The 115,343-nt window shown below is 59.8% G+C and carries 93 protein-coding genes and 6 pseudogenes (1 of these 99 running past the window's edge); 56 read left to right on the top strand and 43 right to left on the bottom strand.

Annotation, left to right across the window (positions count from 1 at the left end; translation table 11 throughout):
* The 7 genes from AC0L4F_RS17020 to AC0L4F_RS17050 all read left to right on the top strand — a co-directional run.
* Positions 1 to 1,043: M20 family metallopeptidase (locus AC0L4F_RS17020; RefSeq protein WP_244690437.1), on the top strand; the 1,043-nt coding region annotated here is incomplete at its 5' end.
* Positions 1,040 to 2,092 (top strand): substrate-binding domain-containing protein, encoded by a 1,053-nt coding sequence (locus tag AC0L4F_RS17025; RefSeq protein ID WP_244690438.1) that lies wholly within the window; start codon positions 1,040 to 1,042, stop codon positions 2,090 to 2,092. The genes AC0L4F_RS17020 and AC0L4F_RS17025, both read left to right, overlap by 4 nt.
* A gap of 113 nt (positions 2,093 to 2,205) precedes the next feature.
* A complete protein-coding gene (locus AC0L4F_RS17030) occupies positions 2,206 to 3,168 on the top strand; it encodes an ABC transporter permease (protein ID WP_244690440.1) in 963 nt (320 codons plus the stop codon).
* A gap of 15 nt (positions 3,169 to 3,183) precedes the next feature.
* A complete protein-coding gene (locus AC0L4F_RS17035) occupies positions 3,184 to 4,395 on the top strand; it encodes an alanine racemase (protein WP_244690442.1) in 1,212 nt (403 codons plus the stop codon).
* Complete coding sequence (locus AC0L4F_RS17040) at positions 4,392 to 5,132, top strand: ATP-binding cassette domain-containing protein (RefSeq protein WP_244690443.1); 741 nt, start codon at positions 4,392 to 4,394, stop codon at positions 5,130 to 5,132. The genes AC0L4F_RS17035 and AC0L4F_RS17040 overlap by 4 nt, the downstream gene beginning before the upstream one ends.
* Before the next feature lies 1 nt (position 5,133).
* A complete protein-coding gene (locus AC0L4F_RS17045; protein WP_244690444.1) occupies positions 5,134 to 5,808 on the top strand; it encodes an SIS domain-containing protein in 675 nt (224 codons plus the stop codon).
* A 2-nt stretch (positions 5,809 to 5,810) separates the two neighbouring features.
* Positions 5,811 to 6,167 (top strand): SIS domain-containing protein, encoded by a 357-nt coding sequence (locus tag AC0L4F_RS17050; protein WP_244690445.1) that lies wholly within the window; start codon positions 5,811 to 5,813, stop codon positions 6,165 to 6,167.
* A 63-nt stretch (positions 6,168 to 6,230) separates the two neighbouring features.
* Here AC0L4F_RS17050 and AC0L4F_RS17055 read toward each other — a convergent pair whose 3' ends face one another.
* From AC0L4F_RS17055 to AC0L4F_RS17115, 13 genes are all read right to left on the bottom strand, one after another.
* On the bottom strand, positions 6,231 to 7,067 hold the full coding sequence (locus AC0L4F_RS17055; protein ID WP_244690447.1) for an ABC transporter permease: 837 nt from the start codon (positions 7,065 to 7,067) through the stop codon (positions 6,231 to 6,233).
* Positions 7,060 to 7,995 (bottom strand): ABC transporter permease, encoded by a 936-nt coding sequence (locus tag AC0L4F_RS17060; RefSeq protein ID WP_244690448.1) that lies wholly within the window; start codon positions 7,993 to 7,995, stop codon positions 7,060 to 7,062. The genes AC0L4F_RS17055 and AC0L4F_RS17060 overlap by 8 nt, the downstream gene beginning before the upstream one ends.
* Positions 7,992 to 9,020, bottom strand: coding sequence for an oligopeptide/dipeptide ABC transporter ATP-binding protein (locus tag AC0L4F_RS17065; protein WP_244690449.1), 1,029 nt, complete (start codon positions 9,018 to 9,020; stop codon positions 7,992 to 7,994). Before AC0L4F_RS17065 ends, AC0L4F_RS17060 begins: the two co-directional genes overlap by 4 nt.
* Entirely contained in the window at positions 9,017 to 9,943 is a 927-nt protein-coding gene (locus AC0L4F_RS17070) for an ABC transporter ATP-binding protein (RefSeq protein ID WP_244690450.1), read from the bottom strand. The genes AC0L4F_RS17065 and AC0L4F_RS17070 overlap by 4 nt, the downstream gene beginning before the upstream one ends.
* Before the next feature lie 98 nt (positions 9,944 to 10,041).
* Positions 10,042 to 11,664, bottom strand: a complete 1,623-nt coding sequence (locus AC0L4F_RS17075; RefSeq protein ID WP_244690451.1) for an ABC transporter substrate-binding protein — start codon at positions 11,662 to 11,664, stop codon at positions 10,042 to 10,044.
* 11 nt (positions 11,665 to 11,675) lie between these two features.
* Positions 11,676 to 12,638 (bottom strand): PHP domain-containing protein, encoded by a 963-nt coding sequence (locus AC0L4F_RS17080; RefSeq protein WP_348524119.1) that lies wholly within the window; start codon positions 12,636 to 12,638, stop codon positions 11,676 to 11,678.
* A 162-nt stretch (positions 12,639 to 12,800) separates the two neighbouring features.
* Positions 12,801 to 13,721, bottom strand: coding sequence for a LysR family transcriptional regulator (locus AC0L4F_RS17085; RefSeq protein ID WP_244690453.1), 921 nt, complete (start codon positions 13,719 to 13,721; stop codon positions 12,801 to 12,803).
* Between the two features lie 211 nt (positions 13,722 to 13,932).
* Positions 13,933 to 14,664 carry a lysozyme family protein gene (locus AC0L4F_RS17090; RefSeq protein ID WP_244690454.1) on the bottom strand — a complete coding sequence of 244 codons (732 nt, stop codon included), beginning with the start codon at positions 14,662 to 14,664 and terminating at the stop codon, positions 13,933 to 13,935.
* A gap of 276 nt (positions 14,665 to 14,940) precedes the next feature.
* The gene (locus AC0L4F_RS17095) at positions 14,941 to 18,027 is read right to left on the bottom strand and encodes a hypothetical protein (RefSeq protein WP_244690456.1); all 3,087 of its coding nucleotides are present in this window, start codon (positions 18,025 to 18,027) and stop codon (positions 14,941 to 14,943) included.
* Between the two features lie 8 nt (positions 18,028 to 18,035).
* Positions 18,036 to 20,633 (bottom strand): hypothetical protein, encoded by a 2,598-nt coding sequence (locus tag AC0L4F_RS17100; RefSeq protein WP_244690458.1) that lies wholly within the window; start codon positions 20,631 to 20,633, stop codon positions 18,036 to 18,038.
* A 222-nt stretch (positions 20,634 to 20,855) separates the two neighbouring features.
* Entirely contained in the window at positions 20,856 to 23,504 is a 2,649-nt protein-coding gene (locus tag AC0L4F_RS17105; protein WP_244690460.1) for a beta strand repeat-containing protein, read from the bottom strand.
* A gap of 92 nt (positions 23,505 to 23,596) precedes the next feature.
* Complete coding sequence (locus AC0L4F_RS17110) at positions 23,597 to 24,109, bottom strand: hypothetical protein (protein ID WP_244690462.1); 513 nt, start codon at positions 24,107 to 24,109, stop codon at positions 23,597 to 23,599.
* A gap of 398 nt (positions 24,110 to 24,507) precedes the next feature.
* Positions 24,508 to 25,128 (bottom strand): response regulator transcription factor, encoded by a 621-nt coding sequence (locus tag AC0L4F_RS17115; protein ID WP_244690464.1) that lies wholly within the window; start codon positions 25,126 to 25,128, stop codon positions 24,508 to 24,510.
* A gap of 222 nt (positions 25,129 to 25,350) precedes the next feature.
* Here AC0L4F_RS17115 and AC0L4F_RS17120 point away from each other — a divergent pair, with 222 nt between their 5' ends.
* From AC0L4F_RS17120 to AC0L4F_RS17130, 3 genes are read left to right on the top strand one after another with little or no spacing between them, the layout of a single operon-like run.
* Positions 25,351 to 25,821: a putative pterin-binding protein gene (locus tag AC0L4F_RS17120; protein WP_244690467.1), complete on the top strand. Its 471-nt coding sequence runs from the start codon at positions 25,351 to 25,353 to the stop codon at positions 25,819 to 25,821.
* A 50-nt stretch (positions 25,822 to 25,871) separates the two neighbouring features.
* Complete coding sequence (locus tag AC0L4F_RS17125) at positions 25,872 to 28,178, top strand: ATP-binding protein (protein ID WP_244690469.1); 2,307 nt, start codon at positions 25,872 to 25,874, stop codon at positions 28,176 to 28,178.
* A complete protein-coding gene (locus AC0L4F_RS17130; RefSeq protein ID WP_244690471.1) occupies positions 28,156 to 28,461 on the top strand; it encodes an Hpt domain-containing protein in 306 nt (101 codons plus the stop codon). The genes AC0L4F_RS17125 and AC0L4F_RS17130 overlap by 23 nt, the downstream gene beginning before the upstream one ends.
* Before the next feature lie 77 nt (positions 28,462 to 28,538).
* Here AC0L4F_RS17130 and AC0L4F_RS17135 read toward each other — a convergent pair whose 3' ends face one another.
* Both AC0L4F_RS17135 and AC0L4F_RS17140 read right to left on the bottom strand, forming a co-directional pair.
* Entirely contained in the window at positions 28,539 to 29,987 is a 1,449-nt protein-coding gene (locus AC0L4F_RS17135) for an NAD-dependent succinate-semialdehyde dehydrogenase (RefSeq protein WP_244690473.1), read from the bottom strand.
* A 235-nt stretch (positions 29,988 to 30,222) separates the two neighbouring features.
* Positions 30,223 to 30,666, bottom strand: coding sequence for a carboxymuconolactone decarboxylase family protein (locus AC0L4F_RS17140; RefSeq protein ID WP_244690475.1), 444 nt, complete (start codon positions 30,664 to 30,666; stop codon positions 30,223 to 30,225).
* Between the two features lie 82 nt (positions 30,667 to 30,748).
* Here AC0L4F_RS17140 and AC0L4F_RS17145 point away from each other — a divergent pair, with 82 nt between their 5' ends.
* The 12 genes and pseudogenes from AC0L4F_RS17145 to AC0L4F_RS17200 all read left to right on the top strand — a co-directional run bounded on the left by AC0L4F_RS17145 (position 30,749) and on the right by AC0L4F_RS17200 (position 41,160).
* Positions 30,749 to 31,243 carry an Rrf2 family transcriptional regulator gene (locus AC0L4F_RS17145; RefSeq protein ID WP_244690477.1) on the top strand — a complete coding sequence of 165 codons (495 nt, stop codon included), beginning with the start codon at positions 30,749 to 30,751 and terminating at the stop codon, positions 31,241 to 31,243.
* 327 nt (positions 31,244 to 31,570) lie between these two features.
* Positions 31,571 to 32,725: a muconate cycloisomerase family protein gene (locus tag AC0L4F_RS17150; RefSeq protein WP_244690479.1), complete on the top strand. Its 1,155-nt coding sequence runs from the start codon at positions 31,571 to 31,573 to the stop codon at positions 32,723 to 32,725.
* 61 nt (positions 32,726 to 32,786) lie between these two features.
* Complete coding sequence (benA, locus tag AC0L4F_RS17155) at positions 32,787 to 34,175, top strand: benzoate 1,2-dioxygenase large subunit (RefSeq protein ID WP_244690481.1); 1,389 nt, start codon at positions 32,787 to 32,789, stop codon at positions 34,173 to 34,175.
* A gap of 13 nt (positions 34,176 to 34,188) precedes the next feature.
* Positions 34,189 to 34,709 (top strand): annotated as a pseudogene (gene benB, locus AC0L4F_RS17160) (benzoate 1,2-dioxygenase small subunit).
* A 72-nt stretch (positions 34,710 to 34,781) separates the two neighbouring features.
* Positions 34,782 to 34,985, top strand: a complete 204-nt coding sequence (locus tag AC0L4F_RS17165; protein WP_244690483.1) for a 2Fe-2S iron-sulfur cluster-binding protein — start codon at positions 34,782 to 34,784, stop codon at positions 34,983 to 34,985.
* The gene (locus AC0L4F_RS17170; protein WP_244690485.1) at positions 34,931 to 35,803 is read left to right on the top strand and encodes a ring-hydroxylating dioxygenase ferredoxin reductase family protein; all 873 of its coding nucleotides are present in this window, start codon (positions 34,931 to 34,933) and stop codon (positions 35,801 to 35,803) included. Before AC0L4F_RS17165 ends, AC0L4F_RS17170 begins: the two co-directional genes overlap by 55 nt.
* Positions 35,800 to 36,579 carry a benzoate diol dehydrogenase BenD gene (gene benD, locus AC0L4F_RS17175; RefSeq protein WP_244690487.1) on the top strand — a complete coding sequence of 260 codons (780 nt, stop codon included), beginning with the start codon at positions 35,800 to 35,802 and terminating at the stop codon, positions 36,577 to 36,579. Before AC0L4F_RS17170 ends, benD begins: the two co-directional genes overlap by 4 nt.
* Before the next feature lie 41 nt (positions 36,580 to 36,620).
* Positions 36,621 to 37,796, top strand: a complete 1,176-nt coding sequence (locus AC0L4F_RS17180; RefSeq protein WP_244690489.1) for an ABC transporter substrate-binding protein — start codon at positions 36,621 to 36,623, stop codon at positions 37,794 to 37,796.
* Positions 37,797 to 37,855: 59 nt separating this feature from the next.
* Positions 37,856 to 38,725: a branched-chain amino acid ABC transporter permease gene (locus AC0L4F_RS17185; RefSeq protein WP_244690491.1), complete on the top strand. Its 870-nt coding sequence runs from the start codon at positions 37,856 to 37,858 to the stop codon at positions 38,723 to 38,725.
* Between the two features lie 3 nt (positions 38,726 to 38,728).
* On the top strand, positions 38,729 to 39,733 hold the full coding sequence (locus AC0L4F_RS17190) for a branched-chain amino acid ABC transporter permease (RefSeq protein ID WP_244690493.1): 1,005 nt from the start codon (positions 38,729 to 38,731) through the stop codon (positions 39,731 to 39,733).
* Positions 39,726 to 40,469, top strand: coding sequence for an ABC transporter ATP-binding protein (locus AC0L4F_RS17195; RefSeq protein WP_244690495.1), 744 nt, complete (start codon positions 39,726 to 39,728; stop codon positions 40,467 to 40,469). The genes AC0L4F_RS17190 and AC0L4F_RS17195 overlap by 8 nt, the downstream gene beginning before the upstream one ends.
* A complete protein-coding gene (locus AC0L4F_RS17200) occupies positions 40,462 to 41,160 on the top strand; it encodes an ABC transporter ATP-binding protein (RefSeq protein ID WP_244690497.1) in 699 nt (232 codons plus the stop codon). Before AC0L4F_RS17195 ends, AC0L4F_RS17200 begins: the two co-directional genes overlap by 8 nt.
* Before the next feature lie 102 nt (positions 41,161 to 41,262).
* Here the strand turns inward: AC0L4F_RS17200 and AC0L4F_RS17205 are convergent, their stop codons facing one another.
* Positions 41,263 to 42,153 carry a LysR family transcriptional regulator gene (locus tag AC0L4F_RS17205; protein WP_244690500.1) on the bottom strand — a complete coding sequence of 297 codons (891 nt, stop codon included), beginning with the start codon at positions 42,151 to 42,153 and terminating at the stop codon, positions 41,263 to 41,265.
* Positions 42,154 to 42,264: 111 nt separating this feature from the next.
* A complete protein-coding gene (locus AC0L4F_RS17210; RefSeq protein ID WP_244690502.1) occupies positions 42,265 to 43,140 on the bottom strand; it encodes a dioxygenase family protein in 876 nt (291 codons plus the stop codon).
* Between the two features lie 337 nt (positions 43,141 to 43,477).
* Here AC0L4F_RS17210 and AC0L4F_RS17215 point away from each other — a divergent pair, with 337 nt between their 5' ends.
* Both AC0L4F_RS17215 and AC0L4F_RS17220 read left to right on the top strand, forming a co-directional pair.
* Complete coding sequence (locus AC0L4F_RS17215) at positions 43,478 to 43,804, top strand: hypothetical protein (protein ID WP_244690880.1); 327 nt, start codon at positions 43,478 to 43,480, stop codon at positions 43,802 to 43,804.
* Positions 43,801 to 44,658, top strand: coding sequence for an alpha/beta fold hydrolase (locus AC0L4F_RS17220; RefSeq protein WP_244690504.1), 858 nt, complete (start codon positions 43,801 to 43,803; stop codon positions 44,656 to 44,658). Before AC0L4F_RS17215 ends, AC0L4F_RS17220 begins: the two co-directional genes overlap by 4 nt.
* 28 nt (positions 44,659 to 44,686) lie before the next feature.
* Here AC0L4F_RS17220 and AC0L4F_RS17225 read toward each other — a convergent pair whose 3' ends face one another.
* A complete protein-coding gene (locus tag AC0L4F_RS17225) occupies positions 44,687 to 45,751 on the bottom strand; it encodes an AbrB family transcriptional regulator (RefSeq protein WP_244690506.1) in 1,065 nt (354 codons plus the stop codon).
* 73 nt (positions 45,752 to 45,824) lie between these two features.
* On the opposite strand from AC0L4F_RS17225, the gene AC0L4F_RS17230 reads away from it, so the two are divergent.
* On the top strand, positions 45,825 to 46,496 hold the full coding sequence (locus AC0L4F_RS17230) for a GntR family transcriptional regulator (RefSeq protein WP_244690509.1): 672 nt from the start codon (positions 45,825 to 45,827) through the stop codon (positions 46,494 to 46,496).
* 101 nt (positions 46,497 to 46,597) lie between these two features.
* On the opposite strand, the gene AC0L4F_RS17235 is transcribed toward AC0L4F_RS17230, so the two are convergent.
* Positions 46,598 to 47,668: an alcohol dehydrogenase family protein gene (locus AC0L4F_RS17235; RefSeq protein WP_244690511.1), complete on the bottom strand. Its 1,071-nt coding sequence runs from the start codon at positions 47,666 to 47,668 to the stop codon at positions 46,598 to 46,600.
* Positions 47,669 to 47,738: 70 nt separating this feature from the next.
* Between AC0L4F_RS17235 and AC0L4F_RS17240 the strand changes: the two genes are divergently transcribed.
* Complete coding sequence (locus AC0L4F_RS17240; protein WP_244690513.1) at positions 47,739 to 48,287, top strand: TetR/AcrR family transcriptional regulator; 549 nt, start codon at positions 47,739 to 47,741, stop codon at positions 48,285 to 48,287.
* Between the two features lie 187 nt (positions 48,288 to 48,474).
* Here AC0L4F_RS17240 and AC0L4F_RS17245 read toward each other — a convergent pair whose 3' ends face one another.
* From AC0L4F_RS17245 to AC0L4F_RS17270, 6 genes are all read right to left on the bottom strand, one after another.
* Positions 48,475 to 49,161 carry a D-lyxose/D-mannose family sugar isomerase gene (locus AC0L4F_RS17245; RefSeq protein ID WP_244690516.1) on the bottom strand — a complete coding sequence of 229 codons (687 nt, stop codon included), beginning with the start codon at positions 49,159 to 49,161 and terminating at the stop codon, positions 48,475 to 48,477.
* Positions 49,158 to 50,435, bottom strand: a complete 1,278-nt coding sequence (locus tag AC0L4F_RS17250) for an amylo-alpha-1,6-glucosidase (RefSeq protein WP_244690518.1) — start codon at positions 50,433 to 50,435, stop codon at positions 49,158 to 49,160. Before AC0L4F_RS17250 ends, AC0L4F_RS17245 begins: the two co-directional genes overlap by 4 nt.
* Positions 50,436 to 50,444: 9 nt before the next feature.
* Complete coding sequence (locus AC0L4F_RS17255; RefSeq protein WP_244690520.1) at positions 50,445 to 51,488, bottom strand: ABC transporter ATP-binding protein; 1,044 nt, start codon at positions 51,486 to 51,488, stop codon at positions 50,445 to 50,447.
* A gap of 84 nt (positions 51,489 to 51,572) precedes the next feature.
* The gene (locus AC0L4F_RS17260) at positions 51,573 to 52,448 is read right to left on the bottom strand and encodes a carbohydrate ABC transporter permease (RefSeq protein ID WP_244690522.1); all 876 of its coding nucleotides are present in this window, start codon (positions 52,446 to 52,448) and stop codon (positions 51,573 to 51,575) included.
* Positions 52,445 to 53,290, bottom strand: a complete 846-nt coding sequence (locus AC0L4F_RS17265; RefSeq protein WP_244690525.1) for a carbohydrate ABC transporter permease — start codon at positions 53,288 to 53,290, stop codon at positions 52,445 to 52,447. Before AC0L4F_RS17265 ends, AC0L4F_RS17260 begins: the two co-directional genes overlap by 4 nt.
* 113 nt (positions 53,291 to 53,403) lie before the next feature.
* Complete coding sequence (locus tag AC0L4F_RS17270; RefSeq protein ID WP_244690526.1) at positions 53,404 to 54,672, bottom strand: ABC transporter substrate-binding protein; 1,269 nt, start codon at positions 54,670 to 54,672, stop codon at positions 53,404 to 53,406.
* 308 nt (positions 54,673 to 54,980) lie between these two features.
* Here AC0L4F_RS17270 and AC0L4F_RS17275 point away from each other — a divergent pair, with 308 nt between their 5' ends.
* The gene (locus AC0L4F_RS17275; protein ID WP_244690528.1) at positions 54,981 to 55,994 is read left to right on the top strand and encodes a LacI family DNA-binding transcriptional regulator; all 1,014 of its coding nucleotides are present in this window, start codon (positions 54,981 to 54,983) and stop codon (positions 55,992 to 55,994) included.
* Between the two features lie 197 nt (positions 55,995 to 56,191).
* Here AC0L4F_RS17275 and AC0L4F_RS17280 read toward each other — a convergent pair whose 3' ends face one another.
* Entirely contained in the window at positions 56,192 to 56,488 is a 297-nt protein-coding gene (locus tag AC0L4F_RS17280) for a hypothetical protein (protein WP_244690530.1), read from the bottom strand.
* A 371-nt stretch (positions 56,489 to 56,859) separates the two neighbouring features.
* Here AC0L4F_RS17280 and AC0L4F_RS17285 point away from each other — a divergent pair, with 371 nt between their 5' ends.
* Both AC0L4F_RS17285 and araD read left to right on the top strand, forming a co-directional pair.
* Entirely contained in the window at positions 56,860 to 62,733 is a 5,874-nt protein-coding gene (locus AC0L4F_RS17285; protein WP_244690532.1) for a GEVED domain-containing protein, read from the top strand.
* 156 nt (positions 62,734 to 62,889) lie between these two features.
* A pseudogene (gene araD / locus AC0L4F_RS17290) lies at positions 62,890 to 64,631 on the top strand (L-arabinonate dehydratase).
* A 90-nt stretch (positions 64,632 to 64,721) separates the two neighbouring features.
* Here the strand turns inward: araD and AC0L4F_RS17295 are convergent.
* Together AC0L4F_RS17295 and AC0L4F_RS17300 are read right to left on the bottom strand one after the other, a co-directional pair.
* Positions 64,722 to 65,492, bottom strand: coding sequence for an HpcH/HpaI aldolase family protein (locus tag AC0L4F_RS17295; RefSeq protein WP_244690535.1), 771 nt, complete (start codon positions 65,490 to 65,492; stop codon positions 64,722 to 64,724).
* 44 nt (positions 65,493 to 65,536) lie between these two features.
* Entirely contained in the window at positions 65,537 to 66,232 is a 696-nt protein-coding gene (locus AC0L4F_RS17300) for a FadR/GntR family transcriptional regulator (RefSeq protein WP_244690537.1), read from the bottom strand.
* A gap of 62 nt (positions 66,233 to 66,294) precedes the next feature.
* Here AC0L4F_RS17300 and AC0L4F_RS17305 point away from each other — a divergent pair, with 62 nt between their 5' ends.
* The 7 genes from AC0L4F_RS17305 to AC0L4F_RS17335 all read left to right on the top strand — a co-directional run bounded on the left by AC0L4F_RS17305 (position 66,295) and on the right by AC0L4F_RS17335 (position 72,816).
* The gene (locus tag AC0L4F_RS17305) at positions 66,295 to 66,969 is read left to right on the top strand and encodes a tripartite tricarboxylate transporter substrate-binding protein (RefSeq protein ID WP_280520646.1); all 675 of its coding nucleotides are present in this window, start codon (positions 66,295 to 66,297) and stop codon (positions 66,967 to 66,969) included.
* Positions 66,914 to 67,522 carry a tripartite tricarboxylate transporter substrate-binding protein gene (locus tag AC0L4F_RS17310; protein WP_280520647.1) on the top strand — a complete coding sequence of 203 codons (609 nt, stop codon included), beginning with the start codon at positions 66,914 to 66,916 and terminating at the stop codon, positions 67,520 to 67,522. The genes AC0L4F_RS17305 and AC0L4F_RS17310 overlap by 56 nt, the downstream gene beginning before the upstream one ends.
* A 91-nt stretch (positions 67,523 to 67,613) precedes the next feature.
* The gene (locus tag AC0L4F_RS17315) at positions 67,614 to 68,060 is read left to right on the top strand and encodes a tripartite tricarboxylate transporter TctB family protein (protein WP_244690541.1); all 447 of its coding nucleotides are present in this window, start codon (positions 67,614 to 67,616) and stop codon (positions 68,058 to 68,060) included.
* Between the two features lie 17 nt (positions 68,061 to 68,077).
* Positions 68,078 to 69,562, top strand: a complete 1,485-nt coding sequence (locus tag AC0L4F_RS17320) for a tripartite tricarboxylate transporter permease (protein WP_244690544.1) — start codon at positions 68,078 to 68,080, stop codon at positions 69,560 to 69,562.
* A gap of 69 nt (positions 69,563 to 69,631) precedes the next feature.
* Complete coding sequence (locus tag AC0L4F_RS17325; RefSeq protein ID WP_244690546.1) at positions 69,632 to 70,564, top strand: NAD(P)-dependent oxidoreductase; 933 nt, start codon at positions 69,632 to 69,634, stop codon at positions 70,562 to 70,564.
* A complete protein-coding gene (locus tag AC0L4F_RS17330; RefSeq protein WP_244690547.1) occupies positions 70,565 to 72,052 on the top strand; it encodes a sulfatase family protein in 1,488 nt (495 codons plus the stop codon).
* A 35-nt stretch (positions 72,053 to 72,087) separates the two neighbouring features.
* A complete protein-coding gene (locus AC0L4F_RS17335; RefSeq protein ID WP_244690549.1) occupies positions 72,088 to 72,816 on the top strand; it encodes a dienelactone hydrolase family protein in 729 nt (242 codons plus the stop codon).
* Positions 72,817 to 72,894: 78 nt separating this feature from the next.
* On the opposite strand, the gene AC0L4F_RS17340 is transcribed toward AC0L4F_RS17335, so the two are convergent.
* Positions 72,895 to 73,953 carry an ABC transporter ATP-binding protein gene (locus tag AC0L4F_RS17340; protein ID WP_244690551.1) on the bottom strand — a complete coding sequence of 353 codons (1,059 nt, stop codon included), beginning with the start codon at positions 73,951 to 73,953 and terminating at the stop codon, positions 72,895 to 72,897.
* Between the two features lie 25 nt (positions 73,954 to 73,978).
* A complete protein-coding gene (locus AC0L4F_RS17345; protein ID WP_244690553.1) occupies positions 73,979 to 74,758 on the bottom strand; it encodes an IclR family transcriptional regulator in 780 nt (259 codons plus the stop codon).
* Between the two features lie 127 nt (positions 74,759 to 74,885).
* Here AC0L4F_RS17345 and AC0L4F_RS17350 point away from each other — a divergent pair, with 127 nt between their 5' ends.
* The 7 genes and pseudogenes from AC0L4F_RS17350 to AC0L4F_RS17380 all read left to right on the top strand — a co-directional run bounded on the left by AC0L4F_RS17350 (position 74,886) and on the right by AC0L4F_RS17380 (position 84,133).
* Positions 74,886 to 76,145: an ABC transporter substrate-binding protein gene (locus AC0L4F_RS17350; protein WP_244690555.1), complete on the top strand. Its 1,260-nt coding sequence runs from the start codon at positions 74,886 to 74,888 to the stop codon at positions 76,143 to 76,145.
* 177 nt (positions 76,146 to 76,322) lie between these two features.
* Complete coding sequence (locus AC0L4F_RS17355; protein ID WP_244690557.1) at positions 76,323 to 77,252, top strand: carbohydrate ABC transporter permease; 930 nt, start codon at positions 76,323 to 76,325, stop codon at positions 77,250 to 77,252.
* Between the two features lies 1 nt (position 77,253).
* Positions 77,254 to 78,102 (top strand): carbohydrate ABC transporter permease, encoded by an 849-nt coding sequence (locus AC0L4F_RS17360; RefSeq protein WP_244690558.1) that lies wholly within the window; start codon positions 77,254 to 77,256, stop codon positions 78,100 to 78,102.
* Entirely contained in the window at positions 78,099 to 80,183 is a 2,085-nt protein-coding gene (locus tag AC0L4F_RS17365; RefSeq protein ID WP_244690560.1) for an alpha-galactosidase, read from the top strand. Before AC0L4F_RS17360 ends, AC0L4F_RS17365 begins: the two co-directional genes overlap by 4 nt.
* 68 nt (positions 80,184 to 80,251) lie before the next feature.
* Positions 80,252 to 80,434, top strand: a pseudogene (locus AC0L4F_RS17370) (dihydroxy-acid dehydratase domain-containing protein); the annotation flags it as partial.
* Positions 80,435 to 80,513: 79 nt separating this feature from the next.
* Positions 80,514 to 81,891 (top strand): annotated as a pseudogene (locus AC0L4F_RS17375) (dihydroxy-acid dehydratase).
* Between the two features lie 278 nt (positions 81,892 to 82,169).
* Positions 82,170 to 84,133 (top strand): annotated as a pseudogene (locus tag AC0L4F_RS17380) (beta-galactosidase).
* Positions 84,134 to 84,287: 154 nt separating this feature from the next.
* Here AC0L4F_RS17380 and AC0L4F_RS17385 read toward each other — a convergent pair.
* The 4 genes and pseudogenes from AC0L4F_RS17385 to AC0L4F_RS17400 form a co-directional block, all read right to left on the bottom strand.
* A pseudogene (locus AC0L4F_RS17385) lies at positions 84,288 to 85,776 on the bottom strand (aldehyde dehydrogenase family protein).
* A gap of 6 nt (positions 85,777 to 85,782) precedes the next feature.
* On the bottom strand, positions 85,783 to 87,303 hold the full coding sequence (locus AC0L4F_RS17390; RefSeq protein ID WP_244690562.1) for a tripartite tricarboxylate transporter permease: 1,521 nt from the start codon (positions 87,301 to 87,303) through the stop codon (positions 85,783 to 85,785).
* A 9-nt stretch (positions 87,304 to 87,312) separates the two neighbouring features.
* A complete protein-coding gene (locus tag AC0L4F_RS17395; protein ID WP_348524120.1) occupies positions 87,313 to 87,771 on the bottom strand; it encodes a tripartite tricarboxylate transporter TctB family protein in 459 nt (152 codons plus the stop codon).
* Between the two features lie 159 nt (positions 87,772 to 87,930).
* Positions 87,931 to 88,866: a tripartite tricarboxylate transporter substrate binding protein gene (locus AC0L4F_RS17400; RefSeq protein ID WP_244690567.1), complete on the bottom strand. Its 936-nt coding sequence runs from the start codon at positions 88,864 to 88,866 to the stop codon at positions 87,931 to 87,933.
* 335 nt (positions 88,867 to 89,201) lie between these two features.
* Between AC0L4F_RS17400 and AC0L4F_RS17405 the strand changes: the two genes are divergently transcribed.
* The 11 genes from AC0L4F_RS17405 (at position 89,202) to AC0L4F_RS17455 (ending at position 102,175) form a co-directional block, all read left to right on the top strand.
* Positions 89,202 to 89,879: an HAD-IA family hydrolase gene (locus AC0L4F_RS17405; protein WP_244690569.1), complete on the top strand. Its 678-nt coding sequence runs from the start codon at positions 89,202 to 89,204 to the stop codon at positions 89,877 to 89,879.
* A complete protein-coding gene (locus AC0L4F_RS17410; protein WP_244690571.1) occupies positions 89,876 to 91,228 on the top strand; it encodes an aminotransferase class III-fold pyridoxal phosphate-dependent enzyme in 1,353 nt (450 codons plus the stop codon). The genes AC0L4F_RS17405 and AC0L4F_RS17410 overlap by 4 nt, the downstream gene beginning before the upstream one ends.
* On the top strand, positions 91,209 to 91,439 hold the full coding sequence (locus AC0L4F_RS17415; RefSeq protein ID WP_244690573.1) for a hypothetical protein: 231 nt from the start codon (positions 91,209 to 91,211) through the stop codon (positions 91,437 to 91,439). Before AC0L4F_RS17410 ends, AC0L4F_RS17415 begins: the two co-directional genes overlap by 20 nt.
* Positions 91,440 to 91,472: 33 nt before the next feature.
* Positions 91,473 to 92,714 carry a Tm-1-like ATP-binding domain-containing protein gene (locus AC0L4F_RS17420; RefSeq protein WP_244690575.1) on the top strand — a complete coding sequence of 414 codons (1,242 nt, stop codon included), beginning with the start codon at positions 91,473 to 91,475 and terminating at the stop codon, positions 92,712 to 92,714.
* 211 nt (positions 92,715 to 92,925) lie between these two features.
* Complete coding sequence (locus AC0L4F_RS17425; protein ID WP_244690578.1) at positions 92,926 to 93,876, top strand: MBL fold metallo-hydrolase; 951 nt, start codon at positions 92,926 to 92,928, stop codon at positions 93,874 to 93,876.
* Between the two features lie 85 nt (positions 93,877 to 93,961).
* Positions 93,962 to 95,581 (top strand): FAD-dependent oxidoreductase, encoded by a 1,620-nt coding sequence (locus tag AC0L4F_RS17430; RefSeq protein WP_244690580.1) that lies wholly within the window; start codon positions 93,962 to 93,964, stop codon positions 95,579 to 95,581.
* Positions 95,582 to 95,594: 13 nt separating this feature from the next.
* Positions 95,595 to 95,786, top strand: a complete 192-nt coding sequence (locus tag AC0L4F_RS17435; RefSeq protein ID WP_244690582.1) for a DUF2783 domain-containing protein — start codon at positions 95,595 to 95,597, stop codon at positions 95,784 to 95,786.
* Positions 95,787 to 96,085: 299 nt separating this feature from the next.
* Positions 96,086 to 96,829, top strand: a complete 744-nt coding sequence (locus AC0L4F_RS17440; protein WP_244690584.1) for an IclR family transcriptional regulator — start codon at positions 96,086 to 96,088, stop codon at positions 96,827 to 96,829.
* A 232-nt stretch (positions 96,830 to 97,061) separates the two neighbouring features.
* Positions 97,062 to 98,221, top strand: a protein-coding gene (locus tag AC0L4F_RS17445; RefSeq protein ID WP_244690586.1) for an IS3 family transposase whose coding sequence is annotated in 2 segments (ribosomal slippage) — positions 97,062 to 97,311 and positions 97,311 to 98,221 — 1,161 coding nt in all. Because the reading frame shifts where the segments join, the coding sequence is not laid out codon by codon here.
* 358 nt (positions 98,222 to 98,579) lie between these two features.
* A complete protein-coding gene (locus AC0L4F_RS17450) occupies positions 98,580 to 100,604 on the top strand; it encodes an oxidoreductase (protein ID WP_244690589.1) in 2,025 nt (674 codons plus the stop codon).
* A 209-nt stretch (positions 100,605 to 100,813) separates the two neighbouring features.
* Positions 100,814 to 102,175, top strand: a complete 1,362-nt coding sequence (locus AC0L4F_RS17455; RefSeq protein WP_244686667.1) for an ISNCY family transposase — start codon at positions 100,814 to 100,816, stop codon at positions 102,173 to 102,175.
* Positions 102,176 to 102,319: 144 nt separating this feature from the next.
* Here AC0L4F_RS17455 and AC0L4F_RS17460 read toward each other — a convergent pair whose 3' ends face one another.
* The 6 genes from AC0L4F_RS17460 to AC0L4F_RS17485 form a co-directional block, all read right to left on the bottom strand.
* Positions 102,320 to 103,360 carry a peptidoglycan-binding protein gene (locus tag AC0L4F_RS17460; protein ID WP_244690591.1) on the bottom strand — a complete coding sequence of 347 codons (1,041 nt, stop codon included), beginning with the start codon at positions 103,358 to 103,360 and terminating at the stop codon, positions 102,320 to 102,322.
* Positions 103,361 to 103,550: 190 nt separating this feature from the next.
* Positions 103,551 to 104,276, bottom strand: coding sequence for a hypothetical protein (locus tag AC0L4F_RS17465; RefSeq protein WP_244690594.1), 726 nt, complete (start codon positions 104,274 to 104,276; stop codon positions 103,551 to 103,553).
* Between the two features lie 141 nt (positions 104,277 to 104,417).
* The gene (locus AC0L4F_RS17470; protein WP_244690596.1) at positions 104,418 to 105,662 is read right to left on the bottom strand and encodes a DUF3131 domain-containing protein; all 1,245 of its coding nucleotides are present in this window, start codon (positions 105,660 to 105,662) and stop codon (positions 104,418 to 104,420) included.
* A gap of 13 nt (positions 105,663 to 105,675) precedes the next feature.
* On the bottom strand, positions 105,676 to 107,460 hold the full coding sequence (locus tag AC0L4F_RS17475) for a glycosyltransferase family 2 protein (RefSeq protein ID WP_244690598.1): 1,785 nt from the start codon (positions 107,458 to 107,460) through the stop codon (positions 105,676 to 105,678).
* A 12-nt stretch (positions 107,461 to 107,472) separates the two neighbouring features.
* On the bottom strand, positions 107,473 to 108,963 hold the full coding sequence (locus tag AC0L4F_RS17480; protein WP_244690600.1) for a sugar phosphate nucleotidyltransferase: 1,491 nt from the start codon (positions 108,961 to 108,963) through the stop codon (positions 107,473 to 107,475).
* Between the two features lie 165 nt (positions 108,964 to 109,128).
* A complete protein-coding gene (locus tag AC0L4F_RS17485; RefSeq protein WP_348524121.1) occupies positions 109,129 to 110,109 on the bottom strand; it encodes an acyltransferase in 981 nt (326 codons plus the stop codon).
* Positions 110,110 to 110,566: 457 nt separating this feature from the next.
* Between AC0L4F_RS17485 and AC0L4F_RS17490 the strand changes: the two genes are divergently transcribed.
* Together AC0L4F_RS17490 and AC0L4F_RS17495 are read left to right on the top strand one after the other, a co-directional pair.
* The gene (locus tag AC0L4F_RS17490; protein WP_473446849.1) at positions 110,567 to 111,049 is read left to right on the top strand and encodes an OmpA family protein; all 483 of its coding nucleotides are present in this window, start codon (positions 110,567 to 110,569) and stop codon (positions 111,047 to 111,049) included.
* 196 nt (positions 111,050 to 111,245) lie between these two features.
* A complete protein-coding gene (locus AC0L4F_RS17495; protein ID WP_244690604.1) occupies positions 111,246 to 111,956 on the top strand; it encodes a family 16 glycosylhydrolase in 711 nt (236 codons plus the stop codon).
* Positions 111,957 to 111,967: 11 nt separating this feature from the next.
* Here AC0L4F_RS17495 and AC0L4F_RS17500 read toward each other — a convergent pair whose 3' ends face one another.
* From AC0L4F_RS17500 to AC0L4F_RS17510, 3 genes are all read right to left on the bottom strand, one after another.
* Positions 111,968 to 112,672 (bottom strand): hypothetical protein, encoded by a 705-nt coding sequence (locus AC0L4F_RS17500; protein ID WP_244690606.1) that lies wholly within the window; start codon positions 112,670 to 112,672, stop codon positions 111,968 to 111,970.
* A 124-nt stretch (positions 112,673 to 112,796) separates the two neighbouring features.
* Positions 112,797 to 114,179, bottom strand: coding sequence for a hypothetical protein (locus tag AC0L4F_RS17505; RefSeq protein WP_244690608.1), 1,383 nt, complete (start codon positions 114,177 to 114,179; stop codon positions 112,797 to 112,799).
* Positions 114,179 to 115,343, bottom strand: the 3' portion of a protein-coding gene (locus AC0L4F_RS17510) for a DUF3131 domain-containing protein (RefSeq protein WP_244690610.1). It continues 407 nt past the right edge of the window; 1,165 of the gene's 1,572 nt are visible here — the last part of the coding sequence; the start codon falls outside the window, past its right edge; the stop codon is at positions 114,179 to 114,181. Before AC0L4F_RS17510 ends, AC0L4F_RS17505 begins: the two co-directional genes overlap by 1 nt.

Genomic DNA, 115,343 nt, shown 5'->3' on the forward strand with positions numbered 1-115,343 from the left:
TGATGTTTGTGGGCCATACCGATACTGTGCATGTGCGGGGCTGGGCCGAAAACTGGCAGGGGCAACCGCAGGAAGATCCCTTTGCCGCGCCGGTGATCGCGGGTGAAGTCTGGGGGCGTGGGGCCTGTGACCTCAAGGCCGGGATATGCGCGTCGCTGGCGGCGCTGCGGCTGTTGGATATGGCGGGGGTAACGCTTGCCGGGACGGTCAGCTTTGCCTTTATCGGGGATGAAGAAAGCGGCGAGCCAGGCACAGGTGTCAGCGCCGGGGCCAAGGATCTGGTGCAACGGGTTGCCGCCGGAGAGATCGCAAAACCCGATTTCGCGGTCTATGTCGAGCCAACGAAGCTGGAGGTCTACACCGCCCAGATCGGGTTTTTCATCGCAGATATCAAAGTGACCGGCAAATCGGCCTATTTCGGCACGCCCGAGGACGGGGTTGATGCGCTCAAGGCCACACATGCGATCCTGTCGGCGATCTGGGCCCATGGCGCAGAGCTGACAGCCGCGGGCGCGCATCCGCTGGTGGGGACGTCCGACATCCTTGTGACCGAAATCAAGGGCGGCGGATATATCGCGGTGCCGGGCGATTGTGGCCTGTCGCTGATCCGCAAATTGCGCCCCGGCGAGACGCTTGATGATGCGGTGGCCGGGTTCGAAGCGGCGGTAAAGGCGGCACCGGTGTCCGAGGGCATCCGCATCGACATCAGCTATCCCGCCGGGCGCGACCACGTTTTTGGCGGCTCGCCGGTGGAAATTGATCCCGATCATCCCGGCGCGCGGGCGCTGGCGGATTGCGTGGCCGAGGTGCGCGGCACACCCACCCCGATGAGCGGCGCGCCCTATTGGTCAGAGGCGCCGTTTCTGGTGAATGAAATTGGCTGTCCGGCGATCTATTGCGCGCCGGGTGACATCAGCGTCGCGCATACGTTCCACGAACGGGTGAATGTCGACGAATACCTGGCCGCGATCCGCGCCTTTGCGCTTTTCATGGTGCGCTATTGCGGCACCCAAGAGACGATCCCAACAGGAGAAAGCAAATGAAAAATATCATAAAAAACAATGTGTTTGGCGCGGTTCTGGCGCTGGCGGCGGTTCCTGCGATGGCAGAAACGGTTGGCCCCCAAGGCGAGGCGGCCACGCCGACGTCGGAAATTGTTGTGCCCGAAACCAGCGCCGAGGCGCTGCGGGCCGGCGGCTATAAGGCGGCGCTGCTGTGGCATGATCAATCGGATTTCGTGAATGCGGTGACGGCCGGTGCGACCGATGAATTCGCCCGCTTCGGGATCGAGGTCGTGGCCACCACCAGCGCCGGTTTCGACGCCGCCAAACAGCGCAGCGATATTGAAACCGCGATGGTGAAATCGCCCGATATCATCCTGTCCCTGCCGCTTGACCCGGTGACATCGGCGGCGGCGTTCCAAGAGGCCAAGGCCGATGGCGTGAAGCTGGTGTTCCTGTCGAACCTGCCAGCGGGGTATAGCCATCCCGATGATTACGCGGCGATTGTCACCGACGATCTGTTCCAGATGGGCAAACAGGCGGCGGATGCGCTGGCGGCGGCGATGGGCAATGCCGGGACCGTTGGCTGGATCTATCACGATGCGGCCTATTATGTGACCAACCAGCGCGACAATGCGTTCAAGACCACGATTGAAAACGATTATCCCGATATTTCGATTGTCGCGGAACAGGGGATCAGCGATCCGGCCCGCGCCGAAGAGATTGCCAACGCCATGTTGCTGCGCAACCCCGATATTGGCGGCATCTATGTGACATGGGCCGGTCCCGCCGAAGGTGTGTTGGCCGCGCTGCGCGCCAATGGCAACAAGACCACCAAACTGGTGACGCTGGATCTGTCGGAGCCTGTGGCGCTGGACATGGTGCGCGGCGGCAATGTCGCGGCGCTGGTTGCCGACGAAGCCTATGAGCTGGGTCGTGCGATGGCGGCGGCCGGCATTCTGGATCTGCTGGACATGGATGTACCGGCCTTTGTCGTCGCCCCGGCGGTGACCGTGACCGCCGACAATGTGGCAGAGGGCTGGATGCAATCGCTGCATATCGACGCCCCGGCCAGCGTAACCAGCAATTAAATCGGGATCGGTCCGGCGCAATCATCCCAGATCGTGCCGGGCCGGATCAATTGACGTGAAATCATTGGCACGGGGCGCAATCGCCGGTGCCGACCCAGAACACGGGTGTCCAAATGTCCACTATGACCCTTCGGAAATTCGGCCTTGCCGGTTTGGATTTCAAACAGATGGTTGTCTATATCGGTTTCCTTGCGATCTTCTTGTTTTTCGCGGCGACGCTTTATGACGACGGTTTTCTGACCCAGCGCAATCTGACCAATATCGTGCTGCAAACCGCGCCGGCGACCATCATGGCGATCGGTCTGGTGTTTGCCCTGTCGGCGGGTGAGATCGACCTGAGTTTCGGTTCCATCGTGGCGGTTGCCGCGCTGTCGGCCGCTGTTGCGATGCAGAGTTTCGGGCTGGCGGTCGGGGTGATTGCCGGGCTGGGTGCGGGGGTGGCGATTGGCGCGCTGAACGGCGTTCTGGTGGCCTATCTCAAGCTGCCGTCGTTTCTGGTGACGCTGGCGACCATGGGGCTGTTTGCCGGGATTGCCCGGTCGATGACCGACCTGCGGTCGATCCCGGTGATGAACGAGACATTCACCGGTCTGTTTGGGTCGGGCAAATTGTTTTCGATCCCGTCGCTGGTGATCTGGACGGTGATTGGCATCGGCATCGGGCATCTGGTCTATCGTCATACGAAATTCGGCGCGCATGTGCTGGCCACTGGCGACAACCCACGTGCGGCACAGGTGTCCGGGATCAGCGTGGCACGGGTGCGGTTTTATGTGCTGACGATTTGCGGCGGCTGTGCCGGGTTGGCGGGTCTGCTCTATGCCGGGCGGTTGCAGGCGGCGAAATATACCCTGGGCGAAAGCGATCTGATGACGGTGATTGCTGCGGTGATTGTCGGGGGCACGCTGTTGAATGGCGGCAAGGGGTCGGTGATCGGGGCGCTGGTTGGCTCTCTTATGATGGGGATGCTGAACAACGGTCTGATCCTGATGAACCTGAAAGTGTCCGATCAGATGATCGTTCGGGGTTTGATTATTCTGTTGGCTGTTGCGGTCTCTCTCCGCGATGCCAACCGCTAAGCGAGGAGCGAATTCATGTTTCTGGATGTTCTGATGCGCCGCAATCCGGGCTTTGTCGAAGCTGCGATGGCCCTGCATCAATCGGGGGCGATCCCGCCGAATTCCTATGTGCTGGATCTGGATGCGGTCGAGGCCAATGCGCGGATCTTTACCACCGAGGCGGCGAAACACGGGCTGAAAACCTTTGCCATGACCAAACAGGTCGGGCGCCATTCCGGGTTTTGTCAGGCGGTGATGCGCGGTGGGATTGATCGGTCGGTGGCGGTGGATATGGAATGCGCGATTGCCTGTCACCGGGCGGGGCTGAAAACCGGGCATTTGGGCCATCTGGTGCAAGTGCCGGGCGGGGATGCCGATTTCGCGGCGGCGCAATTGCAGCCTGATTACTGGACGGTGTTTTCCGATGACAAGGCGCGCGAGGCGGCAGAGGCGGCGGCGCGGGCCGGGCGGGTGCAGAACCTGTTGGCGCGGGTCCAGACCGAGGGCGACACGTTTTATCGCGGTCATGAAGGCGGGTTTGCCGCAAGCGATATTTGCGCGGTGGCGGAGCGGATGGATGCGCTGGACGGCGGGCGGTTTGCCGGGATCACCACATTCCCGGCGCTGTTGTTCGATCTGGAACGGCGCAAGGTGAGGCCAACCCCGAACCTTACTACCCTTGCCACCACATCCGAGGCGCTGGCGGCGGCGGGGCGCGGTGACATTGAAATCAACGCGCCGGGCACCAATTCCACCGTGCTTTTGTCGGCTCTGGCCGAGGCCGGGGCGACGCAATGTGAACCCGGCAATGCCCTGCATGGCACCACGCCCTTGCATGCGGTCGAGGATCTGCCGGAAGATCCGGCGGTGCTCTATCTGACCGAAGTGTCACATCACCATGGCGGCAATGCGTTTTGCTTTGGGGGCGGGCTGTATATTGATCCGGTGTTCCCGAAATACGAGGTGCGTGCGCTGGTGTCGTCAGAGCCGACAAGCGCGGCGACGGCGTTGGCCCCGGTCGAAATCCCGGATTATTCGGCAATCGACTATTACGGCATGATCGACGCCACCGGGTCGGTCAAACCGAAAACCGGTGACACCGTGGTGTTCGGCTTTCGCGGTCAGGCCTTTGTCACCCGCGCCAATATCGTCGGGGTGTCGGGCGTTTCCACCGGTGCGCCCCGCGTCACAACCATTGAAAACATTTTCGGCCAGCGCGTCGATTGGCCAGAAAGGGCGCTGTCATGACTGCTGAAGCTGAGGTTCTGTCGTTAAAGAATATTCACATGGCCTTTGGCGGGGTGGTGGCGATTCAGGATTTTTCGCTGGATCTGCGGGCGGGGGAAATCGTCGCGCTTGTCGGGGACAATGGCGCCGGTAAATCCACCCTGATCAAGATTGTGTCGGGGGTTTATACGCCGACCTCGGGCACGATCCGGCTGGGCGGGGAAACCACCAGTTTTGCCGACGCCAGTTCAGCCCGCAGCAAGGGCATCGAAGTGGTCTATCAGGATCTGGCGCTGGCCGATCAACAGCCGGTCTACATGAACATGTTTCTGGGCCGTGAATTGACCAAACCGCCCTTTGGTCTGCTGGACAAGGCGCGGATGCGGCAAGAATCGCAAACGCTGGTTGATGAGCTGGATGTGCGCATTCCATCGGCCAGTTCGACCATTCGCGACCTCAGCGGTGGCCAGCGTCAGGGCATCGCAATTGCCCGCGCCACCCATTGGGCGAGCAAGCTGATCCTGCTGGATGAACCCACCGCCGCGCTTGGCGTGGCCGAAACCGCGCGGGTCGAGGAATTGATTGCCAATCTCAAGGCCAAGAACCTTGCTATCCTGATTATCAGCCATAGTCTGGATCAGGTGTTCAAACTGTCGGATCGCATCTGTGTGCTGCGCCGCGGGGAACAGATCGGCATTCGCGAAACCGCCAAGACCGACAAGAATGAAATCGTCTCTATGATCACCGGAGTTGCCTGATATGAACCGTGAAATCCAAACCATCATGGCGCGTGAGATCCATGAGATCCCGGATGTTCTGGCGCGCCAGATTGTTGAGGGGCTTGACCTTTACCTGACGGCCGGGCGCGAAGCGGCGGCGACACATCCACGTGGGTTTGTCACCTGTGCGCGCGGCACGTCGGACCATGCGGCGACATTTTTCAAATATGTGATGGAGATTTCCACCGGTCTGCCGGTGGCGTCGATCGGGCCCTCGGTGGCCTCGGTCTATGATACGCCGTTGAAATTGGAGGATTTCATCTGTGTCGCGATTTCGCAATCTGGCGGCAGCCCGGATTTGGTCGCCCTGCAACAGGCGGCCAGCCGGGGCGGGGCAAGGACGCTGGCCATCGTGAATGTCACCGACAGCCCGGTCGGGGCCGGGGCCGACAGCGTTCTGCCGATATTGGCCGGGCCGGAAAAGGCGGTTGCGGCGACCAAATCCTTTGTCGGATCGTTGTTTGCCATTCTGGGCTTTGTGGCCGGGTTCACCGGGGACAAGGCGCTGGAAGGCGCATTGCGGGCCTTTCCCGAGACGGCGCGGGGCGCGCTGGATTGCGATTGGACGGTGGCGGAATTGGCGCTGGCGCGGGCCGGATCGGTGTTCACCGTCGGACGCGGGCCGGGATTGGCCATCGCGGCGGAATTGCGCTGAAATTGAAAGAGACCTGTCGCATTCACGCCGAGGTGTTTTCCTCGGCTGAGGTGCTGCATGGGCCGGTGGTGCTGGCGGATCGGAAATTCGCGGCGCTGGTGTTTGATCCGGCGGATGCATCGACGCAATCGGTCACGGCGGCGGCACAGGCGATGCGCGACAAGGGGGCCACGGCGCTGACCATTTCGGCGGATGGGAAGGAAACCACCGCCCTGCCGGTGCCTGGGGTGGGGCATCCGCTGTTGATGCCGCTGGTCCAGATCATCGCGTTTTACCGGTTTACCGAAACGCTGGCGCGCCATCTTGGGGAAAATGCCGATGCGCCGGCGGGATTGAACAAGGTGACAGAGACGATCTGAGCCCGTTTTGGCCAAACGTCGCCCGGTAACCCCGCCCCCGCCAGGGGGGGGCGGGTTTTGATCTTAGCTGTCTGGGTCCAACAGATCGCGCAGCCAGTCACCCACCAGGCTCATCGACAGGGTGATCAGGAAAATCGCCGCCCCCGGCACCACCGCAATCCACCACGCCAGCAACAGATGGTCGCGGCCGGATCCCAGCATTTCGCCCAGGCTGGTCAGGGGCGGCTGAATGCCCAATCCCAGAAAGCTGAGCGAGGTTTCCAGCAGGATGGTTGAGGGGAAGTTGAGGCTGATCTGAATGATCAGGATATTGGCGACATTGGGCAGGATATGCCGGCCATGGATGCGCCAGGCGCTTGCGCCGGTGGCCTCTAGCGCCTGCACATAGGTTTCGGTGCGCGCCGACAGGACCGCGCCCCGGATCAACCGGGCATAGGTTTCCCAACCGGCAATCCCCACCAGCGCGACAAACAGCCAGAGCGCATTGCCAAACAGCGCCAGCGCCGCAAGCACCAAGATCTGAAACGGCAGGGCGGCCTGGGCATCGACCAGCGCCATGATCACACCGCTTGTGACGCGGTTTTGCTGTGCCGCGACAAAGCCAAGGAAGGTGCCGATCACCGCCCCGATCAGCGTGCCCAAAAGCGCGACGCCAAGGCTCATCCGGGTGGCGAACAACATGCGGCTGAAAATGTCGCGGCCCAGCGCATCGGTGCCCAGCGGATAGGTCCAATCCCCGCCAAGAAAGACCGGTGGCGCGAGGCGCTGCATCAGGTTTTGTGCGGCCGGATCATGTGGCGCAATCCAGCCCGCGAACAGCCCGCCCAGCACAAAGACCGCGAGACAGGCCAGCGACAGGCGCACCACAAAGGGGGTGGATCGTAGCGAGGTTTCAGCCATTGTCGTCTGCCTTTGCATCGCGCTGGCGTGGGTCGAGCCAGCCATAGAGCAGATCCACCATCAGGTTGGCGATCACCATGGTGCAGGTGACCAGAACGACGATGGCCTGCACGATGGCCAGTTCCCGTGCGGTGACCGAATTGACCAGCAACCGCCCGACGCCGGGCCAGGCAAACACCGTTTCCACAACCACCGATCCGGCAATCATGTCGCCCAGACGGAAGCCCAAAATCGTCACCACCGGAATGGCCGCATTCGGCAGCGCGTGGCGGCGCAGGCGTGCGCCCGGCAAGAGCCCCTTGGCGCGGGCGGTGCGCATATAGGGGCGGTTCATCACCTCAAGCATGGCGGAGCGGGTAAAGCGTGCGATGCTGCCCGCGCCCGAGGTGCCAAGGGTGATCACCGGCATGATATAATGCGCAAGACTGCCCGCGCCCGAGCTGGGCAGGATCTGCCAGGTCATGGTGAACAACAGCAGCATCAGAATGCCAAGAAAGAAGTTGGGCAGCGCAAAACCCAGCACCGCCAACCCCATGGCAAAGCGGTCAATCGCGCTGTTGCGGTGCCGGGCCGCCAGAATGCCCAGCGGCACCCCAAGGATCAGACTGAAGACAAAGGCCGACAACCCGAGATAGAGCGTTGCGGGAATGCGTTCCATCACCACGGCAAAGGCATCACGGCCATCGCGGTATGAAATCCCCCAGTTGCCCTGCCACAACCCGGTGAAATAATTGATATATTGCTGCCAGATCGGCTGATCAAAGCCATAGAGCCGGGTGTAATAGGCGATCATTTCCGGCGTGGCTTCGTCGCCCAGCAACGCATCCAGCGGATCGCCGGACAGGCGCAGCATGATAAACACGAATGTCAGCACGCCCCAGATCGTCAACACGCCCCGGAACAGGCGGTTCAACAGCAAGCGCATCATTGTGCTGCCCCTTTTGGGTTCGGGAAATGACAGGCGGTGCGGTGGCCGGGGCGGGCGTCATCCATGTCTTGCAGGACTGGCATCTTTTGCAGGCACAGGGCCTGTCGGTGGGGGCATCGCGCGGCAAAGGCACAGCCGCCAGCAACAGCGCCCAGTATTGCCAGCTGTGCTACGGACGGTGCTGCGGGTGGCATCGGGGTGGGCAACTGGCGCGGGCGGCGGCGGGTCGGATCGGCGATCGGCACCGCGTCAATCAACATCCGGGTATAGGGATGGCGCGGCGCGGCAAACAGCGTGGCAACATTGGCCTCTTCGACCACCCGACCGGCAAACAGCACGGCCACCCGATGCACGAAACTGCGCACCATCGACAGATCGTGACTGACCACCAACATGGCCATGCCGTGATCGCGATGCAGGTCGGCCAGAAGCGCGGTGATCTGGGCGCCGACACTGACATCCAGCGCCGAAATCGGCTCGTCACACAACAGGAACCGGGGCGACAGCATCAGCGCGCGGGCAATGACCACCCGCTGTTTCTGGCCGCCGCTCAGGGCATTGGGGAACCGGGTGAACACCGAGGGGCGCAGGCCCACACGCGCCAGCATCTCTTGGGCGCGGCGCTGGCGGTCGGCGGCGGTGCCTTCGGCAAAAATATCCAGCGGCTCTGTGACTTGATCCAGAATGCGTTTGCGCGGGTCCAACGCGCCATGAGGATCCTGAAACACCACCTGCAATTGCCGCCGCAACTGTCGCCATGCGGGATCGGCGCGCTGGGGCATCGGGTGACCATCGACCAGGACCTGACCTGTGTCGGGGCGTTCCAACCCCAGCATCAGCCGTCCGATGGTGCTTTTGCCCGAGCCGCTTTCGCCGATCAGGCCAAGAATCTCGCCCGGTGCAACCGAGAGATTGACCGCGCTGACCGCGTGCTGATGGCTGCGCGGGCCCAAGGGCCAGCGGCGCGGTCCCGGATAGCGGCGACAGAGGTTTCGGGCCTCAAGGATGGGTGCGGCACCGGTCATGGGGCGACCGTATGCGGATGGTGACAGGCAAAGCTGCGGTTGCCCAGATGACGCGTGGTTGGGGCGATGCTTTGGCAAAGATCGGTTGCGCGGGCACAGCGCGGCGCAAAGGCACAGCCAGAGGGGCGGTTGCCGGGATCGGGCGGTTCGCCCCCAATCGGGGTTGGTGCGGCATGGTCGTCAAACCCGGGACGCGCGGCCAGAAGCGCGGCGGTATAGGGATGCGCCGGGGCGGCAAACAGGGCATGCACCGGCGCGGTTTCGACGATCCGACCGGCATACATCACCGCCACCCGGTCCGCCGTTTCCGCCACAACCCCCATGTCATGGGTGATCAGCAACATGGCCAGCCCCTGTTGCTGGCGCAGATCGGCCAGCAGATCAAGGATCTGGGCCTGAATGGTCACATCCAGCGCGGTGGTCGGCTCATCCGCAATCAGCAGCGCGGGGGCCTGTGCCAGCGCCATGGCGATCATCACCCGCTGGGCCATGCCGCCGGAAAATTGGTGTGGAAAGGCCGCAAGCCGGGCCGAGGCATCGCGAATGCCCACCTGCTGCATTAGCTCTTTTGACCGCAGGCGCGCCGCGCGGCGGCCCATGGTGCCGTCCTGCATCAGGGCTTCGGTCAATTGCCGTCCGATCCGGTGGATCGGGTTCAGTGCCGGTACGGCCTCTTGAAAGATCATGGCGATTTCGCGCCCGCGCAGGGCGGCCATCGCGCGTTCATCCAAAGTCATCAGGTCTCGACCACCGAAATGAATGGCACCACGGGACGTGATCCTATCACCCTGAAGCCCCAAGAGACTGAGCGCCGTCAGGCTCTTGCCCGAGGCGCTTTCGCCAACAAGGCAGAGGGTTTCACCATCGCCGATTTCAAGATCGACGCCGTCCACCACCGTGACCGGTCCGCGTTTCGATGGCACAGAAACGGTCAGCCCTCGGACCTGCAAGAGGGGCGCCGCAGCGCCCCCCATCATGTCCCCAACAGGGAACTTTTTTACGTCATGTATCGACATTGCGCCTATTGCGTCCCGAGGATTTTGAGGTTGTCGGGGCGGAAATCCTCGAAAAACTGGGGGGTTGGCGTGTAAGAAATGCCGTTGCGGATCGCATAGATGTCGGCCGGATTGTAAAGGAATGTGCTGGGCACTTCCGACAGATAGATTTCAGCAGCTTCGCGGAATGCGGCGCGGCGGGCGTCCAGATCAATGGTGCTTTCCAGCTCGGCGGCCAATGCGTTGAACCGGTCGCTCTGCCAATAGCCATAGCGCGTCTGAATGGCGGAGCGCGGCCCATAGGCCAGCGTCAACTGACCCAGCGGATCGGGGAAACGATAGGTGTTGGACCATGTATAAAGCATGGTGTCGGCGTCGCGCATCGCCTTCCAGTTTTCCATTGGCATCAGCTCGATTGTGACGCCGATTTCGGCCCACATCGCCTGAAGGATCTGCACCGCTTCGGAACCAAGCGTATAGTAGCCGGGGATATAGCGCAGTTTGATCGGGCTGCCGTCAAAACCGGCTTCGGCCAGCAAGGCACGGGCGCGATCCGGGTCAAAGGCGAACTCTGGCAGATCATCAAGGTACATGTCGTTGAAGGCAGAGAGCTGCGGACCTTTGGGGGTCATGGACAGCCCGCGCCAGACGGATGCGACCAATGCCTTGCGGTCGATCCCAAGGCTGAGCGCCTGACGAATGCGCGGATCGGCCAGTTTCGGATGGGTGGTGTTGAACACCACAACATGGGTGTTTTCACGCACCACGGGCGCAATTTGCAGATCGTCATAGCGTTCCAGCACCGGCAGTTGATCTGGCGGAATATCGGCGGACATGTCGAATTCACCGCTGACCAGACCGGCGATGCGGGCCGCGACCTCTGGCACCTCGAGAAAGGTGATCGTGGCGGCCGCAGGCGCGCCCATGAAATAATCGTCATTGGCGACCAACCGCAGGCTTTCACCGGCGGTATAGCCGTCAAACCGGTAAGGGCCGGTGCCAATTGGCGCCCAGATCACATCATCGACGGCCTTGGCCATCCATTCGGAGGTCGGCAGCGTGTCATCGCGATGTGCCTCATAGGCGGCTTTCTGTACGATCCACGCGCCCTTGTTCGCCAGCCGATGCGGCATCAGATAATCGGGCGAGGCCCATGTCAGTTTGACCTCATGCGGGCCAAGGATGTCGACGCTTTCCAATTCCGCCAGTGTCGAGGCAACCCCGCGCACCGGGGCGTTTTCGCCGTAGACGCGTTCCTGACCAAAGCTGAACGCGACATCTTCGGCGGTGAAGGCGCTGCCGTCGTGCCAGGTGACATCATCGCGCAGCTGCAACACCATTTCGGTGGGGCTGATGCGTTCCCATGACGTGGCAAGCCCGGGCACCAGCGTGGTTTTGCCGGTCTCGGCCTGGGCGACGAAATCGCGGCGGATCAGCGTGTCAAAGACCGAGTGGATCACCCGCACATCGACATTGCCGCCGTTTTTGCCCGGTTCCAGCCCGCGCGCCAGTTTCGGCACCGCGACCACCAGATCGGGCCGTGCATCGGCCTGTTGCGCCTGGGTCTCTGCACCGATCAGGCCAAAGCCAAGGATCAGCGCAGACAGGCCCGCAAGGCCCGCCAGCGTGTTTCGACGAGACATCAACATAAGTCGTCCTTTCAAATCAGGGTTTGAATTTTCTTTGCGTCAGATCTTGGCGGTGTTGTCGGACCCATCCAGCCAGAGCGGATGGGTCCAGGCGCGCCGGCCGCCGCATCGGTAATCACCAGGCGGCACCAGGAGCCGAAGAATTTCGCCAGCGACAGCCGCCCTTCGGTCAGGGCGGTGCCATGCAGGCGCACGCCCTTGGCATAGGGGCCGACCAACAGGATCGAGCTGGCCGCAGAGCAGGAAATGACCAATTCGTCGCCGTCGCGGGCCACGTCATGGATTTCGGGGCCCTGGCTGGAATAAAACGCCCCGTCATGCAGCGCAGCCAGCAGGGCGTCGGGGGTATTGCTTTCAGCGCGCACCATGACCCAGCCGCCGCCGCTGTCGGGGCGTTTGAAATGGCTGTCATCGGTGGCGATGGCCAAAAGCTGGCGGTTTTCGCAGAGCAGGGCCTCGTACATCACCAGACCGTCACCCCGGTCGGAATTCATCCAGCAGGTGTGGTTGTAGATTTCCACCGCATGGGCGGCGTCGAGCGCCAATCCGTCTTCCAGTTGCAATTGATACCAATGCGGATGGGCAATCGCCACAAAGGCCCCGGCGGCGCGGGCGCGGCGGGCCAGATCCGGGCCGGTTTCATCCGCTGGCGGCACGGCAAAGTCATCGGGCAGACCGACCGCAAGGATGTGCCAGGGTTCCCCGCGCGAGGTTTGTGGCCCGTGCAGCTCTGCCCCGATCAGGGTGGTGAATGTGGCGTTGCGGCTGGCGCGGCTGTCCGTGATGGGATAACCGTATTTTTCCCGGAAATGGTCGGTCACGGCGATGAAATCATATCCCGCCGCCTGATAATGGGCACAGACGTCTTCGACCGCCAGCGCACCGTCCGAATTGGTCGAATGTCCGTGTAGATTGCCACGCAGGAAGGTGCCTTTTGCCTGAAAGGGCCGCAGCATTGCATCTTTGTATTTCATTTCGCTATTCTCCATGCGCACCCAATTACAGATGTTTATGAAGTGGATATGACAGTTCGCCCGAATGACCGGAATAATCTGCGCTGCTCAGATTTGGGCAGGCAGGTATGGTGTGGCTGGGTGGGTGTATTTAGGTTGCAGGGGGGGCAGGAACGCGGGCAATCAGCCCGGTTCGGCCGCAATGTCCAGAAAATGCGATACCGCGGGAATGCCCCGCGCGCCGTCAGCGATGACCAGCAAAAGCTTGGCCCCCGGTTGGATCAGGTCCAGCCGGGTCTGTTGCAAACGCCCGTCGGGCGGCATTTCAGAGGCAAAGACAAGCCCCGCCCCCAGCCCGGCAGCCGCCGCTTCGATCACCGCTTCGCGCCGTGGCGCTTCGAACAGATGTTTTGGCATCATGGCGTTGGCTTCGAAAAGCCGGTCGACCACGGTGCGGGTCATAGAGGGTTGTTTTTGAACAACAATCCGGTGTTCTGACAGGGCCGCGCGGTCAATCGGCCCCGCGCCCAGCGACATCATGGCGGCGTTGTGCACCAGCACCAGTTCCTGCTGTGCCAGAACCACATGTTCGTTTGAGATCTGATCGGCGTCGGGCCAGGTCAGAATGCCGACATCGACGCTTATCCGGGCGACATCTTCCAGCAGGGAATGGCTGTTGCGTTGTTGCAGTTTGATGGTGACATCCGGGAACCGGGTCACAAATCGCCGCAGGATCGGCATGGCCACCTGCGGCACGCTGAAGCCAACACGCAGAAGCCCGCCCTGGCCGCTTTTCAATTCGTCGACGCTTTGCAGGACTTTGTCAAAATGCAAAAGCGCGGTGCGGGCCTGATTGAAAATGCGGAACCCCGTGTCGGTCAGGGTCATTGGTTTGCGGCGCTGGAACAGTTTCAGGCCCAGCCGCTCTTCCAGCCGGGCGATGCGCAGCGACACACCCGGTTGGCTCATCCCCATCGCCTGGGCGGCCCCGGAAAAGCTGCCGGCCTCGGCAACCGCCACGATCACGCGCAGGTCAGACACTTCGAGCCGGGGATCGGGCCCGGTGTCAACAGGCGCTTTTGGCGTAAAATCCGTGTCTGACATTGTGGGGCCCGCTGCGGTCATTGATGTGACCGGGCCTGCGTCCCACAGGCCTGCGGGTTTTGCAACCCAAGCTTCTGGGATCGACCGCGGGCTTTGACCCCTGGCCCTTTGGGGGTGGATTTGCCGTGCGGGGGGCAGCAGGGCCAAGGCAGGGTGGTGTACAGCCGTGCCCGCCATCGGACACGGTATCGGCGCGGGTTGCGCGCATCTGTCAGCGCGGGAAGATGCGGGCCATTTCGGCTTTGTAGCTGCTCCATTTGATGGTTGCGCTGTTGCCGGCATAACCGTGATATCGCGACCGGCCCGAGGGCAGGGGCAGCCCGGCCCAGATGCCGGCGAGATTATACATGAACTTTACATCCGAAATGCGCCCGGCCTTGAACTTGGCGAAACCGGCATCTTCCAGCAACAGATTGGCAAGATGATCCTGCAGGGCCGGTGAAAACCGCTGTTGTGGTCCAACGCCGGAGCGACGCAAAAGACCGCGCAATGTCTTTGGAATGAACTGATACCGGCCAATGGCATGTGGCTGGCCCGGGGTGGCCTTGATCCAGGCAAAGATCTCGCCGACGGTCATGTCGGTTGGCCGTTTTGGCGGCAAGCGGCGCGCGCCATGCTGGACGGCATCATAGCCGGCAGATCCGGCTTCTGCATGGGCAATCAGATCTCTGAGCCGGGCGGCCTGATCGCCGGAACGGGAAGAGACAAACGGGGTTGCGCTGGCCCCGGACAAGGCGCCGGCATCAATATCGGCGGCGGCCACCCGTTCGGTGGGCAAATTCAGCGTGATGCTGTTGGCGCGGCTGTCGGGGCTTAACCCGAATTCGATGGAGCCAACGTTGACAAGATCGTCGATGCTGAACTGTGTCTGTTGACCCTGGGCGGTGCCGGCAAGCGCAGTCGTCGCCAGCCCCATGACTAAGGCAATTGATTTCATTTCCATTTTCTCGTGCTCCTGAACCAAGTGAGTGGAAGCACCATAAAATTTGGCCGCCACAACTTGGGGTGCGCAAACAGGCAGCGAGGACCGCAAAGGTATAGGCCGCTGTCCATCCAGAGAGCGGACCGCGATCCTTGTTCGGTTCAGCCGAATCCCGGTGCGTGGCGCGCCAGCCCGGTTTTGACTGTGTGGTCTGTTCTGCCCTCAGGGCAAAAAGTGGGCCACACCTGCGGATGCGCTTCGCAGGTGTGGCCCGTTCTTGGCAACGCTCGGGTTCAATCAGTTGCCAAGAAATCCGTCCAGCCGGTCCCAAAGGCTGTCATCGAGAAGCAGGTTGAAACGAAGATAAACACCCTCCTGATAGACGTTCGACATGCCGGCCACGCGCCCGTCGACCGCGTTATAGCCAATCGCCAACAAGGTGCCCGGCGCCGGAGAGAACCCCAGCTCGACGCCCAGCCCGGTGGTGGCATTGCCACGGTTGTCCCAAATCTGGCTGGCGTTCACCCCGACCTGAACCCGGTCGTCCGCCAGATCGAGATAGGCCCCGGCCTGCACCAATTGGGTTGTGGTCGATGTCGAGACGTTTTCGTTTTCCAGGCTTTGGTGCTGACCGGCGTATTTTGCATTCAGACGCAGGTCTTCGTTGGCTTCATAGCTGGCATCGACGGACCACATATGGGTTTCGGTCCGGCCATGTTTGCGTTCAAGCCGATGTTCGTACCAGGCCAGCACGTCAAGGCGCGGATCCTTGACCGGACGATAGGATGCGCCGATGCGGGTACGGGCACGCAGGTGGTTTTCACCGTTGCGCTGATCCATCGCGACGCGGGTCCGGCCCAGAATGGTCCAGTCCTCTGTGACCTCTGTCGCCATGCCGAGAGAGGCATAATAGGTATTGCCGTCCTCTTCGAATGTTGCATCGACATCGGCATCCCCGACAAAGGTTTCATCGACGTTCTTCCACTTTGCCCCCAGTGCGATGCTGGTCAGCCAATCATCGCCCGTGTCGACGCCACGCGAATGTTCCAGATCGGCGCGCAGGGTGGTCAGATCGTCGATCTCCCAGACGGCTGCCACACCCTGGTGCCAGGTTTCTTCGACATCCCCCGGCGCCTGGCTGAATTCGGTCGAACCGGACAGCCATTCGTTCAGCTGATATTCCATGCCATAGCGGCTTCGGGTCATCAGGACGCCGTCGTCAAAGGTCAGCTCGATCTCGTTCTGGACACGCCAGCCGGGCTTGGCCTCGCGGTACATGCCAAGCGTCAGCTGCGCCGGATCGCGGTCGTCCCCGGCAAAGGGCAGACGCAATTCGCTGCGCACGGACACGCCGGGGCGGTCTTTTGGTGTCCAGTTGCCCCCCAGAAGCAGAGCGGCCTGATCGTTGGTAGAGCCGTCCCGCGTGGTGCGGGCCAGTTCCAGCCCGATATGCCCCTGGAATGCTTCGCTGAAGCGACGCGCATAGGTGGCGTCCAGCGTGGTCTTTTCGCTGTCGTTCAGACGATCGCGGACATATTCGGCCGACAGGTCCAGATCGCTTTTGGAATTGATCTCCAGACCATAGGACAGCCGCACCTGGGTGGTGCCGGGACGTGCCAGACCGCCCGCCATGAAGTCGTCGCCGGTGTGGATGGCTTCGAAGCTGAGACGTTGTTTTTCGGTCTGGATGTCATAGGACAGCCGCACCGCCATGTCGCTTTCGCTTTCCGAATTCTCGGAGCGCGCGATTTCGGCTTCGAAGGTGCCACCAGCCAGAGTTTCATGACGCACATATGCCGATTGCAGACGCTCGCGGGCCGGGTTTCCGATGGGGGCATCGGCGTGCACGGCGCGAATGCCGACGCTGGTGCGGTCCCCGGCGGCGTAATTCACCTCGCCGCCATAAAGCCAGTAGCGTTCCGCATCGTCTTTTTCGACTTCATAGGTCACCCGAACAGATACCGGATTGCCATCTGCATCGAACTGGCGCACCGGATCGTCAAAGGTGATGGTGTCGCGAAAGAAATCCAGAATGTAATCGGTGCCGCGGCGCAGAGTGGTGGTCGACAGGATGTCGCCGCCGTCTTCGTCACGGACCAGGATTTCAACCCGCTCAGAGCCGGTCACATAGCCCGAAAGGTTCAGATCATACGGTCCCGACACACCACGTCCGGTGAATTCGGTGATCTGTTGTTCTTGTGCGGTGCGGGCGGCAAACACGGTGACCGACACGCGGTCATCTTCCCAATGGGCCTTGGCGCCGGTGGCCACGCGCTGCATGCCCCCCAGTTTGAAAGCCGAGGATTTAGGCTGGATCGCGATATCGCCGTAAAGGACGTAAGAGCGGCCTTTTTCGACTTTGATATAGAGGTTGGAAGACGATTGCGCGTCCCAGCCGCGTTCGGAATTGTCGCCATAGACGGGATAGTATTCATCACCCCGGATGTCGCGGAACAGACGGTCTTCGGTGTCCTGATCCGAGCTGTAGCGCAGCGTCAGCAGGGCATCGCCCCGGATCGCACCCTTGAGGTACAGATCACCGCGCAGACCGGTGGTGGTGTCCTCGAATGAGTTGAACTGATCCTTGGACAGCAATGTGCCGGTCTTTTTGCCGCCAAGCGACAATGCACCTTCGACCACGCCGATCATGACACGTTCCTCCAGGTTGGGGGTAAAGGTGACGCGGGCTTCGGCCTTGGCGAAACCGCTGGTTACGGTGATCAGGTCCGGGCCGGACACCTGTGGCGGGATCAGGCCGAATGTGGCCTCGCCGTTGTCGATGAAGGCCTGAACGCCGGGGGTGCCGGGGCGGATGTCGGTCACATCCCATAGCCCACGGTCAGACCCCAGTGTCACGGTGGCAGAGGCCGGAACCGGCAGACCGCGCACGTCGAGGATACGCACCACCACCGGCAGTACATTGACCGGGTCGGCGCTGGCCTCGGCCGGGACGGTGATTTCGATCCGGGCCGGGTCACCGGGGGCGGTGACCGTGATGTCGTGACGCAGACGTTCGATGCCAAAGCCGTCGCGCCCCACAATCGAGAGCGTGTTCTTGCCCGGACGCAGTTTTACAGCCACGAATTCCGCCGCCTGAACGTTGCGCGGGGCCCAGCTTGTTTGTTCGCCCACACGGTCAGCGCCCAGAGCGCGGCCATTGACCAACAGACCCAGTGTCAGGTCGGCCTTGGCCTTGATCCGAATGCTTTGCGTGCGCCGGTCCAGGGTTTCGCCATCCTCGATGTCGAGAAAGCCGGGCTCTGGATCAAGCGATTTCACCAGGGATTCCAACGGACGGCGGCTGGCGCGGGCCTTGGAGCCAAGCGCGGCAGGACGATCGGCGGCGCCATTGGCGGCGGCAGAGTCCTGATCCGCCGCCAGCATTGCGGGCGTCAGTTGGGTTGTGGTTGCAGCGCGGCCTCTGTCCGGGTTGAGCGTTTGGGATTGCGCAGACCTTCGATCGGCATGTCCGCCGCATTCAGGCTGTCGGGTCCGGTGTTGGCCGCGAAATGCGCCTGACGGGCGGCAACTTCGGCCATGGCTTCGGGGGTGCAGCTGACGGTGGCGAAATTTTCGCTCCGCAGCTCGCCCCGGCGCAGGGGTACGATCCGCGATCCGCCCCGACGCAGGTCATTGGTGCGGGTCACAGCCACCTTGGTGCCAACCGGCAGAGTGGCGGCCTGAACCTGAAAGGCATGGGTGATCGGGCGCAGGCCGGGCAGGGAGTATTTGCCATTGTGATCGGTGACCACAAACAGCCCTTCCTGCGTGACAATCCGCACACCGGGAATGCCGGGTTCATGTGGCTGGCCGTCGTCCTGATCCTGAATGCCGTTGCCGTTGCAATCCATGAACACAGTGCCCAGCACCGTCCCCTGACGGGCAAAGACCCCGCCGGAATTGTCCAGCCGTACCACGGCGCGTGCCGGGGCGGATTGCATCACGGTGCCGGTGCCGGCCTGACGACCGGTCAACAGGGCGGTGTTTTCCAGGTCACCCTCGCGGGTGGCGGCCCCAACGGACATGACATAGCTCATTTCGACCACGTCCAGCGGCAGAAGGTTGCCAAGCGTGAACACCAGATCGCCTTCGCGGTCGCGGCGCGGATCGTCGATGGCGTCGCCATCCAACCGCACCGAACCGGGCACAAGCACCATGCCATACGGCGGGCGGTCAAAGATCTCTGCCCCGACCAATGCCTGACGCATGTTGTTGGTGACTTTCAGCGTATAGGTGACAAATTCGCCCTGCATGACGCGGTCGCGGTCGGCCTGTTTTTCCAGCGCAAGCGGTGCGCCGTAAAACGGGTCAAGCGGGATGTCGGAATTCATCAGCAGACCGCCGCCATGGGCAAAATTGCCGCCAAAGGCCGCGTCGGTGATGATCCGCCCGAAGCCGCCAAAAGCGAGACGCACGGTCGGGAAGCTCCACTCTGGCGCGTCCACGATGTCATAGCTGTAGCGCCCGGCGTCGATGTCGCCAAAGGCGAAATAGCCGCGGGCATCGGTGACAAGGCGTGCCACCTCGAACCCGGTGGCGGCGTCAATCAGCGCCACGGCCACACCTTCGACCGGATCATTGTTGATCGCGTCGAAGACAAAGTTGCCGGGGGCGATGATGAGGGTGGCCTCAAGTGTCTGGCCGCCGCAGCGCGCCATGGCGCGCACGGTGTCCCCACGGCCAGAGGCCATGACGCCGTCCTGTGCACGGGGATTGGCCATTTCGGTCACGGGCAAAGCGGCGATCACGAAGATGCCGGTATTGGGACCGGTTTCGCGCGCGGTTGTGGTTTCCACATCGCCGGTTTGCAGGCTTTGCAGTGTGATTTCCACGGTGTCGATACCGGAAGAGAGGTTGCACCCGCCAGAGGTCAGCCGGGTCACCAGATTGCTGTCCAGCGCGCCGGTGGTCACTTCGGCCCCACCCGATACCGGGTCGATAAACGCCAGGGTGCCGGTTTCGCCGCGCCGCAGCTCTGTGCTGACGGTGTTGGAAAACAGATCCGAGATGCCGGAAGAATTCGGCAGGAAGCTCTGGGCGGTGTTTTCGATCTCGACCGCGCCGAGGACAGCATCCACAGCCACGGTAAAGGCGACATCTTCGGAGCGGCCCATCGGGAAATCCCCGGCGAGGAAAAAGGCCACAGCGTCGATTTCGCCCAGATCGGCAGGGGCGGTGGTGGTGAAATCAAATGTGCCATCGCCCGCACGATGATAAAGCGCGGTCATCCCGCCCCACCGGTCCATCTGGACGAAACGGGCGTTCAGGGGAATGGCGTCTTGCAGCAGAATTCCGGTCGCAGCCGCGCCGTCGATGCGCAGGGGCGTGCCGCCGATGTCGGAATATCCAGTGACAGATCTGTCAGAGTTGTTGCGCAGGCGCAGGGTATAGAGAACGTTCGAGAAGTCGGTATGCGGTTGAATGGCTTGGGATTTTTCGATTTCCAGGGTGGCGGCCACGATTTCGGCGCGACCGATGCCAACACCGCTGATCGGTGCATTGGCAATGCGATCACCCGCCGCACGCTGTTGGCCGATGGCGGTCAGGGTGACATCAAAGCTGTCGCCCGGTTGGGCGCCGGGAGCGGCCTGGAAGGCATAGATCAAGTCGATCGCCTTGCCTGCGGCAATCTCGATGGTGTCGTCTGTGGAGATTTCGGGTTCGTTTGCATCCACAATGCCATTGCCATTCAGGTCGATGAAAAGTTTCGGGTTCATGAGTTGCGACGTGTCCCCCGAAATCGAGATGACCGGCGTCACGTCCAGCAGCACGTTGCCGGTATTGGCAATCTCGAAGCTGAACTGATCAATTGCGCCACGTGACAGCAGCAGTCTTTCGCGCCCGGAAACCTCAAGTGCCGGAACCACGCTGACGCGGGCCTCGACGGCATTGGAATCAAGCGTCACAAAAATGCCGAGACCGGTGTCGAAATAGGTGATCTGGGCAATGTTGCGAATGATGGTGCCGGCGGCGGACTGCTGGGCGGTCACGGGTCCGGCTGTTGAAAGGAGGCAAAAAGACAGGGCGGCGATGGTAATGAACCGAGCTACATTCTTGCCAGCCAAGCGAATAAAACTGCGCATCAGTTTCGCTCCTGGATGTCTGGGGGAATGGGAAAGCGGATCCTGTGTGATCCGCAGCGGTGTAAGCAGTAGAGAAATCAGAGGGAAAAAAGGGCCCCCACCCGAAGGCAGGGGCCCAGGTGGGTAGACTTAGTTGTCTACCGCTACGGTGAATTCGAGCCGTGCGAAGCCACCAGGCAGAACCGTTCCATGGTCGCTGGAGACGGAGCTGGACGTGATCGTCGCAGTGCTGCCAGCCGGGAACAGCGTTTCGGCGCACAATCCACCGCAATTGGTGACCGTAGTGTAGGCGGGTGCCGCATCCGAGATTGTGACGTCCGCTGCTTCGAAGCTGCCGGTGTTTTCAGCTTCGATCATGTAGCGGATGCACTGGCCGGGTTCGACCGGTTGACGGGTCTTGGTAAAGGTCCCGACGGCGCCGTCACAGTTGGCGTCGATGTACTGATACTTGGTCAGTGTCACGTCGCCGGCAATGATGACAATCCGGTCTTCGTTGGTGTTGTCTGCGGTATCCGCATCGGTGGCTGTACCGCCGTTCAACGAAGTTGCCAGTTCCAGGGTCCCGATTTCGGAAACACCTGCGGTTGCGGTGGAAGGTGTCTGAACCCGATAGATGACAGAGATGGTGTCACCCGGAGCCAGACCGTTGGTGCCCGCCGCGATACCGTCGGTCAGGTCGTTGAAGTTGTCGATAACCGGATCAGAAGCATCCAGAATACCGTTGTCGTTTTCGTCCCAGAAGATCGCACCGGAGAAGTTGGTCAGGCCGGTTTGCAGGATTGCGCCTTCGGTGACGGCAACGTTACCTTCGTTGGTGATGGTGTGCAGCATGTCTACAACGCCACCGGGTGAGGCCTGAACGCTTTGATCTTCAAGGATCTTGACGTCGTAGATCTCGTTCACGGTCACCTGGTTGACGATGCGGTCGGATTGACCCGAGACCGAGCTTGCGACGCGGATGTCGATCAGCGTGTCAGCGGGGGGCGCATCAGCCGCAGGAATGACGGTGACGGTGAAGGTATCCGAGGCACCCGCAGGGATCGTGCCGGTGTTGGTCACAAGCGTGCCAGCGGCGTCACGAATTTCCACGGTCCAACCTGGAGGTATGGCTTGGGCCAGCGACAGGTTGTAGCTGTCGGAAACCGGGCCGTTGTTTTCCACAACCATGTCGAACGTGGTCGGCTGTGCCGGATCGGTGGTGTTGGTGATCCAGGGAGCACCGCCATTGGTTGGGGCTGCGCCGTCGCCTTCGAGACCGGCAACGTTGTTTTCCAGATCAACCGAGGCCGCCAGAACCGCGCCGGTGAATTCGGCGGTCGAAATGTCGGACACACCCGAAGCATCCGAAGTCACAGTCATGGTTGCGGTGTAGTTGGTCGATCCAGCAGGTGTCGGCGTGACATCTGTCGGCAGGGTTGCCAACAAGGTGACTTTGGTGCTTTCACCGATGGCCAGCGGGCCAACCGATCCGATCACCGGCGTGATGCCGTCGGCGCCAACAATGCGGAAGGTGGTGCCAGCAGGATAGTCAACGTTGGAGAAGTCCACGGCCAGGCTGTCAGCTTGGTTCGAGTTGTTGGTCAACACGAATTCCTGACGGATCGTTGCGCCCTGGAACACATCGCCGGTTTCGGTCACGACATCGTTTTGCGCCGCATCATCGTCTGTGGCCGAGAAAACCGCGCCGTTGGGCGAACCATCCGCATTGATTGCGGTGTCTGCGATAGAGACCGAGAATTGGCTTTCGACGGTCACCGAAGCGGTGTTCGATGGCGGGAAGTCCACGCCGTTGACGTTCTGGTTTGCGACGTTGGTCAGGATGCCGGCATTTGCCGTCGATGCGATCCGCGCCTGGAAGGTCACGCTGCCGGAACGGCCCGAGCCGACCGATGTGATGTTGAAGTTGACGGTCTGGTTGTCGTCGTAATCCCAAGCGATTTCTTCGCCATTGCCGTTGGTTGCGTCAACCACGGTCGACCCGTTGTCGTCGTCCAGCGTGCCTGCGGCGTCGGACCATACGGCGGTGCCCGGAACATAGTCAAAACCTGCGTCGAGAACGTCGGTGACGGTATAGTTGTTCGCCGCGACAAGACCGGTCGAAGAGTAGGTCAGTGTCACAGTGACGGTATCGCCGGGATCAATGATGTTGGGATCACCACCCGAGGAGGCATCTGCAACCATCGATTTGACCAGTTCGATAATCGCGTCGTTCGACACTGTCAGTGTGTCTGTGTTTGTCGCAAGAATGCTGCCGTTCAGCTGCGATGTGGTGGTCACGGTGATTGTGTCGGTTGCACCGGCTGCGTTGGTCGATGGCACTGTGGCCTCGATCACGACGCCGAACTGTTCGCCCTGGGCCAGAACCGGGGTTTCGGTCAGCGGTGTCGCGCTGTCGGCGACGCCATCCATGTTGGCATCCGGGTAAAAGACAAGCTGCGAGGTTTCGAGCGCACCAGAGTCATTTTCGATGGCCGAGAGGTTATAGGCGTCCGGGCCGTTACCAACGTTGGTGATGATGTGCGGCAGGAAGGCCTTGCCGCCCGGGGCGACGTTTTCGGTGTTGTCCGAGGTCAATGTGACGCCGGCAACCTGTTGTACCACGGTTTCAACCGTGTTCGAGGTTACGGTGATCGTGTCACCGGCGGCGTTGACATAGGATGCAACAGCTTGGTTGCCGATGACCGAACCGGCCTCTGGGGCGGCCTGGGCCGAGGATGCAAGAGCCGCGCAGATTGCTACAGCGCTGGATGTGCGCAGAATTGTGGATTGATAAGTCACGGTAATATTCCTGAAACTGGTGGGTCAAGCTGCTGATGGCTGACCCGGTGTCATTGAAAGATTGGATTGGTTTTTCGGATCACGACCTGTGGTCAGTTCACCTGCACCCGGTAGCTGTTGAGGGCGATTTCACCTGCGTCGAGCGCTTCGGAGAAGCTCCAGCGCACGGCAACGATATCGCTCTCGGGCAGCGGTTCTTCTTGCAGGGCGCCGTTTGCATCGGCGACCTTGCGCATTGCAGGAAGGGTGGACCATTCCAAACCTTCGTTTTCCGGGTCCAGTTCTGCCTTGACCTCGAAGACGGCAGGAACCGAGCTATGCTGGCCGTCCAAGGAGACAGTGACGCCTTCTGGCACCGGGGCTGCCACAACCAGACCGGCCATTTCGCCGTCGGTTTTGTTTTCGTGGCGCAATTCGTAATGAATGATTTCACCGGGCTTGACCGAGTCGCGTTCGACCAGGACCTCTGCGCTGGCGGCGTCGATTTCGACGATGCGGTAAGAGAAATTGCTTTCAAGTGCTTCGGCCGAAACCGCGCTTGCGGCAAGGCTGAACGTCAGGCCGGCGACCAAAGCCTGGCTGACACGTACGATAGAATAAGACATGTTCGTTTCCTTATAAGCCGGGGCTGGACCGGCGGTTGAGAGTGCGCTGGGGTGTTGACCCGAGCTGCCTCATCGAAATGCCGGAAAAAGGAGGGCGAAATGCTGTGGCGAATGGCTAATTCAAGCCGCGCAAAGCTAGGCGACTAACCTTCGGTATACGCGGGGCACCCAGTTCGGAATGCCCGCTACTTCTTGTGGAGATGGGTGCAGGGCCGTTTTGCCGGATGGGTCAGGGCAGAATGGCGGCGTGCAAGGAATTTGGCGCGCAAGGGAGACAGGGCGCAAAGAGGAAAGGGCGCAAAGCAGAGGGTGCGCAAGGAAGACGGCGCACAAAGAAAAAGACGGCGAAGGAATGCTTCGCCGTCTTGGGAATAAATCGCAGTAAAGGGTGTGACGGGTCAGACGAATCCGGCGTCGCGGGCCATGATGGCCGCATCAGTGCGGTTCTTGGCCCCGATCTTGCGGCACAATGTCTTGACGTGCAGTTTGATCGTGACCTCCTGCAAATCGAGCTCGAGCGCGATTTCCTTGTTCGACTTCGCCGCCATCAATCCGCGCAGCGCCTGCTTTTCGCGATCTGACAGATCTTTTTCGAAATCGGTTTCATCCGGGTCATCCTTGCCGGACATGAAATCGACCGGGGCATATATTTCGCCCATCGCCATGAAGCGGACGGCGTTGACCAGGGTTTTCGCAGGCATTGATTTCGGCAGGAACCCGGCCGCCCCCATATCAAGCGCCTGTTGCGCGATCAGGCGGGTGCCGGTGCCCGAAATCATGCCGACAGGATTGCCGCCGCTGATCTTCAATGCGGCCTGCAGCCCCTCAAGCCCCTTCATGCCCGGCATGGTGTAATCCAGCAGAACCAGATCAAACGGCCCCTTTTGCTGCATCAGCTTCAATGCTTCGTCCAGCGATCCCGCTGGCGTCGTCTGGGCCGTGCCACTGGATTCAAGATACATGGTGAAGGTGTCGCGAACCATGTCATGATCGTCTGCAATCAGCACTCTGAGGGCCATTGTTGTTTGCTTCCTTCGTCTTGCTCTTCAAGCCCAGCGCAGGTCTGGGGCCGGTGTCCGGACGCAGCTTGGCCGAAAAGCGCCGCCTTTCCAATCCCCAGAGTGGGCCCAGCGGCAATACTTTCTACACTTTAGTATAGTCTAGTAACCTGAATCCCAAAAGCCAGCACCTTTATTTGCGGCTATTGTGCTAAAGAACCCAACGTAAGCTAAGGATAACAGATGCGTGTTTTTTCTCAAATGATCGGCGTGCTTCTTGCAGTGCTTGCCACTGTCGCCCATGCCGATGATGAAATCGTGCTGACAACCACGGTTGATGGCATGTCCCGGTCCTTTACCATTGCCCAGCTTCAGGAATTGCCGGTGCTGACGGTTACCACCGAAACCATCTGGACCGAAGGTGAGCAGGTGTTCGAAGGTGTGCCGCTGAGCGCGTTGCTGAATGAACTGGGCGTCACCGAAGGCGTGGCCAATGTGCAAGCGATCAATGACTATGCCGTTGATATTCCGGTTGAAGATCTGGGCGAGACTGCGCCGATTGTGGCCTTCCACCAGAACGGTGATACGATGTCACGCCGGACCAAAGGCCCGCTCTGGCTGATCTACCCCTATGACGATTCCGCCGACTTTCAGACGGAACTGGTTTATTCGCGCTCGATTTGGCAGATGGACCGGCTTAACATCGCCAAATAACGCCGCGCAGGTCACATTGTGCTGGTACCATAGTGCAGGTTTAGGGGCGCATGTCGATTTTTGGCACGGAACGCATTTCAAGACGCGGCCAGCTTTCCATTGGATTGCTGGCCGTGCTTGCATTGGCGCTGACGGTTGGGCTGTCGTTTTTTGTACGTGACTATGTCCGCGCGATTGCCGTCGCGCAGCAGGATCAGGTCTCGTGGCGGGCGGCCCAGCTTGAGATTGAATACCTCAAGCTGACGTCGGCCATTGAAAAGGAAAAACACGCAGAAACGCCGGATCTGGGAAATCTGCGCAAACGGTTCGATGTCTTTTACAGCCGTCTGCCATTGATCCGGCCAGAGACGCTGGAACCCGAGGCAAGCGAGCGGCTGGCTGAAATGCAGGCGCTGCTGGACCGGTTGATCCCGGTCATCGACGGGTCAGACGCGGAATTGGCCGCGCAATTGGATTTTCTTGGCTCAGAGCTGGCGACCCAGGAAGCATCCCCCCGATTCATTGCGCTGGGAACGATTCGCGGGGTGAGTGACGCAACAACGCTGGAACGCAAAAGGATCATCTGGCTGCTAGAGGCCATGTTGGGCCTGATTGTGGTCACGACGATTGTCTTGATCATGTCCATCGTCTTTTTGATACGCCGCACCGCGTCCTTGCAGATCGCATCCATTTCGGCGGAGGAAAAGCATCAGCAGCTGACCGCTGTTCTGAACGGAGCGTTTGACGCCATTGTGGTGACGGATCATCGCCAGCGGGTGATTGATTTCAACAGCTCCGCCGAAAAGATCTTTGGCTACAGCGCAGAGGACGTGCTGGGGCGCAACGGTCTGGAACTGTTGACCCCGGCCAGCAGCCATGACGCGCTTACACGGGATTTGCAGGCCTATCTCAAAACCGAAAAAACCCAGTTTCTGGACCAGGGCCGCCAGGAAATGAACATGCTGCGCGCTGATGGCTCAGAGTTCCCCGGTCAATTCACCTCGTCTACGGCGCAGACACGCGATGGGCCGATCTTTATCTCTTATATTCGGGACGTGACCGGCGACAAACGCCGCGAGCAAGAGATCATTCAGGCACGCGACACAGCCCTGCAGGCGTACAAGGAACGGTCGCGTTTCTTTGCCATGATGAGCCATGAAATGCGCACGCCGCTGAACGGGGTGATGTCGTCGCTTTATCTTCTGGACGAAAGCCCGCTTTGCAAGGAGCAACGCGAACATCTGAAAACCGCGCTGTTTTCCGGCGATATCCTGATGTCGCATATCAATGATGTTCTGGCCATCGAACGCAGCGAGAGCGAAGAGGAATTCGCGCCCTCCGCCTGTGATATTGCGGCGCTGACCTCCAGCATGGTGGCCATGCTGAAACCCATGGCCAGAAATGGCGAAGTTGCGTTTGATCTGCAACAAAAGGGGCTGGAGAATCGGCATTTCCTGACCTCGCCGCGCGCAATTCAGCAGATTTTGACCAACCTTCTGAGCAATGCGATCAAGTTTTCCTCGCATGGGGCGGTGTCGCTGTTTGCCCATTACACCCCGTCAGGCGATCAACCCGGTCAGGGGATGCTGCGGTTTGAGGTCAGCGATACCGGGATCGGCATCGCACCCGGGGATCAGAAACGGATTTTCGAGGATTTTGTCTCGCTCGACAGCCGTTATGAACGCCGCACCGGCGGCACGGGGCTTGGGCTTGGCATTGTGCGCCGCTTTGTGGAGCAGCTGGGGGGCACAATTGAATGCGAATCTGAATTGGGCGCGGGCAGCACGTTCATTGTCGAACTGCCGCTGCGCGAGGTCACGGTCGACAGCCAGGTCAAAAAGGCCGATCCGCTGCAATCCGCATCCACAACGCGCCCGAAACGGATTTTGGTGGTCGATGACAACAACATCAACCGGGATCTGCTGCGCAAGATGCTTGAGCTGTCCTCGCATAAGGTGACCACAGCCGACGGCGGGCAAATGGCGATCGACATGGCGGCAGAGCAGCCTTTTGATCTGATCCTGATGGATATTTCCATGCCCGACATCAGCGGCACCCAGGCCACACGCCGGATTCGCGCCGCCGCCGGGCCGAACCAGACCACCCCGATCGTGGCGTTTACCGCCCAGGCGATGCCGCAGGAACAAGAGGGTTTTCGCAAGGCGGGCATGTCTGGTTTCCTGCTGAAACCGGTCAATCGCAAGGCTTTGCAGGAATGCGTGCAGAAGAAGTATCGCGCCGTGGATGCGGGCCAAGGCCAATCGGATGATCCCGCCGCTGAGTTCGGGCACGGATTCGGGAACGGATCCGGGAACGTCGGGTCAACCATTGCTCGATCCCGAACAGGTTTCGGATTTGTTGGAATTGTTGGGGCATGATCAGCTGCGCGAACGGTTTGATGCCTGTTGTCGCGATGCACAGGATTTGATGGCCAAGCTCGAAGTGGCCCGCGATCAGGGGGATTACGCTCAGATGCAATCGGCCAGCCATGAATTGGCGGGCATGTGCGGGATGATGGGGGCCACCGGGATGCAGATGTTGTTCAGCGACATCGAACGGGCGTGCAAGACCGGCGAGCGTGACAAGGCGGATGCCTTGACCGTCAGGATTCCGAATGAATTCGCCACCACCCGCGCCGCTTGGGAGGCTGTCCTCGCCTAGGCGATGGGTGATCCGGTCAAGCGCCGACAGAAACGGTTGCGCCCCCCACCCGGTCTGAACCCGGTGGGGGGCAGAACTTACAGGCCGCCGATACAGACGTATTTGGTATCGAGATAATCCACGATGCCCTGGCTGCCGCCCTCTTTGCCGATGCCGCTGCTTTTCAGACCGCCAAACGGCGCTTCGACCGTGGTGATCAGCCCCTCGTTGATCCCGATCATGCCATATTGCAGCTGGGCATTCATGCGAAAGGCCCGGCCCAGATCCTGGGTATAGACATAAGCCGCAAGGCCAAAGTCGGTGTCATTGGCCGCCGCCACAAGTTCGTCTTCGGTGTCGAATTTGAACACCGCCGAGATCGGCCCGAAGATTTCCTCGTGGGCGATCTGCATGTCCGGGGTGATCCCGGTCATCACTGTCGGCTCAAACCAGTTTCCGCCCAATGGATGGCCTTTGCCGCCGACAATGACCTTGGCGCCCAGACCGGTGGCATCGTCGACCAGGCTTTTGATCTTTTTGAACGCCGCCTGATCCACCAGGGGCCCCTGTTCCACGCCATCGTCGCGACCATCGCCGACCTTCAGGGCGCTGGTGGCCTCGGCCAGCCGTGTCACGAATGCGTCGTAGATGCCGGATTGGACATAGATTTTATTGGCGCAGACACAGGTTTGCCCGGAATTGCGATATTTCGCGATCATTGCGCCCGCGACCGCGCGGTCCAGATCGGCATCATCAAACACCACAAACGGCGCGTTGCCGCCAAGTTCCATGGAAATCTTTTTCACCGTTTCCGCAGATTGCCGGATCAGCTCCTTGCCCACCTCGGTAGAGCCGGTGAAGGTGACTTTGCGCACCTTCGGATCGGCCATGATCGTGTTGCCGATGTCGCGCGCCGATCCGGTCACGATATTGATGACACCGGGCGCAAATCCGACGTCTTCGGCCAGCCGACCCCAGGCCAATGCGGAATAAGGCGTGAGGGATGCGGGTTTGACAACCGTCGTACATCCCGCCGCCAGCGCAGGCCCCAGCTTGCGCGCCAGCATGGAAGACGGAAAATTCCACGGGGTAATCGCGGCAACAACGCCGACCGGATGATGAGTGACCAGCAATTGACGCCCATTGACGGACGAGGGGACGATTTCGCCTTTGGTGCGGCGGATTTCCTCGGCAAACCACTGGATATAGGCCGCGCCAATCGCAATTTCGCCGCGCGATTCTGCCATCGGCTTGCCCTGTTCGAGTGTCAGCAACTCTGCCAGGGCTTCTTGATGATCCATCAGAGCATCGTGCAATTTGCGCAGCAACCCGACCCGGGTGTTCAGGTCGAGGGCGGAAAAGGCGGGAAAGGCGCTGGCGGCGGCATCAATGGCCTCCTTGGTTTCGGCGGCGCCGAATTTGGGCACCGTCCCGATCAATTCGCCGGTGGCCGGGTTGGTGACCTCTATCCCGTCCGATCCACTTGGGCCGCGCCATTCGCCACCGATCAGGTTGGCGTCGATTTTGAAGTACGAATAATCTGTCATTTCAGTCTGGCCTTTTCAAAGGGGCGAAAGGGGGCATCGACCCCGTCGTCAGGATCAAACGATCCTTTGACGGATTTCGCATATCGTCCGACGGCCTGCCCCGGTATCTCGAGATAGTCTTTTGTTTGTTGCTCAACAGACGCAAGCGAAAAAACAAGCCGTCGGACAAGAACCGCCGTCGCGGTAACGTGGCGCGAGGGGGCGGCGGTTAGATAGGCCGGGTTACCGGGCCACGTTACCGGGTCGGGTGTTCAAGCCGCGCCGCGACCCCCATCCGGTTCAGCATGTTGATGGCCCCGATGGCCACGGTCAGTTTGCCGACCTCGCTTTCGGAAAACACCGCTTTGACAGCATCAAAATCCCCATCGGGCGCACCGGTGTCTGCGATATGGGTCAGGCTTTCGGTCCATTGCAGCGCGGCGCGCTCTTGTTCCGAAAACAACGAAGATTTACGCCAGACCGCCAGAAGATGCAGCTTTTGCGGGGGAATGCCATCGGCCAGGGCCTCGGCAGAGTGCAGGTCGACACAATAGGCGCATCCATTGATCTGCGAGGCGCGCAGTTTCACCAGATGCAGCAATTGGCTGTCGAGGCCGCTTTCCCGGATCATCCGGTCCAGATCCAATATGCTGCGAAAGAGGTCCGGCGCGAGGGCGGCAATGTTCATGCGGGGGGTCATCTGGGGGTCCTTTCGGGGTTGTTTGCGAATCATGGATAGTTTATATCCACGATAGGGGTAAGATGTATGCGAGGTAAGTGCAATGCGGCGGTTGAGCGATGGTGTGGAAACGGCGCTGCATTGCATGTTGCTGCTGACCGGCGTTGACAAAGACCGGGCGCTTCCGGGCAAAAGTCTGGCGGAATTTCACGGCGTGTCGGAATCCTATCTGCTCAAACACATGCGTTTGCTGGCGGCACGGGGGGTGGTTGCGGCCATTCCCGGCCCCCGCGGCGGCTATCGGTTGGCACGTCCGGCCGGGGACATCACGTTGCTTGATATTGTCGAGGCCATCGACGGGCCGGGCCCGTCCTTTGTCTGTCGCGAGATCCGGCAGCGGGGCTGTGGCAAAAGCGCGGACCCCTGTGCCTACAAGTCAGATTGCTTCATCAAATCGCGGATGTTGTCGGCAGAAGCGGTCTGGCGCGATGCCCTGCGGGCCCAGTCCTTGGCCGATCTGGTTGCGGATGGCGAAACGATGATCGACCCGGCGGGCCAGGAGACGATCACCGCATTTCTGCAACGGGAACAGCGTTGATCATTGGTTAAATCGGGGCCTTTGCGGCCTTGAAAAGATATATTGATTTCAGACACCTGTCAGTCTTACTGCGCCGGTGATTGCACGGTCCTGTGTCCAGCCCAGTGCACGGTCCTGTGCGCGGTCTTGCGCGCGGTCCATCTGGATCGGCGACGCGGCCCCGGGCCGGTGGTTTCAACCCCATGACCGCCCCGCAAAACCCCGTGTCACAGCGGGTCTTTGTCCCGTCATGCCGCCCCAAGGTATCACCCGAGACCCGCCGCATCATCGACACAAGCGTCTGAAAAAGCGCAATCTTGGCTGCGATAGAAACAACCAGTTGCGGTGATGAGCGTGCCCAAGATTGACGACATCGAGACAATGATCCTCGATATTCCCACCATTCGCGGCCATGTGCTGTCGATGGCCACGATGCGGGTCCAGACCGCCGTTCTGGTTCGGATCAGGTTCTCTGATGGGTCCGAAGGTCTGGGCGAGGGCACCACCATTGGCGGCCTCAGCTATGGGCCGGAAAGCCCGGAAAGCATCCGCTCGGCAATTGATACCTATCTGGCGCCGGCGCTTGTGGGATGCGAGGGCGATCTGGTCAATGGCGCGATCCAACGCATGGACAAGCTGGTGCGCGGCAACCGGATTGCCAAGACGGCAATCGAAATCGCCCTGTGGGATGGATTGGGCAAGCGGCTTGGCGTGCCGGTGGCGACGTTGTTCGGCGGTGCGGTGACGACAAAATTGCCGGTGGCCTGGACCCTGGCATCGGGCGATTGCGACACCGACATTGCCGAAGCGCAACAGATGATCGCGGCGCGGCGGCACAATATTTTCAAGCTGAAGATCGGCAAACGCCCCGTGCGCGAGGATATTGCCCATGTGGCACGGATCAAACAGGCGCTTGGCGAAGATGCCAGCATCCGTGTCGACATCAATCAGGCCTGGTCGATGCAGGAGGCGCGCTGGGGGTTGAAGGGCCTGCAGGAGGTCGGCTGTGAGCTGGTCGAACAGCCGGTGCAGGCCCGCTATCTGAAGGCCCAGGCCGAGCTTGCCCGCAGTTACGAAATCGCCGTCATGGCGGATGAGGCGCTGAACGGGCCAGAGGATGCGCTGACCGTCGCAGGGCGGCGCGCGGCGGATGTTTTCGCGGTCAAGATTGCGCAATCCGGCGGTCTGAAACGGGCCTCGGAGGTGATTGCCATCGGTCAGGCGGCCGGGATCGCGCTTTATGCCGGGACCATGTTGGAAACCGGTCTCAGCACCGCCGCCGCATTGCAGCTGTTTTCGACGGTCACGACGCTGGAATGGGGGACAGAGCTTTTTGGGCCGCTGTTGTTGACCGAGGACATTCTGGCCACGCCCATCGTCTATCGCGATTTCTGTGTCGAACTGCCCACGGGCCACGGCATTGGCGTCACGCTGGACCCGGACAAGATCGCGCATTTTCGCCGCGACCGCAGAACACCGCTGAAAACCGCTGTTGGCGCCTGAGACACCGCTGACACGCATTTGTCCGGTCCGATGTGACCGGCCCAAAGGAGGAGACCCGAAAATGTTCACCCAATCCAATCTTGACGCGCTTGAAGGCCGGCTTGACGGTATCGTTCAGGACGACCCCGAAAACGGCGTGTTCCGCGCCCGCCGCGACATGTTCACCGACGAAGAGCTGTTCGAGCTGGAGATGAAACACGTCTTTGAGGGCAACTGGATCTATATGGCGCATGAAAGCCAGATCCCCGAGCCGGGCGATTATTTCACCCTGCATATGGGCCGCACGCCGGTGGTGATCACCCGCGACAAGGACGGTGAATTGCACGCGCTGGTCAATGCCTGTTCACACCGCGGCGCGATGCTGTGCCGGTTCAAGAAACGCAATCAGAAAACCTTTACCTGTCCGTTCCATGGCTGGACCTTTTCCAACACCGGCAAGCTGTTGAAGGTCAAAGACCCCAAGGGGGCCGGATACCCGGAACAGTTCAACAAGGACGGCAGTCACGACCTGACGCGGGTGGCGAAGTTCCAGAACTATCGCGGGTTTCTGTTTGGTTCGCTTAATGGCGATGTCGAACCGCTTGAGGAGTACCTCGGCGAAGCCTGCAAGATGATCGACATGATTGTGGATCAGTCGGACGAGGGGATGGAGGTGCTGCGCGGTGCGTCGACCTATACCTTTGACGGCAATTGGAAATTGCAGGCTGAAAATGGTGCGGATGGCTATCACGTTTCGGCGGTGCATTGGAATTATGTCGCCACCACCGCCCACCGCACAGCCGATGGCAAGGAAGATCAGATCAAGGCCACAGATGCGTCGAAATGGGCGAAACAGAAGGGCGGATTTCATTCCTATGTGAACGGTCACCTGCTGCTGTGGACGACATGGTCGGACCCGACAAACCGGCCGAACTATCCGCGTCTGGACGAATGGACCGAACAATATGGCCAGACCAAAGCCGAATGGATGGTTGGCGTGCTGCGCAACCTCTGCCTTTATCCCAATGTCTTTTTGATGGATCAATTTTCCAGCCAGATCAGGGTGTTCCGCCCGATCAGCGTCGACAAGACCGAGGTCACGATCTATTGCATCGCGCCCAAGGGCGAAAGTCAGGAGGCCCGGTCATTGCGCATCCGCCAGTATGAGGATTTCTTTAACGCTTCTGGCATGGCAACCCCCGATGATACCGAGGAATTCCGCGCCACCCAACGCGGCTATGCCTGCGGCGCCCATGCCAAATGGAACGACATCTGTCGCGGGGCGACACAGTGGATCACCGGCCCGGACGAAGACGCCAGGGCGCTGGGGATCAACCCGATCCTGTCGGGGGCACGCACTGAAGATGAAGGCCTGTTTGTGATCCAGCACAGCCAATGGTCCGAACGCATGGCCCGCGCCATCGCCAAAGAGCGCGAAACCGCGCCGGACGCACAGATGGCCGCTGAATGAGGAGGACACACAGATGACAACCCAAACACTTGAACGCCCCGCAATCACGCTGGGTTTCGACGAAATTCAGGCCTTTCTCTATGCCGAGGCTCGCGCGCTGGATGACCGCGAATGGGACCGCTGGCTGACGTTTTATCACGCCGATTGCCCGTTCTGGATGCCGGCCTGGATGATGAGGACAAGCTGACCGAAGATCCACAGAACGAAATGTCGCTGATCTATTATCCCAACAAATCCGGGATCGAGGATCGGGTGTTTCGTATCCAGACCGACCGGTCTTCGGCCACCTCGCTGCCGGAACCGCGCACCTCGCATAATCTTGCCAATATCGAGGTGCTGAGCCAGGAAAACGGCACCGTCAAGCTGCGGTTCAACTGGCACAATCTGAACTATCGCTATGGCAAGACCGATGCCCATTGGGGGACGTCGTATTACACGCTCGACACCACGGGGCCCACGCCGCTGATCACGTCAAAGAAGGTCGTGCTGAAAAACGACCGCATCCATCATGTGATCGACGTCTACCACATCTGATCGCCGCGACATCAACCGAACACGACCACCGCGCAGCTCTGTCAGGTTGCGCGGGCAGGGGAGGAGCATGCCATGACAACCTATAACGTTGCCCTGAATTTCGAGGATGGCGTGACCCGCGTCATTCAATGTGACGATGATGAAATGGTGACCGAAGCCGCCTTTCGCCAAAAGATCAACATTCCGATGGATTGCCGGGATGGGGTGTGCGGCACCTGCAAATGTCGGGCGGAAAGGGGGAATACGAGCTTGAATTCTATCTCGATGAAGCGATGACAGCGGATGAGGCGGCAGAAGGCTATGTTCTGACATGCCAGATGATGCCGCAAAGCGATTGCGTGGTCAGCGTGCCGGCCTCTTCTGCGGTTTGCAAGACCGCGCCAGAAGCCATCGAAGCCGAGGTCGTGGCCGTTGATCACCTGTCGGAAACGTCCTTTGGACTGCGGGTCAAACTGGCCAGGCCGATCGGGTTTTTGCCGGGGCAATACGTCAATATTTCGGTGCCGGGCACGGATGCGCAGCGGTCTTATTCCTTTTCCTCTGCGCCGGGGTCGGACGAGGGCACATTCCTGATCCGCAACCTGCCGGGCGGGGTGATGTCGACCTATCTGGGCCAACAGGCCAAACCGGGAGATGCCGTCACCCTGACCGGGCCGATGGGGGCATTTTACCTGCGCCCTATGGTGCGACCACAGGTGTGGCTGGCGGGTGGCACCGGGCTTGCGCCGTTCCTGTCGATGCTGGAACAGTTGACCGAACACGGCAGCGACCAGCCGATTACGCTGTATTATGCGGTGACGCGCGCCGCGGATTTGGTCGCGTTGGACCGGGTTCAGGCGCTGGCGGAACAGATCGGCACTGTCCGGGTGATCACCGTGCTGGCCGCAGACGAGGATGCGCATGAGCGCAAGGGGTTCGTGACCGATCACCTGACGGCGGGTGATCTGCATGACGGCGATGTTGATGTCTATCTCTGTGGACCGCCGCCGATGGTCGATGCGGTGCGGGGGCATATGGCGAAGCTGGGGGTCACACCGGCCAGCTTTCATTTTGAAAAGTTCAACCCCACCGAAGCGGCGGCAGAAGCGGCATGAGCGCCCGGTTCACGGACAAGGTCATGGTGGTGACTGGCGCAGCACAGGGCATTGGCCGTCGGGTGGCGGAACGCGCCGCCGCCGAAGGCGCCCGGGTGCTGATTGTCGACCGGTCCCCCGCGCGCAAGGACGTGGTCAAAGCGATCCGGGGCGCCGGTGGTGTGGCCGAGGCGATCTCGGTCAATCTGGAAACCTGGAGCGGCTGCGATAAGGCGATGGCCAAGGCTTTCGATCTTTGGGGACGGATCGACATTCTGGTCAATAATGTCGGCGGCACGATCTGGGCCAAGCCGTTTGCCCATTACGCGCCCAAGGAGATCGACGCCGAGGTCCGGCGCTCGCTGTTTCCAACGCTGTACTGTTGCCGCGCCGCCATCGACCACATGCTGCCGCGCGAAAGCGGCGTGATCGTCAATGTGTCGTCTATCGCGACGCGGGGTCTGAACCGGGTGCCCTATGCGGCGGCCAAGGGCGGGGTGAATGCCATCACCGCGAGCCTTGCCTGGGAAGTGGCCGAATGCGGCATTCGCGTTGTGGCCACCGCCCCCGGCGGAACCGAGGCCCCGCCCCGCGTCGTGCCGCGCAATGAAAATGCGGCGGTCGAACAGCCCGCGGATTGGTATCAGACCATCGTCGACCAGACGATCCAGTCCTCTTTCATGAAACGTTATGGAACGCTCGATGAACAGGCAGGCCCGATCCTGTTTCTGGCATCGGACGATGCGTCTTACCTGACCGGCGTCACGGTGCCGGTGGGCGGGGGCGATCTTGGATAGGCCCTGAGGAGGGGTCTTTTACACCAACTGGAGGAAACAACATGAAACGCACCATTCTGGCGGCCCTTGGGCTTGCCACCGGTATTGCTATGCCTGCTGCGGCGGCCGATGACATCAAGGTCGGCCTTTTGCTGCCGTTTTCCGGCGTCTATGCGGCGCTCGGCAATGAAATCGAAGCGGGGTTCACCCTGGGGCTTGATCACTTTGGCGCCGAGACCGAGGCGACCTTTTCCGTGGTGTCGCAGGATACCGAGGTCAAGCCGCCGGTGGCGCTTGGCAAGGCCAAGAAGCTGATCCTGCAAGACAAAGTCGATGTGATGGCGGGTATTGTCAGCTCCGGCGTGTTGGGCGCGGTGCGCGACATGGTGCATGGTGCGGGTGTGCCGCTGATCGTGGCCAATGCCGGCAATGATGCGGCCACCGGCATGGATTGTTCGCCCTTTATCACGCGGATGTCGTTTTCCAACGGTCAGGTCAATCGGCCCATGGGCACCTGGATGCAGGCGCAGGGCATCAACAAGGTCTACACGCTTGCCCCGGATTACGCCGCGGGCCGTCAGATGATCGACGGCTTTGTCGAAACCTTCACCGCTGCGGGCGGGGAAATCGTCGGGCAAGAGTTTACCCCGTTCCAGAAGACCCAGGATTTCGGCCCCTATCTGGCGCAGGCCAAGGCCAGCGGCGCGGATGCGGTTTATGTGTTTTACGCCGGGGGCGAGGCGATTTCCTTTGTCAAACAATATGACAGTTTCGGGCTGAAGGCCGATCTGCCGCTGTATGGGGCGGGTTTCCTGACCTCGCCGCTTTACGTCAATGCCGAAGGTCCGGCGGCCGAGGGTGTGATCACCGCGCTGCATTACGTGCCGACCATCGACAGCCCGGCCAATGCGGAATTCGTCGCCGCCTTTGTGGCCAAGACCGGGCGCGTCCCGTCGGAATTCGCGGTACATGGCTATGATGCGGCGCGGGCGCTGGTCGAGGCCAGCAAAACCGGCGCAAATGACCGGGCGACATTGGCGGCGGCGCTGCGCGGTGTCAGCTTTGACGGGCCGCGCGGCCAGATGTCGATTGATCCCGCGACCAACAATGTGGTTCAGCCGATCTATGTCTATGAAACGGTCGCTGGCGACACCGGCCTGACCCAACGTGTCCTGGCGCAATTGCCGGCCGAGGCCGATCCGGTCAACGGCTGTGCGATGCCCGCCATCAGCAATTAAGCCAAACCGGCCCGGCCATATGCGGTCGGGCCCACCCACCCCTCGGGAGGAGGTTACAAATGGCAATTGATCTTGGTTTCTGGACGTTGCAGGCGTTGAATGCGCTTCAGCTATCCATGCTGTTGTTTTTGCTGTCCATTGGTCTGACCGTGATTTTCGGGCTGATGCATTTCGTCAATCTGGCCCATGGCGCGCTTTATGCGCTTGGTGCCTATTTCGCGGCCTGGCTGGCGGCCTATGGCGGCTTTTGGTTGGCGTTCCTGCTGGCCCCTGTTGCGGTGGCCGGGGTTGGGGTGCTGCTGTATTCGGGTTTGATCAAACGCATGCGCAAATCCGGGCCGATGGCACAGGTTCTGGTGACCTTTGGGCTGATATTTGCGCTGCTCGATCTGACCCGCATTTTCTGGGGTGATCTGCCCCAGGTGCTGGACGCGCCAGCGATGCTGGATGGGCGGCTTGCCTTTTTCGGGATCGAATATCCCACCTATCGCGTCTTTATCATTGTGCTTGGTCTGGTGGTTCTCGCTGCGCTGGCCTTTGTCCTGGGCCGCACCCAGATTGGCGCGATGATCCGGGCCGGGGTCGACAATGATGCGATGGCGGCCTGTCTTGGCATCAATGTTGAAAAGCTGTTCTTTGTGGTTTTCTGTGTTGGCTGCGCCCTGGCCGGTCTGGCCGGTGCGGTGGCGGCCCCCTTGCTTAGCGTGACGCCGGAGATGGGGCTGCAAATCCTGATCCCGACGCTGATCGTGATTGTGATCGGCGGGTTGGGGTCGCTGAAAGGCGCAATTGCCGGGTCGCTGATCTATGGCGTCGTCCAGACATTTGGTGCCGTGCTGGCCCCACAGCTGGCCTCTGTTCTCATCTATGCCCTGCTGGCCGCCGTCCTGGTGATCAAGCCGACAGGCCTGTTTCCCGCGAAAGGATAAGCCATGTTCCGTCACACAGCTCTTCGATATGCGGCGCTTGGTCTCTTGGCCTCGGCCGCTGTGTTTCAGGCGTTTACCGCCGATTATTTCGGTCTTGAGATCCTGACAGAGATCCTGATCCTCGCCATGCTGGTGCTTGCGCTCGACATGGTTGCGGGGTTTGGCGGCATGGTGTCGCTGGGCCATGGCGCGTTGATGGGGGTCGGGGCCTATGGCTATGCGCTGTTGTCGACCATGGGCGGGCTTGCGCCGCCGGTTGCAATGGTTGGCGCAGTGCTTGTCAGTGGCGCGGCGGCCTGGGTGATTGGCGCGATCTGTGCCCGCAGCCATGGCATCTATTTCATCATGGCGACCCTGGCCTTTGGTCAGATGGCCTATTCCTATGTGTTCGAAGCGCCGATTTTCGGTGGTGACGACGGGTTGGGCGGGATTGTGCGGCCCGATCTGGGCGCTGTTGGGATGGATCTGAACGACAGCCGGACCTTTGTGTTGTTCTGTCTGGCGGCGCTGGCGCTGGTTTATGCTGCGGCGGTGGTGATCCTGCAATCCGGGTTGGGCCGGTCGATGACCGGGGTGATGCACAACGAACAACGGATGCGGGCCCTGGGGCTGACGGTTTGGCGGGTCAAGGCGGATGTCTTTGGTCTGTCAGGTATGATTGCCGGTCTGTCAGGCGTGTTGGCGGCGCAGCACATCCTGTATATTTCGCCGGGGCTGCTCAGCTGGACGGTCTCTGGCGAGGCGCTGGTTGTGGTGATCCTTGGGGGGTTGGGCACGCTGGTCGGGCCTTTGGTGGGCGCGGCGGCCTTTGTGGTGCTCAAACATGAAATCAGCGCGCTGACCACCTATTGGCATCTGGTTGTCGGCGTCATCCTGATTGCCGTGGTGATGAGCCGCGCCAACGGGATTTTTGGCTGGATCGAGGCGCGTTCGGCGCAATGGGGCGCGCGGCGCAGCGCCGACCCCCTGCATATTTCCCAAACCGAGGAGGCCCGGAGCGATGCTTGAAACACGCAATCTCGACAAGAGGTTTGGCGCGGTCCATGTGACGCGCGATGTCTCGATCAAGCTGGAGCGCGGCGAGCGCCGGGTGATCCTTGGCCCCAATGGTGCGGGCAAGACCACGTTGTTCAACCAATTGGTTGGCGAGCTGACACCGGACAAGGGCAGCGTGCATCTGGCCGGTGTTGATGTCACGGATTTGCCGGTGGCGAAACGCACGCGACAGGGGCTGTCGCGCAGCTATCAGAAAAACACATTGTTCGATGGGCTGACGGTGGCGGAAAACCTGGGGCTTGCGGCGGCGATCCACACGTCAAATGCCACCCGGATCTGGTCCGACAGCCTTGCCCGGCCAGAGGTGCAAGAGATTGTGCAGGACGTGGCCAATCAGGTGCAAGTGCTGCCCTATCTTCAGGCCAGGGTGTCGGAGATCAGCTATGGCGTGCGCCGGCAGCTTGAGGTTGGCGTCGCATTGGCCACCCGGCCCAAGGTGCTGTTGATGGATGAACCCACCAGCGGCGTCGGGCCGGAAATGGCCAAGGGATTTCACCGGCTGCTGAACGATCTGCCGCGTGATCTGACGGTGTTGATCATCGAACATGACATGGATCTGGCGTTTGACGTCGCGGATACGATCACGGTGCTGAATTATGGCGAGGTGGTGTTTGACGGCCAACCCGAAGCGGCGCGGGGATCGAAACTTCTGAAGGAAATCTATCTGGGGAGCTGGGAAGATGCTTGATCTGAAATCGGTGAACTCTGGCTATGGCGAAACCCAGGTGCTGTACGGCATGAACGTCACGGCGGCACAGGGCCGGGTGCTGGCGATCCTTGGCCGCAACGGTGCCGGGAAATCCACCACGCTGAAGACAATCATGGGGCTGTTGCCGACGAAATCCGGCACCATCACATTTGATGGCCGCCCCATCGCCGGACGTCCGTTCGACATTGCCAAATCCGGCATCGCCTATGTGCCGGAAACCCGCGACATCTTTCCATCGCTGACGGTGCGCGAGAACCTTGAAATCGCGGCAAAGCGTTTTGCGGGCGCAAAAGACGGCTGGACGATGGAGCGGGCCATCGACCTGTTCCCACGTCTGGGGGAACGGATGGACAATGGCGGCATGCAATTGTCGGGCGGGGAGCAACAGATGTTGTCCATTGCGCGGGCGTTGTTGATGAACCCGCGTCTGCTTATTCTTGACGAACCGACCGAGGGGCTGGCGCCGATCATCGTCAAGCTGATCCATGATAAGCTGCAAACGCTGAAAGCCGAAAGTCTGTCGATGATCCTTGTTGAGCAGAACTTTGGTTTTGCCACGTCGCTGGCCGATGATGTCGCGGTGGTCAGCAAGGGCCAGGTGGTCTGGAAGGGCAGCGCGCCCGAGATCCGGGCAGATGCCGCCGCGCAACAGGAATGGCTGGGGGTTTGAGCCCCGTGGTTTTTGCCAAGTTGTTTGCCCTGTCATTCACCCAGTCATTCGCCATGCGATTTGCGATGCGATTTGCCATGTGAGATGCGCGCGCGGCGGGTCTCAGAATGTCTTGCGCGCCACTTTTTGCGCGATCTTTACAAAGTTCTGGACGTGCACACCCTGTTCGTCCAGACGATAGTTCAATGACAGGTTGGTGCGGGCGATTTCGGGCTCGATTGTCAGGAACTTCATCCCGGTGCGCGGCGCCGAGGACACCGATTGCGGCACGATGCACACCCCTTCGCCGACGGCAACAAGGCTGAGCGCGGTCTGCAGATCATTGCACCAGATGCGCATCGGCACCGGGAACCCCGCCTCTTCACAGGCATTCAGCACGAAATCGGCATATCCGGGGCGGGGGCGCTCTGGGTACAGGATAAGATTATGGGTCGCCAGACGTTCCAGCCTGGCCACGGTGCGGGTGCCGGTTTCGATGACATCCGGCAAGGCCAGGATCAGCTTTTCCTCGATCAATTCGCGGGTCAGAAATTCGGAATCCTTCAATGCCGGGCGGGCGAACACAACGTCAAGCTCGCGCGAGACCAAGGCGCGGTGCAGCTGGGCATTGTTCATCGGAATGAGGCTCATGTTCACCTCGGGGAAATTCTTGCGGAAAGATTTGATGATATTGGGAAAAATTCCAAACGTGGCAGAGCCGACAAACCCGATCCGCAACCGGCCCTCGGCCCCCTGGCCCAGCCTGCGCACCTCCAGCTTGGTATCCTCAAGCTGGTTCAGAATTGATTTGCTGCGTTCCAGCAGCCGCTGACCGGCCTGGGTCAGGGTGATCGCACTGCGGCCACGATTGAACAGGATTGCGCCAAGATCCTGTTCGATCTGTTTGATCTGACGGCTGAGCGGCGGTTGCGCCATATCCAGCCGTTCCGCCGCCCGGCCAAAGTTGAGCTCTTCTGCCACGGCGATGAAATAGGTCATTTGTTTCAAGTTCATGCGCGTCTTCCCCCCGCGAAAACCATAGCCGCTTGCCGGAATAAAAAAAGCCCCCGCAGCAACGGGGGCCAAGACCGGGATCAGACCCGACCAACAGGGAGGGTGGTGGTTCTATTCCGCGGCAACCGCGCATTCACCGGCTTCGGACTTCAGCACAAAGTCGAATTCGAAATGCAGATCGGTGCCAAGCTCCTTGGGGGCGGGTTTGAAACGGCCAATCAGGCTGTCCTTGACCGCGAACACGCTGTCATTGTCCAGCCAATCGCTGTCGGCGTCATAGATCTGGCTGATCAAGGGGCGAAAGCCGGGTTTGGAAATGATGAAATGCATATGTCCGGGGCGGTAGGGATGGTGGCCCATGAACCGCAGCAATTCGCCGGCGGTCTCATTGTCGGGGATCGGATAGGGCACGGGGCGCACGGCGACAAAGGCATATTGGCCATTTTCATCGGTTTCGAACCGGCCGCGCAGGTTATATTCCGGCTGATCCGGGTCAAGGTTTTCATAGATCCCGTTTGGCGCGTCTTCCCAGACGTCGATGGTCACACCGGCAAGGCCCTTGCCCTCGGCATCGCGGATGTAACCTTCGAAATAGGCGGTTTCCTCGTTGTCGAAATGCTTTTGGATGATGGAGGCGCCTTTGGGCAGCACCGGCGGGTTTTCGCGGTAAAACGGCCCCAGCACGGTGGATTCACTTTCCGGGCCTTCCACGCGGTTGGATTGCATATCGGCCAGAACCTCAAGGCCGAGGATGTCGCCAAGCAGGATGAATTCCTGGCGGTTTTCATCACAGGTCGCCCCGGCACGGCGCAGGAATTCGCAACCTTCGATGAACTCGTCATGCTGGAGGTTCACCTCTTTGAAAAAGCCATGCATATGTTTGATGGCCGAGGTCATGATCTCGCGTTGGCGGTCGGTCACGTCGCCGTATTTGCCAAGGCTGGCGGTCACCACATCCGTGATGTTTTCATAATTGACGATGCCCATGGTCTCTCCTCCAAAATGGTGCTGTCTGATTGTTGCGGGGGCCTCCCCGCGTTTCCCTGCGATCCATCCTCGGGGATTTGATGGCCTGCGACCATGCCGCCGCCGGTATCGCTTGATACCCCGGCGGGACAGGTGCGGGACCGGTTCGGATCTGGGCGGGTGGCGGCGCATTCCTGGCGGTCCATCCGCCGCCAGAGTATTGCCCGATACCCGCCCCGGCATGGTCGCAGGCTGGTCCGGCGTGGCATCCTTGCGCGACACTTATGCCAAAGGAGGGCCCCCGGTGCTGGCCATTTTCCAAGATATTCAGGCCCGTTTGAACGACACACCCCACCTGATGCGGCTTGGGCGGTTGTTTTCGGAAACCGTGCTGATCGAGATCGACAGCGAAGAATTCTATCTGCGCTTTGATCGGGGTCGGCTGGTTGATGTCACCCCCGGACCCAGCCGCAAGACGCCCTGGCGTTTTGCCTTGCGCACCGATGCAGAGGCCCTGCACCGGTTCTGGTGCGCCCGGCCCGAACCGGGGTTTCATGACATCTTTGGTCTGGTCAAAATCGGCCGCGGGCGGATCGACGGCGACATTCTGTGCCTCGTCAAGAACCTGCGGTTTTTCAAGGACGTCATGGCGCTCGCGCGTCACAAGGAAGGGGTCACCGCATGAGCATCGAACCGATCACAGGCCGCTATCTGACCGTTGATGTCGCAGGCGCGCCCCGGCGGATTTACTTTGAAGAAGCCGGTCAGGGGCAGGCTGTTCTCTGTCTGCATACCGCTGGCGCGGACAGCCGCCAATGGCGGCATCTGATGAACGATGCAGAGGTCACCGCCACGCATCGGCTGATTGCCTTTGACATGCCCTGGCATGGAAAATCCCTGCCGCCGGAGGGGTTCGAAACCGAAGAATACCTCTTGACCACAGAGGCCTATATCGAAACCGTTCTGGCGGTGATCGACGGGCTTGGGCTTGAAAAACCGGTGCTGGCGGGCTGTTCGATGGGCGGGCGGATTGCATTGCAACTGGCGGCGCTGCATGGCGACAGGTTCAGTGGCTTTATCGCGATCGAGGCGTCGGATTTTCAAGCGGCCTGGTATGACATCGACTGGTTTCACCGCCCCGACGCCCATGGTGGCGAAATGGGGGCGGCGCTGGTGTCAGCCAATATTTCGCCCTTTGCCCCCGATCAAGAGCGGTGGAATACCCTTTGGATGTTCATGCAAAGCGGCCCCGGTGTGTTTCGCGGCGATCTGAGCTTTTATACTCAGGACAAGAGCCTGATTGACCGGCTGGGCCAGATAAAGACCGACAACACCCCGGTGCATCTGATCGTCGGGGCCTATGATATGACCTGCACGCCCGAAGATGCCCGGCGCACCGCGGCCGCCATTCCCGGGGCGACGCTTGCCGTCATGGACGAGCTGGGGCATTTCCCGATGAGCGAACACCCGGCGGGGTTCCGGCCCTTCTTTGTCGATGCATTGGGGCGTATGCCCAGGGCGCGCTCGCAGGCGGCCTGAGCCTTTTGGCGGATCGCTCGGGCTGTGGTCAGTCCGGTGATCCGTCCTGTGGCGCGGGGCGCATAAGGCGCGCGGCCAGCGGCGCGCCGATGATCACGATGACAACGCGCGTCAGGTGATGCGTGATCACATAGCCAAGATCCGCCCCCGCCACGATTGCCAGCACGGTCATTTCGGCCTGTCCGCCCGGCGCGAATGCCAGGAAGGCCGGCACCGGCAACCCCAGGCCCGCCATCGTGACCAGACCGGCGAACCCGGCCGCCAGCACCGCCAGCAAAAGAACATAGGCGATCCCCGCCGCCACCACCCGTGTGGCTTCGGCCCAAGTGACGCCGATGAATTGCACCCCGATCCCGCACCCGATCAGGAATTGCGCCACCAGAATGGCCTCGGCCGGGGGGCGAAAATGGATCACACCCGACAGCGACAGCGCCGCAGTGACGATCATCGGCCCAAGGATGGATGCGCCGAACAACCCGATCCTTTCGCCACCTTTCCAACCGACCAAGGCCGCAAGGGCCATGAGAACCAGCTCGTGCACCGGCAGGCTGGCCATTGGTGCGCCTATCGGGTTGCTCAGGGTTGCGCCGTATAATTGCGTCAGGATGATCGGTGCGACCGCCACGATGATCAGCACGCGGGTGGCGTGCACCAGCGACAATGCACGCGGATTGCCGCCCGCTTCGATGCCAAAAATCACCATGTCCTGCAATCCGCCGGGCATGGCGGCGTAATAGGCGGTTGGCGCGTCGAACCCCCAGACCTTTCGAAAGAAGGGCACGCCGACAAGGGCGATCATACAGATGAACACCGGGATCAAGGCGACCGAAAGCGCCATGCGCGGCAGTTCGGCCAGAACATCCGGCGTGACCGAGGCACCAACAGCAACCCCCAGAATTGTGCGCGCCGCAATCGAAACCTGGCCGAACCCCTTTAGCGGCACATGCAGCAAGGCCCCGACAAGACAGAATGTCATCGGGCCAAACAGATAGGGCAGCGGCAGGTCCAGCCACCAGAACAATGCGGTGCCCGCCAGGGCCAGAATGACGGTTGTGCCGCGGCTGATGGCGGGGTGGTGCAGATCCTTGCGCAAACGAGTTCCTCTGCGGCTTGACCCATGCTGCATACGCCTGTATCCAAATGTATGCAATATGGATGAACCTGAAATGCCCAACGATGACGACAGCGCCCCGCAGGGCAATGCCGCCTATATCAAGTTGCTGGATGCGCTGCGCGCGGGCCGTATCGGCCCCGGTGACCGGCTGCGCGAAACCGAGCTGGCGGAACAGTTCGGCGTATCCCGCACCCCTGTGCGGGAGGCCATTCGCCAGCTGGAGGCCGACGGCATCGTGACACATATCCCGCGACAGGGGGCCAGCATCCGAACCCTCGACTATGCCGAGGTCATGGATCTGTATGAAATGCGCGCGGTGCTGGAGGGCACAGCAGCAAGGCTGGCGGCGCGGGCCGCGTCGGATATCGAAATCGACGAGCTTTTTGATATGAACAAGGCCTTGGCCGAGGTCGGACATGGCCCGGAGGCCTTTGTCCTGAACCGGCAATTCCATGCCGCGATCCTGGATGCGGCCAAGAACCGGTTTCTGTCACGGTCGATCAAGACACTGCAAAAGGCGCTGATGATCCTTGGCCCCACCACCCTGACCGAACCGGATCGGTTTGAAAAAGCCGCCAGCGAACACATGGACATTCTGGAGGCGATCAAGGCGCGCGATGGTCAGCGCGCCGAAAGCGCGATGCGCACCCATATCGAAACGGCGCAGCGGGTGCGGGTGCGTGCCCTGCGGGCGCGACCGAGCTTTGACGGTGATATGCTGTAACCGGGATATGCCGGGCCGCTGGATAGAGCGATCCGCCAGACCGCAGGGTCAAGCACGGGTTAAAACACAGGCCAAATCAAGGGCCAGATTTGGGCCAGACGTCAGCCGGAAATCCTGATCCCGATCTTGCCCAGATGTGTTTTGGCCAAAAATGCCTCTTGCGCGGCGCGCAGATCACGCAAGGGGAAGGTCTCTGCGATCATGGGTTGGATTTCATCCGCTTCGATATAGCGGATCAGACCGGTGAAGACGTCCGGGGCCTGACGGGTGCTGCCGATCAGGGTCAGATCCTTCAGATAAAGCGTTCTGAGATCAAGCTCGACAATCGGGCCTGCAATGGCCCCCGAGGTCACGTAACGCCCCCGGACAACCAGCGCATTCAGCAATTCGGACCAGCGCGCCCCGCCCACAAGGTCCAGCACCACGTCAAAGGCATCTTCGGGCAGGGCAGCGTCACGGTCCAGAACGGCATCGGCCCCAAGCGCGCGCAGCGCCGCCATCTTGGCCGTGCTGGTCACAGCCGTGACATGCGCCCCCCGCCGTTTGGCCAGCTGCACCGCCGCCGAACCAACCCCGCCAGAGGCCCCGGTGATCAGCACCCGTTCGCCGCCCAGGGCCGCCCGCTGGATCATGCCCTCGGCGGTGGAGAAAGCGCAGGGAAAAGACGCAAGCTCGACATCCGTGCGGGGGCTTTCTATCTGCAGCGCATGGTCGGCATCGACGCAGGTGTATTCGGCGAAACCGCCGTTCAATTCCGATCCAAAAGTGACAAGCGTGTCGGGCCCCGCGCCTCTGGGGCGATGCATTGGCCGCACCAACACGCGTTGGCCCAGACGCGCGCTGTTGACGTCCGCGCCGACGGCCACAATCTCTCCGCAGCAATCCGCGCCCTGAATGCGCGGAAAGCTGAGCGCCCCGGACCAGCCGCCATCACCATCCGACAGGCCGCCATATCCATCAGTGGCCGCTATGGCGGTGTCGCCCCGCACGGATTTGGAATACCAGCCGGTGCGCGTGTTCACATCCGTATTGTTCACCGAAGAAGCGCCAACGCGGATCAGCACCTCTGCCGCGTTGGGGCGGGGAACCGGCATATCGTCGCGCCATTCCAGCTTTTCCAGCCCGCCGTGACCGGTCAGCACAACGGCGTTCATTGTTTCGGGAAGGGCCATTGCTGTTTTCTCCGGTGTAGAATGATCGCTCTACTTGCGTGTGTAGAGCGAGCGTTCTACATGGTCAAGCATGACAGATACGATGGGCAAGATCTCGGCAGGATTAGAGCGCGCTTTTGCCAGCCGCGGCTTTGCCGAGCCGAGCGTTGATGACCTGCGCGACGCTGCGGGCGTCAGCCTGCGCACCTTGTACAAATACACGCCTTCGCGTGCGGAAATGGTGCTTGCGGCGCTGGAGTTTCGCCACCGCCGTTATCTTGTCCATGTGTTTGACGGGCTGCCGTCAGATCCGCAGAGGGCGCTGGACGCGATTTTTGGTCGTGTGGGGGATTGGATGGCGACCGAGACGGCGCATGGCTGTCTCTTTCATGCGGCTGTCGCGGCGGATCCGGGCAGCGCGCCGCTCCGCGGTTTGCTGGACCGTCACAAGGCAGAGGTGGCGCAACGTGCCGCGGAGGTATGCGATTTGGCGCGCGCCGAAGACGGCCAGCAAACGGATGCGGGCACGGCGCTTCTGTTGATCCTTGAGGGGTTGACCCAGACCTGGCCGCTGCGGGGCAGGGCGGCGGTCGATGCCGCCAAACAGCTGGGTCAAATGCTGCACCAATCTGCGCATTGATCGGCCATTTCCGGTTTCGCGGCCCTGTTGTTGCGGGCTCAAACGACCGTTGCCGACCAAAACGAATTGTGCCCCGGATGTCCGGGGCACGCGATGGATCTTTGATCTGCTGTCCGGCTGGTGTCAGCCTGATTTCTGGTCCCGCGCGGGCAAATTAATCTGTCGCCTGGCGCGGGATGCGGGGCGGTCAGCCCAGCCAGGTCTGGTAATCGCTGACCAACAGATGCTTTGGATCGGTGTCTTCTTCGATTTTGGCAAAGCGGCCGATGGGATCGCGAAAGATATTGTCGGTTTCGTCGTCGTTCACGGTCGACACTTCACCAATCAGAACATCGCCGCCCTCACCCCAGAACGCATGCCAGTCGCCGGGCATCAGCGTGACGCTTTCCCCCGGTGCCAATTGCAGCTTTTCACCCGGGGCATAATCGCGCTGAATACCGTCGCAGAACACGGTGCCGCCGCGATCTTCGGCAAATTTGCCCTGATCATCCGATCCGAAAAGCTCTACCACCAAAGTGGCGCCGCCGCGGTTGATGATGTCCTCGGCCTTGATCACATGGGTGTGCATCGGGCTCAGCTGATCCTGACGCGAAATCAGCAGCTTTTCGGCATAACACATGCCGCCACCGCGTTGAAGATCGGCCAGCCGCCCATTGCGCAGGGTAAACAGGAACAGGCCCATCTTGTCGAAATCGCCATCGCCGTAATCCGTGATGTCCCACCCATTGCGCGCGTCGATCACATTGCGGGCCTTGTCCTTGTTTGCCTTGAACTCTTCCGGGGTCCAATAGGCAAAAGGCGGCAGAACAAACCCGAATTGACGCATCATGTCGTCGGCGTTCTGAATAATATCATTGATACGGGAGCGTTTCATGCTGCGACCTCGTGGGTTTCAAGAATTTCAATCACCATTGCAGCAGTCCAAGTAAAATGCGCGCCACCGCAGGGTTCTGCGGTGATCGGGTCGTAATATTCGGCAAAGCCGCTTTGATGAATCAGCCGAACACAGTCGGCCATGATGCGGCTGACCATATCCATTTGTCCGGCGCGTTCCAACCCGTCGGCGATCATGTAATTGACGATAAGCCAGACCGGCCCACGCCAATAGCGCAATCCGTCAAATTCCGGCATGGTTGGATCGTGGCTGGGCACCAGATAGCCGCAGGTTTCGGCCAATGTCGCGATCCGGGCCGACAATGCGGCGGTCCTTTCGGGCGGGAGCGGCGCAAAAGCCGCCAGAATGCCGGCAATCGACGGGCTGTCGATCAGGCGGTCAATGGTGCGATCAAGACACAGATACTGGCCGCGTGCACCGCACCAGAGCGTTTCCATCGCCGCGCTGCCGCGATCTGCCATGGCCTGGGCTTGTGCGGCGATCTCTGGCTCGTCCAGTTGTTGGGCAAGTGCGGCCAGATCGGCGCAGGACCGGATCAGGATTGCGTTGAAACCGGGATCTACCACCTGAAAGGGCGAAGCATCATGAAGCTGGTCATTGTCCCAGCCCAGCTCGCGGAAGCGCTGTACCAGCCAGATGTAGCGTTTGTATTGTTCGTCGGTCGGGCGGTGCGCCGGATTGGCATGGGTGGTGTCGCGCCGGGTAAAGGGCTGTACCCCCTCGGTCGGGACACGTTCAAACGCCTTGTCCCAGTCGACCGAATTGTCACGGCCGGATTCCCAGGGGTGAATGATGGCGACCAGCCCGGTGCCCTGGGGGTCACGGCAGCGAAAGAACCACTGATGCCAGGCATGGATGCGCGGCAGCAAGGCACGCGCGCGTTCGGTTGCCAGTGTCTTGTCGCGGGCCCGTTCGAAAATCCGCCGCGCGGCAAACCCCGTTACCGGGGGCTGGGTAATCCCGGAGGTCGGTGTGGGCCGCTGGGTGCCCCAGACCTCAGGCCCCGGAAAATACCCTTCGTCCATCTGATGAAAGATGATGTGCGGCACCATGCCGTCATCCCATTGATGTTCAAAGAGTGTGGCGATCTCGGTCCAGGCACGGGCCTCGTCGAAATGGGCAAATCCCAGCGCGCTCAGCGCACTGTCCCAGTTCCACTGAAACGGATAAAGCCCATGCGTCGGCACAGTATAGGTGCCACGATCATTGTCGCGAAGCACCTGCTTCGCGTGTTCAATCAGTTCATTTGTCATCAAAGAGCCTCAGGCAACCGCAAGGGTTGTTTCAGGATCGAACCAGCGGACGCGGTTCGATTGCGGAGCAAGGGTGAGCACCTCGCCGGGGCGGACGGTCATGTCACTGTCCAGCACGGCGCGGAACAGCGACCCGTCGATTTCACAGGTGACCAACAGATGCGCGCCCAGCGGTTCCACCACTTTTGCGGTGGCTTTCAGGCCCTCGGCGGCGGGCTGCATATCCTCGGGGCGGATGGCAAATTGCAGCTCTGGCTTGTCGGCGGTCGGGCCATCGAACAGCTGACCCGCCACAGTCCATTTTCCGGCGCCTGCCGGTTTGGCCCTGAGAAAGTTCATCGGCGGGTTGCCGATGAAGCTGGCCACGAATTCGGCCGAGGGATTGCGATAGACCTCGATTGGCGAGGCCGCCTGAACGATCCGGCCCTGATGCATGACGCTGATCCGGTCTGCCATGCTCATGGCTTCGACCTGATCATGGGTCACATAGATTGCCGTGGTCTTGCTTTCGGCCAAAACACCCTTGAGCTCGGCGCGCATTTCCATCCGCAACAGCGCGTCCAGGTTCGACAGCGGTTCATCCATCAGGATCACATCCGGTTCCATCGCCAAGGCACGGGCCACGGCAACGCGCTGCCGCTGGCCGCCGGACAATTCGCCGGAATAGCGTTTCAACAGCTGGTCAATATGCATCAGCGATGCGGTGCGTTCGACCCGGCGCGTGACCTCGTCATTTGGCAATTTCTGCATCCGCAGACCAAAACCGATGTTTTCAAACACCGTCAGATGCGGAAACACCGCATAGTTCTGAAACACCATCGCGATTCCACGGTCTTTTGGCGACAGATGGTCAATGCGCCGCCCGCCAATCCAAACCTCGCCCGAGGTGGCGGTTTCCAACCCGGCGATGATCCGCAGCAACGTGGATTTGCCACAGCCCGACGCCCCGAGAAGCACCATGAATTCCTGATCTGCAATGGTCAGGTTGATGTCGTGTAGCGCCTGATAGGCGCCAAAGGTCTTGGCGACATTCTTGATCTGAATTTCAGCCATTTTCTGGTTCCTTTGTCTGGTCGCCGGGTGTTGATCGGGCGCCTGGCCCATCACATCCGGTGTTCACGTGGCCGGGGTCGCGGATCATCGGTTGGCGATGCCCCACATGGCGAAGAGGTATTTGCGCACCGCAAAGATAAAGATCAGCGCAGGCACAACGAGGATGAAGCCACCGGCAAATTTGAGATGCAGCGGCGAGGTGTCGAGGTTCTGCAACAAGAAGGCCGTCAGCGTGCGGTTTTCGATGGTCAGAACCGCCGCGGCAAACACCTCGTTCCATGAAATCACAAAGGCAAAGATCGCACTGGCGGTGATGCCGGGCAGGATCAGCGGCAACACAACCTTCTGAAAGGCGGTGAGCCGGGTACAGCCCAGGGTCCAGGCCGCTTCTTCCAGCTCTATCGGGATGCCGGAAAACAGCGAAAAGGTGATCAGGACCGAAAACGGAATGGCCAGCGTGGTATGCACCAGCGCAAGGCCCAGCGCCGTGTCATCCAATCCGGTGCGGATGAACATCACCGCCAGCGGCAGGGCCAGCAAGGGCAAGGGAAAGGCCCGCGTCAGCAGGATCAGCAGCCGAAAGGTGCCCTTGCCGCGGAATTCGAACCGCGACAAGGCATAGCCTGCCGGCGCGCCGATGACGATCGACATGACCATCGTCATCCCCGCCACCAGAACCGAGTTCTTGAGCGCCGACAGCATCCCGGCAAACCCGGCAAAGAAGGTCAGGCTGCCCAAATCAAATTCGGGAAAGAACGGTTTGGGAAAGCTGTTGACCGTTTCCGGCGATGACAACGTGTTGATCATCAGGAAATAGATCGGGACAATCACCCAGGCACAGAGCAGAACAACGCCCGAAACATAGAGAAACCTGCCTGCGCTGCGGGTGTTGGTCGCCGGTGTCGCGTCGGGGTCTGGTTGCGGGTCCGGCACAGATGCGGCCATTGAGGCTTGGCTCATATCGAAGCTCCTTTCGGAACGCGCAGGACGCGCAGGATGATCAGGGTAAAGCCGATCGAAATGGCAAGGATGATAAGCGCCATCGCGGCCGCAGCCCCACTGTTGAGCAGGTCAAATTGATAGGCATAGGTTTCGCCCATCAGAACCGGGAAAAGCGTGCCCCCAAGGGCGGCGACCACGGCGAAAATTTCGAATGCCAGGATCACCCGCAGCACCAGCGCGGTTTGCAAAGATGGCCGCAGCATCGGCAGGGTGATGCGCAAAAACCGTTTCCAGGGCGATGCGCCAAACACCTCGGCGGCTTCGTAATATTCCTTTGGGATCAAGCCGATACCCGCCACCAGGATCACAAGCATGATCGCGGTCGCCCGCCAGATTTCGGCCAGGGCAATGGCCAGGAACACAACGCCGGGATGTTGATAGGACAGGAAATTCACCGGCTTGTCGACCACGCCGAGCCCGTTCATCATCGTGTTGAGAAACCCCGATTGTTCAAAGATCGCCAACCAGATCAGCCCCGCCGCCAGATCGGAAATGCCCAGCGGAATGGTCCAGATATAGAGCACCAGATCGCGCCCCTTTTGCATCCGCGTCACCATGGTTGCCATCAACAGCGACAGCGCCAGCTGGATCGGGACAACGGCAGCGGCCAACAACAACGTGTTGCGCATCGAAATCGGAAATTTCCAATATGTGGTGACTTCGCGAAAGTTCTCCATGGTGAAGCAGGCCCCGGTGCTGAAGGCCTGTTTCGCTACCAGCACAAAGGGATAGAGAAAGAACACACATAGGAACAACGTGACAGGCAGGATCAGGACGTACGGCAATATCCGTGCGTTCATGGCGGCACTCCTATCTGGCGCGGGCACGCCAACAAAGGGACGAAAAAGGCGAGGAATGGGGGGGTGTTCGGACCGACAGGGATCAGTCCGAACAGGTCGAGGGCGGGAGGACCCTATTCGACCGGGCAGGCACCTTCGGAGGGTGCATCCGGGGCCCAGCAGGGCGCGCCGGTTTCATTCATGATCTCGATCAATGTGGTTTTCTGATCGTCCAGCACGGTGCGGATGTCCTGGCGGGCCAGAATGATCCGTTCGAACGCATCGACGAAGACACGGTTGAAATCACCGCCCTTTTCGCCAAGACCGGCGGGCAGAAGACCCGGGTTTGCATCGGCAGAGCCGCTGATCTTGGCCACGGCAGCCCCGGCGGCCTGTACCGATGGCGGCAGATCGCCCGGCAATTCAACATCCACAACCGGGAAGAAGTTGGTCGCGCGCAGCGTCGCGATCTGGGTTTCCGGTTTCAGCATGTATTCCACCAGCGCCTTTGAGGCCTCCATGTCCGGTGTGGTGCGCGGGATTGCGATCCCGGCCAGAACCGGCATGAAGCCACGACCGGCGGGACCGGCAGGGGCCGGGAAGGCGACGAAATCGTCGGGTCGTTCATTAAAGGCCTGAGCCAGGCGAGAGGTGTGATCGAACACGATCCAGGCATCCCCTGACAGAAGCTGTTCCTGCATGAACGAGAAATTGGTCGAACCGGGGTTGGTATGTTCCCAAAGTTCGCGGAATTTTTCCCATGCGGTCACCGCTTCGTCGGAGGCAAAGGTGCGGACAACGCCATTGGTGTAAGACGGATAGAGATAGCCCTGGAAAAAGCGGTGTTTCAGACCCTTGGGGCCTGCGGGAAAGCCGAATTTCGGCTCGCCGGCCGCCTCATGGGCATTTGCGGCCCATGCAATCAGCTCGTCATAGCTGAGCGCGTCGATGTCGGCCCCTTCGGGCAAATACTGCAACGCGTCCTTGTTCGCGGCCATGATATAGCTGGCCTGCATCCAGGGCATGTATTGCATCTGATCGGTGCCGATTTTGGCCAGATCATTAAATGTGCCGCTGGCGGACATCATGCCAAGGTCGCCAACATCCACAAGATCGTCGGGGTTCATCGCCGAGAAATTGCCATGCAGCGCGCCCAGCAGCCCGATGGAGCCGGAATTGGCCTGAAGTTCCGCATTGAACCGGGTCAGCCAGGCGCCGACCTCGTTCGATTGATAATCAACAGCGTCGTCAAATCCGGCCAGCACCTGTTCGCGCATGGCCTGGCTTTCTTCGACCGGGTTGGCCTGGGTTGACCAGAAAAGAATATCGGCCTGTGCGGCAACGCCGGCACAGGTGATCGCAATACCGGACGCAGCGCCGGCGATTTTGTGAAATAGGGTCATGGTTCCTCCCAGAACTGAAATTCGGGGCCGACCTCCCTGTCGGCACCCGTACAAAGTTGACCAATCCCGCACTGGATGCGTTTCGGTCTGCGGGGGCAAGACAGCGGATTGGCGCGGGGCGCGCGGTCACCAAATCTCTCACCCGATGCCTAAATATGATATAACGATATATCTCGTGTCAACGAAAATTGAGCGAGTGAACAGGGGGCTTTGGTGGGAAAAATCCAAACCGGCCTACAAGATCATTGTTTTTCGGGCCGAAATCGCGCAGATTCTGCCAAATGGTTATATCAAAGGGCGCCGGGAATTTGTCAGGCAAACCAACCCTCAGCACCGTGGCAAAAGAGGCCGGCGTTTCGATTCCGACCGTAAGCCAGGTGTTGCGCGGCACCGGGCGCATTTCGGAAAAGACCCGGCAAAAGGTGCTGCAGGCGGCCAAGAAGCTGCGCTATATCCCCGATGCCCGCGCGGCGGCGATGCGGTCCGGCGAAAACCGGGAAATCGGGTTTGTTATCAACCAGTTGATCAACCCGTTCAATGCCGAGGTCGTCAGCGGCGCGGTCGACCAGCTTGAGGCCGCGGGTTATTTGGTGTCGATCGTCGACACGCGGGACGATGCCGAACGTCAGTCCCGCCAGCTTGAGGCGTTCATCCGCCACGGGCGGGGTGGATTGCTCTGGGTTCCGGCGATTGACACCCCGGATGAGGCTTTTGATCTGTTGGCGGCGCAGGCGATTCCAACGGTGACCTTCCTGCGGCATGTGCGGCGCGATTTCGATCATGTCGGCATCCGAAACGCCGAGGCGACGGCGACGGCCACGACCTATCTTGCGGATCTGGGGCACCGGCGCATCGCCTATCTGGGTGGTTCGCACAAAACCCCGGTGCGCCGCGAACGGGTTGCCGGATATCGTCAGGTGACCGCCGCGCGCGGGTTGGGGCCGGATCTGATCTGGAGCTGTGAAGACAACAAGCTTGCCGGGCTGGAGGCGATGCAAGCCCTGCGCCAGGATCACCCGGACATCACGGCGGTGGTGTGCAATGGGGATATGGTGGCGATTGGTGCAAGTCTGGCGTTGCTGCGCTCCGGGCAGACACCGGGCGTCGATGTCTCGATCATCGGGTTTGATGACATTCAGGATGCCGCTGTTGCAACGCCGCCCCTGACGACAATGGCCGTGTCACCCCATAAACTTGGCAGCAAGCTGGCGCAGGTTCTGCTTGACCGCATCCGCGATCCCGACATGCCATCCACCGTGTCCGAGGTTTCGCCGGTTCTGGTGAAACGGGAAACCACCGGCGCACCGCGCAAAACCCCCTAGGAACACCGATGCTGCTGTGGGGGCCTAGACAAACGCAACCTGCGTTTGGCCCATATGATGGGTTTCCCCAAGACGAGCCAAACGCAAGCCTGCGCCACATTGTTAAACACGACGGGTTTTGATGTCCGTTGTGGCCGGAACAAACCGGCAAGACACTTTTTAAACGGCGCAGAACTCTTTTCGGCAGCGAATTTTCGTTAGCGAAGCGTACCCATCCGGGAGTGGTTGATTTGCGACCTGGCGGGTTGGCTTTGGGGGATCAGTTGCAACAACGGGCGGCACTGGCGGCGCAGATACAACAGGGCAATCGGTACGAAAGGCCCCACCGCACTGATGGCAGATGCCAGAAAGTAAGCTGTGACATATCCCACTCCGGTGGCCACAAAATAGCCAAAGGCGCTAAAACCAATCAGGAAAATGCAGACGAGACCATTCATCAGGGGCGCCTTTTCGGATTCTTCCAGGAATGCGTCGGTTTGGAATTCATCGGCCATGTCATAACCTCCTTGGCAAAAGCGTGGATCGCTTGAAATTCTTCCTTACGATGCCGCGTCTCTGGATGTCGGAACAGACCGCCAAAGCATGGAAATGCAATAATAAAGGTTGGTGACCTATGCGTTGGCATAGGGCGGTGTGCGGCTTCGTTGCGACTGGGACGGCGGCGGGGCGGGATATGCCAAAGCATAGCGGCATAGCCTTCGGGGGATCGAAACTGTCTGTCATAACCGGGGTTTCGCCGCCGTGACCGTGCAATTTTCTACGCAGGTCGTTCGCGTTACCACAGCCGGTCACGCAACCCAGTTCAAATTACCAGAGCGAGGTTGGTTCATTGATTATATCGTTGTCCAAGCGCCGAGGTGCCTGTTTGGCACTTGCTACGGCGGTTTTGACGTCTGCTTTCGCCTATGAGGCGCAGGCAGGCGATTTCGGCATTGATTGGAGCACATTTGATTGGCCCGAAGGAACGCAGGGGCCCCTGGTCAGGACCCTGCGCGACCAATACGGGTTCGAAATTGATACCACGATCGAAATTACCGGTCTGACGCGAAGCTTCTTCGATGGCACGAGAATTCATGACACGCCGGATGATCTGGGATTTTTCGGCGGAAACGTCAAATCGCTGGTTATCGTTTCGGATGCCCGAAGCGGCGAAACGCGGCGCGGTGAAAGCAGGATCACGGCCCGCGTCGAGGCCAGCTCTGGTGGTATTGCGGTTGCGGTCGACAACCTCGAGATCGACATTCTCGATATTGATTCAACGGATAACAACAATTCCGGCGACCGCTGCGACTTTGTCACCGCGTTTGGGGACAACGGAAATCCGACCATGACCACCATTGGCAGCTCGCCAACGGTGGTGGTTGGCCCCGGCGCCGGTTCTGGCAGCACCGGCCCATTGCTGGCAAACGAAGCGCAATGTCTTTTCATTGACTCGCCTTTTGTGACGTCGCCGACCTCGAACAACAACAACAACGGCACGGTTCGGGCAATCTATCCCGACAACACATCGGCCATCGAAATCTGGTACGATGAAAGCATCGGCGAGGTGCGCGATTATCCGTCGTCGACCTCAAACAACCCTGGTGCGCGCGGGATCGGCCTGTTTGGTGAGGTGGTGTTTACCACCGATCAAAGCATTACACTTGCCCGCAATACAACACCGCCGACGGCGCTTCAGGGCGAGTCGATCACATTCGTTTATACGGTCACCAACAATGGTGAACTGCCGTTCAACACCGGCCAGGATGTGGTGATCGAAGACGATCTGGTTGGCACGGTCACCTGTCCGTCAATCGACGCGCCGCTGGCGCCGGGGGGCACGGTCACCTGTACCGCCAGCTATACCGTCACCGCCGCCGATGTCCTGACCGGCGCCATCGACAGCACCGCCACCGCAGGCATGGGCAGCATTGGCCAGCCCTTTGTGTCCCGGCTGCAATCGAACCCGGAAAATGCCAGCATTGTCACCAACGTCCTGAGCAACACCACCGGTCCCCAGACCTGTACGCCGCAATCGGTCTTTTCCCAACCCCGGACACAATTGGCCGGATCGGGCAGCGAAACGGTGCTGACGACCTCGGATATCTTTGTGTTTGACAATGTCACCAATGATATCAACGGCAACGATGTGGATGTGGTGTTTCAGCTGACCTCTATCAACGACGCAACTGACGTGAACCTCAATACCTCTCTCGAGGCGCGGATGGTGGCGGCCGACAACGGATATCTGACCTACCTGATGCGGCTGGTGCAGGACGGCACCGCGACCCCGGCCAACCCTTTGGGCATCCCGGTCGAACAAAGCCGCATCAACGGCGTGATCATCCAACAGACCGATGTGGACAGCTCCAACGTCGGGCAGGACACTTCGGACGTTGTCGGCCCATTGTTGGCGCCGGATGCGATTTCGCATTTCAACACGGTGCCCCTGGCGGGGTTCCCATCAGGCGGCCAGGCGATTTCCATGGACCCGGCCAAGACGGGCGACCCCACCAATTGGCTGGACGAACCCAACGAATCCAACTTCGACAACTACGCCACCTATGAATACAGCACCTTTGTCGAGGCCGAGTTCATACATGGCTTTACCGGCACCTACACGAATTCTGCCCGACGCGGGTCTTCGATCCTGTTGTGTGCGGTCACCAATGTCTCGCCCAGCGTGGTGGCACAGGATGACGATTACACCGCTTCGCCGCTGAACACCCTTTTGGGGGGCACGGCGGGGGAAGTGTTGTCAAACGACACGATCAACGGATTGCCCGCAACCTTTCCGACCGCCACAATCGAAGTGCTGACGCCCGCGATTTCCCAAACCGCAGGCGACCCCGTGCCGGTGTTGGAAACCGCAGGGGCCGACGCAGGACGGGTGATTGTGCCGCCAAATGTGCCGGCCGGTGTCTATGAAATCGAATATGAGCTCTGCGATTCCGTCGATCCGACCCAGTGCGACCGGGCCAAGGTCCGGGTGGCGGTGTTTGACGGGCTGGGCGTCGACTTTGGCGATGCGCCGGTCACCTATCTGCCCGCGTCGCATGGTGTGGCGCTTGGGACATCGTTGTATCTGGGGGCGATTCCGCCCGATATCGAGGCGATCAGCCAATCTGACGCCACCGCCACGGCGGATGACCTTCTTGGCACCGATGACGAAGATGCGGTGATCTTTCCGGTGCTGACCCAGGGTGTGATCAGTACGGTTGACGTGCCTGTTGTGGGTGCCGGGTATCTTCAGGCCTGGCTCGATTTCAACGGTGACGGGCTGTTCGAGGATACCTTGGATGAGCGTATTGCATCGGATTTTCAGGATGACGGCACCGGCGCGGATAATGTCGCCGGGGATGGCGTGATCCAGATTGACGTGGCTGTGCCATCGGACGCCACCACATCGACCACCTATGCCCGGTTTCGGTATTCCAGCCTGATTGGCACGCCGGTCACCGGTTTCGCCATCGACGGCGAGGTCGAGGATTATTCGTTGATCATCGCGGCGGCGGACCTGGTCGACCGGGGCGACGCCCCGGCCAGCTATGGCGACCCGCGCCATGTCGTGGTGCCCTCGATCTATCTTGGCTCGGGCCTGCCCGATACGGAAACCGATCCGCAAAACAGCGTGCTGGCCGATGCCGATGACCTTGCCGGGTTTGACGACGAGGACAGCATCGCAACCTTTCCCGTGTTGGAAGCCGGAACCACCGTGCCGCTGACGGTTCAAACCCACGAAACGCTTAGTCTGCAACTGCCGCTGGGGATTCCTGTTGTGTCCGGTATCACCAACCTTCAGGTCTGGATCGACTGGGATCAAAGCGGCACATTCGAGCCGTCCGAACAGGTGGCCACCGATTACCGCGATGGCGGGGTTGGTGACACCGACGGCAGTTTCAACAACCAGATCAGCCTGGACATCGCCGTGCCGACCACAATCACCAGCGGGTTCACCTATGCCCGCGTGCGGTGGTCGACCTCAAGCGCGCTGACCTCTGACCCGTTTGACGGTTTGAACTTTGACGGCGAGGTCGAGGATTATCGCGTGACCCTGTCGAACCCCAGCGGCCCGCTGCAATGTTCCGACACGTTTTACATGATCGCAACGGAAACATCTTCGAACCTGCCGACCCTGTCCGAATTGCTGATCACTGAATCCGCCGGAACCTATACCCTGTCGCAAGATCTGCTGCCGCCTGACTACACCGGCAATTATCTTGTCACCGGCTGGGGCTTTAACGAGCTGGACGGCTTTATCTATGGGGTGCGGCAAAGCCCGCGCAGTCTTATGCGGATCAATGCCGGCGGTCAGGTGCGCGAGGTCGCGGACCTGTCTTCCCTGGGCCTCGAAAGCCCCGATGCCAGCTCTGACATTCTGCCAAACGGGGTCATGGTCTATATGGTCGGGGGCAATTTCGGGCGCTATCAGCTGCTTGATATCTCGGACCCGTCCAACCCGGTGAACCTGGGGGTTTTGGAGACCGGCCAGAACAGCATCTATGGCCGCGACATCGCCTATAATCCGCGCGACGGGCTGATGTATTTCATCGACCCCAACCGGGATGTCTATACCTTTGATCCGCTGGGCGGAACGCCCGGATCGACGTCGATCAACCTGGTGGGCAATGTGCCTTTGCCTGCGGGCATCTTCTCGATCAATTCAGATTCGGTGTGGTTTGATGGCTCGGGCTTTCTCTATGCCTTTGACAACCAATCGCGGCAGGTCTTTGCCGTCGAGGTCGGCGAAGAAGGCAACCGCCCGGCCAGCTTCTCTTTCATCGAGGTGGAGGGCCCGGTTTCGGATCTGACCTATCAGGGCAACGATGGGGCCTCTTGTCGGGCGCCGGGGCCGTTTGTCTCGACCGTCTTTGTCGAAGGGTCGATTGCCGGCACGCTCTATGAGGACACCAACGACAATGGCACGCGTGACGCAGGCGAACCCACCCTTCCGGCGGGGATCACTGTGCAGCTTTATGATGACAACGGCACGCCCGCCGACATCTCGGATGACATCTTTTCCGGCAATGCCGAAACCGCTGCGGATGGATCATATGTCTTTGCCCAGGTGGATGCGACGCGGACCTGGCGGATCGAGGTCGATCAGGCCGATCCCGATATTCCGGCAGGTCATGTCGTTTCGACCACGAACCCGATCACCGGGGTCACAGTCACCCAAGGTGTCGAAACCAGCGATCAGGACTTTGGCTTTCGCGTAGGCACGCCCCAGGCCGATCTGTCCCTGACCAAAGCGGCCTTTGACAGCAGCGGCACGCCCATCGGGCTGGCCATGGATGGGAGCGATGTCGACTTTGTGCTGCGCGTGACCAATGATGGCCCCGCTCCGGCGACGGGTGTGCAGGTCCGCGACCTGATCCCCAGCGGTTTCAGCTATGTCTCGGATGATGCTGCCGCCCAGGGCGACAGCTATGACAGCGGCACTGGTGTCTGGGTGGTGGGTGACGTGGCCAATGGCGCGACCGAAACGCTGACCATTCGTGTCACCATGAACGCCGCCGGCGATCACACCAATGCCGCCGAAATCATCGCCTCGGATCAGGCCGATCCCGACAGCGACCCCGCCACTGGCGCGCTGACCGATGATCTGGGCGACGGGGTGGCCGATGACGACGAGGCCAGCGCCACCGTGGTGCTTGACGGCACCGGCGCGACGCTTTCGGGTGTGGTGTTCCTTGACCATGGCGGCGTCGGCGGCACCGGCACGGCCTATGACGGGGTGCAGGACGCAAATGAACCCGGCACCGGCGCGGCAAAGATCGAGATCTTTGACAGCACCGGCACGCTGGTCGGCAGCCCGGTTGTGGCCGCTGATGGGGCGTGGTCACTGACCCTGCCAGAAGGTTTCAGCGATCAGGTGACCGTGACCGTGACCCCATCGACAGGCTATTGGGTGGTGTCGGAAGATCCGCGCAGCCCGCCGGGTCTTGTCAATGCGGATCCGCTGGACGGCAGCTATAGCTTCCAGCCGGGGCAGGGCGCCGATTATACCGATCTGCGCTTCGGTTTGATCAAGGGCGCGCGGCTGAGCGAAAGCCAACAGGCGGCCACCCGTGCCGGCCAGGTTGTCGCGCTGCGCCACGATTATATCGCGGATGCCCAGGGGACGGTGCAATTCTCGACCGCGGTGATCGGGCAGACCGCGCCGGGGCTGTTTGCGGTGGCATTGTTTTATGACACCGCCTGTGATGGCACCCCGGTGACAGCGGTAAGCGGGCCGGTTGCCGTGACTGCGGGCATGCGCATCTGTCTTGTGGCGCGGGTCACGGCCTCGGCCGCGGCGGCGCCGGGATCCTCCATCGCCTTTGATCTGGTGGCGGACACGAGTTACGGGGTCACCGGTCTGACGGAACAGCTTCGCAATTCCGATGTGGTGCGTGTCGAAGGATCGGATGGGCGCCTGCAACTGCGCAAGACCGTGCGCAACATCACCCAAGGCACGCCCGAAGGCGTCAGCAACGGGGCCACTCTGGGCGATGTGCTGGAATACCGCATCTATCTGGAAAACCCCGGCAATCTGCCCGCGGCCGAGATCGTGATCCATGATCGTACCCCGCCCTATACATCGCTGGCCGGGGCCGTTCCCAGCCCGGTGAATGTGGGTGCGGATGTGGTGTGCACGCTGGCGGAACCGGCCAGCAACACCGCCGGCTATGCGGGATCGTTGCGCTGGGAATGCACCGGCACCCATGCGCCGGGCGCGACAGGCTCGGTGGCCTTTCAGGTGGCGATCTCGCCCTGAGGGCGGCCACCTGTGCCACGACAGATTGAGCAAGGCCGCCCTTCCACGGGCGGCCTTATGCGTTTTGGGCGGTCAGGGGGTGTTTTTTCGACGCTGTTTACAAGACATGATATTCGTCTTACAAGTTGCCGCAAGAGATACATGGAGAACTTCGGAATGCGCGACACCCCCAAAAAACCCGCTGATACATTGCGCAGCGCCCGCTGGCTTAACCGTGATGATTTGCGGTCCTTTGGGCATCGGTCGCGGCTGCTTCAAATGGGGCTGGATCAGGAGGATTGGCAGGACAAGCCGATTATCGGCATTTTGAACACCTGGTCACAGATGAATCCATGCCATATGCATTTTCGCGACCGGGCCGATGATGTCCGCAAGGGTGTGTTGCAGGCCGGTGGCTTACCTATTGAAATCCCTACGATTTCCGTTGACGAGACATTTACCAAACCCACCTCGATGCTGTATCGCAACCTTCTGGCGATGGAGGTGGAAGAGACAATCCGCTCGCATCCTCTGGACGGTGTTGTCCTTATGGGCGGATGTGACAAATCCACCCCCGGGCTTGTCATGGGGGCCCTGACGGCGGGTATTCCGATGATTTTCCTACCGGCGGGGCCGATGTTGCGCGGGCATCATGCGGGCAAGGTTCTTGGGTCCGGGTCGGATGCCTGGAAGTTTTGGGATGACCGTCGCGCCGGTAAGGTCAGCGAAAAGGAATGGGCCGGTGTCGAAGGCGGGATCGCCCGGTCGTATGGGCATTGCATGACCATGGGAACGGCGTCGACCATGACGGCGATTGTGGACGCGATGGGGCTTTGCCTGCCGGGCGCATCGTCAATTCCTGCTGCAGATTCAGGGCACAAGCGGATGTCGACCCAAACAGGGCGCATGATCACCGAAATGGTGTGGTCCGACACCACTCCCGCCGCAGTTCTGGATGATTCCTCTATCCGCAACGCGATTATCGTCGCGATGGCGATGGGATGTTCGACCAATGCGGTGGTGCATGTGTTGGCCATGGCGCATCGTGCGGGGATCGCGCTTTCGCTTGATGATTTCGACCGTCTGGGCCGCGAGATTCCGGTGATTGCAAATGTGCGCCCATCGGGCAAAGGCTATCTGATGGAGGATTTCTACTATGCCGGCGGGTTGCCCGGGTTGATGTCGCGGCTGACAAGCAAGCTGGATCTTGAGGCGAAAACCGTTACCGGTCAATCACTTGGCGATACTCTGCAAGAGGCCAAGGTGTACAACGACGACGTGATCCGCACGGTGGATACCGCCGTCTATCCCGAAGGTTCAATTGCGGTGGTGCGCGGCAATCTTGCCCCGGACGGTGCCGTGATCAAACCCGCGGCCTGTGATCCGAAATTTTACAAGCACACCGGACCGGCGCTGGTGTTTGACTCCTACCCCGAGATGAAGGCGGCGGTGGAAGACGACGATCTGGATGTGACGCCGGATCATGTCATGATTTTGCGCAATGCCGGGCCATTGGGCGGGCCGGGCTTTCCCGAATGGGGAATGCTGCCGATTCCCAACAAACTTGTAAAACAGGGCCACCGCGACATGTTGCGAATTTCCGATGCGCGCATGTCCGGGACGTCTTATGGCGCATGCATTCTGCATGTTGCGCCGGAATCCTTTGTTGGTGGGCCTTTGGCCTTGGTCCAGACCGGCGATATGATCCATTTTGACATGGAAAACCGCCAGCTTGACCTGATGATCAGTGCCGAGGAAATGGCCCGGCGCAAGGCCGAATGGCAGCCCCCGCGCCGAATTTTCAGCGCGGATATGGCTGGATGTTCGCCCAACATGTCAATCAGGCGAACGAAGGCTGTGATTTCGATTTCCTGTCACGGGATTTTGGGGCCGCTGCGGGCGAACCCGACATCTATTGACGGCGCGGGCGTTTACAACGCCCGTATGGTTGCAAAATCTATGTAGAAAAGCGCGACAGGGGCGGTGTTTGGCCCCTGTCGCGTTGTCGTTTAGCGGCGGGGTTTGACCCGTTCTGCAAGGGCGCTGGTCGCCTGGGCCAATAATCCGGTATCCGTGCCACAGGCAACGAATGTGAACCCTTCCCCGATCAATTTGGCGGCAAAATCCGGATCGGTGACCAATGTGCCGACCGGAATACCCTTTTCCATCAATGCTTTGGCGACGGGCATGATTTCGGCCCAGACCGCATCGTCCAGCGGCCGCCCCAAAAGGCCCATATCGGCGGCGATGTCGGCGGGTCCGAAAAAGATACCATCCACCCCGTCCACCGCAGCGATTTCCAGAGCCTTTCCAAGCGCCTCGCGGGTTTCAAGTTGTAAAAGAACCGCCGTTTCCGTTTCGACCCGCGCGGCATAATCCTCGACGCGTCCGAATTTGTTCGCGCGGGTCGAGCCGGACACGCCCCTGATGCCATGCGGGGGATAGCGGGTGGCGGCGACGGCGCTTTTGGCTTCTTCGACGGATTGCACCATAGGGAACAACAGGCCCTGAACCCCCAGATCCAGAAGACGTTTCACCGCCACCGGGTCATTGGCTTCTGGCCGGACCAGCGCGACCGTGGGGCTGGCGGCAAAAACGTGTAACTGGCTCATAACGCTAAGATAATCATTGGCGGAATGTTCCATGTCTATCAATGCCCAGTCGAAGCCGGCCCAGGCGGAAATCTCTGCCGCGACGGGGCTGCACATTGAAATCCACAGGCCGCATTGTGCGTTTCCCGCGGCAATACCGTGGACGAACTGGTTCTTGACCAATTTCATGAAATCCTCGCTTTGATGTTGTGAATACAGGTCGGGCGGACCGGCTATTGCGTGCCGCTGGCCCCGAAAACCCGCTCGATCCCCTTTTGCAGGGCGACGGACATGGTATTGCGCGCCTTTTCGGGATCGCGCGCGGCAATTGCTTCGTAAATTTGAACGTGTTCCTGCACGGAATCCGCACGGTGGCGCGCCGCCGACATGGACGAGAGCGATCGGATCAGGTTGATGCTGAAAAGCACCTGCGGTTTCATCGCTTCGATTGTGATCACAAAGAAACGATTGCCCGTGGCCTGCGCGATGGCCAGATGAAAGGCGAAATCTTCTTCCAGCCCTTCCTGCATGCCCACTTTGGCGGCCTTCAGGTTTTGCAGGGTGCGGTGAAGCTCTGCAAAGCTGCTTTCCGTGCCGTGCATTGCGGCCTGTGCGGCGGCCTCACACTCAATCCCGCGGCGAAAATCCATACATTTTCGCACGTCCTGAATATCTTTGAGCGGCCCAAAGGATATAGAGCCGGTCGCCCGTCTGGACACGAAAGACCCCGATCCCTGCCGGGATTCGACCAGCCCCTCGTTGCGCAAACGGCTGAGCGCCTGGCGCAGAACGGGGCGCGACACCTTGTATTCCAGGGCAAGGTCATTTTCGCTGGGCAGGCGGGAATTTTCGGCAAATGCACCAGTGGTGATCAGCTCGTGCAGGGCCTCATAGACCGTATCGCTAAGAGATCCGCGATTTGCTGTCATACCCTGTGCGTCCATCTGTTGCCTACACCTGTTGCGATGCGCGGCAGTGTCCAGCCGGAGGTTTGCCCGCATCCATCGAAAAATACAGGTTTTTCCATATTCTTACAAGTCTTGATCCCGGTTCGGGTAAAGATTTCATGATCCGCAACGATGAACTCGCCTTTAACCGCCATAATGTCATGGATTTGGGTGATTTTCGTCGCGATACGCGCAAACACAGCTTTCCGCCGCTCCGGGCAATAGGGTGCGCCAAGTTGAAGAATTTTTACATGTTGATTTATTTGTATAAGCAAACTACAAGGTTGTTAGTTTACTTGAAAACTATTGGGAGGAATAGAATGCGATCCACATTTACCGCCGCATTGGCAGCCGCTGTTGTCGGTCTTGGCGCGCAGGCGCAGGCCGAATACCCTGAAAAGCCGGTGAAGATCATCATTCCGTTTGGGGTTGGTGGATCGACAACCGCAATTGTGCGGTCGCTGGCCGAATACCTTGAGCCCGCTTTGGGCGAAGATGTTGTCATTACCAATGTGAACGGCGCCGGCGGTTCCGTTGGCCTGATCCAGGCGATGAAGGCCAAGCCCGATGGGTATACAATCGGCATGTATGCCGACAATCTGCCGGTTGCGATGGCGCTAGGGCAAAGCCTGGCCACAGATCGGCGATTACGTGCCCGCCTGCATGATTGCCAAGCTTGTGCTGGGCCTTGCCGTGCGCGGCGATGGCGGCGATCTTGAAACATTGGGCGCGCTGAACGCGCAGGCCAGCGACAGCCCCGGCGACGTCGGAATGGCGATCGGGCTTGGGACATTGGCGCAATTTGCCGGACAGGCCTATATCAACGAATCCGGTGCCGACCTTCGACTTGTCAACGTCGGGGACGGCGCGGCCAAGCTTGCGTCGGTTATCGGTGGGCACGTGCCTGCAACCATCGCGCCGGTTGCCGGGCTTATGGGGGCGCATCGCGGCAATCAGGTCAAGATCGTCGCAGTCATGCATGACGAACGTCTGGATTTTCTGCCCGATGTGCCAACGGTCGGCGAAGAGATCGGCGCCGATGTGGCAATGGCCAACTCCCTGGCTTTCGTCGTGCCGCCCGAAACGCCGGAAAGCGTCATTGACACCTTCTGCTCGGCTGTGAAGGAAGCGGGCGAAAACCCTGAATTTGCCAAGAAAATGTATTCTCTCGGTGTCACCTGGTCCTACCGCGACGCGGATGGATTGACGGATTACATCCGCGAAACAGAAGCCGCGATGTCCGACATCGGTGCCTCGTTGAAAGAGAAGTAAATCGCTGGCCGCCTTCTTTGGCCGCCCCTTTGGGTGGCCTTGGGGGCGGTCAGATCCTTGTGACGCGCCGGGTTTTCGGGAACATGTGAATATGAGCAACTACGATCGTTGGGTGGGCCTGGTTGGCATTGCCTTTTCCTTGGGATTGATCTTTTCCTCATTCGGTATCGAGACACCGGAATGGGGCGATGTGGTGGGGCCGACATTTTGGCCCCGGCTGCTGTGCGCGGGGTTGCTGGCGGTCTCGGTGTTTCTTGTCATCAAACCGGATCCAGACGGCGCATCCGACAGGGCGATCGGGTTTCGCCATTTCTTCGCGTTTGGCGCGGCCGCGCTTTATGTCCTGGCTCTGCCCATACTTGGATTTCTGATCGTGACGCCGGTGTTCATTGCATTCGGCTATCTGGCCGTTGGCGCAAACACCTCGCGGCGGCGGATCGGTGAGGCCCTTTTTGCCGCGGCGGCGGGCACGGCGGCGATCTACCTTGTCTTTCAGGTTCTCCTGGAAACCCAATTGCCCAGCGGGCAGCTTTTTTAGCCTTCGGAGACCATGAGATGCCAGGAGATTCTGCTATTTTAGAGGCGCTTGCGCTTGTCACCTCGCCCATGATGTTGCTTGTGATCGGGCTAAGCGTTGTGGGGGGGATCGTTGTCGGCGCCATTCCGGGGCTGACGGCCACGATGGCGCTGGCCCTGTTGATCCCGGTGTCCTATTCGCTGCCGCCGGATCAGGGGATTGCGATGATGGTCGCGGTCTATGTCGGCGGCATTTCGGCGGGGGCGTTGACCGCGATCCTTATTCGCATGCCGGGCACGCCGGCGGCGGTTGCGACGGTGGCGGATGGGTTCCCGATGGCGCAACAGGGCCGCGCCGGTCAGGCCATCGGCAATGCGGTTGTCGCATCCTTTGCCGGCACGGTGATCAGTGGCGTCTGTCTGGTGCTGTTTGCGCCGACACTGGCCGATTTCGCGGTAAAGTTCTTTTTCTCCGAAATTGTGGCGGTCGCGATTTTTGGTCTGACCGCCGTGATTGCCGTATCGGGCAAGACGCTGTCACGGGGGCTGTTTACCGCGCTGCTGGGGATGTTGATCGCGACATTCGGCGTGTCGACCGTTGACGGCATATCCCGATTTGATTTCGGCAACACCAACCTGCAAAGCGGTATCGGCCTGATGCCGATGCTGATCGGCATGTTCGCGGTGTCCCAATTGATGAAAACCACCTCTGACAGCCAACGCCCGTCACAGGCACATTTGGACTCCGGGCCGATCTATCCGCCGCTTGGCGACATTGTCGGAAATACCACCAATTACATCCGCTCCAGCCTGATTGGCACGATCATCGGGGTCATTCCCAGCCTGGGCAGCGGGGTCGCCGGTCTTGTGTCTTATGCGCAGGCGCGCAACGCCTCTAAAACGCCAGAGAAGTTTGGCACCGGCCATGTGCCCGGCATTATCGCATCAGAGGCCGCCAACAATGCCGCCATTGGCGGGGCGCTGATCATCGCGCTGACCTTGGGCATTCCGGGCGATCCGCCGACGGCCATTCTGTTGGGCGCGCTGATGATCCACGGGGTCGACACGGGGCCGATGCTGTTCGAAAACAACTCGGGGCTGGTGTATTCGATCTATTTCTCGCTGTTTGCCAGCAGCGTGCTGATGATGATTTTTCTCCTGGCCTTTGGCCGCTATATTGCCAAGGTGACGCGGATTCCGAACCGCATTCTGTCACCAATCATCTTTGCGCTCTGTGTGGCGGGTGTCTTTTCCGGCAACAACCTGACCTTTGACCTTGGTGTGATGCTGGTGTTTGGGCTTGTCGGGTTTCTGCTGGATCGCGGGGGGTTTCCGCTGGCGCCTTTCATCATCGGTTTTCTTCTGGGGCCGCTGATCGAGGACAACTACCGGCGCTTGATGTCATTTGGCGGGCTGGAAGATTTCGTTACGCGCCCGATCTCGGCCATCTTTCTGGCGCTGGCCATTGCGTCGCTGTTGTATTCCTTCTGGAAGCGCAAGTCGCAGGCCGCGGTCCGTGCCTAGCCACCCCATGCGCCGTCCCTTCACCCACGTTTCTTTCGACTGAGGTTCCCCATGCAAAAGAGTGACATTATGCCGGAGCCCGCCGCCCAACCCCGGTCCGACACCCCCAAGGATCAAAACATTGGGCTGATTGGTGTCGGCATCATGGGGCGCGGCATTGCCAGAAACCTGGCGCAGGCGGGGTTCACGGTGCACGCGCTGGACACACAGCCACAGGCGGCGGGCGATCTGGCACCCTATGGTGTGAAACCGGCGGTCGATCTGTCCCATCTGGTGGCGGATTGCCGGACTGTCATCACATGCCTGCCGACGCAAACGGCGGTGGAGCAGGTCTATCTGGGGTACGAGGGGCTGTTGTCGCTGGCTGATATCCCTACGGATTTCATTGATTGTTCGTCCACCGATCCCGCCCTGGCCCGCACTATCGGCGCCCGCGCAGAGGCCGCCGGGCATCAGCTTATGGATGCGCCGATGTTGTTGGGGGGCAAGGCCGCGTGGGAGGGGACCGTGACGTTGATCGTCGGCGGCCCGGCTGAGGTCATCGCCCGCTGCACCCCGGTTTTGGCGGCCTTTTCGGCCAAGCAGATCCATGCAGGCGGGCTGGGGTCGGCCCATGAAATCAAGGCGATCAACAACGCCGTCACATTGGCCAATCACACCATCCTGTCAGAGGCGTTTTCGGTGGCGATGTCGTCAGGCATTGATCTGAAAACGCTGGTCGAGGTGATGCAAAGCAGCATGGCCAATTCAAGCAAGCTGCACGATCTGAGCGCGCGTGTGCTGAACGACAATTATGAAAAAACCATCTCTTTTGTCACCGCCAGCAAGGATGCCGCCAATTTTGTCCGCATCGCAGAGCGTCTTGGCGCGCGGGCGGATGTGTCAAAAGCGGTTTTGGGCAGCCTGACCGATATGGGCAGGGACGGCGATCCGACCGACACGATCACCCGCATGGCAGAGCGGTTGATGTCCTGTCGTGCGGACCCGGTCAAAGATGGCTGATTGCGCCATGCCACCACCAAACCCGACCCGGATGCCCGCGACATGCCCGAAAATGGAACCAATGCCATGAAAAATTTTCTGTTTCTTCTGTCCGATGAACATAACGCCAGTATCACCGGCTGTTACGGGCATCCGATTGTCCAGACGCCAAACCTTGATCGGTTGGCCGCGGGGGGCACCCGGTTTCAATCCGCCTATTGCAACAGCCCGATTTGCGTGCCGTCGCGCACCGCGCTGGCGACCGGGATGCACCCGCATCAGACGCGGTCATGGGACAATGCGACGCCCTACACCGGCGCGCAGCAAAGCTGGCACCACGTCATGCGCGACCATGGCGTCGATGTTGCCTCGATCGGCAAGTTGCATTTTCGCGGCGGCGACGACTATGGTTTTACCGAGGAGCTGTTGCCGCTGCACGTCGTTGACGGCAAGGGCGATCTGAAGGCGATTGTCGCCAGACAGAGCACCAACAGCCGCAAGGACACCTCGAAACTGGCGGCTGATGCCGGACCGGGCGAAAGCAGCTATCAGGCCTATGATCGCGCGATTGCCGCACAGGCGCGAGAGTGGATAGAGGCGCGGGCCGCCCGTGGCGATGACCGCCCCTTTACGCTTTTCGTCAGTTTCGTCATGCCGCATTTTCCGCTGATCGCACCGCAGGAATATTACGACCTCTATGCCGGGTATTCGCTGGAGGAACTGTCGCAAGGTCTGTGTGCCGCGCCGTCGGATCATCCGACCATGGTCCAGATCCGCACCTTCATGGATTATGACCGGCATTTCGACGATGAAACCCGGGCCCGGGCCCTGCGCGCCTATTTCGGCATGGTCACGATGCTGGACGCCCTGATCGGTACGGTTCTGAAAACGCTGGAGGATAGCCCCTTTGCCCAGAACACCGGCATCCTCTACAGCTCTGATCATGGGGACAATCTTGGCAATCACGGCCATTGGGGCAAGTCGGTGATGTATGACGATTCCGCCGCTGTGCCCATGATCCTGGCGGGGCCGGGGGTGCCGCAAAACCATGTGGCGCAAACGCCTGTGTCCTTGATTGATGTGGCCCCCACCGCGCTGCGGGCTGTCGGGCTGGAAACGCAGGCCGCGACCTATCAGGGGCAGTCGCTGTTCGAGATTGCCCGCCATGCGCTACCGGACCGTGCGGTCCTGGTGCAATACCATGCGGCGGGGGCCCCGACGGGGGTGTTCATGATCCGCAAGGGGGATTGGAAATATGTCTATTTCTCCGGCGCGGCGGCGCAATTGTTCAACCTGGTCGATGACCGGGACGAGGTGCACGATAGGGCAAGTGACCCGGAATGTGCCACGATCCTTGCGGAACTGGAGGGCGAGTTGCGGGCGATCTGTGATCCTGATGCGGTGACACGACAGGCGTTTGCGGACCAACAGGCGGTGATCGACCTGAACGGCGGGCCCGAAGCGATTTACAAGACCCGCGACATTCCGTTCACGCCCGCACCGGTCTGAGGGGGCTTGGGCGGCTGGATCAAGGAGAGGCCACAATGCACGACGCCGTAAAACATGTGAAAACAGCCGACGGGGACATGCCGGTCGAGGTCTTTACCCCGACCGAGACAGGCACCTGTCCCGGCATCATTTTCTTTATGGATATTTTTGGGTTCCGCGACGAGCTTCGACAGATGTGTCGCCGGTATGCGGCGGCGGGGTATGCGGTGTTTCTGCCCGGCTTGTTCTATCGTCAGGGCAACCCGTGCTTTCAGCCCACCATCCAACCGGGGGATGGCGCCCCGGCCGAAGCGGCGGCCCTGAACGACGCGCTGACCACAGGGATGACCGCCGCCGACACAGCCAGTTTGATCCAACAGGTCGCCGAGCTGACGAAGGTGCAGGTGCCGGCCTTTGGCACTGTGGGATATTGCATGGGCGGACGCCACGCGATTGCCAGTGCCGCGCACAACAAGCGCGATGTGCGCGCCGCCGCGTCGCTGCATGGCGGTCGGCTGATCAATGCGACGCCGCATTCGATGGAAAAGCTGATCGGCGAGGTCGAGGCAGAGCTGTTCTTTGGATTTGCCAAGGACGATCCGACTTGTCCGCCCGCACATCAGGCCTGCATAGAACAGACCCTGGCCGCGTCATCGACGCCGGGCCGGGTTGAATATTTCGACGCGGCGCACGGCTGGACCTTTCCAGAGCGGTACTGCTTTGACGCAGCCGCAGCAGAGCGCAGTTGGGACTGCGTGCTGGATCTGTTTGGCCGGCGCCTATAGCCCCGGCCTGTTTCTGTTCCAAATCAGCGGTTTGGGCACAGGTTGGGAGCGGGGCAGGAGATTGCCGCGCCCAAACTGTCAGCGAATGCGGTTTTCCGATTTGCGATCAAACAGCATGACCCGCGAGGCGGGGAATTTGATGCCGACACGAATGCCCTCTTGCGACCGGTCGTCGCCGTGTTCTTCGACGACGATCTTTTCGCCAGTCGCCGAAACCAGATAGGCATAGGACGTGCCGCCAAGCGCCTCGGTCAGGTCGACATCATGGGTGTCGCCGGCTGGATCAACCTCGATATGTTCGGGGCGAATGCCCAGGGTGACTTCGGTGCCTTCGGGCGGCAATGTCACCGGCACATCAAAGCTGTTGTCCAAACCCGGAACATGCACGCGGCCGCCCTGCACCACACCGTCAAGGAAATTCATCGCGGGCGAACCGATAAAGCCGGCCACGAATTTGTTGTCGGGGTCGCGGTAGAGATCAAGCGGCGCGCCGACCTGTTCGATATGGCCCTTGCGCAGCACCACGATCTTGTCAGCGAGGGTCATCGCCTCGACCTGATCATGGGTCACATAGATCATTGTGGCGCCGATTTCCTTGTGCAGGCGGGCAATTTCGACGCGCATTTCAACCCGAAGTTCGGCATCAAGGTTGGACAGGGGTTCGTCGAACAGGAACACCTCTGGCCCACGGACAATGGCACGGCCAATCGAAACACGCTGACGCTGGCCGCCGGACAGGGCCGCAGGCTTGCGGTTGAGGTATTCTTCAAGTTTCAGAATGCGGGTGGCTTCGGCGACCTTTTCCTCGATCTCGGCCTTGGGGTGGCCGTTCATTTTCAGACCGAACCCCATGTTGTCCTTGACCGTCATATGCGGATAAAGCGCATAGGTCTGGAACACCATTGCGACGCCGCGCTCTGCCGGGTCCATGGTTGTCACATCGCGCGGGCCGATGGTCATCTTGCCCTCGGTGGTTTCCTCAAGCCCGGCAACCATCCGCAAGAGCGTGGACTTGCCACAGCCCGAAGGTCCGACAAAAACACAGAATTCGCCGTGCTCAATCTCCAGGTCGACCCCGTGGATCACCTGAACATCTCCATAGCGTTTAATGACGTTTTGAAGCGTTACACCGGACATATTTGTTTTCCTTTGCTTAAGGTATTCATGACGGAAATTGCCACGACGTGGCCTCGGCTCCGATTTCTTTGGTTGTTTTCAATAGCGCGTCGCGGAAATCCTGAAGCGATTCCAGCGAGTGATGGACGGTGGAGGTCGCGATCGACACCGCGCCCAGCACACGGCCATTGTTCGACAGGATGGGCGCGGCAATGGAAATCGTGCCTTGCTCGTGCTCTTCGCGGTCATAGGCAATGCCATCGCCGCGGATTTCTTCCAGCTCGGGGATCAGCGTGTCGGGCGAGGCATGTGTCGTCGGCGTGTATTTGAAATAGGCCTGTTGATGCAGGGCAAGCTCCAATCGCTTGTGTCCCATGAATGCCAACATCGCCTTGCCGACGCCGGTGCAATAGGCGGGGGCAACCTTTCCGGCTTTGGCCAGGGTCTCTGTACGGTCGGCGGATCTGATCTTGTCGATGAACAAAACCTGTCCGCTGTCGATCTGTGCCAGGTGCACGGTTTCGTTGACCTCTGCCGCCAGCGATTCGATGAAGGGTCTGGCGATCGGCGCCAGCGAGGCATTCTTCCACGCGGTATGCGCCAGACGAATCAAACGCATCCCGAGATAATAGGTTTGGTCTTCCGGATTGAAGGCGAGCATTTGCTCATCTGCCAAAGTTTTCAGCAACCGATAAAGCGTTCCGCGGGGGAATTCGGATTTTTCAAGCACTTCGGGGAATTTGACGGGCCGTTCAAAGGACGCAACCAGCTCCAGAACGACCAATGCTTTCTTGACTGTGCCGCTTCCCGTGGGCGCTGAATTCATGGTCTTGATCTCGCTTTGCTGCGGGCTTTTTGAGCAATGTTTGTATTGACACACCTAAGGGATTTGTGATGATATTGCAATATGCAAACTAGCATTTCACTATTTGGAACGTGTCAGGGAGGACACTATGAATAAAACAATCAAGGCATCGCTCGCGACGCTCTCCGCCGCCGCCTTCTTGGCTGGGGGTGCATCGGCGCAGGCGCTGACCGGTGATCTGAATATCTTTTTGGACACATCGAACCCGGCGCCGCGCGCCACGATGGAATCCGCGATTGCCGATTTTCAGGCAATGCACCCCGATCTGAACATTGAAACCACGATCATTGACCGCGACGCGTACAAGACCCAGATCCGCAACTTCCTGAGCGCCAATGCGCCGGATGTCGCCACCTGGTACGCGGCAAACCGGATGAAACCCTATGTCGAGGCCGGCCTGTTCGAGGACGTCAGCGATCTGTGGGCGGAACCCGAAATCGGCGAAAACCTGGCATCCACCAAAGGTGCGATGACCATCGACGGCAAGCAATGGGGTGTGCCTTATACCTATTACCAATGGGGCATCTACTATCGCAAAGACATCTTTGACGAGCTGGGTCTGAGCGAGCCTGCCACCTGGGAAGAAGAAAAAGCAAACTGTGCCAAGATCGTCGAATCCGGCCGTGCGTGTTATGCCATCGGCACCAAGTTTCTTTGGACTGCGGGCGGCTGGTTTGACTATCTGAACATGCGCACCAACGGCTTTGACTTCCACATGCAGCTTGCTGCCGGCGAAGTCAGCTGGGAAGACGACCGCGTGCGTCAGACATTTGCCAACTGGCGCGAGCTGATTGACATGGGCGGTTTCCTGGAAAACCACCAGTCCTACAGCTGGCAAGAGGCGCTGCCGTTCATGACCCAGGGCGATGCCGCATCTTATCTGATCGGCAACTTTGCCGTGGCGCCGCTGCGCGAAGCAGGGCTGAGCGATGACCAGCTGGATTTCTATCAGTTCCCGGTCATCAACCCCGATGTGCCTTTGGCCGAAGATGCGCCAACCGACACATTCCACATCCCGTCGGGTGCCAAGAACAAGGATAACGCACGTGCGTTCCTGCGTTACATGGTCTCGACCAATGTGCAGACCGAAATCAACGCGGGTGACGCGCTGGGACAGCTGCCAACCAATGCGATGTCCAAGGTCGATGACGACAAGTTCCTGAACGAAGGCTTTGCGATGCTGTCGTCCAATTCCCCGGGCGGTGTTGCACAGTTCTTTGACCGCGACTTCCCGGCGGAAATGGCCAAGGTCGGCATGGAAGGTCTGCAAGAGTTCATGGTGCGCCCTGACAATCTGGATGCCATCCTGAAGCGTTTGGAAAAATCCCGCGAACGCATCTACAAGTAATGTGTTGGGGGCGGGCAACATGTCCGCCCCCGATCCGCCACACCGTCCCAAAATTCAGATAGGCGCGCACCGGGCACGATTGTGCAGCGGCCGTGAACCGGCTTGCCAAAGCCCCGCGTTCTACGTGCCGACACCCGCTCCGATCCACTGTCCGTGCACATAGAAACGAGGTTCAAGATGACCACGCCCGCGCTTCCCCAGACCGAATACGAGCCCCCCCGGCGATCTTGGTACAAACGTAACGAGATCGCGATCACGCCCTGGCTCTTCTTGCTTCCGGCCATTCTGTTTTTCATGGTCTACGTGATCATCCCCATCTTCCAAAGCTTTACCGTGTCGACCGTGGCCTGGGATGGTTTGGGCGAAAAGGAATTTGTCGGACTCGACAATTACCGCGAACTGTTGGACGACCCGGCGTTCTGGACGTCGCTGCGCAATAACCTGATCTGGTTGTTGCTTTATCTGCTGGCGATCCCGGCGGGTCTGTTCATCGCATTGTTTCTGAACCAGACCGTGACCGGCATCCGGATCTACAAATCGCTGTTCTTCTTTCCGTTTGTGATCAGCCAGGTTGTTGTCGGGCTGGTGTTCAGCTGGTTTTATGACCCGACCTTTGGCTTGCTGAATGCCATTCTGGGCTTTGTTGGCCTTGGGCCGATCAACGTGTTGGGCGATCCGACCTATGTGACCTATGGCATCATCGCCGCCGGTCTCTGGCCACAGACCGCATATTGCATGATCCTGTACCTTACCGGATTGAACGCCGTTGACCCCGAACAGGTCGAAGCGGCGCGGCTGGACGGTGCCAAGGGCTGGAAAATGCTGTGGTATGTGATTGTGCCGCAACTCAAACCCGCGACCTTCATCGCCTTTGTGGTGACCATCGTTGGCGCGCTGCGGTCTTTCGATCTGATCTCGATCATGACCAATGGCGGGCCGTTCGGCGAAAGCCGCGTGCTCAGCTTCTATATGTTCGAAGTCGCACTTTCCGAATACGGGTTCCGCATGGGCTATGGCGCGGCCATTGCTGTGGTGCTGTTCCTGATCATGCTCTGCTTCATCGCGTACTTCCTTTATTCGATGTACAAAGAAGAGAAGGGACACTGAGATGTTTCCGAAACCAATTGAAAAATCCTCTCGCAATGTGCAGATCGGCTATCAGGCGCTGCTGCCCGTGGCCTTGATCTTCTGGCTGTTGCCGTTGATCGCTGTGGCGCTGTTTTCGATCAAGCCGGCGGCAGATTTCACCACCGGCGATTACTGGAACCTGCCGTCGGTGTTCGGCGGGTTCGAAAACTACGGCAAGGTGTTCTTTGACTCCGACATGCCGCGTTATCTCTTGAATTCGATCCTGATCACCGTGCCCACGGCCATTGGCGCGGTGGCGCTGTCCTGCATGGCGGGGTTTGCCCTGGGCATCTATCAGTTCAAAGCGAACCTCTGGCTGTTCTTTCTGTTTGTCGCGGGCAACTTTGTGCCGTTCCAGATCCTGATGGTGCCGGTGCGTGATCTGACGCTGGATCTTGGGCTGTACAATACCAAGACCGGATTGGTGCTGTTCCACATCGCATTCCAGACCGGGTTCTGTACGCTGTTCATGCGCAACTTCATCAAGGGTCTGCCATTCCCCCTGATCGAGGCCGCACGTGTCGAAGGCGTGGCCGAATGGAAGATCTTTGTCTATGTCGTGCTGCCGCTGATGAAACCGGCGATTGCCGCCCTTCTGGTGCTGATCTTCACCTTCATCTGGAACGATTATTTCTGGGCTGTGGTGTTGACGCAGGGGGCTGAATCCCAGCCTGTGACCGCTGGCATCACCTCGTTCAACGCACAATACCGGGCGGCCTATCATCTGATGAGTGCCGGTGCGGTTGTTGCGGCTCTGCCGCCGGTGGCGATGTTCTTCATGATGCAAAAACACTTTATCGCAGGTCTGACTTTGGGTGCCGTAAAATGATCCGATGCTGGCGACTGGATGACGGCCGTCAAACTCTGGTGCTTGGATCCAACAGAGACCACCTCGCCGAGGTGGTCTACTGGGGGTCGCGGCTGCCGGATGACGAAGACCTGACTACACTTTATCAAGCACATGCGATTGATGTGACTGGTGGCATGCTGGATGCCAACCCGGAACTGTCGCTGTGTCCCGAGGCGACGCGCACCTTTCCCGGACAACCCGGGCTGATCGTGCGGGCCGAAAATGGCACGCCGCTGCTGCCGAAATTCTGCTTTGCCGATGCCGAGGTTGCACCAAACAGCCTGAGCCTGAAATACACCGATGTCTCCAACGCGCTGACCTATACCGCGCGCTTTGCGATCAATCCCCGGACCCATATGATCGTGGCACAGGCGACGCTGGAATCCGAGGCCCCGGTGCATTTGCACTGGCTGAGCGCGCCGGTCTTTCCCGGCCCGCAGCAATCGGATGAGATGATTGATGTCTCCGGGCGCTGGTGTGGCGAGTTTCAGTTGAACCGCACGCCCTGGGCGCCGGGCATGCGCTATCGTGAAAACCGCACCGGGCGCACGGGACATGAACATTTTCCGGGCCTGATCGTGCCCTGCCGTGGGGCAACCAATGCCCGTGGCCATGCCTATGCCTTTCACTACGGTTGGTCCGGCGGGCACCGGATGGTGGCCGAAGAATTGCCGGATGGCCGCCGCCAGATTCAGTTCGGCCAGGCCGCCCGGATGGAGGGTGATCCGAAAACCAAATTCGAAACCGCGCCGCTTTATGCTGTGTTCTCGGATGACGGTATCAATGGCTGCGCCGTCGCCTTTCAGCGCCACCTGCGCGATGAAATCGTGCAATGGCCGCAACCGGACCGCCCGCGGCCGGTGCATTACAATTGCTGGGAGGCGATCTATTTTGATCACAACCTCCCCGCGCTCAAAGACATTGCCAGCCGTGCCGCCGCATTGGGCGCGGAACGGTTTGTGCTGGACGACGGTTGGTTCGGAAATCGGGATGACGACACACGGGCGCTTTCCGATTGGGAAGTGGACCCGCGCAAATATCCCGATGGGCTGACGCCGCTGATCGAACATATCCACGGCTTGGGCATGACCTTTGGCATCTGGTTTGAACCGGAAATGATCAACCCGGATTCCAACGTGTTCCGCGCCAATCCGCATTGGGCGTTGGGCGGCGAGGACCAGATCATGGGCCGTCAACAGATGGCGCTGAACATGGGGCTCGAAGAGGTGCGGGATTTCCTGTTCGATCGGATGAGCAAGGTTCTGCGCGACAATGCCATCGAATACATCAAATGGGACCACAACCGCGTTCTGCCGACACCCGATGCCGCCCAGACCCGTGGGTCGTATATGCTGATTGATCGGTTGCGCGCGGCCTTTCCCGATGTCGAGATTGAAAGCTGCGCCTCTGGCGGGGCGCGGATCGACTTTGGCATTCTGTCGCGCACGCATCGCGTCTGGCTGAGTGACAGCAACGACGCGCAGGAACGGCTTCGGATGCAGCATAATGCGGCGATTTTCCTGCCGATGGCCGTCACCGGCAGCCACGTTGGCCCGCGCACCTGCCATACGTCGGGACGCACGCTGGACATCCGGTTTCGGTCCTGGGTCGCGGCGCAGCGGCACATGGGGTTCGAAATGGATCCCCGCGAGCTTACCGAAGAAGAGGTTGGCGTCCTGAGCGAGGTCACCGGCTGGTGGAAGGCCAACCGCGACTGGATGTACCGCGCCGACATCCTGCGGCTCGACAGCCCCGATCCGGCGGTCATTGCCGAACAGCAACTGGCCGAAGGTGGTGCAAAATTTGTGGTGTTCGCGGGCAAGGCCGCCACGTCGAGCCAGATCGCGCCGCGCCCGCTGACGCTTAGCCGGCTGACACCGGATGCGAAATACCGCATCGAGTTGCTCAATCGTGGCGATGCCGGGCCGCTGTCGCGCGGTGATCAAACATTGAAATCGGAATCTCTGGTGCTGAGCGGCGGATATCTGATGAATCACGGACTGACTTTGCCCTGGTCTTTCCCGGACTCCATGTGGGTGATTGAAGGAACGTTGATATGACCAAGGAACGACGCAATCGTGGCTGGTACGGAATGCTCGACAAGGATGGATTTATCCGCCGGTCGTGGATGAAAAATCAAGGCTTTCCAGACCATGCTTTCGATGGCCGTCCGGTCATTGGTATTTGCAACACCTGGTCTGAACTGACGCCGTGCAACTCTGGTCTGCGGGAATTGGCCGAGGGCGTGAAACGTGGCGTCTGGGAGGCGGGCGGATTTCCGGTGGAATTCCCGGTAATGAGCCTCGGCGAAACCCAGATGAAGCCAACCGCCATGCTGTTTCGCAACCTGCTGGCGATGGATGTCGAGGAAGTCGATTCGCGCCTATGGTATGGATGGTGTTGTCCTTCTGGGCGGCTGCGACAAGACCACGCCGGGCCAGTTGATGGGCGCCGCATCGGTCGATCTGCCGACCATTGTGGTCAGTTCCGGCCCCATGCTGAACGGCAAATGGAAAGGCCGCGATCTGGGCTCTGGCACCGATGTGCGCAAGTTTGCGATGGACGTCAAAGCCGGTGACATGACGCTCAAGGATTTCATGGAAACAGAATCCGGCATGAGCCGCTCCAAGGGCGTCTGCATGACCATGGGCACCGCATCCACCATGTCGTCATTGACCGAGGCGATGGGCCTGTCGTTGCCGATGAACGGCTCGTTGCCGGCGGTCGATGCGCGGCGCATGGCGCTGGCGCATCTTACCGGCAAACGCATCGTCGAAATGGTCGAAGAAGACCTGAAACTGTCGGACGTGCTGACCAAAGCCAGCTTTGAAAACGCCATTCTGGCCAATGCTGCGCTTGGGGGGTCGACCAATGCGGTAGTGCATCTTCTGGCGCTGGCGGGCCGGGTCGGCATCGACCTGACAATGGAAGATTTCGAAATCGGCGGTGAGATCCCGCTTCTTGTCAATTGTATGCCGTCGGGCAAATATTTGATGGAAGATTTCTGTTATGCGGGTGGCGTTCCCGTGGTGCTGAAAGAGCTGGAGCAGAAATTGCGCCCGGCCAACACCGTGATGTCCAAGGATATTTCGGTCTATTATGACGAAGCCGAGTGTTATAACCGCGATGTCATCTATGCCTATGACACGCCGTTGAAACCCGCCGCCGGGCTTCGCGTGCTGCGCGGAAACCTTGCGCCAAATGGTGCGATCGTCAAACCCTCGGCGGCGTCGGATCATCTTCTGGAGCATGAGGCCGAGGCCTATGTGTTCGAGACCATCGAAGAGCTGAAGGCCAATATCGACCGTGACGATCTGCCGGTGGATGAAAACACCATTCTGGTGCTGAAACATTGTGGTCCCAAGGGCTATCCCGGAATGCCCGAAGTGGGCGACATGCCGGTGCCAGGCCAAGCTGGTGAAAAAGGGCGTGCGCGATATTGTGCGTGTGTCAGACGCGCGGATGTCGGGCACGGCCTTTGGCACCGTCATTCTGCATGTCTCGCCCGAAGCGACGGCAGGGGGGCCATTGGCGTTGGTTCAGACCGGCGACCGCATCCGCATATCTGCCAGCACAGGTGTTCTGGAATTGCTGATTTCAGAGACAGAGCTGGCGGCGCGCCGGGCCGAATGGGTTGCACCAGAGCCGCATTACACCCGTGGCTATGCCAAGATGTATGTCGATCATGTCTTGCAGGCGGATCAGGGGGCGGATCTTGATTTTCTGGTTGGCAAAGACACCCGCCCGGTGACCCGAGAGAGCCACTGATGACCCGGACCGCAACATTTCACGACCTCGCCGGGCAGAACGTTTTCCTGGTCGGCGGCGTCGCGGGTGACGCGGTGTGATCCTGAGGGGCCTGCGCCTATGCATATCGCTTTGCCTCGACAGCAGGTGACCTGCCCGGCCTTTCGCGGTTGTGACCATGACAACCTGATTGCCACCTCTGCTACCGAAGGCCAAACTCCGCCGTCTGCGGCGGAGGGCCAGACTTTTTCAACCTCGCTTGCCTGCAATGGTCGGCCCGAACACCGCGTGATTATCTGATGCAACGGACCCTTGGCACCTGTTACTACCCCGAACAATGGACGCGCGACATCTGGGAAGAAGACGCCCGCCGCATGGCCGAGGCCGGCCTGACCTGGGTGCGGATCGGCGAATTCGCCTGGTCGCGTCTGGAACCGCAGCCGGGTCAATATGATTTTGACTGGCTTGATGATGCCATCACCGTCCTTGGCGCGGCGGGATTGAAGGTTGTGCTTGGCACGCCTACGGCCACGCCGCCGCGTTGGTTGGTTGACCGCTATCCCGATATGCTGGCCGTTGATGCCGAGGGACGCCCGCGCAAATTCGGGTCGCGCAGGCATTATTGCTTCAGCCACGCAGAATACAAAGCCGAATGCGCCCGGATCGTCACCAAACTGGCCGAGCGTTATGGCAAAAATCCACATGTCGCCGCCTGGCAGACCGACAATGAATATGGCTGTCACGACACCATAATTTCCTACAGCGATGCTGCCCGCGCGGCCTTTCGCACCTGGTTGCGTGGCCAGTATCCCGGCCCCGGCAATGATGGTGACATCGGCGCGCTGAACGCGGCCTGGGGCAATGTGTTCTGGTCGATGGAATATGACGGATTTGACCAGATCGACCTGCCCAACCTGACAGTGACCGAGCCAAACCCGGCGCATGTGCTGGCCTTTCGCCGGTTCAGTTCGGATCAGGTCGTGGCCTTCAACCGGGTTCAGACCGACATTCTTCGCGCGCATTCCTCTGCGCCGCTGTCGCATAATTACATGGGGCGGATCACCGACTTTGATCATTTCAAGGTTGGTGCGGACCTCGATATTGCCACCTGGGACAGTTATCCGCTGGGCTTTCTCGAAGACCGGGTGGGTGCGGACCCCGCGCGTCAGCGTGCCTATGCCCGCCAGGGCGACCCGGATTTTCAGGCGTTTCACCACGATCTGTATCGTGCGGTGGCCGGTTGTGCCCCGGGGGTTTCGGGCGCATCGGGCAAACCGGCCCGCTGGTGGGTGATGGAGCAACAGCCCGGTCCGGTCAATTGGGCGCCTTATAACCCCGCGCCGTTGCCGGGAATGGTGCGGCTTTGGTCGTGGGAGGCCTTTGCCCATGGGGCCGAGGCGGTCTGTTATTTCCGCTGGCGTCAGGCCCCTTTTGCCCAAGAGCAGATGCACTCTGGCCTGTTGCGCCCCGACAACGTAGAGGCCCCGGGGCTGGAAGAGGCGCGGCAGGTCTTTGCCGAGCTGAAGGACGCGCCAGAGGTGCCAGAGGGGCAGGCCGCTGTTGCGCTGATCTTTGATTACGACGCGGATTTCGCATGGGCGACCCAGCCACATGGCCTCGGCCTCAGCTATTTTGGGCTGGTGTTCGATACCTATCGTGCCATGCGGGGGCTTGGCCTGTCGGTTGACATCCTGCGACCGGGCACGACGGATTTTGCAGGCTACAAGGTGATTGCAGCGCCGGGGCTGATGCATATGTCGGACGGGCTGAAATCGGCGCTGGTTGCGGCGGATGCACAGGTTCTGATCGGCCCGCGCAGCGGCGCGCGTGATGAAGACATGGCGATCCCGCTGCCCTTGCCCCCGGATATTCCCGGTCTGGATGTGACGGTGGCGCACGTCGAAAGCCTCCGCCCGGATATGCCGATTGCGCTGGCGGACGGCGGGCATGTGCAGCTTTACCGCGAAGCGTTGCAAGGCAGTGCGGCGGTTGCGGAACGTGCGGTGGATGGCACCGTCGCGGCAATGACAGAGGGGCAGGTGACCTATCTTGGCGCCTGGCTGGATGAGAGCGCCCTGCTACGACTGCTTGCCAAGGCCTGCACGGCGGCGGGCGTCGAAACCATGGTTCTGCCGGATGGCGTGCGTCGGCGCGATTGCGGGGATAGCGGTTCTGGTTCAACTACACCGCCCAGCCCGTCACCATCGAAGATTGGCAGCTTGAGGCCGCCGGTGTCCGACGCCAGAGCCTGACCAGAACCTGACCCGCGCGGGTGATATGCCATCGGGCCACGGGGTTTGCACTTGCCGTTGACGGCACGTGCCCCCCGGCCTGATCGGCCTTCTTTGGCGTGATGGCCCGTTCGACGGGCAGCAGAACTTTGTCTGCCGACCTTTCGAATGCCGGGGCGGCGCGCGCTAGAGTTTTATCCAGGCCGTCTTGAGATCGGTGAATTTGTCGAGCGCATGCAGCGACTTGTCATGCCCGTTGCCGGATTGTTTTACGCCGCCCATCGGCACGGTGACGTCCGGCCCGCCATAGGTATTCACATGCACGACGCCCGTGTGCATTTCGCGCACCATGCGATGTGCACGCGAAAGATCCGAGGTCCACACACCACCGGCAAGGCCATAATCGGTGCTGTTGGCGAGCCGGATGGCGTCGTCTTCGTCCTCAAACGCGGTGACGGCCAGAACCGGGCCAAACACCTCTTTCTGGGCGATGCTGTGATCTGCGGCCACGTCGGTGATGATTGTCGGCTCCATGAAATAGCCGCCGGTGTCCGCGTGGATGCGATGGCCACCTTGATACAGCGTTCCGCCTTCGGCCTGGGCGGTTTCGACGAAGGACAGGTTCTGCGCCAGCTGCGCCGCGTTGTTGATTGCGCCCGCCTGTGTCGTCAGATCAAGCGGGTCGCCCACGCGCATGGATTTGGCGGCATTCGCCAGTTCGGCGACGAAATCATCATGAATCGCGCGCTCGACCAGAAGCCGGGAACCGGCCACGCAGACCTGACCGGAATTGCGAAAGATCCCGGCGGCGCTGACGGCGGCGGCCTCGGTCAGGTTCCTGGCATCGGCGAACACGACATTGGCGGATTTGCCGCCCAGTTCCAGATAGCAGCGCTTCATGTTTGACGCCGCTGAGGCCTGCAAAAGCCTGCGACCGGTCGCGCCCGATCCCGTGAAAACCACCACATCCACATCCATGGAATGCGACAGCGCCTCGCCCACGACCTTGCCCTCGCCGGTCACGACGTTAAGCACACCGGGCGGCACCCCGGCCTCTAGCGCCAGTTCCGCCATTCGCAAAAGCGAAAGAGCGGCGGTTTCAGAGGGTTTGAGCACCACCGAATTGCCCGCCGCAAGGGCCGGGCCCAACTTCCATGCGCCGATCATCAGCGGGAAATTCCACGGAATGATCGCGGCCACCACGCCAATCGGTTCGCGGTGGATCAGGCCAAGGACATCCTGCGGGGTTGGCGCGATCTCGCCATAGACCTTGTCGATGGCCTCGGCATAGAATTCGCAGGGTGGCGATGGCCGATCCCGGTTCCGCCTTTAACGCCATGCCGATTTCGGTGCCATTGTTGCGCACGCCCAGCACCGCAAGATCCAGCATCTCGGACTCTATCAGATCGGCCCAGCGGAGCATGATTTTCTTGCGCGCCGCGGGCGGCATCCCGCGCCAGCGCTTGTCGTCGAAAGCCCGGCGCGCGGCGGCAATCGCGCGTTCGGTGTCGCCCTTGGTGCCAGCGGCGGTGGTGGTCAGCACCTTGCCGTCGAGCGGCGAGATCACGTTGTCGGTTTGGCCGGTTTCGCTCTCGCAGAGTTGGCCGTCGATCAGCAGTTTCCGGGGCGCGATGGCCTTGGTGCGCAGCGCGTCAATGTGGGCTTGTTCGGTCACGTCAGGTTACCTTGTCTGAGAGTCATGGAGGTCGTGATCAATCTCGGCCTCGGAAAGCCGCGCCTTATGCTCTTTGCGCAGGGTGCGGATGTGCATCAGGATCACCAGCACGATCATCACGGCCAGGATCGCGGCGATGGGCCGGTCGACAAAATCCAGCGGCTGTTTCACCCGGATCATTGCAGAGCGGAGTTTGACCTCCATGATCCCGCCCAGAACCATGCCAAGCACGATGGGCACGATCGGCAGGTTCAGACGTTTCAGCACCAGACCAAGCACACCAAAGCCCGAGGCAATCGCACAGTCGATAACCGAGTTGCGCAGCGAATAGACGCCAACGAAGCTGAGGATCAGGATGACCATCCCAAGAAAGCGGGTCGGCACCTGGATGATTTTCGTCAGCATGTTGGTCGAGAAGATCAAAAAGATGATCACGATCACATTCAGCAGGATCATCGCAATATAAAGCGCATAAACGAAATCGAGCTGGGTCTGGAACAGCTGTGGGCCGGGGATGACGTTATGCACATAAAAAACCGAGAGCATCATTGCCGTCAGCGCCTCGCCCGGGATGCCGAGTGCAAGCAGCGGGATCATTGCGGCGGCGGGGACGGCGTTGTTGGCGGCCTCTGACGCGATCAGCCCCTCGGGCGCGCCATCGCCGAAATCATCAGGTGTCTTCGATGTGCGGCGGGCATAGGTGTAGGACATGAACTGGGCAGTGAACTCGCCCACGCCGGGGATCATGCCCATCAGGACGCCAAAGCCGCTGGCGACGGTTGCCACGCGCTTGTAGAGCCACATTTCCTTCATCGCGCCGAACATGGAGCCATCGACCGGCTGCGGATCCGGCGCGCTGTCCTTTTCGGTCAGCAAAAGGAAGGCCTGCGACAGCGCGAAGAGACCCAGCACCACAACAATCAGATCAAAGCCGCCGGTCAGCCAGGTCTGTTCGAATGTCATGCGCTGGTTGTATTTGGTGTCGAGACCAACTGTGTGCAGCAGGATGCCAAACCCCGCCAAACCACCCGCGGCAAAGACCTGACCGCGATGTGCCAGCACCACAAGGATGATGCCCAGAAGCGCGGCGAGAAAGATTTCCCGGCTGCCGAAATGCGGCGCCACCAGCGCCAGCACGGGCGACAGGAAGATCAGGCAGAGAATGCCGAATATGCCGCCCCAGAACGAGGCCGAATAGGCCAGCGCCAGCGCGCGACGGGCCTCTCCGCGTTTGGTCATCGGATAGCCGTCATAGGTGGTCAGGGCATTGACCGCGGTGCCGGGGGTGTTGATCAAAATGGCGGGCAGGGCCCCGCCGTACATCGAGGATCCATAGATCCCCAAAAGCATCGTAAGGCCGACGATAGGATCAAGCGAAAAGGTGGCTGGCAGCAGAATGGCGATGGCCACGGCGGCCCCGACACCCGGAATGGCGCCGATGACCACGCCACCGACCGAGCCGATAAAAAGCGCCAAAGCAACATCCCAACGCATCAGGAGTTCGACGCCTGCAAAGAAGGTTTCCATAAGCAAGCCCTAGAAATATGTCAGAAAAAATGAACGAAGCGCTGTTGGCAGAAGCTCATAGATGGCCCCGCCCGGCACCTTCACCTGCAATAGTGATTTGAAGATCACGACCACCACGACCGCGAAAAGCGCAGCAGAGCCGAGATACCGCGCGTTGCGGTAACCGAGCCTGAGGCACAGGGCGACGGCGAAAATCACCGTGGTCGGCAAATAGCCAAGTTGCGGCACCGTGATCACATAAATCATGAACCAGCCCGCGTATTCGACCGAGCGAAGCCAGAACCCGACCTCCTGCCAGCGGCCATCGAGTTTTGGCGAAACGACACTGGACACCAGGTGCAGCGCAGAAAAAACCGTCATCGCGCTCACGGCGACATAGGGCCAGAATGCGGGTTGCGCGAACAGTTTGGTATTGTCCACCCAGGTCGTTTCGGCCCGCAGATTGAACGCCAGAAACAGGCTGAACACGACACATATTATGCTGTAAAACAAATCTCCCGGTCGGCGATACCGCTTGAACAGATCCTGTAATGTCTGCGCCTTGATCATTTGCCTCTCCCGCAACTCTGATCGAATTCGACCGGCGGGCCGTAACAGCCCGCCTCAACCTGTCAGTGTGTGACAGGATCACTCAAGCATTGCGTTGATATTCGCGAGCGCCGCGGTGTCCGCTTCGATCTGTGCGGCTGTTTCTTCGGCGTTTTGCCAGTAGACCAGCGCCCCGGTCTTGGCCATGAAGTCCTGGGCGCGGTCCGATGCCATGGTGTCCTTGGCCACCGCGACAATCTTTTCGCGCACGTCTGCCGGTGTGTCCTTGTGTACGAACAGACCATTCCACAGCGCCAGCGACAGGCTGGGGTCAAGCTCGCCTACGGTGGGTGTGTCGGGGGTCAGGCCGATCCGCTTGCCGCCGATCGAGGCCAGCACGTTGATGTTATCAAGGCAGGGCAGCACAAGTTGCAGGGTGGTGTTCATCACATCGACATCACCAGAGGCCAGTGAATTGCAATCGAGGATGTCAAAGGCGGCATCGGCGGCGAAGGAAAAGCCCTTTTGCTTTGCCAGTGCAAAGGTGACCTTTGTCGGGATCAGCGGCGCGCCGAAATGGCCCAGCACCACATCGTTGTCTTTGGCATGGGCGGCCAGTTCGTCGATTGTTGAATAGGGTGCATTCTTGCCCGCGACGATCACAAAGGGATAGGTCATGAAGGCGCCGAGCGGCTCGAACGGGTTGGGGTTCAGCTCGGGAATGCCGATGTTGGGGCCGATGACCGGCACCGCCAGGATGAAAGAGCCCACGGTATAGCCATCCGCCGGCGCTTTTGCGACCTCGACCGCACCGGGGAAGGGGCCGCCGCCGCCGCCGGGCTTGTTCACCACCGCTGCGGGGACACCATAAGCGTTCTGGAAATCCTCTGCGATCATGCGCGTCAGGACATCTTCGGCGTCGCCCGGCGGCCAGGGGACAACGAATTCAACAGGCTTTTCCGGATACTCGGCCGCCGCGAATCCCGGCAGCATGGCCGCAAGCACAGCAGCACCTGCAATCAAGGTCTTCTTCATCACTATCTCCCTGTGAGCGGTGCGTTATTCGCACCATTGGTGTGAAATATATTGATCTAGAAATGAACATCTGTCAACAAGGAGCAACAGTCGATCGGGCCTTGGGAGGCGATGATGACAAACGATCATGCTTGGAGGGGGCGACGGGAAAACATGCAAACCATTGGAATTGCTGAATTTGAACCCTCGTACATTGGCGGGTCGGGACGCGTGACCACAGGGAAAGGGCATCCCGTGTGTGCAAATCGCCCGCCGATGCCGGGGGGATCGCTTCGAATCACTTCCGGCACAATTCACGGCGCGGGCGTCTGCGCCGCGTCAAAGAGAGGATGACCATGCAGCAAGAAAAAAAGACCAAGGCGCTCGTTCTCGACTTTGGCGGGGTCATTTCAAAGACCCTGTTCGAAACTCATGCCAACACCGAACGCGCACTTGGTCTTATGCCGGGTCAATTGACCTGGCAGGGCCCGTTTGCGCCGGACACTGACCCTCTTTGGGTTTCGATGCAGGCCGACGAGATTTCAGAGCGTGATTATTGGCTGACGCGGTCCCGGGAAACCGGGGCCTTGATCGGCCAAAGCTGGACAAAGATGTCAGATCTTCTGATCGCGGCCCGTGGCGACGTTCCTGATGAGGTGATCCGCCCGGAATTTCTGCAAACGCTGGCGCGTGTAAAATCGGCCGCATGTCCGACGGCCATCCTGTCCAACGAGCTTGACCTGTTCTACGGGGCGGCGTTCCGGGGAAAGCTGTCCTTCCTGCCGGACATCGATGTCATCCACGACGCGACCTATACCAAGACCCTGAAACCGGCTGGCGCGGCCTATCGTGCTTTGATCGCCGACCTTGGTTTGCCTGCCGAGGACTGTGTCTTTGTGGATGATCAACGCCGCAACATCGACGGCGCAAAGGCCGTCGGCATGGCCACTGTGCATTTTGACGTAATGAACCCGGCGAAGAGTTTTGCCGAGGCGGAACGCCTTCTTGGGTTGTATGAAAGGATTAAGCGATGAAGGACGAAAATTTTCTGAAAGAGAACAACGCCCGGCACATGTGGCACCCGATGTCGCATCCGGCGGACAGCCTGAAAAACCCGCCCAAGATCATCACCGGCGGCAAGGGCGTGCGCATTGTCGATATTGATGGCAACGAGACGATTGATGCGGTGGGCGGTCTTTGGAACGTGAACCTCGGGTATTCCTGCGCGCCGGTGAAAGAGGCAATTGCCGCCCAGCTGGAGCAGCTGCCTTATTATTCGACCTTTCGCGGCACTTCGAACGATGCTGCGATTGAACTCAGCTACATGCTGCGCGACTTCTTTGCGCCCGATGGGCTGAGCCGCGCGTTCTTTACCTCTGGTGGGTCGGACGGCGTCGAAATCGCGCTGCGGCTGGCACGCCAGTATCACAAGGTCCGGGGCGAGGCGGGGCGCACCAAGTTCCTCAGCCTTAAAAAGGGCTATCATGGCACGCATATGGGCGGGGCTTCGGTCAACGGAAACTCCAATTTCCGCACCCAATATGAACCCCTGATGCCGGGCTGTTTCCACATTCCGGCGCCTTATACCTATCGCAACCCGTTCAACGAAACCGATCCAGAGCGGCTGGCGCAACTCTGCCTTTCGGCACTGGAAGACGAGATTGCGTTTCAGGGCGCCGGTACGATTGCGGCCTTTATAATGGAGCCGGTGCTGGGCGCGGGCGGGGTCATCCCGCCGCATGCCAGCTTCATGCCCGGCGTGCGCGAGATCTGTGACCGCAATGGCATTCTGTTGATCGCGGATGAGGTCATTACCGCCTTTGGGCGCACCGGGTCATGGTCGGGGTGCCGTCATTGGGGGGTGAAGCCGGACTTTTCCGTGACCGCCAAGGCGATCACCAACGGCTATTTCCCCTTTGGCGCGGTCATGATCGCCGATCACATCGCAGAAACTTTCGAAGGTGACGAGACCGGCAAAGCCAATATCGCCAGCGGCTATACCTATTCCGGTCATCCGGTTGGGGCCGCCGCCGCGATTGCCTGTCTCAAGGAAACCCAGCGGTTGAAGGTCAACGACAATGCCGCCGCGCGCGGGGCGCAGGTGATGGCGGGATTGCAGGGGCTGAAGGACAGGCACGGGATCGTCGGTGATGTGCGGGGCGGCGCGGGCCTGATGAATGCGCTCGAACTGGTCTCTGACCGGGAAACCAAAAAGCCGCTGGAACCGGGCCGGATCAAACGGGTGTTCGACACAACCCATGCAAACGGCGTCATGGTGCGGGTGTCCGGGCCCAACCTGATCCTGTCGCCGCCATTGGTGCTGACGGCAGAAGATGCCGACCAGATCCTTGCGGCGCTCGACCTTGGTTTGGCTGCGGCATGAAAACGGGCGTCGCATACATACGCCCATCCCGAAGAAGGCCGCCGTCGTCATCATCGGCGGCGGCACCCTCGGGATGACGTGGCACGACGGGGCATCAACGGTCCGGATCGACGAAGGCGGGAGCGAGGTCCAGATCGCAGGAAAACAGTACCCAATCAAAGCGCGGCTTGCGCTGTGCGGCGACCCCGGGGGCAAAATCATGCGCGGCTGATGTCGCGCGACAGGCACGACAGGGAGGAAACACATGTCTGACAAAACGATACTGGTGGTGGGCACCTACGACACCAAGAACGACGAATTGGAATATATGGTTGAACGTGTCCGTGCCATGGGCGGCGGCACCCTCAGCATGGATATCTCGGTTCTGGGGGATCCTGAAAACCCGACCGACCTGTCCAAACATGATGTGGCCGAAGCGGGCGGAAGTTCGATCCAGGCGGCCATCGACAGCGGCGACGAAAACACCGCCATGCAGATCATGGCAAAAGGCGCGCGTCTTCTGGCGCGCAAATTGCACGCCGAGGGCAAATTTGACGGCGTCGTGGTGCTTGGGGGGACGATGGGCACCGATGTGGCGCTGGATATCTGCCAGGGGCTGCCGCTTGGCGTGCCGAAATATGTGGTCTCGACCGTGTCGTTTTCGCCATTGATCGAACCGCAACGGTTGTCGGCGGACATCCAGATGATCCTCTGGGCTGGCGGGCTCTATGGGCTGAACTCGGTCTGTAAATCGTCGCTCAGCCAGGCGGCGGGTGCGGTGCTTGGCGCGGCGCGGGCGGTTGAACCGCCGACACAGGATCGCCCGATGGTGGGGATGACCTCGCTGGGCTCGTCCTGTCTGAAATACATGAAGAAGCTGAAGCCCGAGCTTGAGAAACGCGGTTTCGAGGTCGCAATCTTTCACGCAACCGGCATGGGCGGGATGGCATATGAAAGCGTTGCGCGTGACGGTGGTTTTGCCTGCGTCATGGATTTCGCCCTGCCGGAACTGGGCAATCTGCTGGCGGGATCGGTGATCAATGGCGGCGACGACCGGATGATGAATGCCGGCAGGGCGGGCATTCCCCAGATCGTGGCGCCCGGCTGTTTGGATCTGATCGACTTTGCCGGATGGCAAGAGATCCCCGAACAATACCGGGACCGTCCATTTCACGCCCACAACCGCCTGATCAAATGTTCCGCCCTCAATGCCGAAGAACGCCGGGAAACCGCGCGCGAGATCGCAAAGCGGCTCAAGGCGTCTGAAACGCCCGCCCATGTCATCCTGACCAATGGCGGGATCGAGGAATGGGACCGCGAAGGTCAGGAGGCACATGACCCCGCGGCCTTTGGCGAATTCTGCGTCGAGATGCGCCAGCAGATGACCGATCCGATCCAGTTCACGGAACTCGACTGTCACATCAACGATCAGGCCTTTGTCGATGCGGTTTTGCAGATCTTTGACCGTTGGATTGCGGATGGAACCATCAAGACCGGCGGGCGTTGATCCTGCGCCCGGTTGATACAGGCCGCGCAACGTTGCCTGCGTCAGAGAGCACTTGCACAAGTCGGGTCAGGGTCCAGAAGCGCAATCGTTGCAAGTGAAACGATATTGACATTCGTTGCGAATGCAACGATAACAAAGCTGTTTCGACAGCAACGATTCTCCGGGCCATGCCCCGGGTCCATCCACCGACCAGTTGACCAAGGAGACTGACATGGCCAAGGCGTTCGCATCCCAAGGGGACATGACCGAAAAGGAAATTTCCTTTACCGAGATTGGCGAAGGGCTCTATGCCTTTACTGCTGAGGGCGATCCGAATTCCGGCGTCATCATCGGCGACGACAGCGTGATGATCGTCGAGGCCCAGGCCACGCCGCGCCTTGCAAACAAGGTGATAGATTGCGTGCGCTCCGTCACCGACAAACCGATCAGCCATGTGGTGCTGACCCATTATCACGCCGTTCGCGTGCTGGGGGCCTCGGCCTTTGATGCGCAGCAGGTCATCATGTCCGACAAGGCGCGCGCCATGGTGGTCGAACGCGGGCAAGAAGACTGGGACAGCGAATTCCAACGCTTTCCGCGCCTGTTCGAAGGCCACGAAAGCATCCCCGGCCTGACCTGGCCCACCACCACATTCAACGATCAGATGACCGTCTATCTTGGCAACCGCAAGGTCGAGATCAAGCAGATCGGTCGTGCCCATACCGCCGGTGACAGCGTGATCTGGGTGCCCGATGCCCAGACCATGTTCACCGGTGACATCGTCGAGGATCACTCGGCCTGTTATTGCGGTGATGGCCATTTCGAGGATTGGGGCGGCACGCTGGATGCGGTCAAATCCTATGACCCGCAAAGCATCGCACCGGGACGTGGCGCCGCGCTGATCGGTCGCGACGCGGTGGATTCCGCCATCGCATCGACCCGCGATTTCGTCAATTCCACCTATCTGCCCGCCAAACAGGTCGCGGCCAAGGGCGGCAGCCTCAAGGACGCCTGGGACGCAGTGCGCGAGGCCTGTGATCCGAAGTTCAAGGATTACGCGATCTACGAACATTGCCTGCCGTTCAACGTTGCCCGCGCCTATGACGAGGCCCGCGGCATCGACACGCCCCGGATCTGGACCGCAGAGCGCGACGTGGCGATGTGGGAAGCGCTGCAAAGCTGACCCCCCCAAAAGACCCGCCGGTTGTCATGAGCTGACAGCCGGTCGGCGGCGCTGCAACACACCTCTCACGGAGGAGACGAGAGATATGTTCGACGACAGATATTCGCTGGCCCACAAGATCTATCCCTATGAAAAGTCGCCCGATCAGGACAAATCAGAGGCCGTGCGTCACCCCGTCGTGATTGTCGGCGGCGGTCCGGTCGGCATCGCAACGGCGCTTGACCTGGGTCAGCAGGGCGTGCCTGTGCTGGTGCTTGACGACCACGAAGGCATCGGCCAGGGCAGCCGCGCCATTTGTTTCGCCAAGCGCAGTCTGGAAATCGCCAACCGCTATGGATGTGCGGCGCCGATGGTTGAAAAGGGTGTCGTCTGGAACCTCGGCAAGGTGTTTCACCGCGACGACAAGGTGTTTGAATTCAATCTGTTGCCCGAACAGGGCCATAAATATCCGGCCTTCATCAACCTTCAACAGCCATACTTCGAGCGGTTCATGGTCGACCGCTTGCGCGATTTGCAGGCCGAAGGCGCGCCAATCCAGCTGCGTGGCAAGAACCGGGTAGACGGGATCGAGGTGCAGGACGATCATGTCGTGCTCGAGGTGATGACGCCAGACGGACCCTACAAGATCGAGGCCGATTGGCTGGTCGCCTGCGATGGTGCCAATTCGCCGCTGCGCACCCGGCTGGGACATGATTTCACCGGCAAGGTGTTTCAGGACAGTTTCCTGATTGCCGACATCCGCATGACCGGCGACACCCAGTTTCCGACCGAACGCTGGTTCTGGTTCGAACCAAGCCACGGCGAGGGGGCCTCGACGCTGCTGCACAAACAGCCTGACGATGTTTGGCGCGTCGATTTCCAGATCGGTTGGGATATTGATCGCAAGGAAGAGATGAAAGAGGAAAACATCCGCCGTCGGCTCGACGCTTTCCTCGGCCCCGTTGACTACGAAATTGTCTGGTCTTCGATCTATACTTTTCAGTGCAAGCGCATGGCGCGGTTCCGCCATGATCGCGTGTTCTTTGCTGGCGATGCCGCGCATCAGGTCTCGCCCTTCGGGGCGCGCGGGGCAAATTCCGGCATGCAGGACGCCGACAACCTTGGCTGGAAACTGGGGCTTGTGGTGCAGGGCAAGGCCCCTGAGGCGCTGCTTGACAGCTATTCCGAGGAGCGGGTCCATGGTGCCGACGAAAACATCCTGAATTCCACCCGCGCCACCGATTTCATCACCCCAAAGTCCGAGATCAGCAAGATCTTTCGCGATGCGGTGCTGGGTCTCGCGGGCAAGGCAGCCTTCGCACGGCCGCTGGTAAACTCTGGTCGGTTGTCGGTGCCTTGTGTCTATGACGGGCTGTCGCTGAATGGTGCTGACGCGCTGGCGGGCGGTCCTGACCGTACCCGCGTTGGCGCGCCGATGGTCGATGCGCCGGTTGGCGACGGCTGGTTGCTCGACATGCTTGGCAGCGGGTTCCAACTGCTGTGCATCGACGCGGAGGCGCCAGAGGTGCTGACCGTTGATGGTATCGAGCTGCGCCGCCTTGCGCTGACCGCGACCGGCAACCCGGAATTGGCTGATCGCTATCTGGGCGATGCCGGTTCTGCCGTCTATCTGATGCGTCCCGACCAGCATGTGGCCGCCAGATGGGACAGCTTTGACGCGGCAGAGGTGATGGCGGCGCTGAAGACCGCAATCGCACGGACCTGAGGAGAAAACACCGATGAGCACGCTGAACAAAGCGCCCAATATCGCGCGTCCGGACGATTTCTATGCCCGGCTTCTGGCCGCCCATGACGGCAAATCCAAAGCAGAGAGTGACGCGCTGAACGCCCGGCTTGTCCTGATCCTGGCCAATCATGTCGGCGACCCGGACGTGCTGGAGCAGGCGATCACCCTGGCCGCTGAGGCCTGAGCCGGGCGCTCCCCACGCCCGATGCTGATCTGGCACGCAGCGGTCGATGCGGTTGGCCACCGCGCGCCTGTGCAGCGGCGGTTTGGCGAACTTATCGCGTGCCTCGCCGCGCGCCTTGCCATAAAATCGAAAACGTCGGCTGATTCAGGGTCATAGTGCACAGATGATCGGTTCACGAGACGCGCCAAGCCAAAACATTGTTTTCGCCGCCGGTATGGCGGTCCATTGGCGTGGTACATTATAGACAACAAAGGTGTTCATGCTAATCTGTCCTGCACGCAAGCGTCAGGACGGATGACATGAAAACAGTCGACAAGGCTCTCTCGGTTCTGGATCAGTTCTCTATGGAGAACACGGAAATCGGCCTGAGCGAATTGTCCAGAATGGCCGGGCTGGACAAGGCCGCGACGCGCCGTTTGCTTGTGGCAATGGCGAAGCACGGCTTTATTGAACAGGCGGCTGAAACGCGCAAGTATCGTCTGGGGCACGGTTTTCTGCGGCTTGCCCGCATTCGTGAAGCGACAGTTCCGATTGCCCGCGCCGCCCAGGAAGTGGCCGATTGGCTGGTCGAAATGACCAATGAAACTGCGCATATCAGCATTCCGGGATCGCTTGGGATGACAACAATTGCGCATCGGCTTCCGAACCGTGGTCACGTTGTGAATATCGTCCCCTCTCAGACCCTGTATTTCCATGCGACGGCCTCTGGCTTGGCATTCCTCGCCTTTGCAAGGGAGGAGACCGTCAATACCGTCCTTTCATTGTCCCGCGAGAAGATGACCGAGGCAACAGTGACCTCAAAGACCGAGTTGCGAAAGCTGATCGCGACATTCAAGGCGCAGGGATATTCCCATACCCGGAACACGTTTGAAAACGATGTGTCCAGCATTGCGATGCCGTTCTTTCAGGATTCGACCGACCCGGCGGGGTCGATCTCGCTCGCGCTCCCGAAAAATGACCTGACCGACGCGCGCCGCAACGAGCTGTTGCCGCTGCTGAAGGATGCGGTCTCTCGCCTTGAGACCGCTTTGACCGGGCTTTAAGGCGGGTTTGAGGTTTCCAACGCTTTCTGGCGATTTCAGCATCTGAGATTTTCACCGGCTGTGACATGCGTAACGCCCCGTCGTGCGGATGCGCATATATCTGCGCCCCGATCCCGAAATGGGCCTTATCCCGGCCAAAGTTGACCGAGCATGACCAGTTCCACTTGACCTGCCCCCCGCGAAATCCCTCACCGTAATGTAGAGTTTGCGCCAACTCTGAAGGAGCAGACAGATGCGAAAGAGTTGTTTCACCGAGGCGCAGATCATCGGTATGATCAAAGAACAGGAAGCAGGGATGCCGACAGCGGAGGTGTGTCGCAGGCACGGGCTGAGCACGGCGACTTTCTACAAGTTGAAGGCCAAGTATGGCGGGATGGAAGTTTCTGAGGCCGCCAGGCTGAAGGCGCTCGAAGACGAGAACGCCAAGCTCAAGCGCCTGCTGGCCGATACCATGCTCGACAACGTCGTGCTGAAAGACTTGCTGGGAAAGAATTGACGACATTGACCAAGCGGCGAGACGCGGCGCTTCGGGCGATGCGGGATCATGACATCTCGCAGCGCCGGGCCTGCAGGCTTGTCGGTGTCGATCCCAAAACAGTCCGGCGAGAACGCCCACCGGACTGTACCGAGATCCGCAAGGAGATGCAGGACATCGCTGCCAAGCGGCGCAGGTTCGGTTACCGCCGGATCGGCGTGCTGCTGGAGCGCAAGGGCATGACCATGAACCACAAGAAGCTCTACAGGGTCTATCGCGAAGAAGGGCTGTCCGTGAAGCGGCGGCGCGGCCGGAAACGGGCGCGTGGCACCAGGGTGCCGATGCCAGTTGCGGCGTATCCCAATGCTCGTTGGTCGTTGGACTTCGTATCCGACAGCTTCGGCGCCTCGCGGAAGTTCCGGATGCTGGCAGTGATCGATGACTGCACTCGGGAATGCCTGTGCCTTATCGCGGACACCAGCCTCTCCGGCGCAAGGGTCGCCCGGGAGCTCAGCGCTCTGATCCGGCTTTACGGAAAGCCCGGCTGCATTGTCAGCGATAATGGAACTGAGTTCACCAGTCGGGCCATCCTGAAATGGGCCGACGAGAACGAGGTGCCGTGGCACTACATCGATCCGGGCAAGCCGCAGCAGAACGCGTTCATCGAGAGCTTCAACGGCAGTCTCAGGGATGAGCTACTGAACGAGGAGATCTTCGACAGCCTGGATGATGCGCGGCGCAAGCTGGCCCTATGGCGTTACGACTATAACACGGTCAGGCCACACTCGTCCTTGGGCAACCAAACGCCGCTGCAAGCGCGCCGTGCGCTTGAGCAATTTGAAGACTCCGCGCCCGGCGCGCTTGCGTCAGACGCGGAAGCCGAATACCCAGATTCAACCTGCAGACTCTCATTATGAATGAGGGACCAGCAGGGGGCAGGTCACACTGTGCGCCATGGCCGCTTGGGTTGTGGCCGGTTTTGGCGTTCAAGCGGGCGGACCGACTGACGGTCGATTGGGTTTAAGTCTCTGAAAATTTTATGTCTTTCGCGCTGCTCCCGTCGATACTGGCGGTGTGCAGTTTTGGCCTGCGCGCGCCGTTCAGGCGGTCGAAACACGGCTGGTCAAACATGACGCAGAGGCTGTTCAGGTCAAACCCCATCACGGCAGTGCGCGGGAAAATGCATGGGCGTCGATTGACAAAACTCGAAAAGATAGCCAATATAATACCCGCCGGTGATAATAGTGATACATCTAGCACGGAAAGCGCCCAATCATGAACTACGATCTTTTGTTCGAACCCGTCCAGATTGGGCCGGTCACAGCCCCGAACCGTTTCTTCGCCGCGCCGCATGCAACGGGCCATGGTTTCGCGCTTCCCGCAGGGTCGACCGCGCTGCGGGCGATGAAGGCAGAGGGCGGATGGGGCACCGTGGCGGTCCAGATCACCGAGGTCAGCCAGGATTCCGACATGGCAAACCATCCGATCGAACGGATCTGGGATGATGTTTACCTGGATCAGCATGCAAAGCAGGTTGAGGCCATCAAGCACCATGGCGCCCTCGCGGCGATCGAACTGGCACATGGCGGCATGCGGGCGCGAAACTTTGTCACCGGGGTTCCGGTGATCGGCCCATCCGACCTGCCGATCCTGCGCGCCGAATTGCCGGTGCAGGCCCGTGCGATGGACAAATCCGACATCCGCGAATTTCGCCGCACCCACAAAAAAGCCGCGCAGAATGCCATGGATGTGGGCTATGATATCCTCTATGTCTATGCTGCGCACGACATTTCCCTGTTGTCGAATTTCCTGTCGCGCCGTACGAATTTCCGCAGCGACGAATACGGCGGGTCATTGGAAAACCGCGTGCGGCTGCTGCGCGAAGTTCTTGAAGACACGCTTGAAGTTGCGGCTGGGGAACGGGCCGTTGCCCTGCGGTTCGGCGTCCATGAACCCGGCGCGAAACATGCCCTGACCTTTGATGGAGAAGGCCGGGAGGTGATCGAAATGCTCGCCAACCTCCCCGATCTGTGGGACGTGAACATTTCGGGCTGGTCCGCGGATTCGGCGACATCGCGGTTCACCGAACAGGGCTATCAGCTTGAATTTACCTCGTTCGTCAAAACCATTACCGACAAGCCGGTTGTTGGCGTCGGCAGGTTCACGTCACCGGACACGATGATGTCGGTGATCAAATCCGGGAAGCTTGATCTGATTGGCGGGGCGCGGCCCTCGATCGCGGATCCGTTTCTGCCGAACAAGATCAAGGAAAACCGGATCGAGGAAATCCGCGAATGCGTCGGGTGTAATGTGTGCGTCAGCATGGATTCCTATGGTGTTCCGCTGCGCTGCACCCAGAACCCCACCATCGGCGAGGAATGGCAGCGCAATTGGCATCCCGAAATCGTCGGCAAGGCCGAGAAACAGGAAAACAGCCTGATCATCGGGGCCGGTCCCGCCGGGTTGGAATGTGCGCTGACCCTCGCGAAGGCGGGGCATCAGGTGACGCTGGCCGATGCCGCCGAAGAGGTTGGCGGCCGTGCCCGGCTCGAAGGTGGGTTGCCGGGGATGCATGCCTATCGACGGGTGATTGATTATCGCCTGTGGAACCTTCAGCAAATGGGCAATGTCGATATCTTCATCTCCAGCCCGCTCGGCACCGATGATTTGCAAGACTTCGGTGCGGACAACATCATCTTTGCCACCGGCGCGTCCTGGCGTGGCGATGGCGTGGGGCGGTCGAATTTTGATCCGGTCACCTGGGCCGAGGGCACGACTGTGCTGACGCCTGATGATATTATCGCGGGCAGGGTGCCGGATGGCCCCGCCGTCATTTACGACGACGAGCATAATTATATGGCCAGCGTCCTCGCGGAACTTTTGCGCGCCAAAGGGTGCGAGGTGCGCTATGTAACGCCGCTGGCCAGCGTTGCATCCTGGACCGCCCATACATTGGAACAGCGCAGCATCGTCGGGCGGTTCAAGTCGCTGGGCATTCCCATTCATGTCAACAGCACGCTCAGCGGCTATCGCAACGGCGTTGTGACGGTCGAAGACGCCTATGCCGTTGACAGCGAACGGCATTTCGACGCCGCCGCACTGGTCTTTGTCGGGGCCCGGCGTCCGAACAAGACGCTTTTCGACAGCTTCACGCAATCCCAGTCAGCAGCCAAAGGCATCCTGGCCGGCGACAGCCTCGTTCCCGGGATCATCCAGGCGGCGGTCCATTCCGGCCACCGGATCGCAAAGGACTTGATCCATGGCGGCGCTGGTCCATTCAAGCTGGAAAAACCTAGGTAACGGCTGGATCCTTCGGCAATGGGCGTTGACCCGTGAAATCATGCATGGCTGTCGACCTTGGGGATGACTTCGAAAGGAACGATCAATCAAAAATTAACATAACTCCAATTATGAGTGTCGCAGCTGTACCCGCAAAGTTAAAGTGTCCCACATCTGCAAAGTAGAAGTGTCACACTCTGCCCCGATGAGAACAGGCAGAGAGTGTGGGCATGGGATGGGTTTTGATGAGCGAGCGCGAGCTGAACCGGGTCGAGGTGTTGAGCCAGGTGAGCCAAGGTCGGATGACGGCGACGACTGCGGCGAACGTTTTGGGATTGAGCCGCAGACAGGTTCACCGGCTTCTCAGGAAGTTCCAATCTGACGGTCCGGCGTCAATCCGGCACAAAGCGCGTGGTCGGGTTTCGAACAATCGGATCGATCCGGCGGTTCGCGAGTTCGCGGTGACACTGGTGCGCGAGAACTACGTCGACTTCGGACCGACCTTTGCGGCTGAGAAGCTCGAGGAAGTTCACGGGCTGAAGGTGTCGCGCGAGACGCTGCGCAAGTGGATGCAGGACGCCGGGATTTGGCTTTCTCGCAAGCAACGCAGGACCTTTCACCAATCACGCCTGCGCCGGGAATGCTTTGGCGAGCTGATCCAGATCGACGGCTCGGACCATCACTGGTTTGAGGATCGCGGGCCGTCCTGCACCCTGCTTGTTTTCATCGACGATGCGACCAGTACGTTGATGCATCTGGAGTTCGTGAAGTCCGAGAGCACATTCAGCTACTTTGGCGCTCTGGAGGCCTACCTGCATGCACATGGACGACCTGTGGCGTTCTATTCGGACAAACACACGGTGTTCCGTGTTGCGAGCCAAGGTGCGGAGTCAGGTCACGGGATGACCCAGTTTGGCCGTGCTTTGAACGAGTTGAACATCGAGATTCTCTGCGCCAACAGCTCTCAGGCCAAGGGCCGCGTCGAACGCGCGAACCGGACGCTACAGGATCGACTGGTGAAGGAACTGCGCCTGGCGAGCATCTCGGACATGACAGCGGCCAATGCGTTCCTTCCGGCTTTCATGAACCGCTACAACACGAAGTTCGCCAAGACCCCACGCCGTCCGGATAACCTGCACCGGCCCCTCAATACCGAACCGGATCGGCTGGCGGATGTGCTGTGCTGGCGCGACGAGCGCTATGTCGGCAACCAATTGGCCTTCTCCTACGACCGGCAGCGCATCATCCTGCAAGAGAACGAGATCACGCGCGGCCTGCCCGGCAAGTATGTCGACAGCTATGAGTACCCTGACGGCCGCTTGGAGTTCCGCTGGAAGGGCGTCTCGCTCCCCTACTCCATTTTTGACAAGGAGCAGCGCGTCACCCACGCCGCGATCACCGAGAATAAGCATCTAAGCGCGGTCCTTGAGCACATCAAGGCCGAGCAGGACAAGGCCCCGCCAAAGAAACGCCGCGCAGGCAAACAGCGCTCTCGCTACAAACCGAATGGACGGCGCAACGATGGCTGGAATTCAAAGCTGGCAAGAGCCGCGAAAGAGAAACACAAAGCCAGCCAGGGCTGCGATATCTGAGGTCTCCGCCCTGTCAGGCTTTGCTACCGTCAGCGCTCTTGGTGACATTTCTACTTTGCGGAGCGAGGGACATTTCTACTTGGTTGCAACAGCGGCGAGCTCCGATTTTGGAGCTGCCCATCCTGAGACAACACTGCCGGCCGTTCACCCACCGCCGATGTATTCGCTGATGTTGCGATATCCGCTGGTGTCTGGCGTTTTGGCTGGCGCCACTGTCACGGTTTTTGGTTTTGGCTTTCGTTTTTTGGGCGCATTCAACGCCGCAACGGCCTTTCGCAACGCGGCCAGCGTGTCAAAATCCGGGCGGCCGCTGGCGATCAGGCCGTGTTTGGCCTGAAACTGTGACAGAACATGTTTGGTGTTCGAATCCAGCCTGCCGGTCGGCGTGGTCGAGAGCCAGCCCAGCTCCAGCAGGTGTTGCTGTGCCTCACGGATGCTGGCAGCTTCGCCACTCAGGGCGTGTTTGTATTCCTTTCTGGCATTTTTGCGGGCGAGCGTTGTGTCAAGTGAGAGGCATTCCCAATACGGCACCCCGGAAAAGCGACCCAAAAGCTCGATGGTTGCCAATTCTATCAGATTGCGCACGGCCTGCCCGTTGCTTTCCAGGCTATCAATCTGAAGCGTCAGGCCAAGCGTGCCCTTGGCAATTCTGCCAGTGAACCCGGAACCGAACCCCCGCTCCGTCACCACCATGGAATTGCTGACCGAGGCCCCGGGCAACACCTCACGCGAGGGATAGGCCACGAGGTGCAGATCGACAGAAACAACTGAATTCGAGCGCCCGCCACTGGGCCGCACCGAGCTTAGGTCTTCGGACCCGGTATCATCGGCATAATAGCTGCCGTTGTAAGATAGATCGCGCACCCCGTCGTCCAGTTGGCTGATGGAGCCGCGAATGTAATAATGCGGCCAAATGGCGTCGTCGCGCCGCTTGGGGTCAATGGTCTGCAATTCATAAAGCGACCCTTCGCGGATCAGGGGTTGATCCAGAAACACAAAGGCCCGGCTGCGGCGGTTCATCTGGTTGACCGCGCTGATAAGCATGTCGTCCGCCCCGACATATATGCGCTTTGTGTCATCGGAAATCGGTGTCGCCGACAGACGGATGCGTTTGCGCGGCTTGGCGGCAAGCAGGCTATCCATACATTGCAGCGAGGCCGAGAAATTGGTGATATTTCGGGCCACTGGCGTTTTGGGCTGGGCGGCAACCGGGGCCAATTTGTCGATTGTCGGTCCGCAGCCGGCCAAAACAACCGTGGTTGCGAAGGCGATTGAAGGCCAAAATCGACGCCAGGAGGCAGGACACGCAAATAATTTCATAGGGTTACCCATAGGGTCAAAGGCTTCGATACCGGCGGAATTGCTGCGTGCGGGGTCAACTGGAATTCGCCGTCTGCCAGTCGCTGACAAAGGCTTTGACCGCCTCTTCCAAAGCGCTGCGTGGGGTGTAGTTGCTGTTGGCCAGGTTTTCCTTGACCAGTTTTGACCAAGCATTGGCCGAGAGTTTCAGCGCCGGGTTGCGGACCATTGCGACCTCTTCCGAAATCGACATCGAGATTGAAAACGGAATGATGCAGCCGGCAAATTCGCTGCGCTTGGAGAAGCGGACCCGCAATTTGGGCCGCCCCGGCGTGACTTCCATTTCCGCTTCGGTCAGGATGCGAAATCCGGCCCGTTGCAATTCGGTGGCGACATAGGTGCCGAAGCCCGCCGTCGCCTCTGTGCCATCCAAAGATTCCGGGTCAAAATAGGCACCCGGATGTGCCACCAGCGGCGCCAGTTTTTCCGACATGGGAAGCGGGTGCAGTGTCTCGATCACTTGTGGCACCGACAATTGGCTTTGCATGGCCATATCGTCGGGAATGCCACGTATTGTTGCAATCTGGTTGAGAAACTGCGTGACCGTGTCGCGATCGGAGTGCGACAGATAGGCCATATTGCGCGCCAAAAGCACCGAGCGGTCGATACATTCCACAGGTTGGCTGCATTGGTTCGGCACCCGTCGGGTTTCAATCAATAACCAGTCCTGCGCAGCGGCCGCTGGCCAATGTGCCATCACGACGACAAATGCGAGTCCCAAGGTTGCGGCCAGACGTACCATTCGAAATGAATCCTGTTTTTGCCAAGTATCCGCCAGTCGGGTTAACCGCCGGTGAACCGCCTGAAATATCTGTTCAGCGCGTTTGCCACAGGGGGCCGTAAACGGTGTGATGAATGGCCTCCAGAACCACGCCGTTGGTGTTCAGGGTATAGATATCGTTGACGGTGCCGTCGGCCTCATAATTCCGGCAGGCCACCCGCGCGAAATGTCGCCAATCCCTTCGATTTGGTTGCGCAGCAATTGGGTGTAATCATTGCCATAAATCGCGTCCCAGGCGATCGCGGCCTTGACGCTCAGGGTGCGCAGTTCCGGGTGAAAGGTGCCATTTTCCGTCACAACCGCCCAGGGCGTGCCATTGGAAAACACGGAATTGTACAAGAAATGCGGCGATTGATTGATGTGGTCTTCGGACACCATCGTCAGCACGCCGGTTTCGGAAAATCGTTGTTGTTGGGCGCGAAAAACCTTGTCCGCCAACAGGCGGGTTTCGCTGTCCAACCCCAGTTCGATCGCCAGAAGCATGTAGGGCTCGCTCAGGATCGGTGTGATCGCGCCAAACGCCACCGCGCGCCGTAGGTCCATGGGCACTTCGACGCCCTGGACATCGGTCCAGCCAAGTGCGCGGCGGGCCGAGATCGCCTGGGACACGTCCATCCCCCACATCGCCGCCGCCCGCGCGCCGTATTGTTCATAGCCGATGCGGCCTTCCTGGTGGTAATGGATCTCACCCTCGATCCGTTCAGCGCCCCAAAGTTCGCCTTCAAATGCCATGGCCGACAGATCCCAGCGGGCAATCACCGCCCGCACCCGCATGCCCCGGTCCGGGAAATGCTTTTCCAAAGCCCGAAACGCCATCAACATGCGGGCGATGTCCAGCGCCGACCACCCCAACCCGTCAGGGACCGGCGTGTTTTCATAATCCACCATTGCCAGCGTGCGGGTGTCATACGCCTTGTTCGGCAGCTTGCTGTCAAAAAGCGGCAATTGGTCGAAACTGTTCAGCAGCCGGTCGACGCGCGTGTCAAATTCCCCGGGCCCGATGATGCCCAGACGGGCAGCGGCCACCAATGCAAACACATAAGATCCCTGATCCCAAAGCGTGGTCGAGGGGAAATCGCCGACCGAATTTACCAACCCGGTTTCGTCTTGTGTATAGCGGTCGAAATAGGTCCAGGCGCGTTGCGCCGCGGCGCGGTTGGCCTCGGTCAAGGGGGCGGGTGCCCGCAACTCCAACGCGCCGGTGTCAGACAGATCAAGCGACAGCGTGCCGGCACGCATCTGGTAACGCCAACCGCCGTCAATGGCCACCGCCAGGACGGCCGCCAGCGCGAGCCCGAGAATGAAGATCAAGCTGGATCGTTGCGCCGGGGATTTCACAATCATCATGATATTCTTCCTTTTATTCAGCGGGTTGTAAGAGAGTTCCATCCGGCAAACGCGGACGCCAGAACGCGGATCGGATGACCCGCACCAGCGCCAATGCGTTGATGCCCAGCCAAAAATAATTCACCAGCAAGAGCGACAGACTGTGTGTTTCGGAGCCATGTTTGAAGGCCCAGAAGCCGTAAGTCGCCGACAGGATCATCGCCGCAAGCAGGAGCAGATTTGGCACGGCATAGCGCAGTGACGCAGATACCACCGGGGTTTTGGGGGTGGGTGGAAAATGTGGCTTGTGGCCTTGCAGGACCTGGATCAATGCCCGCCATTGGATGGTCAAGGTCGCGAGCGACAAAATGCGACCCGCATGGATGTCATGGCCTTTGGCCGCCACTGTCATCGCCAGTTCATTAAAGGCCAAAAGTGGCAGAAGATGCAGGAAAAACGTAATGGAATAGGCATCAACCGGTGCCAGCCCAGTCACCAGGGAAAACATCGGCGCCAGAAACAGGATCGGCACCCAAAAGACCCCAAGATAGGACCAATAGGTCGACAGGTAATGCAGCTTGGTTTGCCAGGGCAGGCCCCGGCGAAAGATCAGACCGGTGCGAAACATGATGTCATAGGTGCCACCGGCATATTTCAGTTTCTGCATGGCCCAGGCCTCGGCGGTCCAGGGTGACAACATGCGCGCCAAAGGCTCTGGGTGATATACCGATTTCCAGCCATTGGATTGTTGTTGCAAGGAGGTAAAAATATCCTCGGAGACGTGATAGCGAAACGGTTGCATGTCGAGCCGGGGCAAGAGCGCCCGGCCTGTGTTTTCAGCCACCAACTGTTCGCTGTGCTTCAATTTTCGCCCCTGTTCGAGCATCGCATTGTGAAAGATTGCCTCGCGCCGATGCACCGACCCGGCACCGCAACAAAACGAGGCGTTATGCCGGTTGCGCCGCCGCTGGATCACGTCAAAGAACATGGCAGGTTCCGACAGAAACGGGTCGGCCCCCACGGTTTTCCGCCCGGACAGAAACCGCATCACCGGGGCCAAAAAACCGGCACAGGGTATCGACATACGGTCCAGAACATCCCGCCAGGAGGTGCCTTCGGGAATGTCATAAAACCAATGTGGGGTCTGGACCCAGGCGATCCCGGAATCCCGGAAATAGCCAAGTGTTTCGGTCAAAAACTGCGGGAAAAGCTGGGTATCCGCATCGCAGATCACCACAAAATCGCCTTCTGTCTGAAACAGCGCATTGGCCAGATTGCCGGCCTTGTAGCCGCGGTTTTGATCACGGCGCAGATAGGATATCCGTTTGGCGCGGCACAGGTCCTGCATTTCCGCGCGTCCACCGTCATCCAAAAGATGCACGGCCACCCTTGTCCCCAAGGGCGCAATCAAGTCCTTGGCGGCGTCGATTGACGGCGCGACGATTTCCGTACCTTCGTCATATGTGGTGATAAAGACATCGACCAGAATATCGCCGCCGCCGTCCAGCCCGGCGTCGCCCCGATTTTCAGGTGGCGGTTGGGTCGGCGTATCGCCCTCGTCCCAGATGTTGAAATAGAAGATCATCATACCAAGAAACGCCATTGTCTCGGCCAGGGCGACGGCAACGGAAAACACCAGTGCTTCGGTGTTGAGCGAAGCACTCCACCGCCAATGCAGATACCAAATGCCCAGCCCGATGGTGACCCCGGCCAACAAATGCCACAGCTGACGGGCAGGCCCCTCAAACCTGGTGACCTTTTCCGGGGTACGATCCAGAAAGGCGGCGAAATACGGTTGGTCTGCCGGTCGAGTAGCCATTGCCGGGTCCATTCAGGCGGATTTGCGCAGTTCGGGCGCCGGTTGACGCATGTCTTGGCGCGGGGTGACATGGTCGCCTATCGAATTGTCCAGAACAGGATTGAAGGCCTGGTTGCGATCCATCGCCCAAGCGCCGCTCAGGATCTTGTGATCGCTCCAGGCGCCTTCGCAAACGCGGGTTTCCGGCAGGACAATGCAATCTTTCAGAAGGGTCTTGCCCTCAACCTCGGCTCCGGCGCCAATGACGCAACCGCCGGAAAGATGGGCCTTGGCGGAAATGACGGCATTGGCCCCAATGTGGCAAGGCCCGTCGATCCGGGCATCCGCCGCAACCTCTGCCCCGGGAAGGGCCCAGACATTGGGGCGGATTTCCAACCCCAGCGGGCGGACAAATGGCAATTCCCCAGACAGGCAAAGCGCCGTCGCCCGCGCGTAATCCTGGCTACACCCAATATCAATCCATTGAAAGGGCTGGGAAAAAACCTGCATATTCAGCCGCGCAGCCATGACCGCAGGTAACAGATCCGTGGCGATGTCCAGCCCGATGCTGTCTGATACCAGATCCAGCACTTCAGGCTTCATGATATAGATGCCGGTATTGACCAGCTGGTTTTCAGCGAGACCCAATCGCGGCTTTTCCGCAAACCCGGTGATCCGCCCCCCGACCGAGGTTTCGATGACGCCGTATCCATGGCCTTGCTCTGGCGCAACTGATTGCACGGCAATGGTCACGGCCGCACCACTTTGCCGGTGTTGGCGCATCATTTCGGCCATATCAATGTCAACCAAGGCGTCACCGCATAACACCACGAGATCGCTGGAAAATGCCGAGGATGTCACCTGAAGCCGTTTGAGCGTGCTGGCCGTGCCAATGGGATCGCCCCGCCATTGCCCCTGATGAAAACTGCCTTCGTTGGCGAATTGAATGCGATGATCCGGCCATGCATGGGCGCGAACGTATTCGACAACCTGATCGCCGTGGTGACCGGGGTTCAAAATCACATCTCTCAGGCCAAAACCGGCCAGATGATCCATGATCCGGTGCAAAATCGGCCGACCCACCACATCCAGCATCGGTGTTGGTGTCACATCGGTCAGCGGCGCGGCCCGCCTGCCCCGGTCGGCACAGAGCAATACCGCACGCGTCCCGCATAGGCTGCGTCCGCGAAACTCTGGCGCTTTGCATGCCGTTTCCACATCCGGAAAAATCGGCAAGCCGCGGTCCAGCCCGGATTGGCTGACCATTCGGGCGATTTTCGCAGGCAGGGCGCAGAGACCGATATCCCATTTCGGATGCCGCGCGACCAGTTCGACCACCGCCGCCAACCCCGACATGTTCATCCGGCGCACCCGCGCCATATCGATCAGGATGCCACGACGCCCGCGTTGGTTCAGGTTCTCGCAGGCCTCTGTCAGTTTCCTCAGGGAAGAGGCATGCACAAGATCCCGCGACACTGAAACAATCGCCAGGCCGTCGTCAACAAGTTGGGTGGTCAGAAGCATCAAGCAGTCTCCTTTTTCACAAACGGCAAAAGCGTGGCAAATGGCAGCGGGCCAAGGCCGATGGTCCATGCCAGAGGGCGTATTCTGGCGAGCGCGACAACCAGCGCGCTGGTTGCGGACAATGTCACCAAAACCTTGATCCCGACCTGATAAATGGGCGGTAAGTCACTGAGTTCTCAGAGCAATTTCGCAGAGGTCCAGAAAAATGGGATGGCACAGATAGATCCCAAAGGCATAGCGCGCCAATCTGGAAATCGACCCCGGCCATCGACGATGGCCGAGCGCCAGACACAGGGAAAACAGCAGAACCGGGAAAAGGAAATCTGCCCAATAGGCCGGTGTATAGGTGAATTGCCATTGCCCGGTTTTCAACGTGTTCCAGATCCCGATGAGTTTGAAAAGAAACAACAATCCAGCGACGAACAGGATCGGAGCCACCCAAGCCTGTCTGTCTGCCCCATGCGTGCGCTGCCAGATCCCCAGCGCGGCGCCAGCAACCATGCCATACCCGGCATAGGTCAGGATCTTGATGGCGCGCACCAAATAACCTAGCGCCTCGGTTCCCCAGAAGTTGGCATAAACAAAACTGTCCAACTCCTTGCGAATCATCAGGAAAATGACGACCGACAACCCAAGTGCGGGATGTTTGACGGCCAGTTGGAACAATGGGTAAAGCAAGACCAGCCCAAACAGGGTCGGAAGGAAATGCATGTGATATTTCACATCGCCAAGCAAAAGATAGCGTAGCCACGCGCCAGGGTCGGCCAGCTCTTGCCAGACTGACGGGGAATAGCCAAAGGCCTGGGCTTTGATCAGACCGTATCCGGCGAAAAACAAAGTCCAGAACAGAAACGGAATCAACAGCCTCCGGCCCTGCTCGGCAATGGTTGCGCCGTAGCTGCGCGGTCGGCGATCCAGGGCAAGCAGCAACAGGAAAATCGAGATTATCAAAAACAATTCGGTCCGGGCGATATAGACAATCGCGCGCAGCGAAAGCGGCGCAAACCGTTCGCTTTCACTATAGTTGACCCAAGGCAGCCCATTTGGGTCCGCAGTGCTGTGCAACACCAGCATCGACACGCCCGCGATCAACCGCAAGTAATCAATCCAAATGTATCGTTCCGACCGCGACATATCGTGCCCCATTTCAATTCATATCGAATGGTATCGGCGGATCAGGTCAACAATCGGTAAGTTTTCTGCAGAAAAATTCCCGGCGGTAAACGGAACGTGAAGCGCAAGACGCGCCAAAAACTCGGTCAGGGTTTTCTGTCCAATTCGGCGATTACATGGGTGAAATGTTGCGAATGACCATATTTTTATAGGGGATCTTGCGTTTGTCTCGTTCCCGCTCAATGGATGCCGTATTTTATCCGTGCTTGGGCGGGGCTAAATATCCAAAAAACTATATAAAGATTTACACGGTTTCTTGTGTGGGCTGAATGTCCATCCGCATTTTAGTAAGTTTTTAATGTGTTCCTCTTTTCCACAGAAAAATTTGCAACTACGGATCGGCGAAGTTAGGCGCTTATTAAGAACAATTTCGTAAATCGTGATGAGAAGGGTAAACTTGCCAATGAAACTTGTTGTCGGAATTTTCCTTATGTCTGCATCTGCGGCAAGCGCGCAAAGCTTGACGCCCGCGGAATGTGATGAAATCCAAGCGATTTATCAGATTGTGCCCGCTGCCTGTGCCGGTACACCGCAACCATCGGCCACTGCTCCGACGCAAAAACAGCTGGAAAGTAATATCTTTTTTGTGTCGGGGGGCGCCAAATTGGATCAGAAGGCGCAAGAGCAAATCGCCCGTCTTGGCCGCGTCCTGAACAGCCGGCCCATGCAAAATGCGTGTCTGCGGTTGGAGGGGCATTCCGATACCAGCGGCAGTGCGGATGTGAACACTGACCTTGCTGCCCGGAGGGTCGAGACGGTTCGCACCGCCTTGTCCCGGTTCTTGTCAGATCCGGGCCGCATTTCCGAGGTTATCATCCGCGGAGAGGATGCGCCGTTGGCGAATATCGCTGGAAACAGTCCCTGGCAACGTCGTGTGACGCTCTGGGCGCGGACCTGTCAACACAACTCCTGAATTCTGACGTTTCCAAGAATATTGCAGTCGGCTTCTGAGCTAAGGCGGAGCTTTGCCCTTCGCATCATTAGATAAAATTTTAAATTAACCAACTTTAATATTTTTCGCCCCTTTTTGTTAACCCCTTGTTAACCTTCCCCGGGAACAACGCTTTGGGGACGTGATGTGGGGTCGCATTCTTGTACTGTTCAGTTCAATGACATTCGTCGGCGCGGTAGCTGTGGCAGAACCAACTGCTTTCAAAGAAGATTTTTCGACAATCAGTGATGATTGGCATGTGGCGCATTACGATTTTTCGCATCCGGCCTTTGATACTGATTGGCGCCGTGCACAGGTTCAGACCGACGGTGGCCTTCTTCTGAAACTTTCGCCACAGACCGGTGATGGCAATCGGTTCATCGGCGGGTCGATCCGGCGAAACAAGGCAACGCAATATGGGCGATACGAGGTCGTGATGCGGGCCGCGCGTGGCGAAGGGCTGGTGACCGGATTCTTCACCTATTCCGGTCCCCACTATGGAACTCGCCATGATGAGATCGACATCGAGTTTTTGGGAAAAGACACCACAAAAATGCATGTGGCCTGGTTTGTTGATGGGGAATTGACCAACAAATTCATCGACTTGGGGTTTGACGCGGCGGACAGGGAACGCGCTTTTGCATTCGAATGGCAACCCGATCAATTGCGGTGGTATTCCGAAGGAAAATTAATTTTCGAACATCACGCCCGAGATGGGAAAATCCCGGAGGTGCCAGGCCGGTTGTTCGTCAATCTTTGGGCCGCGCATCCCAGTATTTCCGAATGGGCAGGCACAACGCCATCAAAAATATCAGCGCAAGCCCGGGTTCAGGAAGTTCAGTTTCGGCCGTTTGACACCGTCAACGATCCCCCTCTTCCTGGATTTTGAGGCGATTGACCTCAATATCCGGCGCGGCCATTGGGGGAATAGAATGTGTCACCCGATTGGGCCCGAACGGCAAATTCGATTTGCGGTTTGGTGGCTGGCACCAATTGTCGTTGCGCTTCCAATCTGCGGCGTTGCATGACCTGATATCGTTCGAGAACGTCCGGCGTCATGTTCTCCGTTTGCAACGGTTCGTTTTTGGGCCAAAGGCGGGCATCGCGCAATGTGCGCGCGGTTTCGCTGTTGATCCAGGCCAGATACCCGGCAACATGGGCAATTCCGGTCGTTTGCGCCCTGAGGACAACCGTGCCCTGCTCTTCGATGACCAAAAACGTGTTTTTCTGGGACAATTGCGCCAATGTATCCGCCGACAAAGGGCCCGACAGGATTTCCGGTGTGTCGCGCGTATAATTTCGGGTTTGAACCGACTTTCGCGCGCCTGGATGGCTGGCGGCAATCAACCAGCGCGCCCCGTGGTCGTCGACGCGCAGGACAAGCCCGGGCGCGCGCGCCACACAACCGCGCAGCGGTTGGCGGCAATCGACAGACCACAATTCACGCCGGAGGTCCTTGTCAATTTCATAGAAAATTGCCGGACCGTCGATCGCAATTTCATCCAGGATGCGGGCGTTTTGCGGCGTATCCGGTTTGGATAAATTTGGAATCAAATTAAACGTCGCAATTGCCAGTACAAACACAAGCACCAATTTCCAGACCATAACGCACCCCCAATTCTATGGAAGGTAATTCTGGACCCACATTAGGGGCAAATTGCGTCATGAGAAGAGCAGGAATGCGTGAGAAATCAACGGTTTTAGACGAAGTGTCTTGGCATCGGTCTTGTTACTGCTGTGCCGCGACGGATTGGAAATAATCGCTCAGGATCTGAAAGTCTTGCGGGTTTTCGGGTTGCGACACGGGCGTTGGCGCCGTGGTGTCGGGGCTTGTGACCTGGGTCCGCAATTCTTCCAGGATGTTTTCGATAACCTGATCGTGGTTTTGGGCCGATGCCTCTTTATAGGTGGGGTCAGATGCCGCATTAGCATGTTGCACCACCATAAGCGCCACATCCGGCGCGAGGCCAATCTCACTCATAAGGTATTCAAGTTGTCGGGCCAGACGACTTGTGTCGCCGCCCGATTGTTGCATCGGCATCGGGGGGGACACTGGGGCCGTCATCCCGGCTGAAATTGTTGGAACCTGCAAGGTTCCCGCCGCCGGTGTTGGCATTTGCGCCGCCGGGGCCCCTGGCCCTTGCAGTCGTGCGATTTCTTGCAGCAATTCGTCGGCGATCCCCTGCAACTCTGCAATGCGTGCGGCAGAGCCAGTCGCCGGAAATTCGGAACCGGTGGTCCTTTGTTGTGATGTGCCTGTTTGACGATCCATCAACATCTCGCGCAGCACGCTCAACTCGCCTCTGACCTCGGCCACTTCGGTTTGCACACCTGAGAACGCAGGTTGCATGCGCTGGTTGGCCGGGGCGATCGCGGAAGGTTGCGGCATCGGGGATTGCCAGCTTTGAGTTTGCGTCAAGCTTGGCTCTGATTTGCCATAGCCGGAATTTGGCACCGGCCAGCCACGTGGCAATACGGTATAGTCTTGTTGTGCCGCGACCCAACGCAGGTAGGTGGTGACGGCAAACAATCCCGCCAGAGACGTGCGGCTGATTTCATTGTTCCGGCGGCGCACAATCAACTCGCCCCCCGATCCCAACAGGGTTTCGGCGCGCGATTCCAGTGGTTGCAAGATGGTGCGGGGCAAGGGGATTTCATCAATCCCCTCGGCCAATGCGAATGTGTCAGCCTCGACAACCCCTTCGATCTGCAACTGCATTTGGCCGCGGTTGGTCAAGGTGACCTGTATGGGCCCCTTGCGCCCCATACAGATAAAGGTGCGTGGGCGGCAAATCACCTCAAATACATCGGTGTCCAGACGTGGTGTTGGCGAGAACCGGGCATACCCATCCGGATCAAATCGGAAATAGACGCCCTCAACCAACCCTTCCTGAAAGGTTGGCCAGCCAAATGCGCCGCGCAATTCCTGGCGTGCCTCATGGGCGCCAATCGCAAAAAGGATCGACGTGTCCAGCACCGCATTTTCGGATGCAAAGGAATCCTCGGGTGCCGTGAACTGGCCTTGTTGCTGCGCTTGTGCGGAAGGTGCGGCAAAGCCGAAAGTTGCGCATGTCGCGAAGGCAAGTAAGATATTTGAAATATTACGAGCCATCAGAAATCTGCCTCTCTTTGTATGGAATGACGTAGCGCCGGCAACCAGTCGTCGCGTTGCGGGGGATCCGGATATTGTCGGCGTTCCCGAATATCCTGATCGCGATAGGCCGTGTACCACACCTCGGTTTCGCCGGTATAGGGCGTCAGGATCTTGCCCTGAACCTTGTGCAGCAGGCTGGTCAGGATGATGCCGTTGTTGTTGGCGGTATAGATTTCAACCCGGCCCTGCCCGCGTTCATACAGCCCCTCATACATGCCGTTTTCGGGATTATAGAGTTCGATGATCGCCTCATAGAGGACATCGGTATATTCGGTGTCCCACAGCGCCCAAAGTCCAAGCGCAGCCTTGGAGGCGACGGCGGCATGATCCGGCGTGTAATCGCCGCGCGGTGTGACCGTGTTCCACGGATAGCCATCCGAAAAAATCGTGTCATAGGTAAAATACGGCGGCCCTTTGACGTTATGTTCCGAACGGGCAGTCATGAACCCGGTCCGGCGCCAGCGATTTTCCTGAACCTGATACACCCTGTCGGCAAATTCCGCCCGCCAGCCATCAGACGACAGCCAATCCGGGGAGTGATCGTCATGCGGCAGATCAAATCCCAGCTCCAGGCCATCCTGCAAATAGGATTCGGTGACAACGTAGTTCTGGGAATGAAACACCCTTGGATCGCGGCCATCATAGGGCACCTGGACGCCGAAAATCGACGCGGTCAGAAACGGTTCTGCCCGATGCGCGAGGATTGGCCGGAACCCCCAAAGTGCAAACCCTTTGGCGGCATATTCCTCATACCCCAAACGGCCCTCTTGCGCATAAACCGTTTCGCCGCTTTCCTTGTCAACATAGGTGCCGAACATCAGGCCTTCTTTGGAAATGATATTCGAAAAATCCCATTTCAGCAGGACGGCATCAATTGTATTGCCGAGATGCGGATAGCGGTTTTTCAGAATGCGCATCCAGACCAGGAAACGGCCAATATCAAGCGCAGAAAAGCCGATTTCGCCAGGTTTGTTGGTATAATCGACCTTTGCGCCGGTCTTGGTATGATACACCTTGTTGGGCATCTCGTCACGGAACAGGTCCAGACCCTTGATCGTGGTCAAAAGCTGGGTCATCCGGCGATCGAACTCGGGCTTTTCGATGATGCACAGCTCATAGGCT

It is taken from the genome of Marinovum sp. J2-8 (genome assembly GCF_055808435.1).

Bases quoted from the DNA above. Each gene is read 5' to 3' on its own strand.
- AC0L4F_RS17365 (WP_244690560.1), top strand. From the start codon at position 78,099: ATGATCCGATGCTGGCGACTGGATGACGGCCGTCAAACTCTGGTGCTT.
- AC0L4F_RS17350 (WP_244690555.1), top strand. From the start codon at position 74,886: ATGAATAAAACAATCAAGGCATCGCTCGCGACGCTCTCCGCCGCCGCC.
- AC0L4F_RS17055 (WP_244690447.1), bottom strand. From the start codon at position 7,067: ATGGCTGAAACCTCGCTACGATCCACCCCCTTTGTGGTGCGCCTGTCG.
- AC0L4F_RS17495 (WP_244690604.1), top strand. From the start codon at position 111,246: ATGACATTCGTCGGCGCGGTAGCTGTGGCAGAACCAACTGCTTTCAAA.
- AC0L4F_RS17390 (WP_244690562.1), bottom strand. From the start codon at position 87,303: ATGGAAACCTTCTTTGCAGGCGTCGAACTCCTGATGCGTTGGGATGTT.
- AC0L4F_RS17090 (WP_244690454.1), bottom strand. From the start codon at position 14,664: ATGGAAATGAAATCAATTGCCTTAGTCATGGGGCTGGCGACGACTGCG.
- AC0L4F_RS17410 (WP_244690571.1), top strand. From the start codon at position 89,876: ATGAAGGACGAAAATTTTCTGAAAGAGAACAACGCCCGGCACATGTGG.
- AC0L4F_RS17325 (WP_244690546.1), top strand. From the start codon at position 69,632: ATGCCGGAGCCCGCCGCCCAACCCCGGTCCGACACCCCCAAGGATCAA.
- AC0L4F_RS17345 (WP_244690553.1), bottom strand. From the start codon at position 74,758: ATGAATTCAGCGCCCACGGGAAGCGGCACAGTCAAGAAAGCATTGGTC.
- AC0L4F_RS17180 (WP_244690489.1), top strand. From the start codon at position 36,621: ATGAAACGCACCATTCTGGCGGCCCTTGGGCTTGCCACCGGTATTGCT.
- AC0L4F_RS17120 (WP_244690467.1), top strand. From the start codon at position 25,351: ATGCGTGTTTTTTCTCAAATGATCGGCGTGCTTCTTGCAGTGCTTGCC.
- AC0L4F_RS17060 (WP_244690448.1), bottom strand. From the start codon at position 7,995: ATGATGCGCTTGCTGTTGAACCGCCTGTTCCGGGGCGTGTTGACGATC.
- AC0L4F_RS17170 (WP_244690485.1), top strand. From the start codon at position 34,931: ATGTCGGGCGGAAAGGGGGAATACGAGCTTGAATTCTATCTCGATGAA.
- AC0L4F_RS17210 (WP_244690502.1), bottom strand. From the start codon at position 43,140: ATGGGCATCGTCAATTATGAAAACATCACGGATGTGGTGACCGCCAGC.
- AC0L4F_RS17475 (WP_244690598.1), bottom strand. From the start codon at position 107,460: ATGGCTACTCGACCGGCAGACCAACCGTATTTCGCCGCCTTTCTGGAT.
- AC0L4F_RS17245 (WP_244690516.1), bottom strand. From the start codon at position 49,161: ATGAAACGCTCCCGTATCAATGATATTATTCAGAACGCCGACGACATG.
- AC0L4F_RS17220 (WP_244690504.1), top strand. From the start codon at position 43,801: ATGAGCATCGAACCGATCACAGGCCGCTATCTGACCGTTGATGTCGCA.
- AC0L4F_RS17280 (WP_244690530.1), bottom strand. From the start codon at position 56,488: ATGGCCGATGAATTCCAAACCGACGCATTCCTGGAAGAATCCGAAAAG.
- AC0L4F_RS17340 (WP_244690551.1), bottom strand. From the start codon at position 73,953: ATGTCCGGTGTAACGCTTCAAAACGTCATTAAACGCTATGGAGATGTT.
- AC0L4F_RS17195 (WP_244690495.1), top strand. From the start codon at position 39,726: ATGCTTGAAACACGCAATCTCGACAAGAGGTTTGGCGCGGTCCATGTG.
- AC0L4F_RS17480 (WP_244690600.1), bottom strand. From the start codon at position 108,963: ATGCTTCTGACCACCCAACTTGTTGACGACGGCCTGGCGATTGTTTCA.
- AC0L4F_RS17085 (WP_244690453.1), bottom strand. From the start codon at position 13,721: ATGTCAGACACGGATTTTACGCCAAAAGCGCCTGTTGACACCGGGCCC.
- AC0L4F_RS17190 (WP_244690493.1), top strand. From the start codon at position 38,729: ATGTTCCGTCACACAGCTCTTCGATATGCGGCGCTTGGTCTCTTGGCC.
- AC0L4F_RS17025 (WP_244690438.1), top strand. From the start codon at position 1,040: ATGAAAAATATCATAAAAAACAATGTGTTTGGCGCGGTTCTGGCGCTG.
- AC0L4F_RS17135 (WP_244690473.1), bottom strand. From the start codon at position 29,987: ATGACAGATTATTCGTACTTCAAAATCGACGCCAACCTGATCGGTGGC.
- AC0L4F_RS17200 (WP_244690497.1), top strand. From the start codon at position 40,462: ATGCTTGATCTGAAATCGGTGAACTCTGGCTATGGCGAAACCCAGGTG.
- AC0L4F_RS17110 (WP_244690462.1), bottom strand. From the start codon at position 24,109: ATGTCTTATTCTATCGTACGTGTCAGCCAGGCTTTGGTCGCCGGCCTG.
- AC0L4F_RS17335 (WP_244690549.1), top strand. From the start codon at position 72,088: ATGCACGACGCCGTAAAACATGTGAAAACAGCCGACGGGGACATGCCG.
- AC0L4F_RS17260 (WP_244690522.1), bottom strand. From the start codon at position 52,448: ATGAGCCAAGCCTCAATGGCCGCATCTGTGCCGGACCCGCAACCAGAC.
- benD (WP_244690487.1), top strand. From the start codon at position 35,800: ATGAGCGCCCGGTTCACGGACAAGGTCATGGTGGTGACTGGCGCAGCA.
- AC0L4F_RS17455 (WP_244686667.1), top strand. From the start codon at position 100,814: ATGGGATGGGTTTTGATGAGCGAGCGCGAGCTGAACCGGGTCGAGGTG.
- AC0L4F_RS17485 (WP_348524121.1), bottom strand. From the start codon at position 110,109: ATGGGGCACGATATGTCGCGGTCGGAACGATACATTTGGATTGATTAC.
- AC0L4F_RS17205 (WP_244690500.1), bottom strand. From the start codon at position 42,153: ATGAACTTGAAACAAATGACCTATTTCATCGCCGTGGCAGAAGAGCTC.
- AC0L4F_RS17250 (WP_244690518.1), bottom strand. From the start codon at position 50,435: ATGACAAATGAACTGATTGAACACGCGAAGCAGGTGCTTCGCGACAAT.
- benA (WP_244690481.1), top strand. From the start codon at position 32,787: ATGTTCACCCAATCCAATCTTGACGCGCTTGAAGGCCGGCTTGACGGT.
- AC0L4F_RS17400 (WP_244690567.1), bottom strand. From the start codon at position 88,866: ATGAAGAAGACCTTGATTGCAGGTGCTGCTGTGCTTGCGGCCATGCTG.
- AC0L4F_RS17115 (WP_244690464.1), bottom strand. From the start codon at position 25,128: ATGGCCCTCAGAGTGCTGATTGCAGACGATCATGACATGGTTCGCGAC.
- AC0L4F_RS17500 (WP_244690606.1), bottom strand. From the start codon at position 112,672: ATGGTCTGGAAATTGGTGCTTGTGTTTGTACTGGCAATTGCGACGTTT.
- AC0L4F_RS17065 (WP_244690449.1), bottom strand. From the start codon at position 9,020: ATGACCGGTGCCGCACCCATCCTTGAGGCCCGAAACCTCTGTCGCCGC.
- AC0L4F_RS17230 (WP_244690509.1), top strand. From the start codon at position 45,825: ATGCCCAACGATGACGACAGCGCCCCGCAGGGCAATGCCGCCTATATC.
- AC0L4F_RS17125 (WP_244690469.1), top strand. From the start codon at position 25,872: ATGTCGATTTTTGGCACGGAACGCATTTCAAGACGCGGCCAGCTTTCC.
- AC0L4F_RS17185 (WP_244690491.1), top strand. From the start codon at position 37,856: ATGGCAATTGATCTTGGTTTCTGGACGTTGCAGGCGTTGAATGCGCTT.
- AC0L4F_RS17420 (WP_244690575.1), top strand. From the start codon at position 91,473: ATGTCTGACAAAACGATACTGGTGGTGGGCACCTACGACACCAAGAAC.
- AC0L4F_RS17435 (WP_244690582.1), top strand. From the start codon at position 95,595: ATGAGCACGCTGAACAAAGCGCCCAATATCGCGCGTCCGGACGATTTC.
- AC0L4F_RS17490 (WP_473446849.1), top strand. From the start codon at position 110,567: ATGTCTGCATCTGCGGCAAGCGCGCAAAGCTTGACGCCCGCGGAATGT.
- AC0L4F_RS17505 (WP_244690608.1), bottom strand. From the start codon at position 114,179: ATGGCTCGTAATATTTCAAATATCTTACTTGCCTTCGCGACATGCGCA.
- AC0L4F_RS17080 (WP_348524119.1), bottom strand. From the start codon at position 12,638: ATGAAATACAAAGATGCAATGCTGCGGCCCTTTCAGGCAAAAGGCACC.
- AC0L4F_RS17405 (WP_244690569.1), top strand. From the start codon at position 89,202: ATGCAGCAAGAAAAAAAGACCAAGGCGCTCGTTCTCGACTTTGGCGGG.
- AC0L4F_RS17310 (WP_280520647.1), top strand. From the start codon at position 66,914: ATGATTGCCAAGCTTGTGCTGGGCCTTGCCGTGCGCGGCGATGGCGGC.
- AC0L4F_RS17295 (WP_244690535.1), bottom strand. From the start codon at position 65,492: ATGAAATTGGTCAAGAACCAGTTCGTCCACGGTATTGCCGCGGGAAAC.
- AC0L4F_RS17355 (WP_244690557.1), top strand. From the start codon at position 76,323: ATGACCACGCCCGCGCTTCCCCAGACCGAATACGAGCCCCCCCGGCGA.
- AC0L4F_RS17255 (WP_244690520.1), bottom strand. From the start codon at position 51,488: ATGGCTGAAATTCAGATCAAGAATGTCGCCAAGACCTTTGGCGCCTAT.
- AC0L4F_RS17150 (WP_244690479.1), top strand. From the start codon at position 31,571: ATGAGCGTGCCCAAGATTGACGACATCGAGACAATGATCCTCGATATT.
- AC0L4F_RS17030 (WP_244690440.1), top strand. From the start codon at position 2,206: ATGTCCACTATGACCCTTCGGAAATTCGGCCTTGCCGGTTTGGATTTC.
- AC0L4F_RS17265 (WP_244690525.1), bottom strand. From the start codon at position 53,290: ATGAACGCACGGATATTGCCGTACGTCCTGATCCTGCCTGTCACGTTG.
- AC0L4F_RS17095 (WP_244690456.1), bottom strand. From the start codon at position 18,027: ATGCTGGCGGCGGATCAGGACTCTGCCGCCGCCAATGGCGCCGCCGAT.
- AC0L4F_RS17140 (WP_244690475.1), bottom strand. From the start codon at position 30,666: ATGACCCCCCGCATGAACATTGCCGCCCTCGCGCCGGACCTCTTTCGC.
- AC0L4F_RS17045 (WP_244690444.1), top strand. From the start codon at position 5,134: ATGAACCGTGAAATCCAAACCATCATGGCGCGTGAGATCCATGAGATC.
- AC0L4F_RS17430 (WP_244690580.1), top strand. From the start codon at position 93,962: ATGTTCGACGACAGATATTCGCTGGCCCACAAGATCTATCCCTATGAA.
- AC0L4F_RS17315 (WP_244690541.1), top strand. From the start codon at position 67,614: ATGAGCAACTACGATCGTTGGGTGGGCCTGGTTGGCATTGCCTTTTCC.
- AC0L4F_RS17145 (WP_244690477.1), top strand. From the start codon at position 30,749: ATGCGGCGGTTGAGCGATGGTGTGGAAACGGCGCTGCATTGCATGTTG.
- AC0L4F_RS17440 (WP_244690584.1), top strand. From the start codon at position 96,086: ATGAAAACAGTCGACAAGGCTCTCTCGGTTCTGGATCAGTTCTCTATG.
- AC0L4F_RS17035 (WP_244690442.1), top strand. From the start codon at position 3,184: ATGTTTCTGGATGTTCTGATGCGCCGCAATCCGGGCTTTGTCGAAGCT.
- AC0L4F_RS17270 (WP_244690526.1), bottom strand. From the start codon at position 54,672: ATGACCCTATTTCACAAAATCGCCGGCGCTGCGTCCGGTATTGCGATC.
- AC0L4F_RS17040 (WP_244690443.1), top strand. From the start codon at position 4,392: ATGACTGCTGAAGCTGAGGTTCTGTCGTTAAAGAATATTCACATGGCC.
- AC0L4F_RS17215 (WP_244690880.1), top strand. From the start codon at position 43,478: ATGCGGCTTGGGCGGTTGTTTTCGGAAACCGTGCTGATCGAGATCGAC.
- AC0L4F_RS17075 (WP_244690451.1), bottom strand. From the start codon at position 11,664: ATGTTGATGTCTCGTCGAAACACGCTGGCGGGCCTTGCGGGCCTGTCT.
- AC0L4F_RS17465 (WP_244690594.1), bottom strand. From the start codon at position 104,276: ATGGTACGTCTGGCCGCAACCTTGGGACTCGCATTTGTCGTCGTGATG.
- AC0L4F_RS17320 (WP_244690544.1), top strand. From the start codon at position 68,078: ATGCCAGGAGATTCTGCTATTTTAGAGGCGCTTGCGCTTGTCACCTCG.
- AC0L4F_RS17165 (WP_244690483.1), top strand. From the start codon at position 34,782: ATGACAACCTATAACGTTGCCCTGAATTTCGAGGATGGCGTGACCCGC.
- AC0L4F_RS17235 (WP_244690511.1), bottom strand. From the start codon at position 47,668: ATGGCCCTTCCCGAAACAATGAACGCCGTTGTGCTGACCGGTCACGGC.
- AC0L4F_RS17240 (WP_244690513.1), top strand. From the start codon at position 47,739: ATGACAGATACGATGGGCAAGATCTCGGCAGGATTAGAGCGCGCTTTT.
- AC0L4F_RS17470 (WP_244690596.1), bottom strand. From the start codon at position 105,662: ATGATGATTGTGAAATCCCCGGCGCAACGATCCAGCTTGATCTTCATT.
- AC0L4F_RS17425 (WP_244690578.1), top strand. From the start codon at position 92,926: ATGGCCAAGGCGTTCGCATCCCAAGGGGACATGACCGAAAAGGAAATT.
- AC0L4F_RS17450 (WP_244690589.1), top strand. From the start codon at position 98,580: ATGAACTACGATCTTTTGTTCGAACCCGTCCAGATTGGGCCGGTCACA.
- AC0L4F_RS17300 (WP_244690537.1), bottom strand. From the start codon at position 66,232: ATGACAGCAAATCGCGGATCTCTTAGCGATACGGTCTATGAGGCCCTG.
- AC0L4F_RS17360 (WP_244690558.1), top strand. From the start codon at position 77,254: ATGTTTCCGAAACCAATTGAAAAATCCTCTCGCAATGTGCAGATCGGC.